This is a genomic window from Glutamicibacter soli (assembly GCF_003309065.1).
GTDB lineage: Bacteria > Actinomycetota > Actinomycetes > Actinomycetales > Micrococcaceae > Glutamicibacter > Glutamicibacter soli.
On record NZ_POAF01000004.1, the window covers coordinates 1 to 115343 of the forward strand.

Here is a 115343-nt window from a genome sequence, read left to right on the forward strand (position 1 = left end):
CCCGGACCTGCTCACCCAGTCCAAATGGGTGCGCGGGAAACCCTGGACCCGGGAGGAACTCGAAGACCCCCTCGAAGACCCCGACCCGTAGGCTATCGCTGCAGAAGCTCTTCGAGGACCACTGCCAAACCGTCGTCATCTACGCCGTCGGTAATCGCGTCCGCGACATCCTTGACCTCGTCCGGGGCCTGGCCCATGGCAACGCCGAGCCCTGCCCACTGGAGCATCTCGATGTCGTTGCGCCCGTCGCCCACGGCCAGAGTGTCGGCCGTGTCGAATTTCAGGATCGCGCGCAGGCGTTCCAGGCCGCTGGCCTTGGTGGTTCCCTCGGCGGCGATATCCAGCCACGCGGTCCAGCCCACCGAGTAGGTGACGCCGGAGAGGCCAAGCCCCTGCACCGCCTGGCCGAAGTCCTCGGCGGTGGCGTCCGTGGAAAACACCACCACGCGCACTGCCTTGCTGTTGACCAGCTCCTCGAAGTCCACGACCTGGGATTCGGCGCCGAAGCTTGCGTCCGTGAAAACATCGCTGGACAGGAATTCTCCGCGTTCGTTCTCCAGCGCGTATTTGGCGTTGGGCAGCGAACGCCATAAGGCGGCCAACGCCAGCGACGGATCAAAAACTTCTCGATGGAAGACGTCGACGTCCTCGCCGGTGATTTTCGCCAGGACGCCGCCGTTGCTGGCGACGACATATCCGTGGTCGATGCCCAGTTCGCGGACGATCGGAAGGGCCGCGCCCAGCGAGCGTCCGGTGGAAATGACGACCTCGTGGCCGCGCTCGACGACGTCGCGGGCGGAACGGCGTACCCGCTCACTCATCTGTCCCCGGTGGTTGACGATGGTTCCGTCCACATCGAGGCAAATCATCAATTTTCGTGTATTCAACCGGTCATCGTTGCCGGTTCTAGTTAAAACTGTCATGTCCCCAGTGAACCATCACCTGCGAAATATTGCGATGATCCGTGGCACAGGCACAGGTGAACTTCGGGTGAAGCGCATTGTTCCTTGAACAAGTAAACCGGCCCGAAGGCCGGTTTGCTTGTGGTTTTACTTGAGGACTTCGAGTCCGCCGAGGTACGGCTGCAACGCCTTGGGCACATTCACGGTGCCGTCCTCGTTCTGGTGGGTTTCCAGGATGGCGACGATCCAGCGGGTGGTGGCCAGCGTGCCGTTCAAGGTGGCGACCGCACGGGTCTTGCCCGGCTTGCCGTCGACGATCTCGCGTTCGCGGATGTTCAGGCGGCGCGCCTGGAAGGTGGTGCAGTTGGAGGTCGAGGTCAGCTCGCGGAAGGTCTCCTGCGTCGGCACCCAGGCCTCGCAGTCGAACTTGCGGGCCGCGCTCATGCCCAGGTCGCCGGCGGCGGTGTCGATCACGCGGTAGGCCAGCTCCATGCGGCCGAGCATGTCCTCTTCCATGGCCAGCAGCTTCTCGTGCTCAGCCTCGGCGTTCTCCACGCTGGTGTAAATGAACATCTCCAGCTTGTTGAACTGGTGCACGCGGATGATGCCGCGGGTGTCCTTGCCAGCCGAACCTGCCTCGCGACGGTAGCAGGAGGACCAGCCGGCGTAGCGCAGCGGGCCCTCGGACAGGTCCATGATCTCGTTCGCGTGGTACCCCGCCAGCGCCACTTCGGAGGTGCCGACCAGGTACAGGTCGTCGCGCTCGAGCTTGTAGATCTCGTCGTCGTGCTCGACGTCGAAGCCGGTGCCCTGCATGGTTTCCGGGCGGACCAGGGTCGGTGTGATCATCGGAGTAAAGCCGTGGTCCATGGCCACGTCAAGGGCCATGTTCATCATGGCGATTTCAAGGCGTGCGCCGATGCCCTTGAGGAAGTAGAAGCGGGAGCCGGAGACTTTGGCGCCGCGCTCCATGTCGATGGCGTCGAGCTTCTCGGCGATCTGCAAGTGGTCCAGCGGCTCGAAGCCCTCTGCCTTGAAATCGCGCGGGGTGCCCACGTGCTTGATGACGGTGAAGTCGTCCTCGCCGCCGGCGGGGATGCCGTCGATGATCAGGTTCGGGATGGAACGCTGCAGCGCCACGGAAGCGGCCGCCGCGGCGTCGGCCTCGGCCTGCGCTGACTTCACGGAGGCGGCCAGTTCCTTGACCTCGGCCAGCAGCGCGGCGCGCTCCTCGCCCTTGGCTTGGCCGACCTTCTTGGAGAACGCATTCTGCTCTGCGCGCAGGCGTTCGAAGGTGGCGATGGTCTCGCGACGGGCTGCATCAGCTTCAATGAGCTGATCGATCAGCGACTCGTCGGCACCGCGGGCACGTTGCGAAGCGCGGTACAAATCCGGATTTTCGGTGAGCATTTTCAGGTCGATCACGCATTAAGCGTAGCAACCATGAGTACGATGAGAGCACTATGCAGACAAATAGGGCGATCATTCTCTCTGCCGCGGCCGCAGCAGCTGCCGCCGCGGCAACCAGCTGGTACTCGGTGCGCAAACTTTCGCAGTCAAGCAAGCCGCTGAGCAGGCCTGCCGAGGAGGTGGCCCAGACAGAGCCGTCCAAGGTTGCGTTGATCGTCAATCCCTCCAAGTCAGGAGGGGGTGACGCGGAAGAGGCGGTGGCCCGGGTCTGTGCCGAAGCGGGCATGGAGGCGCCGCTGGTTTTCCATACGACCCCGGAGAACGCCGGGCAGGATGCGGCCCGCAAGGCGCTGGACGCCGGATGCGACACGATTGTCGCCGCGGGCGGCGACGGCACCATCCGCGCCGCGGCCGAGGTGCTCGAAGGCACCGAATCGACGCTGGGCATCATCCCACTGGGCACCGGAAACCTGCTGGCGCGCAACGTGGAGGTCCCGCTGGAGGACCTGCACACCGCCGCGCTGGTGGCAGTGCGCGGCACGGTGCGGCGCATCGACGTGGGGCACATGAAGCTGAACCTGCTGGACGGCACCACCGCGGACCATGCGTTCCTCGTGATCGCCGGCGTGGGCACCGACGCCGACCTGTTCGACGACACCGACGAGGAGATGAAGTCCAAGGTCGGCTGGCTGGCCTACTCGCAGGCTGGCCTGCGCCAGCTGCCGGGCCGCCGCAAGCGCGTGCACTTCAAGCTCTCGGGCGATTCCAACTGGCAGACCCGCAAGGTCCGCTCGGTGCTGTTCGCCAACGTGGGCAAGCTGCAGGGGCTGGACTTCGTGCCTGACGCGAAGCTGGATGACGGCGTGCTGGATGCCGTGGTGCTCTCCCCGCGCTCGGCCGCGGGCTGGACCTGGATCCTGCTGAAGACCGCGTTCCGCGCGAAAAACAAGATCCCGGTGATGAGCTTCTACCAGACCAGCGGGATCTCCCTGCGCTGCGCCGAACCCATGAACACGCAGATCGACGGGGATCCCACCGGCCAGGTCAACGAACTCGAAGTCTCGGTGAACGCCGGTTCGCTGCGCCTGCGCACCCCCTAGAGGCGTGCGCGCACGGCGTCGACCCACGCGCGCGCTTCGATGAACGCGTCGTCGGAGTTGTGCGTGTCGACGAACGGGGCGGCACCCTGGGCGGCCGGGTAGGACCCCAGGAACCTCAGCTCCGGGCACAGCCGGTGCAGGCCCGACAGCGCCGCGGCGACCCGCTCCTGCGCCACGTGGCCTTCCACGTCGACCGAGAAGAAGTACTTGCCCAGGCCCTCGCCGGTGGGGCGCGACTCGATGCGCGAGAGGTTGACCCCGCGCGCGGTGAACTGCTCCAGGATGCCCATCAGCGCGCCCGGGCGGTCCTCCGCCAGCGGCAGGATCAGCGTGGACTTGTCCACGCCGGTGGGCTGCGGGATGCGTCCCGGGCGGGTGACCACGATGAACCGGGTGACCGCGCCGAGGTTGTCCTCCACGCCGCGCACCAGCACGTGGAGGCCGCGCTCCTCGGCGACCAGCGGGCTGCAGATGGCGGCGTCGTGGTGCTGCTCGGGATCCTGCAGGCCCAGCGCGCCGGCCGCCGTGGAGGACGCCGGGGTAAAGACCGCCGCCGGGATGTTCGCCTCGGCCCACAGCCGGCACTGCGCCCAGGCGTGCCCGTGCGTCGATACCTGCCTGATCTGGCCCAGCTCGGTGATGCCCTCGCGCACCGCGAGCACGAACGTGATCGGCACCAGGATTTCGGCCACGATCTGCAGCGAGTCGCCGGTGGCGATGGAATCCAGCGTGGCCGACACCCCGCCTTCCACCGAATTCTCGATGGGCACGACGGCGGCGTCGACGTCGCCCTCGCGCACCATGGACAGGGCGGCGTTCACGTTGGCTGCGGGGATGCGTTCCGAGTCGCGCGCGCCGTCAAGCTGCAGCAGCGCGGATTCGGTGAAGGTTCCCGAGGGGCCCAGATAGGCGTATTTCATCGAACGGTCGGCTCCTGACCGTTTTCGGATTCCATTGGCAGCTTGGCCTCGATCCAGGCGTCGGATCCGCCGGCGATGTTGAAGGCGGTGTAGCCCATGCCGGTCAGCCAGGCGGCGGCCTGCGCCGAGCGCCCGCCGGTGCGGCAGATGACGTAGGTGTCCACGTCCGGGTCCAGCTCGGAAACGCGCTCCGGCAGGGTGCCCAGCGCGACGTGGGTGGCGCCCGCGGCGTGGCCGGCTTCCCACTCGAAGTCCTCGCGCACGTCCAGGATGAAGGCGTCCTTGGGTACGTTGGTGACCGTGACGGTCTCGAAGTCGCTCATGGCTGGAATTCCTCTCAGATTGGGTGTTTGCTTAAAAGACTAGTCATTCCTCCGTCGAAAGCCGACATGTTGCCCCTTAGCGCCGTGAAATTGCGCGACCAGCTGGCCGCCGGAGAAATCTCCAGCCGCGAGGCCACCGCCCACCACCTGCAGCGGATCGACGAGCAGCGCTCCTTGGGCGCTTTCGTCCACGTTTCCGAGGCCGCGCTGGATGCCGCGGCCCGGGCCGACGAGGCCTTCGTGAAAAACCGCGGGCAGCTGGGCCGGATGCACGGGATGCCCACCGCGTTCAAGGACCTGGGGGACGTAGCGGGCATGCCGACCACGCATGGCTCGGCCGCCGTGGAACACCCGGTCGCGACCCGGGATTCGGCGCTGGCCGCCCGGCTGCGCGCCGAGGGCGTCATCGTGCTGGGCAAGACCCAGGTGCCCGAGTTCGGATTGAGCAGCTATTCGGAGAACCTGATCGCCGCGCCCTCGCGCAACCCCCTCGCCCCGCAGCGCTCCTCCGGCGGTTCCTCCGGGGGGCAGGCCGCCGCGGTGGCCGCCGGGATGATTCCGGTGGGCCCGGGCTCGGACGGCGGCGGCTCGGTGCGCATCCCGGCGGCCGCCTGCGGCCTGGTGGGCCTCAAGCCCTCGCTGGGTCGGATCCCCAGCGACGTGCTGGAAGGCTACAGCGACGGCTTCGGCGCCCCCAAGCTCACGGTCTCCGGGCCGCTGGCCCACGACGCGCTGGATGCGGCCCTGCTGATGGATGCGATGCGCGGAACCGACCACTACCTGCCGCTGCTGCGCGGGCGCTACCCGGAAGAGCTGGCGAACCTGCGCATCGGCTACAGCACCCACTCGCCGTTCCAGAGCGTCTACGAGATCACCGTCTCCCCCGACGCCCAGCAGGCGTTCAGCGCCGGGCTGAAGCTGCTGGCGCAGCGCCACCAGGTCGAGCTGGCCAAACTGGCCTATGCGGAGGACTACCCCGAGGCCTTCGGCGCGGTGTGGACCAACGGGCTGAAGGACATCCCGCTGCAGGACGAATCGAGGCTTGGGGCCCTCGCGCGGGAATTCCGGCGCCGTTCGCAGCAGCGCAGCCTGCAGGCCGCAACCCAGGCGGCCACCCGGATCCGGCAGATCGCGGCGGACTTCATCCGGCAGTGGTCGGCCTACGACGTGATCGCCACCCCGGCGCTGTCAGGTGTCCCGCCGATGGTGGGGCACTATACCCAAGGATCGGCGGAGCGCGATTATATGTTGCAGTGCCAGTACTCCCCGTACAGCTCCATGGTCAACGTCTCTTCCGCGGCCGCGATTACCGTACCTACGGGTACCAGCAAAGAAGGCCTCCCACTGGGAATCCAGCTGATTTCACCGCGTTCGGACGAGGGGATGCTCCTGGCTTTAGCGTTGCAGATCTCAGTGTGAGCTTTCCGACAGAAGTAGGTACTCGCCTCCGGAAAAGCGAAAAATATTACGTATGTCTACTGCAACACCGAGCACTCAACGCCCGGCCAAGACCTTCTTTGGCCACCCGGGCGCGCTCGCAAACCTGTTCAGCGTCGAGATGTGGGAGCGATTCTCCTTCTACGGCATGCAGGCTTTGCTGGCCTACTACATGTACTTCACGGTCGCCGACGGCGGCCTGGGACTGGACCAGGGACTGGCGCTGTCGCTGGTCGGCGCCTACGGCGGCGCAGTCTACCTGAGCACCATCCTCGGCGCCTGGATCGCCGATCGACTGTGGGGCTCGGAACGCGTGCTGTTCGTCTCCGCCCTGATGATTATGGCAGGCCACCTTGCCCTGGCATTCCTGCCGGGCGTCACCGGTCTGGCCATCGGCCTGGTGCTGGTGGCCATCGGCTCCGGCGGCCTGAAGGCGAACGCCACCGCGCTGGTCGGCTCGCTCTACGCCAAGGACGACCCGAAGTCCGACGCCGGCTTCTCCATCTTCTACATGGGCGTGAACATCGGCGGCCTGGTCGGCCCGCTGCTGACCGGCCTGCTGCACCAGAACTTCGGCTTCCACGTGGGCTTCGGCGCCGCGGCCGTGGGCATGGGCGTCGGCCTGCTGATCTACACGTTCGGCCGCAAGAACCTGCCGGACTCGGTGCGCGAGGTCCCGAACCCGCTGCCGAAGAACGAGCGCACCCGCTACGTGGTCATCTTCCTGGCAGTCATCGTGGCGATCATCGCCGCCTTCGCGACCAAGATCGTCACCCCTGACAACCTGGCCTCGACCATCGCCTACGTGGTGATCGCCGCCAGCATCGTGTACTTCGTGCTGATCCTGCGCAGCCCGCGCGTCACCGACCGCGAGCGCAAGAACGTGTACGCGTTCATTCCGTTCTACATCGCTTCGGCGGCCTTCTGGGCGCTGTTCCAGCAGCAGTTCACCTTCGTCGCCGCCTACTCGGCCGAGCGCCTTGACCGCCACCTGTTCGGCTGGGAGATGCCAGCCAGCTGGGTCCAGTCGATCAACCCGGTCTTCATCGTGCTGCTGGCCGGCGTCTTCGCCGCCATGTGGACCAAGCTGGGCACGCGCCAGCCGCGCACCGGCACCAAGTTCGGCCTGTCGCTGGTGGTGGTGGGCGCAGCCTTCCTGTGCTTCATCCCGCTGAACTCGTTGGAAATGACCCCGCTGCCGGCCATGATCGGCATCCTGCTGCTGTGCACCATCGCCGAGCTGCTGCTCTCCCCGACCGGACAGGCAGTGACCACCAAGCTGGCTCCCGCCGCCTTCGGCACCCAGATGATTGCGCTGTTCTTCCTGTCGATCTCGCTGGGCACCACCCTGTCGGGCGTGCTGGCAGGCTTCTACACCCCGGGCAACGAGGTTGCCTACTTCATCGCCATGGGCGGCACCGCCGTCGTGCTGGGCATCGCCATGCTGGCGGCCACCCCGGCCCTGAAGAAGCTCATGGGTTCGGTGCACTAAAGCCCGGACACCCAAGCGGCGCGGATTCCTCCGGGATCCGCGCCGCAGCCGTTTAACGAAGGACCAGCAGCTCGCCGATCTCGCAGTCCAAGGCCTGGCAGATGGCCACCAGGGTGCTGAAGCGGATGGCCTTGGCCCGGTCGTTCTTCAGCACCGACAGGTTCACCACCGAGACGTCGACCAGCTCGCTGAGCTGGACCAGGGTCATAGCGCGCTCGGCCAGCAATTCGGTCAGCCTGCAGTGCACCGTGCGCAGCTCCACGGATCAGACCAGCCCATCGGTCTCGGCCCGCAGCCGTTCGTTCTGCCGCGCCATCGCCATGCCGGCATTAACCAGCTCAACCACCACCAGGATGGCCAAGGCCATGAGGAACGGCGCGAAGTCGTAGTCGATGGAGAAGGCCGGGACCGGCCACGGGGAGAAACCCGGAAATTCCTGGTCTCCCGTGCTGGTGTAGCTGTCCACCCGCAGCGTTTCCTCGCCCGCCCGGTAGGCGCCGATGCCGGTGAGCGTCTGGCCGACCAGCGTCCCGAGGGCCAGCGCCGAGGCGGCGATCCGTCCGGCGCGGCGCAGCGAATCGCTGAACGGCTTGGCGGCCAGCAGCTTGCCGCACAGGGCGATGAGGGCCGCCAGCACCGCGATAACGGCCAGACCGGAAACCAGGGAGCCCGCGGCGAGCAAGCCGCGGGTTGCGGCGCCAAGGTTCGTGGCGGTCACCGTCACCGTGGTGATTTCGCTGCGCACGGCGTCGCCGTGGTCCGGGGTCACGTCGCTGACCGCGGGAAATTCAGGCCAGTACGGTTCGACCGGCACCTGGAGCGTCGATTCGCCATTCGCGATCGCCGCCACAGCGCCGACAAGCAGGGAGCCGCCGATCAGCACCACGCCAATCCAGGCGACGATCCGGGTGAAGGCGACGACTGCGCTGCTATCGGACGATTTGCGGCGCAGCACGTAGACAATCCCGAGGACTGTCACGGGCAGGACCAAGACCAGCAGCAGTGGCAATATCGCGAGCATGGCGATCCTATCGATAGTCGTTAATAACGATTATCGTTAAGTTAGCATCGCTCCGACTGCGGGTCTAGGTGTAATTCAGGTCGTTGTAGGCGTAGTCGGTGTATTCGTAGATCGCCCCGGGCATCCAGAAGACCAGCCAGATCACGACCGCGTAGAGAAGGGCCGCGATCACCAGCGCGATCCACGAGGTGATCAGTCCGGCCAGCGACAGCGCCCGCGAGTTCGGTTCGCGCCGATAGCCGAGGTGTCCGGTGATGACTCCGGCCAGCGGAACTAGAATGATTATGGCGAAGCCCAGCATCGAGAGGATGCCGAGCACCAGCGAGGCCACCGACAGCCCGGTCGATTCCGGCGGGCGCTGGTAGGGGTTTTGCGGGTATGGGTAGTAGCTCATCACTATCCATTGTCTACGACCCCGCGGACATCGCACCAACTAGGAGATACACGCAGTGGCACACGAACGAGCCGGCCAGCCGGCGCAGGAAACCGACCTGATCGACCTCAAGGCGGTCCTCGACGCCTACACGGGCATCGTGCCCTCCAGCGCGAACCCCGACCAGGCGGTCGTCTTCGGCACCTCCGGCCACCGCGGCAGCTCGCTGAACGGCACCTTCAACGAAGCGCACATCGCCGCGATCACCCAGGCCGTCGTGGACTACCGCACCGCCGCCGGCATCACCGGCCCGATGTACGTGGGCAAGGACAGCCATGCGCTCTCCGAACCGGCCTACCGCACCGCACTGGAGGTGCTGGCGGGCAACGGCGTCACGGTGCTGGCCGAGGACGGGCTGACCCCCACCCCGGCGCTGAGCCACGCCATCCTGGTGCACAACGCGCGCGGCGGCGCGCAGGCGGACGGGCTGATCATCACCCCCTCGCACAATCCCCCGGCCGACGGCGGCATCAAGTACAACCCGCCGCACGGCGGCCCGGCCGAATCCGAGATCACCGGCCCCATCGCCGCCCGCGCCAACGAGCTGCTGGCCGGTGGCGGGCAGATCAAGCGCGGCACCCCGGACGCGCAGCGATTCGACTTCCGCGAGCTGTACATCGCGGACCTGGCGCAGGTCATCGACTTCAAGGCCATCGCGGACTCCGGCATCTCGATCGGCGCCGATCCGCTGGGCGGCGCCTCGGCGCACTACTGGGGCGAGATCGGACGGCGCTACGGGCTGAACCTGAGCGTCGTGAACGAGACCGTGGATCCGCGCTTCGGCTTCATGACGCTGGACAAGGACGGCAAGATCCGCATGGACTGCTCCTCCGCCCACGCCATGGCCTCGCTGGTGGCCAACCGCGAGAAGTACGACATCTCCACCGGCAACGACGCTGACGCGGACCGCCACGGCATCGTCACCCCGGACGCCGGGCTGATGAACCCGAACCACTTCCTGGCAGTGGCCATCGACTACCTGCTCACCCACCGCCCGCAATGGCCCGCCGACGCAAAGGTCGGCAAGACGCTGGTCTCCTCGGTGCTGATCGACCGCGTGGTCGCCGCCCACGGGCGCGAGCTGCTGGAGGTCCCGGTGGGCTTCAAGTACTTCGTGGAGCCGCTGGCCTCCGGCCAGGTGGGCTTCTGCGGCGAGGAGTCGGCAGGCGCCAGCTTCCTTGACTTCGCAGGCCGTGCCTTCAGCACCGACAAGGACGGGCTGATGCTGGCTCTGCTGGCCAGCGAGATCCGCGCGGTGACAGGCAAGAGTCCCAGCCAGATCCACGCCGAGCTGGTCGCCCGCCACGGCGGCAGCTTCTACGACCGCTTCGACGCCCCGGCCGGCCGCGAGCAGAAGGCGGTGCTGGGCAAGCTGAACCCGGGTATGGTCAGCGCCACCGAGCTGGCCGGCGACCCGATCACCGCCAAGGCCACGCAGGCCTCCGGCTTCGCGATCGGCGGGCTGAAGGTCTCCAGCGAGCACGCCTGGTTCGCGGCGCGCCCGTCGGGCACCGAGGATATCTACAAGATCTACGCGGAATCGACAAAATCACCCGAGCATCTGCAGCAGGTGCTGGCAGAGGCCCGGGTGATCGTGGATGCGGCGCTGAACGCCTAGTGCAGCTTTGCGGTCCAGGGGTCGATCTTCACGGCTGGCTGCTTGCGGGTAGCCAGCCAGTGGCCCAGCCACAGCAGCAAGAAGATCGGCAGGCCGATGTAGGAGGAGACCACCTGCAGCAGGTTGCCCTCGATGACCGCCTGGTAGTTCTGGCCGGCGATGACCACGATGAGGATCACGAACGCCAGGATCGGGCCCAGCGGGAACAGCGGCGCCTTGTAGGGCAGCTTGGCCAGGTCCTGGCCGCTGGCGATGTACTGCTTGCGGAACTGGTAGTGGCAGACCGCGATGCCCACCCAGGCGATGAATCCCGACAGGCCTGAGACGTTCAGCAGCCAGGTGTAGGCTGCGCCCTGCCCGATGATGGCCGTCAGGAAGCCGAACAGGCCCACCGAAGCGGTCAGCAGCATGGCGGGCATCGGCACGCCGCGGCGGTTCAGCCGCCCGAAGATCTTCGGCGCCTTGCCGTCCAGCGCCATCGAATAAAGCATGCGCGCAGAGGCATATAGCCCTGAGTTGCCCGCGGACAGGATGGCGGAGAGGATCACTGCGTTCATCAGCGCCGCGGCGAAAGCGATGCCGGCGCGCTCGAAGACCAGGGTGAACGGCGAGGTCGCAATGTCGGATGCCTCGGAGGAGAGCAGCGAGGGATCCAGGTACGGGATCAGCATGCCGATCACGAAGATCGCGCCGATGTAGAACAGCATGATGCGCCAGAAGATCGCCTTGATGGCCTTCGGGATGTCGCGCTTGGGGTTCTCCGCCTCGCCGGCTGCCACGCCGATCAGCTCGGTGCCCTGGAAGGAGAAGCCGGCGATCATGAAGACCGAGACGATGGACAGCCAGCCGCCGACGATCGGCGCCTCGCCTTCGGTCCAGTTGCTGAAGCCGGGCGAGGTTCCGCCGATGATGCCGAAGATCATCGCCACACCGCAGATCAGGAACACGATCACGGTGACGACCTTGATCATCGCCAGCCAGTACTCGCCCTCGCCAAAGGCCTTGGCGGACAGGGCGTTCAGGCCAGTGAGCAGCGCCAGGAAGAGCGCCGCCCAGATCCAGCTCGGGGAATTGGGGAACCAGTAGGACATGATGATGCCCGCGGCGACCAGCTCGGCGGCGACGGTGATCGCCCAGTTGAACCAGTAGTTCCAGCCAATGGCAAAGCCGAAATGCCGGTTCACGAAGACAGTGGCATAGGTCTGGAAGGAGCCGGCGACCGGGAGCCGCGCGCTCATTTCGCCCAGCGACTGCATCAGCAGCAGCACCATGAGGCCGATCAGGCCGTAGGCAATGAGCGCTCCCCCGGGGCCCGCGTCGGCGATGGCTCCGCCGGAGGCGACGAACAGTCCGGTTCCGATCGATCCGCCAATTGCAATCATCTGCAGGTGGCGGGCCTTGAGACCACGCTTCAGACCGTCTTGGGACGGTGCGGGCTCACTCATGCGTTACAGCTCCTGGTGCATAGAAAAATCCAACCTTTCAATCCAAGCACCCCGGCGAGCTCAAAAGCTATGAACCGCGCTACAGTAAGCGATCAATAATCTTTCGCTTAGCCCAAGAATATGGAGGATATATCGCGCTCAGAGTATCGACCACCGTAGTTTTGCTCAGTTCCGAGCGCATTTGCGAAAGACGGTCGAAGCCGTGCTTGCCGTGGTAGGAGCCCATTCCGCTGGCCCCGACACCGCCGAACGGCAGGGACGGAACGATCATCTGGGCCAGCGGCGCGTTGTGCACGATCGCGCCGGCACGCACCCGGTCGGAGAAGATCGACTGCAGCCGCGGGCTTTCGCTCATCAGGTAGGCGGCCAGCGGGGTGGGCCGCGCAGCGATGAATTCCAGGGCCTCCTCGAAGGTGGCCACTTCGATCACCGGCAGGATCGGGCCGAAGATCTCCTCCTGCATCAGCGTGCCTTCGAGGTCGACATTGCGCATGATGGTCGGCGCGATGCGCAGGGTCTGCTCGTCGTACTGCCCGCCGTGCACCACCTCGCCCTGCTCGAACATGTCCAGCAGGCGCTGGAAATGGCGGTGGCTGGCGATGCGCCCGAAGTCCGGGTGCGTCAACGGGTCCTTGCCGTAGAAGCTGTGGATGGTCTGGCCCAGGCGCTCGATCAGCGGCGCCGAGTCGCCGATGGTCAGCACGTAGTCCGGGGCCACGCAGGTCTGGCCCGCGTTCATGAACTTCGCGTAGGCCAGGCGCTTGGCGGTGGCCGGCAGCTGGTTGTCGACCACTGCCGGGGACTTGCCGCCCAGCTCCAGGGTCGTGGGGGTCAGGTGCTTGGCGGCTGCGGCGGCGACCACCTTGGCGACCTTCTCGCCTCCGGTGAAGAAGATGTGGTCCCAGCGCGCGGCCAGCAGCTCGGTGGCGGTGTCCACGCCGCCCTCGATGACGGCGAACACGCGGTTGTCCAGGTACAGCGGCAGGAACTTGGCCAGTGCGCCGGAGGTCGCCGGCGCGATCTCCGAAGGCTTCAGCACCGCGGCGTTGCCGGCGGCGATGGCGGCGACCAGCGGGGCGAGCATGAGCTGCAGCGGGTAGTTCCACGGGCCGATGATCAGCACCAGGCCCAGCGGGCGGGGCTCGACCTTGGCCATGGCCGGCTGCAGCGCCAGCGGCACCTTGACGTTGGTGTGGTCCATCCATTCGGCCAAGTGGCGCAGAGCGAAGTCGATCTCCGCGCGGACCACGTCCACCTCGGAGAACTTCGCTTCGGTGGCGCCCTTGCCTAGGTCCTCGTTCAGCGCGGCGAGGAAGTCGTCCAGGTGCTCTTCGAGCATCTTCTCCAGCGCGCGCAGCTGCTGGACGCGGAAACGGCGCGGGTGGGTGATGCGGGTATCGGCGGAGTGGCGCAGGTTCGCCAGCGTGGCGGCGATTTTCGACGGATGCTCATCCACGGGCGGCGCGAAGTCGCCGACGGGATCGGGCAGCGGAGTGGAAGTAAACAGACCCATGAGTCGAGACTACGTCAACGGGCTGGACTTGACCTGATTGCGACCACCTTTATTTTGTATCAACTAGTTGGTACATTCTTTTCGAAAGGCGGGACCAATGAATAATTCGTTGACTTCACAGTTCGGCAGCTTCGCGATTGCGGCCTTGGTCATCTACGTGATCCTGCGCAACCTCGCGTCCAAGGAGGGCGGAGACCGGCTGGCTCTGGCCCGCCGGCACGCCTTCTGGTGCGCGCTCATCGGATTTTTCGCCAGCACGTCGGCCGACTGGTTCAGCACCCTCGCGGCAGTCCCGTACTACGACGAATCGCCGCTTCGCATTCCCGAGGCCATCGGGGTGGCCGCGACCCCGGCGCTGTGGGTCGCCTTCATCTACATCGCAGGGCAGTTCACCTGGCCCCACAAGCTCCGGCCGAAGCGCACGGCCTCGCTGCAGCCTCGGACCTTGTCCGGGCTGGTGCCCAAGTCCCTGGTCGGAATCATGGCGGCAACCTTCGCCGCCGGCATGCTGGCGATTTACAGCGTCCGCGACGTCACGGGCTTCGCCCCCACGCCGGAGGTCATCGAGGACGACGGCGACGGCTACTACATGACCGCCGATGCCCAGGACGGGTTGCGTTCGGCCGCAGAGGTCCTGCCCTATCTGGCACTGAGCCTGGTCCTTCTGCTGGTCGCCGCCTTCGCCGCCACCATCCTCATCCTGCGGCGCAAGCCGCTGGACGGCATCAGCGAGCACGACAACCGGCTGCTGCGCATCACCTGGCTCAATCGCCTCTACCGCACGGTGACGGTGCTCCTGGCCGGCCTCGCCGGCGAAGCCCTGCACTTCAAGGCACGGTGGATCTCCGATGACGCCGACAAATCCATGGGTGGCGAAGGCATCGAGTACTGGGAACGGATGAACGACCTCGCGGGCCGGTGGGACCAGACCGCCAACTACATCGCCCTGGCCATCACCGTCGTCATGTTCTTCTGGCGCCCGCCGGTGAACTTCGAATCCCTGCGGCCGGCCGTCTCCAGCGCCTTCAACCGGCTGCGCGAGCAGCTGTTCGCGGTGCAGTATCTGAGCGCCATGGCTGCCATCCTGCTGGTCGCCGTCGGATGGCCAATGCTGCCGAGCTCCGAGACGCAGGAGATGCCGACCGCCGAACGCGCCACCGCCATCCTGGCCCTCCTCGCGGGCGCGACGCTGTTCTACCTACTGGTCAACGCCGCCTACCTGGCGTACATGGCGATCAAGACCCGCGCGGCCGCGCGAATGCCCAAACCCGCCGCACGGCTGCCGCTGTGGACCTATGTCGTTGCCGGACTCCTGATGGCGGCCGGCCTGTACTTCCTGCTCTTCCCTCCGCTGGATCTGCTGTGGGGATTTGTCGCGCCGAACCGGTGGATCATTGCCGGGCTGGCCGCGGCACTGCTCGCCGCGCATGCAGGATTCGTCCTGCTCGTCCGCTCCGTGGCGATCCCTTGGCAGGTGGGCGCAGAGGTGGAAATCTGGTATCGGCAGGTGCTTGAAATCCGCTCGCTGCGCGTAGTCGCCGGCGCGTTCGTGGCCATGCCAATGATGGGATACCAGTTGTTCGCCGAATTCTCCCTGTTCGGCCTGCTGGTCTTCTGTGCGCCGGCGGTGCTGGCGCTGCCGCGCCCGCAAGGTTCGATGCGGCCGGAGACCAGTGACGCGGGCCGCCGATGAGCGCCCAGATCACCGTTGACCTGGACTCGGCGCTGCCGCCCTATGAACAGATCCGCGCCCAGGTGGCTTCGCTGATTTCGCTGGGCGAACTGGCCGCCGGGAGCAGGCTGCCCACGGTGCGCGCGCTGGCCGCCGATCTGGGTGTGGCCGCCGGCACCGTGGCCCGCGCCTACAAGGAACTGGAGGCCGAAGGGCTGATCTCCTCGCGCCGCCGGGCGGGCACCGTGGTCAATGAGCTGCCAGGGCAGCCAGCGCTGGACGAGCACCTGGTCGAGGCAGTGGACAGGGTCTGGGCACTGGCCGCGGAGCTGGGGGTGGACGCGGCGACGGTCAAGGCGCTGGTTGCGCGGAGGACGCGATAGCTCGGTAACCCTGTCACCACCGCATCATTTCCCGAGCAGCCGGGATTCGGTTGACGGTGTCCGCCCCTCTTTGTAGGCTCAGCCTAAGCTCACCGCAATGCTTGGAATGGATAACCTGTGGATCCGGTTTCGATTTTGATCGTCTGCGTTTTGGTCATACTTTGCGCGCTGCCGTTTGCCATAGGCGCCATGCGCAGTCTCGACCGACGAGCCGACGACCTCGAAGGATCTGACCCGGAAATCTCCAGGGCACTTCGAGAAGCACGGAAGAATATCGATCGCGGCAGGGGCTACGAAGATCCGAGGCTCTAGCGGCCGGCACGGGCCGGCCAACTTCCAACGGCGTTAAGGATTTGTCCTTGCGCAGATATCTGCGTACCCTCGGGATCAGTGACACGGGGTGTCGGAGAAGCCGACTGAGATGAGACCCGTTGAACCTGAACTAGGTCAAGCTAGCGGAGGGATGTCGCATGACTCTGCCTATTGTTGCCCGCAATTACCGGGAACAATCCCCCTTGGTGTTCTGCCTGACAAACACCGTGGTTACCAACTTCACCGCCAATGTACTGCTGGCTTCCGGCGCGGCCCCGGCCATGACTGACCTGCCCGGGGAAGCCAGGCCGTTCGCCGCGGCCGCCTCGGCCGTGCTGGTCAACCTGGGCACGCCCACCACCGAGCAGCTGCGCGCCATGGAAGAAGCTGTCGAGTCGGCGAGCGCCGCAGGCACCCCCTGGGTGCTGGATCCGGTGGCCGTCGGAGCGTTGCCGGTCCGCACGGAATTCGCCCGGCGCATCGTCGCCCGCCGCCCCACGCTGATCCGCGGCAACGCCTCGGAAATCATGGCGCTGGCCGGCTGGGAGTCCTCCGGCCGAGGTGTGGATTCGCTGGACAGCGTGCAGGAAGCCATCGCCGCCGGGCGTGAGCTGGCAGTGAAATACGGTTCGGTGGTCGCGATCTCCGGCGAGGCGGACGCCATCATCGACGCGCAGCGCACCGTGCTGGTGCACACCAACGGCATCGGCCTGACCCGCATCACCGGCGGAGGCTGCGCCCTGGGTGCGGTGTGCGCGGGCATGCTCGCGGTGCATGAGGACCCGTTCGAAGCCGCCGTGGCGGCCCATGGTTACTACGGCCTGGCCGCCGAAAAGGCGCTGGCCGCCAGCTCCGGGCCGGGCAGTTTTGCCGTGGCCTTCCTCGATTCCCTGGCGGCCGTCGAGCCCGCCGCACTTGAGACCCTGAACTGTGAGGAAAAGACCTATGCGTGATCTCGGAGCCTACCTGGTGGCCAACACCGCCAGCTGCAGCCCGCATAGCACCCTTGAGGTGATCGAGGCAGCCGTGGCCGGCGGGATCCAGTGGATCCAGCTGCGCGCCAAGGAGGAAAGCGCCCGCGAGTTCTTCGAGCTGACGCTTGCGGCCGCAAAGCTGACCGAGGGCAAGGCGCAGCTGCTGGTCAACGACCGCATCGACGTATTCCTGGCGGCCCGCGCCGCCGGGGCCGCGGTGGCCGGCATCCACATCGGGCAGAAGGACGTGCCGGTGTCCCTGGCCCGCCAGCTGATCGGCGAGGGCATCATCGGGCTCAGCGCCTCCACGCGGGAGCAGATCGCCCAGGCCAACCTGGATGCCGAGTTCATCGACTACCTAGGTGTTGGCGCGGTGCGCGCCACCCCGACCAAGAAGGACCACCCCACCCCGCTGGGCCTGGACGGCTTCGCGGAACGCACCGGCTGGACCGCGCTGCCCTGCGTGGCCATCGGCGCGGTGACCGCCGATGACGCCGCGGCCATCCGCGCCGGCGGCGGCGCCGGGATGGCCGTGGTGCGCCCAGTCTGCCAGGCAGATGATCCGCGCAGCGCCAGCGCCCAGCTGGTTTCCGCCTGGGAGGAGGCCAAGTGAACATCCTTTCCATCGCGGGCTCCGACCCGTCCGGCGGCGCCGGCATCCAGGCCGATCTGAAGGCCATTGCCGCCAACGGCGGCTACGGCATGGCAGTGATCACGGCGCTGACCGCGCAGAACACCCGCGGGGTCAGCGGAGTGCAGGCCATCGACGGGGATTTCGTCACCGCGCAGCTTGAAACGCTCAGCGCGGATGTGCGCATCGACGCGGTGAAGATCGGCATGCTGGCAAACCAGGAGATCATCGGCGCTGTCGCCGCCTGGCTGGATACCGTCAACGCCCCGGTGGTGCTGGACCCGGTCATGGTGGCCACCAGCGGCGATGCCCTGCTGGAGGACGCCGCCGCGCTGCACCCGCTGCTGGCCCGCGCCACCGTGATCACCCCGAACACCGCCGAGCTCGGCGCGCTGCTCGGCGAAGCCGCCGCGCAGGACTGGGAGCTCGTGCTGGAGCAGGCCCGGCGTCTGGCCTCCGCCCACGACGTGCTGGTGCTGGCCAAGGGCGGGCACCTGGCCGGGGCGCAGTGCCCCGATGCGCTGGTCTCCGCCGCCGGGGTGCTGGCCGAGTTCAGCTCCCCGCGCCTGGCTACCAAAAACACCCATGGCACCGGCTGCACCCTGTCCAGCGCGCTGGCCACCCGCTTCGCCGCCACCGGCGACTGGGCGACCGCGCTGGAACAGGCCAAGGGCTACATGTTGCGCGCCATCGGCGCCGCTGACGAGCTGCAGGTGGGCTCCGGGCACGGGCCGGTGCACCACTTCGTCGACTTCTTCGGCGCCGCGGATCCGATGGCCGCCTGGTGGGAGGACATCGCACCGCTGCGCGCGGGCATTGACGAGCTGGAGTTCATCGTGCAGCTGGCCGACGGCAGCCTGGAGCGCGAGAAGTTCGAATACTACCTGGCGCAGGACGCCCTGTACCTGCAGCGCTACGCGCAGGTGCTGGCGCAGGCCAGCGCGCTGGCCCCTGAGCTGGATTCCCAGCGCTTCTGGGCCAAGGGCGCCGGGGAAATCCTGGAGGGCGAGCTGCAGCTGCACCGCAGCCACCTGGTGGAAGGACTGGCGAACCCGTCGGCCACCACGCTGAACTACGTGAACCACCTGTCCTCCTGCAATTCCAGCTACCCGGAGCTGATCGCCGCGATCCTGCCGTGCTACTGGCTGTACCAGGACATCGGCAAGCGGCTTGCGGCGGCCAACTACGAAGGCCACCCCTACGGCGACTGGCTTCAGACCTACGCCTCGGAGGAGTTCGACGAATCCACCGCGCAGGCCATCGGGATGGTGCGCGCCGCATGGAAACTGGCGGACCCGGCGCAGCGCGAGCGGATGCGCCAGGCGTTCCTGCGTTCCAGCGAGCACGAGCTGGCCTTTTTCGCGCAGGCCCATGCCGAGAGCGTAGAATTCTCTACGGCCTAAAACGCGTTGGGGCCGCAGAGTCTGGAGGACTGCATGAGTTGGAGCATTCACGGCAACGGCAAGACCATCACCCCCGGTGAGGTTGTTGCCCCGGATGAGCGGCTGCATTGGCCGCAGACGATCTCCATCGGCACGCAGCACATCCTGGCCATGTTCGGCTCCAGCATCCTGGTTCCCACGATCACCGGGTTCCCGGTCACCACGACCCTGCTCTTCACGGGCGTGGCGACCATCCTCTTCCTGCTGATCACCAGGAACAAGGTGCCCAGCTACCTGGGCTCCTCCTTCGCGCTGATCGCCCCGGTGGTCGCGACCACCAAGGCCCACGACATGTCCGCGGCGCTGGGCGGCATCGTGATGACCGGCGCGCTGCTGTTCCTGGTGGGCCTGGTGGTACAGAAGACCGGCACCGGCTGGATCCACGCGCTGATGCCGCCGGTGGTCATGGGCACCATCGTCGCGCTGATCGGCCTGAACCTGGCCGGCGCCACCTTGGAACCCATGCAGAAGTTCCCGGCCACCACCTTCCTGACGGTGATCGCCACGGTGCTGGCCACCGTTGTGTTCAAGGGCCTGCTGGGGCGCCTGTCCATCCTGGTGGGGCTGGTCGCCGGCTACCTGATCGCGCTGGCCCAGGGCCAGGTGGACTTCGCCAAGGTCGGCGAAGCCGCGTGGTTCGGCCTGCCCGAATTCAACACCCCGAGCTTCCACCTGGACACCGCGCTGATGTTCCTGCCGGCGGTATTCGTGCTGATCGCGGAGAACATCGGCCACGTGCGCACCGTGGGCGTGATGACCGGCCGCGACCTGACCGCGTTCAACGGCCGCGCGCTGATGGCCGACGGCGCCGCCAGCATGGTGGCGGGCTTCGGCGGCGGCTCGGCCACCACCACCTACGCGGAGAACATCGGCGTGATGGCTGCCTCCCGCGTGTACTCCACCGCCGCCTACTGGGTGGCAGCGATCGCCGCGATGGCGCTGGCGTTCATGCCGAAGGTGGGCGCGCTGATCGGCACCATCCCCGAGGGCGTGATCGGCGGGCTGGGCATCGTGCTCTACGGCATGATTGGCATCGTGGGCGCGCGCCTGTGGATCGAGTCGAAGGTTGACTTCGGCAACCCGATCAACCTGATGACCGCCGGCACCGGCCTGATCATCGCGATCGCGGTGACCAGCGAAATCGCCTTCGGCCAGTTCAAGCTGGGCGGCATCGCCCTGGGCACCATCGCCACCCTGGTGGTCTTCCACCTGATGAGCGCCGCGGCGAAGCTGCGCGGCAACGACCTGTCCCAGACCGGAGCCTAGGTCCGATCTTCTCCACCGCTGCGGCGGCCGGAATCCCCCATCGGGTTCCGGCCGCCGTTCCCGCTTAAGCCGCTGAGCTGAGCTTATAGTAAGGGTACTTTCCAAAAAGTGACGCGGACCCGTAATTCCGCTACGATGAGCAACTATGACTGCGACCACATCTGATGGAAAGATCTCTGCACGCCTGATCTTCGTCGCCCTCGGGGCGGCGCTGGGCGGTTTCGTGTTCGGCTACGACTCGTCGATCGTCAACGGCACGGTCGACGCCGTGGAACATGAATTCTCGCTGAACGCGGTAGCCGTCGGCTTCACCGTGTCCTGCGCGCTGCTCGGCGCGGCACTGGGCGCCTGGGTGGCCGGCGTAGTCTCCGAACGCGTAGGCCGCGTGCGCACCATGCTCATCGCCTCGATCCTGCTGCTTGTCTCCGCGATCGGCTGCGGGCTCTGCTTCAGCGCCGTGGACCTGGTCATCTGGCGCATCGTCGGCGGCATCGGCGTGGGCTTCGCCTCGGTGATCGCCCCGGCCTACATCGCCGAGATCTCCCCGGCGGCGCACCGCGGCCGGCTGGGCTCCATGCAGCAGATGGCCATCGTGCTGGGCATCTTCGTGGCCTTCCTGGTCAGCGCGCTGCTGGTGTTCGTGATGGGCTCGGCGGACGCGGTGGGGCTGTTCGGCCTGGCCGCCTGGCGCTGGATGTACCTGTCGCTGGCCGTTCCCGCTGTGCTCTACGGCCTGATGGCGCTGCGCCTGCCCGAATCCCCGCGCTATCTGGTGGAGCGCGGGCGCTATGTCGAGGCCGCCTCGGTGCTCACTGGCGATATGGGCCTGGAACCCGGCAAGCCGACCGAGGACAAAATCGAGGAAATCCGCGCCACCGTGCATGTGGAGCGACGCCAGCAGTTCAAGGACCTGCTGGGCCGCTTCGGCTTCCACCCGCTGGTCTGGGTGGGCATCCTGCTCTCGGTCTTCCAGCAGTTCGTTGGCATCAACGTCATCTTCTACTACTCGACCACGCTATGGAAGTCGGTGGGCTTCGCCGAATCCGATTCCTTCACCATTTCTCTGATCACCTCGGTGATCAACGTGCTGGCAACGATCGTGGCGGTGCTGCTGATCGACGTGCTGGGCCGCAAGCTGCTACTGATGATCGGCTCCGGCATCATGACGCTCTCCTTGGGCGCGATGAGCCTGGCCTTCGCGCAGGCGGTCACCGTGGACGGCGCGGTCTCGCTGCCCGGCTCCTGGGGCATGGTCGCTCTGGTCGCGGCGAACCTGTTCGTGATCGGCTTCGGCGCCACCTGGGGCCCGGCGGTATGGGTGCTGCTGGGCGAGATCTTCCCGAACTCCATCCGCGCCATGGCCCTGGGCGTGGCGGCCTCCGCGCAGTGGATCGCCAACTTCGTCGTGTCCACGACCTTCCCGGCGCTGGCCGAGGCGGGCCTGGCCCTGGCCTACGGCATCTACGCGTTCTTCGCGCTGCTGTCCCTGGTGTTCGTAGCCTTCCTGATCCGCGAGACCAAGGGGCGCACACTGGAGGACATGACGCTGTAGCGGCCGGCATCACGGCGCAGGCAAGGAGGCGGGAACCCAGCACAGTTCCCGCCTCCTTGGGTCGTTAAAACCTACTGCGCCGTGTAGCCGCCATCCACGGCCCAGACCGCGCCGGTGACCAAGCTCGCCTCAGGCGAAGCGAGAAACCCGATGACGTTCGCGACTTCCTGAGGGGTGCCGAGCCTGCCCAGCGGCTGCCGGCTGGTCATCCGGGAACGCACTTCCGGCGGCAGCCTCCGCAGAAGTTCGGTGTCCACGTAGCCCGGGGCTACGGCATTGACCCGGACCCCTTGCGCGGCGTAGGTCAATGCCGTGGAGCGCACCAAATTCACCACCCCGGCCTTCGCCGCCGAGTAAGCGGCGGAATTCGCCTGGCCGACCAGCCCGAGGATCGATGAGATGGCCACGATGGAGCCGGATCCCTGCGGAACCATATGGCGCAGCGCATGCTTCATGCTCAGCGCGGTACCACCGAGGTTGATGTCCAGCACCCGGTTCCAGGAGGAACTGTCCAGCTCATGCAGCGGCCCCTTGGTTTCGGCGATGCCGGCGTTGGCGACCAGTACATGCAACGGGCCGATGTCCCGTGCCGAGGCGAAGAGCCCGGCCACTGAATCTTCGTCGGAGACATCGCAGCAGACCGCCAACGCGTGGTGTCCTTCGGCCCGGATCCCGGCAGCGACATCCTCAGCCCGGGCATCGACATCCCCGATGACCACCCGATACCCGCGCGAGGCGAGCAGCCGCGCGGTGGCGGCCCCGATGCCGGTTGCCGCCCCGGTGACCACTGCGGCATCGGGGCTCACCGCTGGCGCACCTCGCGGGTTTCACCGACCAGCTCGAGGATGTCACGCCCCAGCCGGTAGCCGAACACCAGCGCGGGGCCGATGTGCGAGCCGTAGCCCGGGTAGCCTCCCCCGAACACCGACACCGCGGCGGCGCCCACCGAGTACAGGCCGTCAATGCGGCTTCCGTCCTCGCGGATGACCCGCGACCGGTCGTCCACGTCAATGCCGGCAAAGGTGCCGATGTCCCCCATCTGCACCTTCGCGGCATAGAACGGGCCCTTGGCCAGAGGGGCGAGGTTCGGGTTGGGCTTGTGCTCCATGTCCCCGCGGAAGTGGTTGTAGGCGGTGGAGCCGCGGCCGAATTCGGTATCCTTCCCGGCGAGCGCATCGCGGTTGAAGCGCTCGATGGTCTGCTCCAGGCCCTGGGGGTCCACACCGATCTTCGCCGCGAGGTCCGCGATGCTGCGTCCCTTGTGCAGGTAGCCGATCCGATGGAAGAAGCCGCGCGGCACCGGCCACGGCTTGGCGTAGCCGATGCCGTACTTGTCCATAAGCCGCTTGTCGCCGATGATCCAGGCGTAGACGTCCTGCTCGTTGGCGTGGTGGTCCAGCATCTGCCGGCCGAAGTCGTGGTAGCTCAGTGCCTCGTTGCCGAAGCGCTTGCCGTCGCGGTCAACGGTGATCATGCCCGGCAGGCCGATCTGCCGCAGGTGCGGGAAAAGCCGCTGCGCGCCGCCGCGAAGGTACTTGAAGACCGTGACCGGAGCCCAGGAGGCCACCGAGGAGACGTTGTCGTTGATCCGGCCGCCGGCGGCCATGGCCATGCGGGCCGAGGAGCCGTCATGCCCCTGGGTAGGGGTGAAGTGCTGGCCGCCGAGGGTGTCATGGGCGAAGTACTTCTGGCGCAGCTCGTCGTCGGCCGAGAACCCTCCGCCGGCCAGGACCACACCCAGCTTGGCGTTGACCAGACCGGCGTGCTTGCCGCCGAGCACCGCGCCGGTCACGGAACCGTCCGCAGCGGTGCGCAGCTGCTGCACCGGGGTGCCGGTCCAGACCCGCACCCCGGCATCCAGCGCGGAGCGGACCATGCGCACCATCAGCGCCGAGCCGTTGGTGCGCTTGATCGGCTGGCCGTGCAATGCGATGTCCTTCCAGGTCTTCAGCAGCTTGGCGGCCACGTAGGTGAAGGACTTAGGGGACTGGTTGGCGTGCAGGAACTGGGTCAGGTCCGGCCCGACCTGCGGCATGTAGCCGAAGACCGTGTAGGAGCTGAGGTAGGGCTGGATTTCCTTGCGCCGGTCGCCCAGCATGCGCACATCGGCGTCGGAGGGCAGGATCGCCCGGCCCCCCAGCTTCGCCCCGGGCAGGTCCATCTGGTAGTCCGGCGCCTTCTCCGGGTAGGAGAAGACCACGTCGGTGTCGTTCTCGAAGAAGTCGATGGCCTCCGGCACGGTATCCAGAAATCCTGCGACACCCTTGGCGTTGTAGCTGTCCGGGGCCAGCGCCCTGAGGTATTCCTCCGCTTCGGCGCGGGTGTCGCCGGTGGCGGCGGCTCCCTTGCGGTTGCCCGGAACCCAGGACCAGCCGGCAGAGAGGGCGGTGGTGCCGCCGAAGTGCGGGGACTTCTCCGCGACGATCACGTTCAGCCCGTCGTGGGCGGCGCGGATGGCGGCGGCCAGGCCGGCCACTCCGGATCCGACAATCAGCAAGTCGCAGTTGTAGGTGGTAGTCATGTGCTGGTCCTATCGTTTGGAGGCGACGGCCCGCAGGTAGGGCTCGCCGAGCTCGGCAATGTTCGTGTGGGCGGTTTCGCGGGCGGAAAAGGCTGCAATGGCGGCCAGCAGGGCACAGACGCTGCCGAAGACCGCGACCGGAACCCAGCCGAATTCGCCTTCGGTGAGCAGCAGTCCGCCGATCATCGGGCCGAAGCCCGCCACCAGCAGGCCCAGCTGGTTGCCCATGGCCATGCCGGTGTAGCGCACCGGGGTGGCGAACAGCTCGGCGAAGAACGACGGCCAGATCCCGTTGAATCCGGAGTAGAACACCGTCATGAACAAGAAGCTCGCGGCGAAGACCAGCCAGATGTTCCCGGTGCCCAGCGCCAGGAAGTACAGGTAGAGGCTCACGGTGCTGCCAATCATTGCGGTCAGCATCAGCGGGCGGCGCCCGATCCGGTCCGAGAGCCGGCCGCACAGCGGCATCGCCACCATGGACAGTCCGATGGCCACCGCGTTGACGGCCAGGATGGAAGTGCGCTCGATCCCGCCGTGCTGCACCGCGTAGGACAGGCCGAAAACGGTGAAGATGGTTTGCATGACCGAGAAGATCGACATCAGCAGCACACGCAGCACGTCGGAACGCTGATAGCGCAGCACCTCGCGTGAGGGGAGCTTGCGCGGCTGGTCCTCGGCGACCTGCTCCTCGAAGGCAGGGGTTTCATCCAGCCGGGTCCGGACCCAGAAGGCCAGCGCCAACACGAGCACCGAAAGCAGGAACGGGATGCGCCAGCCCCAGCTCATCAGCTGCTCCTGGGGCAGCGCAGTAACCGGGATGAACACCAGCGTAGAGAGCACCATGCCGGAGGCGTACCCGGTCATCACGAACGAGGTGAAGAAACCGCGGCGGCCCTCCGGAGAATGCTCAAGGGTCAAGGAGGAGGCGCCGGCCGATTCGGCACCGGCGGAGAAGCCCTGGGCCAGGCGGGCGATCACCAGCAGCACGGTGGCCCACACCCCGATCTGCTCATAGGTCGGCAGCAGGCCGATGCCCAGCGAAGCCAGGCCCATCAGCATCAGCGTGAAGAGCAGGACGTTCTTGCGTCCCAGCTTGTCGCCGAAGTGCCCCATGACCAGTCCGCCCAGCGGACGGGCGACGTAGGCGACGCCGAAGGTGGCGAAGGCCGCGATGGTGGCGATGGCCGGATTGCCCGCCGGAAAAAACAGCTGCGGGAAAACCAGGGCGGCGGCGGTGCCGTAGATGAAGAAGTCGTAGTACTCCAGGGTCGATCCCAGGAAAGAGGCCAGCGCGGCCTTGACCGGGGTGCGCCGTGGCACGGATCCGCCGTGCTCGGTGGGCGACTGCGGCGCCACGTCGGGTGAGGTGCTCATGGTGCGTCCTTAGCTGTGCGAGGGGAGAAGCGAGGAATCCAGCTCGAAATCGACGTAAGCCAGGTCCAGCACATTCGGCAGGGACAGCGGCTTGATCGCTTCGTGCAGCGGGTGGGTGTTGTAGACGGCGATGTCGCCGGCACTGCGGAAGTCCGCGACGATCACGTGGTCCCAGGAGCGGTCGGTCTTCATGACATCCGGCCCGTGGACCAGATCCAGCATGCCGGGGATGTTGCCCTTCATGGCTTCCAGGCCGGCGATCCAGCGTTCGCGGATCTGCGGGGTGAATCCCTCGGAGAAGCGGAACATCACGATGTGGCGGATCATAGGGCCACCGCGCTCAGGTTCTGCGCCGAGTACTCGGACGGCTGGCCGGCGATGGCCCGTCCAGCCAGGTAGGCGAGGGTCATCAGCGGCCCGAGGGTCGCTCCGGCGCCAGGGTATCCGGCGGAGTAGGCGCTTTCGGCGGTATTGCCGGCGGCGTACAGTCCTTCAATCGGGATCCCGTCAACATCCAGCACCTGGCCGCGGCCGTCGGTGCCGATGCCGCCGCAGGTGCCGAAGGCGCCGTTGAGTACCTCCATCGCGTAGTACGGTCCGTACTGCAACGGGCCGAGCGAGGGGTTGGGCCACTGGTTCCCGGCATCGCCCCAGTAGCGGTCGTAGGCCGAGGAACCGCGGCCGAAGTCCGGGTCCTCGCCGCGCACCGCGTGCTGGTTGAAACGCTCGACGGTGGCCGCCAGGTTCCCGGCGGGGACGCCGATCTTGACTGCCAGCTCTTCCAGGGTGTCGGCCTGGACCAGGTAGTCAGGGGTCGGCTTGCCAGCGCGGTGGTCCAAGATGCCGTAGCGCTGCAGGTACGACTCGTCGAAGACGACGTGGGCAGGGGTGTTCAGCGTCTGGTTGTTCGGCGAGTCCCAGGACTGCAGCACGCGGGCCAGGTCGTTGTAGTTCTGCGCCTCGTTGGCGAAGCGCTGTCCGTGGCGGTTGACCATGATGGATCCCGGGCCCTGGCGCTCGAAGCGCAGCAGGGATCCCACCGGCTCGCCGTCGCGCAGCATTCCGGTGACCGACATCGGGGCCCACCAGGCTTCGCGGGTGCCGCGGGTCATGGCGCCGATGCGCTGGGCCATCTTCAGCCCGTCGCCGGTGTTCGTGGGCGGGGAGCACATGGTGTACAGGCGGGAGGCCAGCAGCGAGTCGGCCAACGGCTTGTCCCATTCGAAGCCGCCGGTTCCCAGCATCACGCCGTGGGCGGCCTCGATGCGGGTGCCGTCCTGCAGGCGCACGCCGGATACGCGGCCTTCGCTGGTTTCAAGTCCGGCCACGGAGGCCTCGACGGCCAGGGTGACCCCGTTGTCCAGGCAGGCCTTGAGCAACATGGAAACCAGCGCGTGGCCCTTGGCGGCGACGCCGGCATCCTGCCGGGCGGTCAGTTCCTCCCAAGGGAACTTGGTGAAGGCGCCCCAGTCCTCGTATTCCTGCATGGTGTAGGGGTGGCGGCCGTCGGTGCGCACATGCGCGGCCAGCTTGCCGAGCGCTTCGCGGAAGTTGAACAGCTCCGGTTCGACGGTGCGTCCGCCGGACACCGCGCCGGGCAGGTCCTGGCGGTAGTCGGGGAAGTTGTCCAGGAAGATGAATTTCACGCCGAGTTCTGTTTCGGCGAATCGCAACATCGCATCTCCGTAGTCCAGCGCCGCATCCAGCAATTCGGCGCGCCCGCGGCCGCGGGCTACGGCCTGCACGTACTCGCGTCCGGCCTGCTTGGAATCCTCGATCCCCGCTTCGCGGGCATGGTGGTTGTCGACCACCCAGAGCATGCCCCCGGAAACCGCCGAGGTGCCGCCGAGCAGCTCGCTCTTTTCCAGGACGATGACCGAGCGGCCGGCCTTCGCGGCGGTGGCTGCGGTGGTCAGCGCGCCGGCTCCGGAGCCTACGACGACGACGTCGTAGCCGGGCAGCGGCTGCCGGGATTGCGGGTTCAGGATGCGCATGGAAATGATCCCCTTCGATCAGGTGCATTGCTGGGATGCAGAAGATCATGACATGGGTCACACCACGGGCTGGGCGGGGTGTTTCATTCAACGGAGCACCGCGCTCCGTTGAATGAAACACCTAGAACGCAGCAGGCGTACTGCGGCGCTGGATCTCGCGCCCGGAGGGCTCATAGCCCAGCCGGCGGGTGATGGCGCTGGAGGCGATTTTCAGGTGCGGAACAATCAGGTTCAGCGACTCCTCGCCGCGCGGCACGATGGCCGACAAGGTGGCCACCGCATGGTTCTTCTCCGTGAAGATCGGCACCGAGATGCCGCTGGATTCAGGGACGATGATGCCGCGCATGCTCACGTAGCCACGGCCGCGGATCTCGGCCAGGATGGCACGCAGCTTCTCCGGCTCGGTGACGGTGTCTTCGGTCAGCTTTTCCAGCCGCCGGGACAGGAACATCTCCTGGACCACCTCCTGCGCATAGGCCATGAACACCAGTCCGGCCGAGCAGCCGTGCACCGGCAACCGCCCCGCGATCTTGGTGATGTTCACGGTGGCGTCGTCCGCCGCCAGGCGCTCGATGTAGAGCACGTCGTTGCCCTCCAGGACGCCCAACGAGACGTGGCTGAACCCGTGGTTGATCAGGTCTTCCATGGGCGGCAGGGCAGCTTCGCGCAAAGAGGACGCCCGGGATCCGCGGGAGGCCAGCTCCCACAGCCGGTGCCCGTGGCGCAGCCGGCCCGCGGTATCGCGCACCAGCAGCCCTTCCAGCTCCAGCTCGCTGACCAGCCGGTAGACCGTGGATACCGGCAGGTCGACCGAGCGGGCGAGCTCCCGGAGGCCCAGGGCGGGGGAATCCTCGCCGAAGGCGGACAGGATCCGCACCACGCGGTGGATTACCGATTCTCCAGATGGCGAGTTCGCCATGACGCACCTGCCTCTCTGCCTGCGATCCTCAAGAATATACCGTTGAACGGAACATCGGGTTCTGCTGGCCGCACCGGCTCATAGCCTGAGTCGCATGAATGCACAGATTTCCGCCGGCCGCGCAGCCGGCAAAGTAGTCCTCATTTCGGGAGCCGCCCAAGGCATGGGTGCATCGCACGCCCGGGTGCTGGCAAGCCATGGCGCGAGCGTCGTGATCGGCGACCTGCAGGAGCAGGCCGGGCGCGAGCTTGCCGCGTCGATCAACAAGGAGACCGGGCGCCAGGCGGCGGTCTTCGCGCCGTTGAACGTCACCAGCTTGGAGGACTGGGAACTGGCGGTGCGCACCGCGGTGGAAACTTTCGGACGCCTCGACGTGCTGGTGAACAACGCGGGCATCTACACCCCCGGCTCGGTGGAAAGCGCCAGCCTCGACGACTGGCACCGCACCCTTGACATCGACCTGAACGGCACCTTCTACGGCATGCGCTCGGCGGTACCCGAACTGCGCAAGCAGGACACCTCGTCCATCATCAACATCTCGTCGATCGCCGGCCTGACCGGATTCAAGAACCGGGCGGCGTACTCGGCCTCCAAATGGGCGGTACAGGGGCTGACCAAGACCTCGGCGCTGGACTTCGGCCCGGACGGCATCCGCGTGAACTCGATCCACCCGGGCAGCGTGCAGACGCCGCTGACCGCCGGGCTCCAACGCGGTTTCGGCCAGGTGCCGGCCGGGCGTGCGGCGCAGGTCGAGGAGATCAGCTCCCTGGTGCTGTACCTGGCCAGCGACGAGTCCCGGTTCGTCTCCGGTTCCTCGATCGCCATCGATGGCGGCGAGACCGCGGGCAACAACCTGCGCCAGGATTCCTGAGTCCCGGCTACCAGGGTTTGATCGGCACCTCGGCTCCGGCCTCGGCCTGCAGCGAGAGTACGTGGTCCAAGGTTGGACGCCCCTCGCGCAACGGTCCCTGGTCGTCTAGCGGCACCGTGACGGTTTCGTCCACCGGCAGATCCAGCTGCTCGCCGCGCACCCAGACCGGACGCGAATGCGGCCCGCGCAGCGTGAAGTCGATGGACCGCTGGCGCAGCGTGATGTAGATGCGAGTGCCGTGCCAAGCCAGGCTGAAGCTCATGGAATTCCACTCCTGCGGCAGCCGGGGATCGAAGCAGAGCCTGTCGTCGTCGTCCCGCAGTCCGGCGAAGCCGTACACCAGTGCGGCCCAAACCCCGCCGGTGGAGGCGACATGGACCCCGTCGGCCGTATTGCCGTGCAGGTTCTCCAAGTCCACGTTCAGCGCATGCTCGAAGTATTCCCACGCCAAATCGCGGTATCCCACCTCGGCGGCGAGGATCGACTGCACCGTGGCAGAGAGGGTCGAGTCGCCCGTGGTGAGCGGGTCGTAGTAGTTGAAATCGGCGAGCTTCTGCTCCGCGGTGAAATCGCTGGAGCGCAGCCACAGGGCGAGCACTGTATCGGCCTGCTTGATGACCTGGAAGCGGTAGATCACCAAGGGATGGTAGTGCAGCAGCAGCGGACGCTTGTCGGCGCCGGTGTTCTCCAGATCCCATACCTCGCGGTTCAAGAAATGCTCGTCCTGCGGGTGGATCCCCACCCTTTCCGAATACGGAATATGTATGCATGAAGCTGCATGTTCCCAAGTGGAGAGCTCCTCTGGGTGCAGATTCAGACGCTTGGACAAATCTTTGAAAGCCTTGGGATGGCGCTGCGCGAACTCTCCGAGCAACTGGGCGCTGCGACGCAGGTTGAAGCGCGCCATGACATTGGTATAGAGGTTGTCGTTGACCACGGCGGTATATTCATCCGGGCCGGTCACCCCATGGATGTGGAAGCGTTCGTTCTCCCCGCTGCCACGCCAGAAGCCCAACGAAGACCACATGCGTGCGGTGCCCACCAGGATCTCCGCGCCACCGCCGATCAGGAATTCGTCGTCCTCCATCGCCGTCAGGTACCGGTTCATCGAATACACCACGTCCGCATTGATGTGGTATTGCGCGGTGCCGGCCGGGTAGTAGGCGCTGGCTTCCTCGCCGTTGATGGTGCGCCACGGGAAAAGCAACCCGTCCTCGTTCATGATCCGCGCACGGCGTTTGGCCGCCGGGATCATCGCCACACGCGCGCGCAGCGTGTTCCGGGCCCATTGCTGGTTGGTGTACGTCAGGAACGGCAGGACGTAGATCTCGGTGTCCCAGAAGTAGTGCCCCGAGTAGCCGTTGCCGCTGACCCCCTTGGCGCTGATTCCCATGCCGTCCGCGCGGGCCGAAGCCTGGGCCAGCTGGAACAGGTTCCAGCGGATTTTGCGCTGCAGGGACTTGTCCTTGCTGTCCACCACGACATCGCTGCGCTCCCAGTAGGCTGCCATGAAATCGCGCTGGGCCCGGAAGTGCGCATCAATGCCGCGCGGCACCAGGTGGTTCAGCGCGCGGTTGGCGCGCTGCAGCATCTCTTCGGCGGGGTGGCGCCGCGAGCAGTGGAAGACCGCGAACTTCGCCACGCGCACCCCCTGTCCGGCATCCAGCCGGGCGGTGGCCACCTCTTCGGCGCGTTCCTCGTTCACCGTGCGGGTGAGGTCCACCAGTGGTGCCCCGCCCCCGGTGGTGGTGACCTGGTGCTCGACCATGGCGGCTACCGACATGCCGGATCCGGCCACGTCATAGGAAATGCCCATGCGGGCCCCGTCGCGGCGGTGCCCTGCCGAGCTCAGCGGGTTCACGCTGGCCTCGTCCGCGCGGCGCGGGTCGAAGGCCGGCCCCGAGGCGTCCAGCTCGCCTGGCGAGGCCACCGCACGCTGGGAGCGGTAGCCGATCAAGGAAGACTGCACGATCACGTTGGCCGGGGCGTCCAGCAAGCGCACATGCAGGTCCTGCAGGGCCAGGTGCCGGTCGGAGAAGGAGATCATGGTGCGCGCGGTGACCGCGACGCGGTGCCCCTCGGCGGTGCGCCAGAGGCTGGTGGCCACCAGCGTGCCGTCCCGGAAGTCCAGCCGCAGGTCGTCGCGCAGCATTTCGGTGCGCCCGATTTCCAGCGCCTCGTCGTTGATGAATACGCGCAGGGTGCGGAAGTCCGGGGCGCTGATCATGGTCTGTCCGGTCTCGGCCAGACCGAAGGCGCCCTCCGCGTGGCGGATCTGCCAGGTCTCGTGCAGCCCGTTGATGAAGGTCCCGCCGACCTGCTCGCCCAGCCCGATCTGCGCGGAGCGGCAGCCCAGGAAGCCGTTGCCCAGCGAGAAGACGGTGTCCTGGGCCCCGTTCTCGTCGCGCCCGGCGTCGCGGGTGATGGACCACGGGTCGTATTCCCAGGCGTCGGCCGCCTGCTCGGAGACCAGCTCGGACAAGTCGCCGACCACGAAGTGCGCGCCGGAGGCCATCAGGTCGGCCTCGTTGTCCTCGCGGGCCACGCCGACCACCATGAAGCCGCCGCGCCGGGCCGCACTGACCCCGCTGGAGGCGTCCTCGATGACCACGCATTCCTCCGGGCGCCAGCCCAAGTCGCGGGCGGTGGCCAGGAAGGTGTCGGGCTCGGGTTTCCCGGCCAGCTGGCGGGAGGCGGCCTCGGTGCCTCCCATGACCGTGGGGATCAGTTCGCCCAGGCCGGATCCTGCCAGCACTGCCTTGGCGTTGCGCGAGGAGGAAACCACCGCGACGTCCAGGCCCGCGGCCAGCACCTGCCGCAGGTAGGCCAGCGACCCGGCATAGGGTTCGATGCCGTCGCGCTCCAGCACGGCGGTGAACACGCTGTTCTTCATGTTGCCCAGGGCGCAGACACTGCCGTAGCCCGGCGCGTCGTCCGGGGTTCCCCAGGGCAGCTCGATGCCGCGCGAACCGAGCAGCGCCGCGACCCCGTCGTAGCGGGGGCGCCCGTCCAGCAGGCGGAAGTAGTCGGACTCGGTATAGGGGTCCAGCTCGGGGTGCTCGGCCGCGAGGTAGCCGGAGAAGAGCTCGTGCCAGGCCGAGCGGTGCAGCAGCGCGGTCGGCGTCAGGACGCCGTCCAGGTCGAACAGGACGGCCTTGTAGTCACGGTGCCGGTAGCTGGGGCGAAAATCGTTCACGATCGAAATCCTTCGACAGAGGGGGCGAATTGCTGGCCGTGATTCCTACGGTAGCAACTCATTGCGCACTTGACCCGGCATACTACGATTAAGAACGTGGCTCAGTGGATAGATGTGTGGAATAGCGAAGACTGGCGTGAAGCTGCCGCCGAATGGATCGACCAGGCGTGCAGCGCCTACAACATTTCGCGGGTTGGCGGCCCGGACTTCTGGCCTGCCAGCCTGCACCAGATCTCGGCGCTGGTGCAGACCGACGCGGCCGACCTGATCTTCAGCGCCAACGCGCCGGGGCTGGCCGCCGAGGCGGCGGCGACCGTGAAGGCCGGTGAACTGCTGCCGGACCGCGTGGTCATGCCGCTGGCGATCGACCGCATGGCCGGGTACATGCTCAGCCCCGACTTCGGGCACACCCTGATCGAGCTGGGCAATTCGGTGGAGAACTGGGAGCTGGCGTTGGCCTCGCTCGGCTCCTTCCAGGTGGCGCTCATGGGCCACGAGGAGGATTTCTTCAACGCCGGGGTGACCGTGGTGGATCCGCAGTTCCTGCCCGAGCAGTTCGAGCAGGCGCTGATGCTGCACGTCTCGCTGGACCCCGCCCACCCGCTGTACCTGGATCCCGCCCGCGCCGATGCGCTGGTCGCCAACGTCGACGCGCTCTCCCGCGCGGCCCAGGCCCTGCATGCCGGTCCGGTGCCGTTGAGCCTGGAGCACGGCGGCTTCGATTTGGCGCAGGTCGTGGTCCCGGCCGAGCCGGGCGAGCACGGACGCATCCTGAACCTGGGCGCGGCCCATTGGGCGCACCCGTTCTCCTCGCTGGCAGCCCCGCTGGCGGCAATGAGCGAGGCGTGGAACTGCAGCCTGGAGGACGAGCGGGTCATGCGCGCGCTGGCGGCCTACCTGAACGAGTTCTCCGCCTACGGCAGCGCGGACGACCTCTACGACCTGGTGGCCCCGGCCTGCCTGGTAGCTCCGCTGTCGCAGCATGAAACCTGGCTGCGCCTGCTGCTGGACGCCGGGGACGAGCAGCTCAAGGAGAATGCCGCGCTGGTGCTGGATACGCTCGCGCTGGCCTAGGCCTGCGCGCCGAGCACCTTCACCAGCAGCGCCGCGTCGTCGCTCATGATGGCGTCGACGCCGCGGGCGGCCAGCAGCCGCATGGTCGGCTCGTCGTTGACGACCCACACGTGCACCTGCGCCCCGGCGCGCTGCACCGCGCGCACGAAGCGGGATGTGGCCATCGGGATGGCGCCCTGTTTCAGCGGGACCTGCACGGCCCAGAAATCCCTGACCAGCCGGCGCGGAACACGCCCGAACAGGTGCGCGCACAGCCAGATCAGCACCATCTGGCGCCGCCCCGGCGAGCGCCTCACCGGCTTGGAGAGCAACGCGGCGACCGCGGCGCTGCGCCGGGTGTCGAAGGACGCCAGCGCAATGGAGCCGTGCGCCCGGCGCCGCTCGATGAGCTGTGCCAGCGGGCCGATGACGTGATCGTCCTTGACGTCCAGGTTCAGCAGGGCGTGCGGGAAGGCGTCCAGCAGCGTCTCGAGGGTGCACAGCGGCTGGCCCCCGGCGCGCACCTGAGCCAGCTGCGCATCCGAGTGGTCGTTGAAGCGCCCGGCGGCGTCGGTGACCCGGTCCAGGGTCTGATCGTGGAACAGGTAGACGGTGCCGTCCGCGGAAGCATGCACGTCGGATTCCAGGTGGTCGATTCCCAGCTCCACCGCCCGCTGGAAGGCAATCAGGGTGTTCTCCTCCAGCCCGGTGCGCACCCCGCGGTGGGTGAAGGCGCGGGTCATGGCAGCAGGCCCTCGATGACCTGGGCGACGCCGTCCTCTTCCAGCGGCGGGGCCACGTGGCGGGCCGAGGCCAGGGTGAGCGGGTGCCCGGAGGCCATGGCGTAGCCGTGGCCGGCGAACTGCAGCATCTCGATGTCGTTGGGCATGTCCCCGAAGGCCATCACCTCGTGGGCGCCGATGCCCAGCCGGCGGCAGTATTCGTCCAGCGTGGTGGCCTTGTGGATGTCCACGTGCGCCATCTCCAGCAGCGAGACGTCGAAGGCGGAGTGGGTCACCGAGAGCAGGCTGCCCAGCTGCGGGGCGACCGCGGCGTAGAAGTCGTCCATCGCCATGCGCGGGGAGCGGGCCAGGAACTTCACGATGCCCTCGGCCTCGATCTCGTCGCTGGACAGGTCCAGCGGAGCCTGCACGCCGAAGTTGTGGTGGCGGTCGGCGAAGCCCTCGCCCAGGTGCAGCCCCTTGGTGGTTTCCGCCGCGAACGCCGCGTGGGGCTCGTGGTCGAGGATGATGCGCGCGGCCTGCCTGGCGGTTTCCACCGGCAGCGTGCGCGACCAGATGACCTGGTCGTGCTCCAGGTCGTAGAGCAGCGCCCCGTTGGAGCAGATGACGGTTCCCATCTCCCCGAAGGACTCGATCACCGGGGTCAGCCAGCGGAACGGGCGCCCGGTGACGAACACGATCTGGATGCCAGCGTCCCTGGCGGCGAGGAACGCCTGCCGGGTGCGGCCGCTGATCGTTCCGTCGTGGTTGACGATGGTTCCGTCCAGGTCCGAGGCAATCAGCTTGATCATCTACAGCTCCTCGCGGCGCGGCGGGTTGGCGCCTGCGCGCTGCACCGTCACCGAAGCGGCGCGCGAGGCGAAGTCCAGCGCCTGGGCCAGCTGGCCGACCTGCAGGTCCGCCAGCTTGGCGCGGTTTGCCGCGCCGAGCGTGCCGTGCTCGGCCAGCCAGCACAGCAGCGCCGCGGTGAACGTGTCGCCGGCGCCCACGGTGTCCGCGACCTCCACGGCCGAGGATTCATGGGCGGTGTCGCCGGCGCGCACCACGCCCCAGGAGCCGCGCGAGCCGGAGGTCGCCACGATCAGCGCCGGTCCCAGCGCCAGCCAGGCGCGGGCCGAATCCTGCACCGAGCGCATCGGGTAGAGCCATTTCAGGTCGATGCCGGAGACGCGGACCACGTCGGCCTGGCCGACGAACTGCTCCACCTGGGCGACGGTCTGCGCGTGGCTGGAGACCAGCGAGGGGCGCAGGTTCGGGTCGTAGCTGATGGTCGCATGGGCGCGGGCCGCGGCGAGCAGCGGCAGCAGCTCCTCGGGGCTGAACAGCGTGGCGATGGAGCCGGTGTGCACCAGCTCGGTGTCCTGCGGCAGCTCGGGGCCGATTTTCGGCATCTGCCAGTAGGCGTTGAAGGTGAAGCTGGCCCCGCCGGCCGGGTCCAGGATGCCGTGGGCCAGCACTGTCGGTTCGCTGTCCTTGCCGCCGATGTAGCGCACGTCGTTGCCGGCCAGGTAGGACTCGATCTTGCGGCCGTTCTCGTCGTCCCCCCAGCGGGAGATCAGGGTGCCCGGGTAGCCCAGCCGGGCCAGCGAAACCGCCACGTTCAGCGGAGATCCGCCCACGAATTCCTGGGCCGGGGCGATGCCTGAGGCCAAGACATCGACGAGCGCTTCGCCGATGACGGTCGGGTTCATGTTGCTCCTTTAATAGTGCGCGGGGGACAACGCCCGCACGCAGGCGTCCCACTGGCTGCTGCTCGGGTCGATCCAGGTGTAGTGGTCGCCCTCGAAGATTGTGAAGGCGTGTTCCTGCCCCAGGGCCGCGGCCCGCTGGGCGGCGCGCCGCGCGATCTTCACCGGCACGTCCGCGTCATCCCGTCCATGAAAGATTATGACACGGGCGCGCACCGGCCATAATTCCACCGGGTCGTAGGCGGCGCGCGGCAGCGGGCCGAGCAGCTCGTCCACTGCCCCGTCGCTGAGCGCCAGGGCTTGGGCCAGGCCCAGGTCCAGCAGCCCGGCCTGGCTGATCACCTGAGTGATGCGTTCGTCATGGGCGGCGAGCACGCAGCCCAGCTGGCTGCCGGCCGAATGCCCGATGACCGTGATGGGGCCTTCCTCCTTGATCAGCCCCACGGCCAGCTTGGCGTCGGCCAGCATCTGCGCGGCGCTGCCCGGGCCGCGGCGGTATTCCAGGTTGTAGGCCGGGATGCCGCGCGCGGCCAGGTCCGCGGCCAGCGGCGCACCCAGGCTGGCGGTGTATTTTTCGCGCCAGTACCCGCCGTGGATGATCATCACGGCCCCGCGGGCGGTGACTGCCTCCGGTTCGTAGTACTGGAGCCACTGGTCGGGGTGGGCGCCGTAGTGCATGCCTATTTGCCCGGGAAGTTCGCCGCGCGCTTTTCCACGAAGGCGGCCCGGCCTTCCACCGAGTCCTCGGTGTGGAAGGCGCTCATGAAGGCGTCGGCTTCCCTGGCCAGGGCGTCGTGGGTGTCCAGCCCGTCCATCTGCACCATGGCGCGCTTGGCGATGGTGACGGCGGTCGGCGACACGGCGGCGATCTCCGCGATGGTCGCGATGGCCGCGGGGAGCAGCTCGTCCGGCGCGGTCACGCGGTTGGCCAGGCCGATGCGCAGCGCCTCGTCGGCCTTGATGCGCCGTCCGGTGAAGATCAGTTCGCGGGCCATGGCGCGTCCCACGCGCTGCGGCAGGCGCACCGAGCCGCCGAAGCCCGGGACCAGGCCCAGGTTGACCTCCGGCTGGCCGAAGCTGGCGCGCTCGGAAGCGTAGATGAAGTCGCAGGCCAGCGCGAGTTCGCAGCCACCGCCCAGGGCGAAGCCGTTGACCGCGGCGATGACCGGGACCTGCAGGGATTCGAAGCGTTCGGTGACCACGTGCATCTGGCGGGCATAGGCCAGGAAGGTCGCTTCGTCCATGGAGTTCATCTGCACGATGTTCGCCCCGGCGACGAAGGATTTCTCCCCCGCGCCGGTGATGACCAGGCCGCGGTATTCGTAGCCGGTGGTTTCAAACCAGTCGAGGAACGCCTCGAGGTCGTTGACCACCTCGCGGGCCAGCGCGTTCAGGCTCTTGGGCTGGTCGATGGTGAGGATCAGGGCATGGTCCTGGACGGACAGGGTGAGGGTATCGAATTGCTTCATACCCAAACTCTCTCATGAGTTGCGGATCACGTCCTAGGAGATTGCGCGGGTGTCTAGCGGCGTTTGCGCGGCTTGGAGCCTGAGGCCCGCGCTTTGCTCTTGGCCTGCTGTTTTGCCTTCTTGGCCGCTTCCTGCGCCTTGGCCTTGGCCTTGGCCTTCGCCTGGTCGTTGACCTTCTTCGCCTGCTGCTGGTCCTGGCGCACCGAGGCCTGGCGCGAGGAGTTGGCGCTGCGCCCGCGCACGATGCCGATGAATTCATCCACCAGGGCGGTATCTTCCATGGCGGCGGGCCAGGCGATGCCTATCTGGGTCGGGTTGCCGTCCTCGATGAGGCGGTAGATGACGTCCTTGCGGTGGAAGAGCCGGGCGATGCTCTGCGGCACGCAGGCCACCTGAGCTCCGGAGGCGACGACCTCCATCGCAACGGGAATGCCGGTGACTTCCTCGGGGTAGTCGGCCAGGTCCAGCTGCGCGAAGCTCCGAACGACCGAGGCCGGGATGGATTCCTCGTAGTACTCCACGTCGTGGTCCTTGGCCGCGCAGACCACTTCCAGTTCCTCGTACAGCGGGATGACGTGGCGGGTTGCGTCCTTGGGCGAGTCACCGCGGTAGCGCACGAACACCGCGTCGGCCGTGCCGTCGGCCAGCAGCTGGAGGATATCGCCCTCGTCGTGGCGCGCGGCCACCAGCTGGACATCCGGGTAGCGTTCGGCGAAGCGGTCCATCCATTTGCCCGGGGTGACGCCTGCGACGTAGGAAACTCGAAGTTTTTGCACGGTTAAAGCCTACTTGTCTTTGATCTTCGTCGTTTGGGTTAACCGCCAGCGGGTGAAGTCTGCTGCTTACTTGTCGGTCTTGACGACCAGCACGTCGCATGGAGCCGAGTGGGCTACCGAAGAGGCGACGGAGCCGAGCACGCGGCCCAGGCCCTTCATGCCCACGTTGCCGACGACGATCAGCGATGCGTTGCGGCCCTCGGCCTCGGAGATCAGGACGTCGCCCGGCTTGCCGTGGCCTGCTGCCGCGGTGATGTTCACGCCCGGAACTGCGCTCTTGACGTCGTTGGCGACGCGCTGGGCCAGCTTGCGGGCCTGCTCGGCGTCGTCCAGGATCCAGGTGTCGGAACCGATGGAGACGACTTCGGTGTTGTCCGATGCGTGCGCGGTGACGACAACCAGTTCGGCGTCCAGCTTGACTGCGAGGCTGGCGGCGCGGCGTGCGGCGCGCTGGGCGGTTTCGGAACCGTCGACGCCGACAATGATGGTCTCAGACATATTTTCTCCTCTATGTAATGATGCTGCTTGCTGTGATGGATACCACTTTATGGGTTTTAAACGACTTTTTCCTGCAGGAATTCCACGGCGCGCTTCCAGGCGGTGTCGGCCAGCGCAGGATCGTAGTTCCCAGCCGGATTCTCGTCGTTGTGGAAGGCGTGCTTTCCGTCGTAGTAGAAATAGGTGACTTCGGTACCGGATTCGCGGCGGATCTGCTGTTCCTGCTCGCGCGCCTGGTCGACCGGGTAGATGTCGTCGAAGTTCGCGTAGTGGCCTTGGACCGCGGCGCTCACGCCGCTGAAGTCGTTGGGCACGCCCTGGCCGACGCCGTAGAATGGCACGGCCGCCGCGATCTTCTCGCCCTGCTGCGCCGCCAGCTGCAGGACGAACCCGCCGCCCATGCAGAAGCCGATGGCCCCGAGCTTCTCGCTGGTGACATTGTCGCTCGCCAGCAGGTAGTCAACTGCACCGGCCAGCAGTTCGGCGCCCTTTTCCTCGGGAAGCTCGGACATCATGCGCCCTGCCTCTTCGCCGTCATGGGTGATGCTGCCGCCGAAGAGGTCCGGGGCCAGCGCCACGAAGCCCTGGGCGGCCAGGCGGTCTGCGACGTCGCGGATGTGGTCGGTCAATCCCCACCACTCCTGGATCACGATAACCCCGGGCCCCTTGCCTGATTCAGGCAGCGCGAGGTATCCGTGCGCTTCGGTCCCGGAGGATTCAAATGCCACGTTCTGGTGCGGGGTTTGTACTGCCATCTCACAACCTTCGTTTCAATGAATACCGCGTTGATTTCAGTCTATAAAACGGATGGCAGAAATTGCATTGACCCTAGTCACATATCAGTGAATCAGCGGTGTGGTGACGGCTACTTCTACGTGGCGGCGCGGAGCTCAGCGGGACGCGGGCTGCGGGAGCTCGACATCACCGATGCGCTCGAGCGCGTCGATGACCAGATTCCAGAATCCTGCGTGGTCCAGGTCTACCGCCACCGAGGTATGGCAATCCTCTGCCGCAGGGGCCCGGAAATCCGCAACGGTCATGCCCAGAGTGAGTTCGCCGCGCAGCTCCACGCTGACCGGGGCCTTGACCGTGCGCACGACGTCGGGGTCGATCACATAGGCCACGGCGCACGGGTCATGCACCGGGGGCGCGTCGAATCCCTGGTTGTCGCGATAGGCCTGGGCGAAGAAATCCATCAGTTCGCGCACGAAGCGGGCCGGGCCGGTGCCGATCTGCTCGATGCGTTCGACGACCTCGGCGGTGGCCAGCGCCTGGTGGGTCAGGTCCAGTCCAACCATGACCACCGGCCACGGTTCGTTGAAGACGATGTGCGCGGCTTCCGGGTCGATCTTGATGTTGAATTCCGCCACGGCGCTCCAGTTGCCGACGTGGTAGCCGCCGCCCATGAGCACCACTTCGCGCACCCGCTGGACGATCCGCGGTTCCTTGCGCACTGCCAGGGCGATGTTGGTCAGGGCTCCGGTGGGCACCAGGGTGACCTCGCCCGGTTCGTGGGCCATGATCGTGTCGATGATCAGGTCCACGGCATGGCGCGGATCGAGCTCGATGTTCGGCACAGGCTGGGCGGGGCCGTCCATGCCCGAATCCCCGTGCACGTCGCCTGCGGTTTCGATGTCGCGCACCAGCGGGCGGGCGCAACCCGAGGCGAACGGGACGCCGGTGATCCCGGCGATGGTCCCGACGGCGAGCGCATTGGCGGTCACCTTGTCCAGGGTCTGGTTGCCCGCCACGGTGGTGACCGCCAGCAGATCGATCTTCGGGCTGCCGTGGGCCAGGAGCATCGCGACAGCATCGTCATGGCCTGGATCGCAGTCGAGGATGATCTTGCGAGCGGCAGGTGCCTCATGAGTCATGGTGTGCTGTCCTTCGGGCGCCGGGCGGCGGCCGCCGGCATGGATTACGGTTCTTCCTTGATTCTCCCGGCAACCACCACGATCGTCAAACGCTTAACTATTGCCTTTCAAACGCGGGAATGCGCACTAGTATGGATCCATGAACATTGGGGAAAAATCTGCGGGCAAGCAGCCTCCGCGCCGCGTGACCGCCGCGATGGTCGCCGAGCACGCCGGGGTCTCAACCGCCACCGTGTCGTTGGTGGCCAACGGCAAGTCCGCCGGCCGCGTCTCGAAGCACAACGAGGAACGCGTCCGGGAGGCGATCCGCGAACTCGGCTACTTCGTGGACGGCATCGGCAGCTCGCTGGCCAAGGGAGTCAGCTCGCTGGTCATCCTGGTGGCGCCCGATATTTCGAACCCGTTTTTCGCCAAGGTGATCGCCGGCGTTCGCTCGGTCCTGGGCAACGACTACCAGCTGCTGCTCTCAGTGACCGATGCGGGCATCTCCCCCAGCGCCACCGAGACCCGCCGCCTGCTGGGGCTGCGCCCGGCCGGGCTGCTGGTCCATGCGCCGACCAAGGTGTTCCTGGAAGACCTGGCCGGTCCGCTTCCGCTGGTGGCCTTGGATGCGCCGGGCATCGACCCTTCGATTCCCGCGGTGAACATGGATGTGGCCCAGGGCGCCGAGGCAGTTGTGGCCCATTTCGCCAGCTTGGGGCACACCAAGGCCGCCTATCTGGACGGCAGCACCGGCACCGACACCCTGATGGTTCGCCGCGAAGCCTTCCTCGACGCCGCCACGCACTACGGCATCGAGGTCCTGCCAGGCAATGTGGCAAGCTCGATGATCGACGTCGGCGCGGCATCCGATGAGTTCAGCCGCAATTGGCCGATGTGGGAATCCTGCGGGGTGACCGCCTTGGCCTGCGCCACGGACACCCAGGCCTTTGGCGTGCTGCACGCGGCGCGCCACCTGGGCATCCGAATCCCCCACCGCCTGGCAGTCACCGGATTCGACGACTTGCCGTACTCGGCCACCTCGAGCCCTTCGATCACCAGCGTCCAGCTCCACGCCACCGAGGTCGGCCGGCAGGCCGCACTCAAGCTGCGCGAACTGATCGACGGCCAGGCGCCGCAGTCGCTGCAGTCGATGCTGCCAAGCTCCCTTGTGGTCCGCGGCTCCACTACCGCCGACGGCGGGCTGTAGGAGTGCGCAATTCACGGTTCTTCACCGTCGCCACCGCGGTCGTGGCCCTGCTGGTGGTGCTGGGCATGGTGGTCATGAGCAGCGGCGTGCTGGGCCTGATCTTCGATCCCGAGCCGGAGATCGACAGCTACTATCTGCTGAAGGCCGCACTGCCCGGCTGGTCCTAGACGATCAGCTTTCCGCCCTTGGCGACCTCCGGGTCGGTGCAGGAGGACAGGTCGAAGCAGCAGGGGCGGCGCTTGCCGTCCAGCAGCTTGGAGATGCTGACCTCCACGCGACGCTGCCTGGTCTGCGGATTCTTGGTCGCGCCGACCCAGCGCACCCACTCCCAGCGCGCCATCGGGGTCAGCCCTGCCCAGGTCCCGTCCAACTCCGGGGTGTCCTTCAGCGCCGCGGAAAGATCCCCCGGCACCTCGGTTTCCGGCCAGCTGCCGCAGAGCTGGGCGGTGAAGGCCAGCTTCGAGCCTGGTTCAGCGTCGATATCCACCGGCCCGCTGCCGTCGATGGACAGCCAGTGCCCTCTGCGCCCGTCCGGGTCGAGCACGACTGTGACCGTGTCGCAGGCACCCGACAGTTCCACCGCAACCTGGCCGCGACTGGGCAGCCGATCGCTGGATTCCTGGTCGAATGCGACGATTCGCCGGTCGGCGATTAGCCGCACGATTCCGGTCAGTTCAAATGCTTCGCCCTTGGCGGCCATCAGCCCATCCCTTCGGTGAATTCCCGAGACTGATTTTATGCCACCGGACCACCGTCGGGAACGCCCCGGTATTGGAACACTCCGCGTTACCAGGATTCTTTTCCCGTGGGGATCACGCGCGCGGCCCCAGGGGCTCGACCGGATCAACCAACGCTTCGTGGCTTGCCTGGGCTGCCGTGCGCGGCGTAATGGGCCTACTGCTTCCCGCGGCCTTCGCGGCCAGACCCGGGCCACCATCGAAAGGACCGTAGCGCTCGACCGGGATCCGGTCACCACAATGGCCAATTTCTTCAACTACTGCACGATCCTGTCCAATATCTTCTGCGCCGTGGTGCTGCTGCTTGCCGCATGGCCGTTGACCAGTCAGGGCTCGAGGCCGCGTGGCACCGCACGGCCGGCCTGCTTGCCTGCGCAACGACCTATATGCACGTCACCGGCGTGGCCTACAACCTGCTGCTCAGGGGCATCATGCTGGATCAGGGCATCACCGTGCCCCTGGTCAAACGAGGTCATGCACCTTTTAGTTCCGGTCGTCACGCTTCTCGATGCGCTTTTCGACCCCAGGCCCCGCGCGCTGCCCTGGAAATCCGTGGCCTTGGCGCTCACCTTCCCCCCTGGCCTGGCTCGGATACACCTGGATCGGCTCTCCGTTCGTGACGACCCCGGCGACAACTCCGCGGTGATATCCGTACTCTTTCCTAGACCCTCATCCGCAGGGCGGCTTCGGCCCGGTCGCGGGATACGTCACCGGCATCGCCGTGGCCATCGCGGTCCGCGCCTGCGCCGTCAATGCGCGGGGCCGCTGGCGGCACGCCCGGAAGGCGGCTTCTTGATAGCCGACACGCGGCGCCCGTCGGAGTAGTCCGCGCCGGGTGAGATCTGCACGACGCAAGAAGGTGTTTTTGCAGACGGCCTTGGGCCGCGAAACAGGTGTTCCAAGGCAAAGAAATAACCTCCGGTTCGAGATTCAGATCTCAAACCGGAGGTTATCCATTTTGTGCGCGAGGGGGGACTTGAACCCCCACGACCTTGCGATCACTGGCACCTGAAGCCAGCGCGTCTACCAATTCCGCCACTCGCGCATATTTACTTTTTCGCTGCCCACTCTCGCGGCAACAAGAATTAGCTTACACACACTTTTACCGATCACCTAATCGAAACGGTACTTTGTGGTCAGCAACACATTTGCAACTTTTTTAAGGCCCTCTCCGTTGGCCTATTGCACCACGTGTTCGCCAGCAAATTTCCGGCAATTGCACAGCTGAAAACAGTAAGATCGACAATGAAGTTCCGTGTTCTGGTCGTAATGGCCACCTCAATCGGGGCTCGATAGATATCCAAAAAGGTAGGAAGGAGCGCGAGTAATGGGCTTTCTCGACAAGGTCGAACGAGGCTTGGAGAAGGTCGTCACCAGCTTCTTCCGGGGCACCAGCACCAGCGAGATCAAACCCGTAGAGCTGACCACCGCCCTGCGCAATGAGATGGATCGCGGCATTCTGCCAATTAGCGAGGGCCGCAGCCTGGCGCCGAATGACTTTGTCGTTTCCCTGAGCGAGAAGGACTTCGAGACCGCCAAGGGATGGGGCTCATCCGTCGTCAACGAGCTGGCCAAGGTTACCGCGGAACACGCAAGCACCCAGGGCTACTCGGTGCAGAGCGACATCATGATCCATTTCGTCTCCGACCCGAACTTCAAGGTCGGCGAGATGGAGATCAACGGTTCCATCAAGGATGCCAGCTCCAAACCGGCCGCCTCTGCCCCGGTTCGCGAACCGGCGCCCAAGCCATCGGGCGCCGCCGCAATCCCCCGCGAGCCAGCTTCCCCGAAGACGACTGCCCAGCCGCGCCCAACCAGCCGCCCGAAGCCCGAGCCCGCGGCACCTTCCATCCCCAAGCAGGCGATCTTGGAAGTCGACGGCGAACGTTTCGCATTGCACCATCACTCAATCGTTCTCGGCCGTTCGGCCAGCACCGACATCCCGGTGGACGACTCGGGAGTTTCGCGCCAGCACGTCCGCGTCGAGACCCGCGGGCAGAATACCTATGTCGTCTCCGACCTCGGTTCCACCAACGGAACCTACGTCGATGGAAAGAAAATTTCCTCTGAAACCCGTATATTTGACGGTTCAATCATCAATATCGGACAGACGAAGATCGTCTTCCGACTGATTACCACGAACAACGGAGACCATGCATGAATGACCTCGTTCTGAGCCTGCTCCGTTTGGGCTTCCTTGTCCTGATCTGGCTGCTCGTTCTCAGCGTGGTCGGGTCGATGCGCCGCGATCTGGCCATCGGCTCGCGGTCGCGCACCGGAAAGCCGAGCGCCCGGGCGCTGAAGAAGAACCCCGAGCTGGCCGAGCCGGAACCGACCACCCGCAAACCCGCAAGCGCATTGCAGATCCTCGAGGGCCCCCTGGCCGGACGCACCATCACCCTGCAGGGGCAGCCGATCCTCTTCGGCCGTGCCCAGGATGCGACGGTGGTCCTGGAAGACGACTACGCCTCGGGACGCCACGCCCGCCTGTTCCCACAGGGCTCGCGCTGGTTCATTGAAGATCTCGGTTCCACCAACGGAACCTTCGTAGGAGACAGCCAGCTGACCCGTGCCCAGGCAGTTGAGCCGGGGCAGCGCATCCGCATTGGGAAGACTGTCTTGGAATTGAAGGCTTAGCCTATGGCTTTGAAGCTTAAATTTGCCGCCAAGTCCGACGTCGGACGAATCCGCAAGAAGAATGACGACTCCGCCTATGTGGGTCAGCACCTCGCGGTCCTGGCCGACGGCATGGGCGGCCATGTAGGAGGCGACGTCGCCTCGGCCTCCACCGTGCTGGATCTGGTGCATCTGGACCGTCCAGTGACGGCCGATCCGCAAAATGCGCTGCCGGATGAAATCCAGGCCGCCAATCTCGTCTTGAACGAACTGGTCGGCGCCAATCCCAAGCTTTCCGGCATGGGAACCACCGTGACCTCGCTGCTCCTGTCCGGCTCGACGCTGCACATGGCCCATATCGGCGACTCACGCGCCTACCGCCTGAAAAACGACGTTTTCGAGCAGATCAGCACCGACCACACCTTCGTCCAGCGCCTCGTCGAAGAGGGGCGCATCAGCCGCGCGGAAGCGGAAATCCACCCCCACAAGAACGTGCTCCTGCGCGTGTTGGGCGATTCGGATGCTTCCCCCGAGCTCGACGTCCAGCAGCTCGAGGCAAGCGTCGGCGAACGCTGGATGCTCTGCTCGGATGGCTTGACCGACGCAGTGCCATTGCCGGTCATCGAGGAAATCATCCGTTCGACCCCGGACATGGATCAGGCGGTCAACGACCTGGTCGCGATCACGCTGAAGAACGGCGCACCTGACAACGTCACCGTGGTGATGTTCGAAATCGTGGAAGACCAGGCCCCGGACGGCGATGAACCGGAAGCGCTGGAGCCAGCTCCGGATACCGGCCAGCTGGCAATCGCCGCGGAAGGCGATGTCGAGGCCAGCGCCTCGCTGCTGCGCCACGAGATCTCCCAGCGCCCGCACCTGCTGGTGGGGGCCGCCCAGCTGGCCACGCAGACCGGCCAGATCCCTGTCGTCACCCAGCACACCGGGGAACGCCGCGCAGCCGCCCTGCTCACGCACCGCTCCCCCGCGGCCAGCGGCGTGCTGGATCCCATCGAGGAATCGCTGCCGCATCGACGCTGGCTGATGCCGATCCTGTTGACCTTGACGGCCGTGCTGGTGGTGATCCTGGGGGCCTGGGGCTACATGTGGACACAGACCCAGTACTTCGTCGGCCCGGTGGACGGGAAGGTCGCCATCTACAAGGGCGTGCCGCAGGAGCTCGGCCCGATTTCCCTCTCGGAAATCGACACCGTCAGCTCGGTTCCGCTCGAGGCGCTGCCGGAGTACTCGCGCCAGCGTGTTGAGTCCACCATTCCGGCAGACAGCCGGGAGCACGCCCAGTCAATCATCCAGGAGCTTCTGGTCACCGCGAAGCAGAACTGCCCGGTCCAGGTTCCGGGCAATGCGGACAACCAATCCACGCAAACGCCGTTGCCAAGCTACTGTCAGGAGATCATGCAATGACCGAAGTGCAAACCGCACCGGTGCCTCGGCGCAATCTCGAGCTCCTGCTGCTGTTGCTGGCCCTGTGCGTGGGCGGTGCCGCCTTCTTCCTGGTCGGCAGCGCCACCGAGGACAACGACAGCAAGAACTTTTTGATCCAGATGGGGATCATGGGCGCCCTGGCCCTGATCATCCACGTTCTTCTGCGGATTTTCGCCAAGTATGCCGATCCGGTAATACTTCCGATCACCGTGGCGTTGAACTCCCTGGGCCTGGCGATGATCCACCGCATCGACCTGGCCAAGGGCACGTCCCAGTCCAGCCGACAGCTGATGTGGACGGCCATCGCCATCCTGGTCGCGGCCCTAGTGCTGTGGGCGGTGAAGGACCACCGCATCCTGCGGCGCTTCACCTATATCGCGCTGCTGGCATCCATCGTCCTGCTGCTGCTGCCGCTGATTCCGTTCCTGGGCGCCACGATCAACGGCGCGCGCATCTGGATCCATGTCGGCCCGTTCTCGCTGCAGCCCGGCGAGTTGGCCAAGATCACCCTGTCGATCTTCTTCGCCGGATATCTTTCGTCGAACCGCGACCTGATCCTGATGGCGGGCCGCAAGGTCGGGCCGCTGCAGCTCCCGCGCATGCGCGACATGGCTCCGATGGTCATCGCCTGGCTGCTGTCCATCGGCGTGCTGGTGGTGCAGCGCGACCTCGGCTCGGCCATCCTGTTCTTCGGCCTGTTCATCCTGATGATCTACGTGGCCACGGCCCGCATCTCCTGGGTCATCATCGGCCTGCTGATGGTGGTGGTCGGCGGCGTATTCGCCGCGCTGACCATGGGCCACGTCGAACGCCGCGTGAACGTCTGGCTCAATGCCTTCGACCCGGAGATCTACCAGGCCCGGGGCGGCAGCGCGCAGATTGTCGAGGGCCTGTTCGGCATGGCCGACGGCGGCCTGTTCGGCACCGGGCTCGGCGGGGGTTCCCCGTACCGCGTCCCGCTGGCCAACTCGGACATGATCATCGCCTCCTTCGGCGAAGAGATCGGCCTGATCGGCGTCACCGCGATCGTCTTGCTGTTCATGCTGCTGGTTTCGCGCGGCCTGCGCGCCGCGCTGGGGGCCCGCGACACCTTCGGCAAGCTGCTGGCCAGCGGCCTGGCCTTCACCCTGGGCCTGCAGTGCGTGGTCATCATCGGTGGCGTCACCCGGCTCATCCCGCTGACCGGCCTGGCCACCCCGTTCATGGCCGCCGGCGGCTCTTCGCTGCTGGCCAACTGGATCATCATCGCCCTGCTCCTGCTCATCTCGCACAATGCCCGCCGCCCCATGAGCGGCATCGTAGGACCTACCGATGAAATCGCAACTCCCTCCACCAGCAGGCTCAAGGACCGGAAGGCGGTGACCAATCAGTGAATCAGGCAATCAAGCGCGTATGGGTCGCCCTGACCGCAATGTTCCTCATCTGCCTCGGCGCGCTGAGCTACATCCAGTTCTTCAACGCCGAAACCCTCAACGACAACGCCCTGAACAAGCGGCAGCTGTTCCGCGAGTTCGATCTTCCGCGCGGCGCCATCTTGGTGGACGGCAAGCCGATCGCCGAGTCGGTGGAAACCGACGACGGCCAGTTCAACTACCAGCGCAAGTACACCGATCCCGAGCTGTATGCGCACCTGACCGGCTACTACTCGCTGGCCAACGGCACCACCCAGCTGGAGTCCGAGCTGAACGACTGGCTGACCGGCTCGAGCTCCGACCTGCTCTTCGACCGCCTGGCCGGAATGTTCACCGGCCAGAAGGCCGAGGGCGCTTCGGTGGAGCTGACCATCGACGGCAAGCTGCAGCAGGCAGCCTATGACGCGATCCCTGACGGCCTGCGCGCCAGCGTGGTGGTCACCGACCCGAAGACCGGCGAAATCCTGAGCATGGTCTCCAAGCCGACCTTCGACACCAACGACCTGGCGGTCCACTCGACCTCCGAAGCGGCCAAGAACATGAAGAAGATCAGCGAGATCGACGGGTTGAGCCCCTACGTCAACCCGGCGATTGGCGACCTGGTCTCCCCCGGCTCCTCATTCAAGATCCTGAGCACGGTTGCCGCGCTCGAGTCCGAGCACTACGACATGAACACCGTGATCAAGAACCCCGCGTCGGTGAACTACCCGGGATCCAGCAATACGATGAACAACTTCTACGAGGGCATCTGCGGACGCCGTTCCGAGGCCACCTTGGAGTTCATCTTCGCGCAGAGCTGCAACACCCCGTACATGGAGATCAGCCAGAAGCTCGGCCTGGAGAAGTTCGCGGACGTGACCGAACGCTTCGGCTTCGGCCAGCAGCTGGACATCCCGCAGTCGGTCACCCCGAGCCAGTTCCCGACCAAGGACATCACTGCGGCGCAGCTGGCCCAGATGGCCATCGGCCAATACAACAACAAGGTCACCCCGCTGCAGATGAACATGGCCGCCATGGCCATCGCGAACGACGGGGTGATCATGAAGCCGAACATGGTCAAGAAGGTCACCGCTCCGGATCTGCGGGTCATCGAGGAACCGAAGCCGGAGAAGTTCTCCACGGCGACGACCCCGGAGGTCGCGGCGGACCTGAAGTCCCTGATGAAGGGCCCCGTGCAGTCGGGCACCGCCATGAACGCTGCGGTTCCGGGTGTCGACCTCCGTGCCAAGACCGGCACGGCCCAGGTGAAGACCCTGGAGGACGGCACGCCGATCGTGAACTCCTGGATCACCGGCTTCGCGCCGGCGGATGATCCGCAGGTCGCCATCACGGTGACAATCCAGCAAGTAGACTACAACACTGGCCACAACACGGCCGGGGCAATCATGAAGAAGATGGTAGAGGCGGTGTTCAACAAGTGAGGCCAATAACCGGCACCACCTTGGGCGGGCGTTACAAGTTGACCGATCGCATTGCAATCGGCGGCATGGGCGAAGTATGGAAAGCGCGGGACCAGGTTCTTGGACGCCTCGTGGCGATCAAGATCCTCAAAGAGGAATACACGAACAACGAGTCGTTCCTGACCCGCTTCCGCGTCGAGGCCCGGCACACCGCGCTGCTGAACCACTCCGGCATCGCCGGCGTCTTCGACTACGGCGAGGAGGAAGGCTCGGCCTACCTGGTCATGGAGCTCGTTCCAGGCCCGCCGCTGTCCACCATCATCGAGCGCGAGCGCAAGCTCGACGTGGACCGGACGCTGTCGCTGATTGCCCAGACCGCGCGGGCTCTGGCCGCCGCCCACGAGCACGGGCTGGTGCACCGCGACGTGAAGCCGGGCAACATCCTGGTCATGCCCTCGGGCACCGTGAAGATCACCGACTTCGGCATCGCCCGCCTTGCCGACCAGGTCCCGCTGACCGCCACCGGACAGGTCATGGGCACCGCCCAGTACCTGGCCCCGGAGCAGGCCACCGGGCAGAACGCCACCGGCAGCTCGGACATCTACGCGCTGGGCGTCATCGGCTACGAATGCCTCGCCGGGCGCCGCCCGTTCACCGGCGAATCGCAGATCGCCATCGCCCTGGCCCAGGTCAACGACGCGCCGCCGCCGCTGCCGGAGACCATCCCGGCCCCGGTGCGCCAGCTGATCATGTCGATGCTGGCCAAGAACCCCGCCGACCGCCCGGAAAACGCCACGGCGCTGGCCAAGGCTGCCGACGCCCTGCGCGCGGGAGACACCAACACCGCGACGCTGGCAGTGCCCGGCATGCTGGCTGCCGGCGTCGCCGATGACGCGACCCAGGCGCTGAACCTCGAGGACGACGCGACCCAGGCCTTCTCCGCCGCGGATTCCGCGCCGGCGATGACCAACGCCATGCCCACCGTGGTGGCCCCGGCCAACCCGGCGCAGGACGAATTCACCGTCTCCAGCGCCGGCGACGGCGAGGGGTTCGACGACGAGGACGCCGACGTCCAGGAGTACCACGAGGACCCGGAGCGCAAGCGCAGCCCGTGGGTGATCCCGCTGGTCGCGATCATCGTGCTCGCCGCGCTCATCGGCCTGGCCGCCTGGCTGATCCCCGCGTTCACCGGCAACAACGATGGCAAGAGCCCGACGACGGAAACCACGCAGAGCACCGAAGCCACCGAAACCACTGCGGAAACCACCGAATCCAGCGTGGAAACCACTGCTCCCACGCAGAGTTCCCCCACCGCTTCGCCGAGCGAGACCCAGAAGGAATTCGTCCAGGTCAGCTCCTCGCTCGTGGGCAAGGACATCGACACTGTCATCGCCGAGCTGAAGTCGCTGGGCTTGGAGGTCAACGACGTCGCCCAGGAGACCTCGGACGCCGATCCGGGCACCGTGCTCTCCGTGAGCCCTTCGGGCAGCGTCGAGGCCGGTTCGACCATCAAGGTCGTCTACGCCATGGCCGCGCAAACCGTGCAGGTTCCATCGGTGTCCGGCATGAGCTTCAGCGCCGCGCAGCAGCTGCTGCAGTCCGCAGGCTTGGCCGCGGTCAAGGGTTCGGAAACCTTCGACGAGTCCGTGGCCGGCACCGTGATCTCCCAGAGCGTCCCCGCCAAGAGCGAAGTCGCCCCCGGGACCAGCGTGAGCCTGACGGTTTCCAAGGGCCCGGAGCCGGTGTCGTCCCCGACCGCCACCCCGACCGCGACTCCAACGCAGACCTCCGATTCGACGGACGCTGCGCAGGATGAGGCGCCAGGCGGCGAGTAATGAGCGAATTTGAACCGCTGCCTGCGGGACTTCCGCGCCTGATCAACGAGCGCTATGAAATCGAGTCGCTGATCGGCCGCGGCGGCATGGCCGACGTCTACCTCGCGACCGACCACGTGCTGGCCCGCCAGGTCGCGGTCAAGGTGCTGCGCCAGGACACTGCCGGCAATCCGATGGTCGTGAACCGCTTCCGCCGCGAAGCCAAGGCCGTGGCCGGGCTCAGCCACCCGAACATCGTCGCGGTCTACGACACCGGACTGCTGCCGGCGACCGACCAGTCTGCGGAGGCGCTGCCCTTCATGGTCATGGAGTACGTCACCGGCCGCACCCTGAAGCAGGTCATCGCCGACGGAGACGTCGACGACCACCATGCGGTCGAGCTGATCCGCGGCGTCTGCTCCGCCCTGGACCACTCGCATTCCAAGAACGTGGTGCACCGCGACATCAAGCCGGCCAACGTCATGGTCACCGAGTCGGGCCATGTGAAGCTGATGGACTTCGGCATCGCGCAGGCGCTGGACAACTCCGCCACGATGACGCAGACCGCCGCGGTGGTCGGCACCGCGCAGTACTTCTCCCCCGAGCAGGCGCGCGGCGAACAGGTCGACTACCGGACGGACATCTACTCGGCCGGCTGCCTGTTCTACGAGCTACTCACCCACAAGCCGCCCTTCACCGGGGATTCGCCGGTGTCGGTGGCATATCAGCACGTCGGCGAAGCACCGGTCCCGCCCAGCGAGGCCAACCCGGACATCAACCCGATCTACGATCCGATCGTGCTCAAGGTGCTGTCCAAGGACCGTGACGAGCGCTTCCAGTCCGCCGGCGCCTTTGCCGACGCCTTGGAGGACGCCTCCCGCGGCGTGGAATTCCACGAATCCACGGTGCCTACCTACACCATGCCGATCTACGGCACACACGACTCCACCGAGACGCTCTACGCGGCCGAACCGGCCCCGCTGACCAACGAGCACCCGGTATTCGCCACCCGGTCCGAAGCACGTGCCAACGACCAGCCCGGGCACAAGACCAACCGCGGGTTGATCGTGCTGCTGACCATCATCGCGCTACTCGCCGTGGGCATCGCCAGCTTCCTGGTGATCCGTTCAATCCAGGCGGACCAGGAGCGCAAGGCCCCGGTCGCCGTGCCGAGCGTGCTGAACATGTCCGAACAGGACGCCACCAGCCTGCTGCGCAACGCGACGTTCAATGTGAGCGTGAAACACGAATTCAGCGACGAGGTCGACGAGGGCAACGCGACCCGCACCGACCCTGTCACCGGCCAGGAGATCGCCAAGGAATCCACCGTGGATCTGTACATCTCCGACGGCTCGGAGCAGCGCACGATCCCGAAAAACCTTGAAAACCAGTCCGAAACCGCGGCGCGCGATGCGCTGCGCCAGGCCGGGCTCGAGGTCGGCGAGGTCAGCCGCGAGAACTCGGCGACAATTCCGACCGACTGGGTCATCGGCACCAGCCCGGAGCTGGGAGCAAAGGTCAAGGCCGGTTCCAAGGTCGACCTGATCCTGTCCACCGGCCAGGTCACAGTGCCCGCCGCGACCAACATGTCCCAGGACGAAGCGACCAAGGCCCTGACCGCCGAGGACTTCCAGCTCAAGGTCCAGTTCATCGATGTGGAGACCGACGACCACGAGCCAGGCACGCTCTTCGCGCAGGATCCGGCCGCTGGCACCGACGTTGAGCAAGGCAGCCTGGTCAAGATCTCGGTGGCCAAGGAGAAGCCCGAGCAGACTCCGACCCCGACGCCGACCCCTTCGCCGAGCGCTACGGTCAGCGAAGACCCCCAAGACCAGCCTTCCGCATCTGACGATGATAATGGCAAGGGAAACGGTGGAAATAACGGAAACAACAGCAACTCGTCGAATAATGGACGAGATCGAACCCGGCCTACCACCGGTCCGCAGACCGAATAACCGCCATTAAACGCATCGCGCCGGACCAAGGTCCGGCGCGATGCGTTTGACCGCTGTTTATTCGCCGCTGAATAGCGGGCTGAGTGTTGACGCCTTCTCGGCCGCCCCGGCCAGACCGACGAATTCCAGCCAATTGCCGAGCATCTGGTAGCCCTGCTCGGTCAGCACCGACTCCGGGTGGTACTGCAGGCCCCACAGCGGCGCAGCACGGTGCGCCAGCCCCATGATGACGCCTCCCTCGGTCTGGGCAATGATTTCAAGTTCGTCGGGGATGCTCTCGCGCACTGCAGCCAGCGAGTGGTAGCGGGTGGCGGTGAACGGATTCGCCACCTTGGCAAACACCGGATGCTCGTCGTGGGAGACCAGCGAGGTCTTGCCATGCATTAGTTCCTCGGCGTGGGTCACGACCCCGCCATAGGCCTCGGCTAGCGCCTGGTGGCCCAGGCAGACCCCGAGCATCGGCTTGGACTGCTCGCCGCACCACTTGATCAGCTCGATGCTCACGCCGGCGCCTGCCGGGTCGCCCGGGCCGGGGGAAACCAGCACCCCGTCATGCTGGGCGGCCAATTCGGCCGCCTGTGCGAAGGAGAGGTCGTCGTTGCGGTAGACGGTTGTCTGCGCGCCCAGCTCCTGCAAGTACCCCACCAAGGTGTAGACGAAACTGTCATAATTGTCGATCACGAGGATCTTGATGCTGCTCACTGGGTGCTTTGGCCAATCGTCGAGTCGGTGAACGGGCTGATGTACTCATTCAGCCACGGGAAGACATACATCATCAGTAATAGCACGACGGCGGCAATGAGGATCAATGATTCGATAATACGAAGCCACATAGGACCGGGCAGGTTGCGGAAAATCCAGGCGTACATTGTTCTCCCCTAGCTGGTTGCCTTGGCAACAAGATCGCGAATTGCCAATGGCGGCCCGGCATCAAGCGGCCGCCAATCGGTCAGCTCCGAGTATGCGATCATGCGCTGGCGCGTCGTGTACTTCGGGTGGCAGGTGGTCATGGTGAGAATGGAGTCCGTTGGTTCGGCACCCCACTCGTGCGGCACGGGAAGCAGGACCTCCCCAACGGAGGGATTCACGATCTCCGTCTTGGACCAGGTGTAGGTGTAATAGCCGTCCTTGGTCTGGAGGTAGATCTTGTCGCCCTCGTGGAGCTTGTCGATGTCCCAGAACACCTGGCCATGCGTCTGGCGGTGCGCCGCCACCGCGAAGTTTCCCTTTTCTCCGGGCTGCTGGGTGTTCGGGTAGTGCCCGATGCCCAGGTTGTTGATGACGTCGTCCCCCACCCCGTTGGTGACCGGATGGTAGGTTCCGTTCGATCCCCACGTCGGGAAATACATGATGCCGAAGGTCTCCCCCGACCCGAATTCGGACACCGGCGCCGGGCCGTAGTCCTTGCCGTCGTCCTTGACCTCCGGAATGACCACTTCGCCGAGGTTTTGAACCAGATTGTTCGTGACTTCCTGCTGGGCCTGGGCCGAATCGATGTTTGTCCACCACAGTTCCCACGCCACGTAGAGCATGAGCACGATGCCGAGGGTAATCAGCAGCTCACCGAAGAACCCGGCGATCCGGCTACCCACTGACTGCCGAGGGCGGGTCGCTCGGCGGCCTGTCGCGGTTGCGGCACGGTTCACGTCGATCATGCTCCTTGTTTAAGGGCGGGCATCGGTAAAGGCGCAAGCTCCTTGGCGAGGAGTCGTTCCGACTCTCTGGGCAGGACGCATTACCGTTAGTATGGAAGCTACGCAGGAAAACTGGAACGATGCGAACGTTCTCCTGCACCTAGCGTACCGGGAGGATCCAATCGTCTCCCACATGTACTACATTATGCGGAAGAAGCTAAGGGAGCATTCGAGTGCCGGAGTCAAAGCCACGACGCAAGAACAAGCCACAGTCCCAGGAGAACCAGGGATCCCATGCCGTGGATAAGCCGATGCCCGCTTGGTACAAGCCGGTGATGTTCGGCCTGATGCTTCTGGGCCTGGTGTGGATCATGGTCTACTACATTTCCCAGACCCTGTTCCCGATCCCGAACATCGGCGGCTGGAACATCGTCATCGGCTTCGGCATTGCCATGGTTGGATTCTTCATGACCACAGGCTGGAAATAGACCCACATTAGTGGCTGACGGCTTTCAGGCCGATCACGCATCCAACCAGGCCGAGAATGAAAACCATCTTCAAAATGGTCACCGGCTCCTGCCCCGTGGCCATCGAGTAGATGACGGTCAGCGATGCACCGATCCCCACCCAGACCGCGTAGGAGGTTCCGGTGGGGATTTCTTTCATTGCGAAGGCTAGTCCGCCCATGGAAAGCAGCAGTGCCACGAAGAATACGACGGTGGGGACCAGCCGCGACAATCCGTCGCTGAGCCCCAGCGCAGTCGCCCAGACGGCTTCAAAAATCCCGGAAACAATCAAGACAAGCCAGTACATCGCCAGATTCCTTCTCTGGCCGTCTTGTCGTGATCCCGGGTACGGCTCCATCGTCCGGATGCGGACCGAAGTGCCCGCTTGGCATTCAGGTTAGCAAATCCAGGCCGCTCTCGCTGGCCACCTGAAGCAGTGTGGATTCCAAGCGTCCGAGAATCTCCGAATCCACGGACCAGCGCTGAAAATACAACGGGACGTCGATGAACCACCGATCATCGAGCTCTTCGAGCCCGTGAACTTGAGCGAGTTGTTGTTCGGGGACCATCCCCCATCCCATGCCCGCCTGGATCGCGCGCAAGAACTGCCATGAATCCGGAACCATGTGCACTGCCCCGTGCCGCTGGCCCGGATCCAGCCCCAGCTGCTCCAGCAAATGGTGCTGCAACCGATCTTCGCGGTCGAAAATCATCATGGGGGCGGTTAGGAATCCATCGGAGGATCCACGGGCGAAGTGCTCCCGGGCCATCCCGGGGGTGCACGCTGCTCGATAGCGCAACGCGCCGAGCTTGCGGACAGTGCATCCTTGGGCGGCAACCGAGCTATTGGTGACCACCGCGCTGACCCGCCCGCTGCGCAAGGTGTCGAGGGATCGACTCTCATCCATGCGCAGGATCTCGACCGAAACATCGGTCCAGCGGGCCAGCTCGTCGAAAACCGGCGTAAACCAGGTCGATAGCGAGTCGGCATTCACTCCCACGGCGATCTGCTGGTGGCCTGTCAGGGAGATCTCGTAGGAGAATTCTGCGCTCAACGCCGCAATTTGCCGCGCATACCGCAACACCTTGATTCCCTGCTCCGTCGGAACCACAGGACGGCTGCGCACGACCAGCACGGCCCCCAGCCTGTTCTCCAGTGCCTTAATCCGCTGACTCACGGCAGAGGCAGTAATCCCCAGATCAATGGATGCATCATCGAAGCTTCCAGCATCCACGACGGCCAACAGCGTCTGCAGGTGTTCCACATCGAATTTCACATTAGATACCCTAATGCAGAATCAGAAACTTAAGTTCGACATCATCTTGTTGATTTTCGTACTGTCATTCCATGATCAACGCTTCCCTCCTTCTCGGACTCTCGACGGGACTATCGCTCATTGTTGCCATCGGAGCGCAGAACGCGTTTGTCCTGCGACAGGGAATTCGCCGCGAACACATCCTGCTGACGGTGGTGCTTTGCGCACTGTCCGACGTAGTACTCATTTTCGCGGGCATAACCGGCGTGGGCATGGTTGTGGAGCGAGCTCCATGGATCCTGACGATTGCCCGCATCGGCGGAGCAATCTTCCTGATTTGCTATGCTTTTTTTGCACTGCGACGCGCCATCGCTCCATCGGGCATGGATTCGTCGAGCACCTCAGCACCAACCACTGCATGGTCGGTTGCCGCGACGGCGCTGATGCTGACATGGCTCAACCCCCATGTCTACATCGACACGGTGCTCCTGCTCGGCTCCATCGGCGCATCCCAGGGCGAAGCGTCTGGCGCCTTCGCGGTGGGAGCGATGCTGGCAAGCGTGCTTTGGTTTACCGCGCTGGGGTATGCAGCGCGCTTCCTGTCCAGATTCTTCGCCAAGCCCACCGCCTGGCGGGTTCTGGATGGCCTCATCTGCATCTTCATGTCGTCATTCGCCATCATGCTCTTGGCACCACTTTTCACCAGTTAACCAACAACTATCCACACCTATCCACAGGCGTTGTGGATAGCCCGTAGTCACAACTTGTTCACAACGTTATCCACAGATGGGGACAACATGGGCATTTGTGTTTAATTTAGAGCAAAGCTCCATGTCAGAGGGTTTTTATGCAACAAATTAGTTGTGTACAAAAGTTATTAACACTGTGGATCCCTCTTGTGGAAATGCCCATTTTACCGAGCAAGCGGTAGCACTCACCTGTTTCGTTTAAAGATTCGAACCGCAGGTTATTAACAGGTTTCCCGTTCGTAGACGCGATATCTACAGCCGTGTTTAAAAGTTATCCACAGCTGGGGAGAAAGGTGTGAGTATCTACGATTCGGGAGGCTTATTCCCTGGGATTGCAGTCAATCCGGGCTGTTAATAACTTCGCCGACGCAGAGTTACACGGGTGTAAGTTATTAACAGTGTGGATAAGCGGTGTGGATATCTTTGCTGGCGTGTTTTCGAATCAGGCCAGAGGCCACTTAGCCGATTCGACGGCGAGATAGGTTGAAACAATCATGACCACGCTCAATGCACCCAAGAGCGAAAGCTGAATCTTCGAACGCTGTGGATTACTCCTAGGAATCAACATGATGCAAGAAGCGGCGACAATGCCGGCCACCGCGCCGCCGAGGTGGGCCTGCCATGAGATTCCCGAAACAACGAAGCCGAGGACGACGTTAAGCGCCAGAATAATCGCCATTTGGCGCAGCGCCTGCTTGTTGCCTCGCAGAACTACGAACGTAGCCAGGAAGAGGCCCGCCAAGGCGCCGGAAGCGCCCAGTGTTGCCGTCGTGGCCGGGCTCAGAAGCATGACTCCCAACGAACCGCCCAATGCGCTGAGAAGGTACAGCCATGTGAATCGAAGCCTGCCAAGCCGAGGTTCGAGAAGCATGCCGAAAATGTAGACGCCGTACATGTTCATGAGAATGTGGAGGAACGATCCTGTGGAGTGCGCGAAGGCACTGGTGAGCAGGCGCCATGGTTCGTAGGCCGCGATGGCCGGGATCAGCACCAGATCCTTGGTAAAGCCGGGAATAATCCACTGCAGCAGGTAGACGAACACATTCAGCCCGATGAAAATCATCGTGACCAGGGGTGCGCCGGTGCGCAGACGGCCGCCGAATTGCGTCTTCTGCGTCGGAATATTCTGATTCGCCTGCCTCACGCATTCAACGCACTGAACACCGACGGGTGCAGGGACTTGGCACTGCGGGCAAACTGGACGCCCGCAGCGGTTGCATGAGACATACGAGACCGTCTCTGGATGCCGAAAGCAGGTTGGCTGGGAGTGGCCTTGAGGATTCACTTGCCCGTAAGACATTTGGTTTTCTACCTAGCGTTGGGTTGAACAGTCGTGGTTAAGCATCGAAGGCCCCGTCGACTCCACTAAGGGAATCGCCGGAGCCTTCGAATCGCGGGACGAAGAAGTTACAGGGTCTCGATGTCGATCGAGTTGATAACTACGTCTTCCAGTGGCTTGTCGCGGCCATCGGTGGCAACAGCATTCAGAGCGTCGACAACCTTGCGGGACTCGGCTTCGGTGACTTCACCGAAGATGGTGTGCTTGCCCTGCAGCCAGGTGGTTGGAACGGTGGTGATGAAGAACTGCGAACCGTTGGTGCCGCGGCCCATGCGGATGCCTGCGTTGGCCATGGCCAGCTTGTAAGGCTCGTTGAAGTTCAGTTCCGGGTGGATCTCATCATCGAACTGGTAGCCTGGGCCACCGAAGCCCTGGCCCAGTGGGTCGCCGCCCTGAATCATGAAGTCTGCAATGATGCGGTGGAAAATGGTTCCGCTGTACAGCGGGGTGTTGGTCTTCTTGTCACCGGATTCCGGGTGAACCCACTCCTGCTCACCGGTGGAAAGGCCGACGAAGTTGCTGACAGTCTTTGGAGCGTGGTTGCCGAAAAGATCGACAACGATGTCGCCCAAAGAGGTGTGAATCGTGGCTTTGTGCGTTGCGTTTGCGGTCATGCTCTTATTCTTCCATGAGCACGGCCCGAGCCGCGAAAAGCGGCCTACGCGGTCAGTGAAAATTTCGGGCAATTTTCGATGCACGGCGGCCAAACGCTGGCTCCGGCAGTGGCATGTGCCTAGGCTGGAGGTGTCTGTTCGACAACAGCTTGAATCAAGAGGGAGCAAACATGAGCAAGAAGAGCAATGCTGGAAAGCTACTAGCCGTAGGCCTAATTGCCGGACTCGTCGCATTGCTGGTGGCCGCTTGGAAAGCGTCCAAGCCGGTTGAGGACCCATGGGAAAACGAGCCTGCCAGCGCCGAGCCGCAGCAGCCGGTCGCGTCGCGCGAAGCGACTGTCGACGAAGTACGCGAAATTCTGAGCGAAGACCAGTAACTGGGTCACGCCGCGGTTTTAGGCGGTACTTGGCCTCTGACCACGAGAACCAGCCCCAACAGGATCACTGCAAGTCCCAGATAGGTCGCTGTCGGCACGACTTGCCCTAGTACCAGCGCCGCAAGCAGAGCGGCGCCTGGAATCTCGAGCAGGATCAGCGTGGAAACTGTCAGCGGGCCCAGCACATTGAGCAGGTGGTTCATGGCCGTGTGCCCGAGCAGCTGGGCGCAGACGGTAAGCAGGATGATTCCAAGCCATCCGGTGGCGTTGAATCCCCAGACCGGCTGGCCGGCCACCAGACAAAGCACCAGCAGAATCACCGCGGTGATGCCGTAGCAGCTGGAGGAGTACGTTGCCGTGCCCATGGTCTTGCGTGCCGTGGCACCCGCCAGTGTGTAAATGGCGGCAAGCACACCGCCAGCAAGGGCGAGCAGGTCTCCGATAATTGCATCGCAGCCCTGTCCCAGATCGAAACCGGTAATCAGCACGACTCCCAAGATCGCAATGCCCATCCCGAAGAAAACCGGCTTGCGGTACCGGACCCCGCGCGATGCCTGGAAGAGCGCGATCCATACACCTTGGATGCACACTAGGGCGGTGCCGGCGGCGACGCTGGTCAGGCGCATCGAGTACATGAAGCACACGAAATGCAGTGCCAAGGCGACACCGGCGACGCTGGTGAAGAACCATTCACGGCTCGTGATCTGCCGATAGGACTGCCGGTTCCTCTTGAGCACGGGAACTGACAGAACGGCGGCAGCTGCGCCATTGCGCCACAAAGCCATGGACAGCACGGGAACCTGGGGAAATGCAGCGATGATCGGGCCGGAGGCCGAAATCCCCAGGATTCCCAGTGCAGCAAGCAAAAATGTCACAGGCTAAGATTACCCGTTGTTGATACCGCTCTTAAATCGTTTGCCGCAATCCCGATGTAGCCTGCGAACCGGGTCCAGAAAATACATTCTTTTATATGCATATATATATGTCATAAGCTATTTTAGGCTATATTGCGCGCGTCGCTTCCTTCGCCAGAAGGCTGCGATTATGGCTCCTGACAAGTTATGCCACACGGAGAATACTGCAGCGGGAAGAGCTGCTTCGGGCGTGAAATACTGCTTCGCCAGCCCGCCGGCAAGACCGGAATTCTGCATCCCGACTTCGATGGCGATCGTCCGCCGGGAAGCCTCAGGTACCCGTAGCAATTTTCCGATGCCGTAGCCGAGCAGCAGTCCGAGACCGTTGTGCAGGACAACTGCCACGAAGATCAGCAGCCCTGCGGACAGGATCGCCTCGGAGCTGCCAGCCACGATGATGGTCACCACGATGGTGATGGCCGTGACCGAGAGCCAGGGCAGGGCCGCCAAGATCCTGAGCACTGCTTTGTTGAGAAGCATCCGAAGCACGATGCCAAGTACCACTGGAATCAAGACGACCTGGAGGACCGTTCCTGCCATGGACCGGGCGTCCACCGGCAGATACTGGCCGGCAAGCCAGAACGCGAGCAACGGAGTGAGAACGGGTGCAGCAAGAGTGGACAGCGACGTCATCGCCACGGAGAGCGCCACATTCCCCTTTGCCAGGTAGGCGACGACGTTGGAAGCGGTACCGCCTGGTGCGCAGCCAACCAGGATCAGACCGGCAGCCAGGGCAGGATCCAGGTTCAGCCCCCACGCCACCAGCCAGCCCATCGCCGGCATCACGACAAACTGGGCAGCGACGCCGCCGAGCACCGGAAGCGGATTCTTTAAAACCAGTCCGAAGTCCGGCAGGGTGAGCGTTAGCCCCATGCAGAACATGATGATCATCAGCAGTGGATTGATCCATGACGACAGCCCGGAAAAAGCATGGGGGACCAGGACTCCGGCGACGCCGCCGAGCAGGATCAGAGCAGGGAAGAGCAGCACCGCGATTCGCGAATTGCTCTCGGTCTTCGTCTGGGTCGCGTCGATGTCTCGGCGCATTGCATCGTCATTCAGCACCCTGACATCCTGCCAACTATTGGCGCTTGGTTTCAACTGGGGACAGCACCAGCCGAATATTCCTGTTCATGCGTCCTGCAATTCCAGTTCATTTCATGGCCATCTGCAGGGCCGAAGCTGTAGGTGTGAAAGTAGCAATCATCGCTGAATCCTTTCTTCCACACGTCAACGGGGTTACCAATTCGATCCTGCGGACCCTTGAGCATCTGGCTCTCAGGGGCCACGAAGCCGTCGTCATCGCCCCAGCAGGCTCGCTGGCCAACGAGTTCAGTGGGAAGGCAGTTCCCAAGCGCTACCGAGGGTTCCGCGTCATCACCGTACCTTCGATACCGCTGCCGACGTATCCCGACGTACGGCTGTCCACTGCCTCGTGGCATAGGCTGCGAAGGATCCTGCGCCGGGAGCAGGTGGAACTGGTTCATCTGGCCAGCCCGTTTCTCCTGGGCTGGAGTGCGCTGCGTGCGGCCGGCGAGCTCGGATTGCCGACCGTTGCGATATACCAAACGGAAGTTCCCACCTATGCGGCGCGCTACAAGTTCCCCTGGCTGGCCGACAGGCTCTGGGAGCATGTCAGGGCCGTCCATAGCGCTGCGGACCTGACGCTGGCCCCCAGCAGCTTTTCCATGGCCCAGCTGGATTCGCTCGGGATCCGCAACCTGGAATTGTTCCGCAGGGGAGTCGATACCGCGCTGTTCTCGCCCGGCCGGAGGAACGAGGCCTTCCGCAAAACCGTTGCACCATCCGGAGAGCGCCTCATCGGCTATGTTGGCCGCTTGTCGGCCGACAAGCAGGTCGAGGACCTTCGGGCACTCAGCGAGCTGCCTGGAGCGCGTCTGGTGGTCGTGGGTTCGGGCCCCCAGTCGCTCGAGCTGCGGGCACTGATGCCTAAAGCCCATTTCACCGGGTTCTTGTCCGGCATCCAGCTGGCCGAAATCATGGCATCCCTTGACGTCTTCGTGCACCCGGGGGAGTCGGAGACCTTCTGCCAGACCATCCAGGAAGCGATGGCCAGCCGCGTCCCGGTGGTTGCCGTGGGCAGGGGCGGCCCGCTGGATCTGGTGGATTCTTCGCGAACGGGGTGGCTGTATGAGCCAGGACAACTCGACGAGCTCGCCTACCGCGTCAGCGACCTGGTCTTCGACGATGGCAAGCGCGAGGCGTTCGCCGCTGCCGCGCTGGGAAGCGTGCAGGGAAGGAGCTGGCAGAAGATCGGCGACGAGCTGCTCGAGCACTACAAATCGGTGCTCAGGCGCCAGGGCAGCGCAACGGGCCCGGCTCTGGTTGGGAGCCGGCGCTTGGACAAGGGCCGGGGTTAACGAACAAACGACGGAAAGCTTTTGCTTTCCGTCGTTTTCTGGTGTGGAGCCTAGGAGATTCGAACTCCTGACATCCTGCTTGCAAAGCAGGCGCTCTACCAACTGAGCTAAGGCCCCCGATGGCCGGAATAAACTTACCGGCCGATCTGGGTTAAAGCAAAAACGGAAAGCTTCCGCTTTCCATTTTTCCTTTTTGTGGAGCCTAGGAGATTCGAACTCCTGACATCCTGCTTGCAAAGCAGGCGCTCTACCAACTGAGCTAAGGCCCCAAAAGCATTAGGAAACTTTATCGGCTACCTGGTGCCAGGTATCCTTGGTTTCCGAAGAAGCCTTGACCTTCTTGATCAAAACTGCCGCTGCAGTTGCGATCGTTGCGAGAACCAGGAACTTTTTCATTACTTCCTCTTTCCCTCCAGCAAGGATTCGGTGGGCGTACCAAGACTTGAACTTGGGACCTCTTCGTTATCAGCGAAGCGCTCTAACCGCCTGAGCTATACGCCCTTGCTTTTGTTTTGTTCCCTTCGGAACGAAATAAAACTTTACCGGGGTTTTTACGAAGATACAAATCGAGCCCGGGTGTCATGCGTCACAGCATGAATCCCGGGCTCGACTTGGGTGATTCTAGTCGTCTGTGAGGGTGACTCCGGCGCCGCCAACCAGCGAGGAAGCGATGTTGTACAACACCGATCCCAGCATGGCGACCACCGAAATCACGACCACGTTGACCACGGCAAGAATGGTTGCATAGGACGCCACCTGGCCCAGGGACATCGAATCGCGCAGGTCGAAGCTGTCTTCAGCGCCAATGGCATCGCGCATCAGCTGGTTGAAGGCATCGAACGTTCCGCTCAGGTCCAGCACGGCCCAGATGCCCACCGCGGCGACCACGGTGATGACGCCGAAGGCCACCGAGAGCAGGAAGGCGATTTTCAGGACCGAGAACGGTTCAACCTTGGAAACCAGTAGGCGGGCCTTGCGGACCTTCGCCTTCGGCGCAGGACGCACCAGGCGCTCCTGACTTCCAGCGGGACGCTGCTGGCCGGTTGGGCGTGGAGCGGATGGGCGGGGCGCTCCGGCCGGACGCTGCTGTCCGGCGGCCGGGCGCTGGCCCGGTGCTGGGCGGCTGCCGGCGGTCGCAGGTCGCTTTACCTGGGTAGGCCGCGGCGCTGCGCTCTTCGGGGCACTGCCGCTGGGGCGTGGCGTCGAGGGCGTGCTCATGCGTTACCTCCGTTAGTGGTGTCATCTTCTGCGGACTCGGAAATGCTTTCCGACGTGCCTGATGACTCATTGGTGATGTTTTCCGGATCCAAGATTACGGTATCTTCCTCCGAGTTCTCTTCAAGCTCGGTTTCAGTATTCTTGGCGACCGCGATGATCGAATCCTTCTTGTCGGGCTTCGCGAAGATCACGCCCATGGTGTCGCGTCCCTTGGAAGGAACCTGCGAAACCGCGGAGCGGACCACTTTGCCCGAGCCCATGACCACCAGCACCTCGTCGGTCTCGTCGACGATCATGGCGCCGACCAGTTCGCCGCGTTCCTCGTTGAGCTTGGCCACCTTAATGCCCAAGCCGCCGCGGGATTGCACGCGGTATTCCTCGACCGTGGTGCGCTTGGCGTAGCCCTCGTCGGTCACCGTGAACATGTAGGAGCCTTCGCGGACCACGTCGGCGGCGAGCAGTTCGTCGCCGTCGCGGAACTTCATGCCGGTCACGCCGGAGGTGGCGCGGCCCATCGGGCGCAGCGCTGTGTCGGTGGCGGTGAAGCGCACCGACTGGCCCTTGCGCGAGACAAGCATCACATCATCGGATTCGCTGACCAGCTGCGCGGAGACCAGTTCGTCGTCCTCGCGCAGGTTGATGGCGATCACGCCGGCGGTGCGGTTGGTGTCGTAGTCCTCCAGGCGGGTCTTCTTCACCAGGCCGTTGCGGGTAGCCAGCATCAGGTACTGCGCATCCTGGTAGGTGCGCAGGTCAAGCACCTGGGCGATGTGCTCGTCCGGCTGGAATGCCATCACGTTGGCCACGTGCTGCCCCTTGGCATCGCGGCCGGCCTCGGCCAACTCGTAGCACTTGGTGCGGTAGACGCGGCCGTGGTTCGTGAAGAACAGCAGCCAGTTGTGCGTGGAGGTAACGAAGAAGTGTTCCACCACGTCGTCACCGCGCAGGGACGCGCCCTTGATGCCCTTGCCGCCGCGGGCCTGCGAACGGTAGTTGTCGATGCGCGTGCGCTTGACGTAGCCGCCTCGGGTGATGGTGACGACCATTTCCTCTTCGGGAATCAGGTCCTCGACGCTCATGTCGCCGTCGAAGCCCATGAGGATCTTGGTGCGGCGGTCGTCGCCATGCTTGTCCACGATCTCGGCCAGCTCTTCCGAGACGATGGTGCGCTGGCGCTGCGGATCGGCGATGATCGCCTTGAATTCGGAGATCATGCGCTCGAGCTCTGCATGGCGGTCCTGGATCTTCTGGCGTTCCAGGGCGGCCAGGCGGCGCAGCTGCATGTCGAGGATGGCGCGGGCCTGTTCCTCGTCGATGTCCAGCAGCTCCATCAGCCCGTCGCGTGCCGCCTCGGTGGTCGAGGAACGGCGGATTAGGGCGATGACCTCGTCCAATGCGTCCAGCGCCTTGAGCAGGCCGCGCAGGATATGCGCCTCTTCCTCGGCCTTGCGTAGGCGGTACTGCGTGCGTCGGACGATGACTTCAATCTGGTGGGTGACCCAGTGGCGGATGAATCCATCCAGCGGCAGGGTGCGCGGCACCCCGTCCACGATCGCCAGCATGTTGGCGGAGAAGTTGGACTGCAGCTCGGTGTGCTTGTAGAGGTTGTTCAGCACCACCTTGGCCACGGCATCGCGCTTGAGCACGATCACCAGGCGCTGGCCGGTGCGGCCCGAGGTCTCGTCGCGCATGTCCGCGATGCCGGAGATCTTGCCGTCGCGCACCAGCTCGGCGATCTTCACCGCCAGATTGTCAGGGTTGGCCATGTACGGCAGCTCGGTGACCACCAGGCAGGTGCGGCCCTGGATTTCCTCCACGTTGACCACAGCGCGCATGGTGATCGAGCCACGGCCGGTGCGGTAGGTATCGGAAATGCCCTTGGTGCCAAGGATCATGGCTCCGGTCGGGAAGTCCGGGCCCTTCACGCGCTGCATCAACGCCGCCAGCAGTTCCTCGCGCGACGCTTCCGGGTTCTGCAGGTACCACTGCACGCCCTCGGCGACCTCACGCAGGTTGTGCGGCGGGATGTTGGTGGCCATGCCCACGGCGATGCCGGAGGAGCCGTTGACCAAGAGGTTCGGGAAACGCGCCGGCAGGACGGTGGGTTCTTGGTTCTTGCCATCGTAGTTGTCCTGGAAATCAACGGTGTCCTCGTTGATGTCGCGGACCATTTCCATGGCCAGCTGGGCCATCTTGGTCTCGGTGTAACGCTGGGCGGCCGCACCGTCATTGCCCGGGGAACCGAAGTTGCCCTGGCCCAGGGCCAGCGGGTAGCGCATGACCCAGTCCTGGATCAGGCGGACCAGCGCATCGTAGATCGCGGTGTCGCCATGCGGGTGGTACTGGCCCATGACCTCGCCGACCACGCGGGCGCACTTGTTGTACGCGCGCTCGGGGCGGTAGCCGCCGTCGAACATCGCATAGATGACGCGGCGGTGCACCGGCTTCAGGCCGTCGCGCACATCCGGCAGCGCGCGGCCGACGATCACGGCCATGGCGTAGTCAAGATAGGACCGCTGCATTTCTGCCTGCAGGTCGATCTGGTCAATGCGCCCGCCCTCGTGCGCTATGACCTCGCCGTCCAGCGGTTCGTTCTCAGGGGTCTGCTCGTCGCTCAATTTCTTCCCTTACACATCAAAAAAGTTCTACGGTCCGCGGGTGGTATCGCCTAGATATCCAGGAAGCGGACGTCCTTCGCGTTCTGCTGGATGAAGTTGCGGCGGGACTCGACGTCCTCGCCCATCAACACGGAGAAAATCTCGTCCGCGGCGGCGGCGTCATCCATGGTGACCTGGCGCAGCGTGCGGCGGTCCGGGTCCATGGTGGTGTCCCACAGCTCGGAGTAGTCCATCTCGCCCAGGCCCTTGTAGCGCTGGATCCCGTTTTCCTTCGGCAGGCGCTTGTTGGCGGCGGCGCCGGCGACCAGGGCTGCGTCGCGTTCCTTGTCGGTGTACACGTAGTCGTGCGGGGCATTGGACCACTTGATGCGGTACAGCGGCGGGCTGGCCAGGAAGACGTAGCCCTGCTCGATTAGCGGGCGCATGAAGCGGAAGATCAGGGTCAGCAGCAGCGTGGTGATGTGCTGGCCGTCCACGTCCGCATCGGCCATCAGCACGATCTTGTGGTAGCGCAGCTTGGACATGTCGAATTCTTCGCCGATGCCGGTGCCGAAGGCGGTGATCATCGCCTGTACCTCGGCGTTGCCCAGCGCGCGGTCCAGGCGGGCGCGTTCAACGTTCAGGATCTTGCCGCGCAGCGGCAGGATCGCCTGGGTATGCGGGTTGCGTCCGCGCTTGGCCGAGCCGCCTGCGGAGTCGCCCTCCACGATGAACACTTCGCACTCGATTGGGTTCTTCGAGGAGCAGTCCGAGAGCTTGCCGGGCATGCCGAAGGATTCCATGGGGGACTTGCGGCGCGCGTTGTCGCGGGCCTTGCGCGCGGCCATGCGGGCCTGGGACGCCAGCTGCGCCTTGCGGATGATGTCCTTGGCGATGTTCGGGTTGCGGCCGAACCAGTCGCCGAGCTCGTCGTTGACCACACCCTGCACGAAGCCGCGGGCCATCGAGTTGCCCAGCTTGGTTTTGGTCTGGCCTTCGAACTGCGGCTCGGAAAGCTTCACGGAGAGCACCGCGGTCAACCCTTCGCGCACGTCGTCGCCGGTGAGGTTGTCGTCCTTTTCGCGCAGGATCTTGTTCTCGCGCGCGTAGCGGTTGAGCAGGCTGGTTAGCGCGGCGCGGAAGCCCTCTTCGTGGGTTCCGCCCTCATGGGTGTTGATGGTGTTCGCGTAGGTGTGCACCGACTCCGCGTAGGCGGTGGTCCACTGCATGGCGATTTCCAGGCTGATGCCGCGGGTGGTGTCCTCCGCTTCGAAGGCGATGACCTCGTCGTGGACCAGCTCGACTTTCTTGGCGGCGTTCAGGTGCTTGACGTAGTCCAGCAGGCCGTCCTTGTAGAGGTAGTCGACGCGGCGCGGCTTGACGACCTGGTTCTCGATCTCCTCTTCGACCTCGGCCTCTGGCTCGGCGACCTCCGGCACGCGCTCGTCGGTGAGGGTGATGCGCAGGCCCTTGTTCAGGAACGCCATCTGCTGGAAGCGGGCGCGCAGGGTCTCGAAGTCGAAGTCGATGGTGTCGAAGATTTCCGGATCCGGATAGAACGTCTGGGTGGTGCCGGTCTGCTCGGTGGCCTCGCCCTGGGTCAGCGGAGTGGTGGTGTGCCCGCCGTTGGAGTAGCCGATGCGCCAGGCATGGCCCTGCCGGCGGACCACGGTGTCGACCTTGCGGGACAGCGCGTTGACCACGGAGATGCCCACGCCGTGCAGGCCGCCGGAAACCGCGTAGCCGCCGCCGCCGAACTTGCCGCCGGCGTGCAGGATGGTCATGACGACCTCGACGGTGGGCTTGCCCTCGGTGGGGTGGATGTCCACGGGAATGCCGCGGCCGTTGTCTTCGCAGCGTACGCCGCCGTCGGCCTGCAGGGTGATGTTGATGGTGTCGCAGTAGCCGGCCAGCGCCTCATCGACGGAGTTGTCAACGACTTCATAAACCAGGTGGTGCAGGCCGCGGGGGCCGGTGGAACCGATGTACATGCCCGGGCGTTTGCGTACCGCTTCGAGTCCTTCGAGGACGGTAATATCCTGGGCGCCGTATGTGTGCTCGACTTTGGAAGTCATCGATTCAGCAGGTACTGGGATGTTGTCCGGTTCCTGCGGTGAAGCGTTTTCGGTAGACACGGGTGCTACGAACTCCTCGAATTTGGCGCGCGACCACCATGCGCGGTCCGAGCCCGGACGCGTTCAGCGATCTTGGTCTGGAGCGACCTAGACGCGGGTTAACCCACGGCACAGTCAATTCACTACCCCTAATTCTACCGCCTATAGCAAAATTATCGGGGATTCTGTGGCCTAAATCAGCCGCAGAAGGCACAGAATCGACCATCTGAGCGAGTTTGAGTGATCATCTGAGGGGGGATCCAGCCGGGAGGTGCGTTAGACCGCCATATGCCATGCCAGCATTTCTAGCCGTAGGTGTCCCGGGGGCCGCGGCCGGCCACCGATCTCGAGCCGTGGCGCCACGTCGGGGCATTCGGACCGAGCACCCGGATCACTGTCACGATGCCGGGGCCGAGCTCGGCATCGAATTTCTTCAGCAGCTGGTGGCTCAGCAGCCTCAGCTGGGTCGCCCAGGACGTGGAATCGCAGCGCACCACGACCACGGTGTCCTCGAACGACTCGGGGCGGCAGTGCTTGGCGATGTTTTCGCCGACCAGCTCGTTCCAGCGGCCGAGCACCGATCCGACGGCCACCTGGGTGCTCCAGCCCCGGGATTTGGACATCCTGGCCACCACTGCGCCGATGGACCTCGGGTCGCGGGGAGCGTCCTCGTCCGTGGTTTTCTTGGCGGACCCCAGCGTATTGCGGGAGAGCTGGCGTTTGCGCACCTTGGCCATGCGGGCCGCGTCCAGACGCGATTCGCCGCGCTCCTCGGCGAGCTTGCGCATTCGGTTGAGCAACGCCTTGGCGGCGTCGATTTCCGGATCCAGGCGATGCTCGTCGTCGAAGTTGTGGCTAGGCATCGACAACCTGCCCAGGGGAGACCTGGAAGAAATGCCCCTTCAAAGCCTCGGGAACGTCTTCCACCACGGCAGCTGTGACCAGCACCTGTTCGGCTCCGGCGACGATATGGGCCAAGCGGTTGCGGCGCGTTGCATCCAGCTCGGCGAACACGTCGTCAAGGATCAGGATCGGCCCGGAGCCCGGACGGGGGTCGTCGTCGCCGAAGACCCGGTAGGCAGCTAGACGCAGCGACAACGCAAAGGACCAGGTTTCACCGTGCGAGGCGTACCCCTTGGCCGGCGCCGCGCCGAGGGTGAGGACCAGGTCGTCTCGGTGCGGTCCGAACAGGGAAATGCCGCGGTCCAGCTCGCGGGAGCGGTTCGCTTCGATCGCAGACAGCAGCAGATCCTGGATTTCCTCTTGGTCCAGGGATTCGAGGTCCCGGGCCGGCAGGCTGGCATCTTCCACTTCGCCTTCGAGCGACGAACGGTATACCGCGCTGGCTTCCTTCGCGCCGTCTGCAAGATCCGCATAGGCGGCCTGCATGTAGGGGCGCAACAGCGACAGGACGTTCAGCCTTCCGCGGATCAGCCGCGCTCCGCAGGCTGCCAGTTGCAGATCCCACGCCTGCAGCGTATTTTCCTGCGAGGCAGTCAGCTTGGACTTGCCGCGGATCGACTTGAGCAGCGCGTTGCGCTGTTTCACGATGCGTTCGTAGTCGTTTTTGGTTCCGGCCTCGACCGGGCGCAGGGCCACCAGCAGTTCATCGAGGAAACGGCGGCGGTTCGATGGGTCGCCCTTGATCAACGCAAGATCTTCCGGTGCGAACAGCACCGTGCGAACCATGCCAAGGATTTCCCGGGCACGCACCGGATTCGCCCGGTTGATGCGCGCGCGGTTGATCTTCCCGCTGGTGATCTCCACCTCGAGCTGCGTTTGCTGGTTTCCGCGATGCAACGTGCCTCGGATCAACGCGCGGTCGGCGCCGAAATTCAAGAGCGGAGCATCGTTGCTGACCCGATGGGAAGCAAGATTTGCCAGATAACCGATGGATTCGACGATGTTGGTCTTGCCCACGCCGTTCGGCCCCACCAGGACGTTGATTCCGGGAACAAGGTGCACGTCGGCTTGCGCATACGAGCGGAAGCTCGTGAGGGAAAGCTGCGAGATATACACCGGAATCCTGACAGGAAGAAGCGGTGGGCGGCAGTTGCCGCCCACCGAGAATTTGCTAGTTGGAGTTCGGCAGTCGAACTGGCATGACCAGGTAGCGGTACTGGTCCTGATCCTCTTCGTCCAGCTTTTCCTGGCCTGTCAACATGGCCGGCTTGGGTGCGCTGGTGAAGGAGAAACGAACGAAATCAGTGTTGAAGGAGTTCAGGCCCTCGGAAAGGAAGGTCGGGTTGAACGCCACCACAATGTCTTCACCCCGCAGGGCGGCGACAATGGCTTCTTCCGCCTGTGCATCCTCTCCGGTGCCGGCGTCCAAGGTCAGCTGGCCGTCGGTGAATGCCATGCGTACCGGGGTATTGCGTTCGGCAACGACGGAGACACGGCGTACGGCCTCGATCAATTCACTGGTTCGCACGGTGGCATAGATTGGGGTGTCGCTAGGGAACAGCGAACGGATCTTCGGGTATTCGCCGTTAATCAACAGCGACGTGGTGCGACGGTTCGTGCTTTCAAAGCCGATCATTTCGCCATTCTGGCTGATGGCCAGCTTGAGCTCACCTGAGCTTGAGAGGGTCTTGGCAACCTCGCTGAGGGTTTTGGCCTTGATCAGGAACGAAGTCGAGATTTCCGACTGGTTTGGAGTCCAGTTCAGCTCGCGCATGGCCAGACGGTAGCGGTCGGTGGCTAGGAAGGTGATGAGATCGTTTTCGATTTCAACCTTGATACCGGTCAGCACCGGGAGGGTGTCATCCTTCGATGCGGCCACGATGACCTGCGAAACGGCTTCGGCGAATGCCTGTCCGTCGATGGTGCCTGCGATTTCAGGCAAGGCCGGCAAGGTTGGGTATTCATCAACTGGCATGGTGGCCAGATGGAAGCGCGAACGGCCGCAGGTCAGGGAAATCTTCGAACCCTCGGTTTCAAGGGTGACCGTGGAATTCGGAAGTGAACGAGTGATCTCTGCCAGCAGCTTGCCGGAGACCAGGATAGATCCCTGCTCGGAGATGTCCGCTGGAATCTCGATGTGGGACGAAATTTCGTAATCGAATCCCTCAAGGCGAACGATGCCCTCGTGGGTAGTGATCAGAATGCCAGCCAATACAGGCGAAGGGGGCCGCTGCGCCAAGGACCGGGCGGTCCAAGATACGGCGTCTGCCAAAACATCCTTTTCAACGCTGAACTTCACGAAAAATCCGCCTTTCGAAACCCATAAGTCTTAAGTCAGGCCAAGAAGGTAGTTTCCCGCCAAGTTCTTAAGCATAGATCAGGTAGTTGCACGTTCTCTGCAAATAATTTTGCCACGTCCCTCCGACGCTGTCGCAGCGAAGGGGTCAAAGTGTGGAACAGCCAACAAAAATTTGGGTTCTGCACAGTTCCGAAGTCCTGGGCGGGGAGTGGACTCGTTATTTGGATGAATAGGTCTTAAAGGTAGAAGTGTTAATAACCCTTGTGGATACTGTGGATAACCGCCATAGCGTCAGATCTGGTGCAGATTGTGCATGTGAACAAGATGTGATTGAAGCTGACACTGAGTTCCATGCGCTTGTTGAAACTCAGTTCCATGATTTCTGTCGTCCACATGCGATGCCGTACTTATGCGCAGATCGTCACCAGATCTTCCACAGATTTATCCACACCTGTGATTTCAGCTTTTAATGCTCCCGCTGGCTCTGCTTAATACGGTTTGTCAATTCCGTCACCTGGTTGAAGATCGCGCGTCTCTCGGCCATCAATTCACGGATTTTGCGGTCAGCGTGGATCACGGTGGTGTGGTCGCGCCCGCCAAGTTCCGCACCGATCTTCGGCAAGGACATCTCGGTCAGTTCACGCAGCAGGTACATGGCGATCTGCCGCGCGGTGACCAGCGTGCGGGTACGCGACTTGCTGTTCAGTTCTTCAATGCTCAGCCCGAAGTACTCAGCGGTCTGCTTGATGATGGTCGAGGGCGTAATTTCCTTCGCGCCGTCGTCGCTGATCAGATCCTTGAGCACGGTTTCCGCTAGGGCCAGGTCGACCGGCTGATTGTTCAGCGACGCGAAGGCGGTGACACGGATGAGGGCGCCTTCGAGCTCGCGGATATTGGTTGAGATGCGCGAAGCAATGTATTCCATGACATCGCTGGGCGCGGATAGATTCTCCGCATCGGCCTTCTTGCGCAGAATCGCAATACGGGTTTCCAACTCAGGCGGTTGGATATCGGTCAGCAGGCCCCACTCGAAACGCGAACGCATGCGGTCTTCGAAGCCCTGAAGTTGCTTGGGCGGAAGGTCCGACGTGATCACAACCTGCTTGTTGTGGTTGTGCAGGGCGTTGAACGTATGGAAGAACTCTTCCTGGGTGGCGTCCTTGTTTGCCAAGAACTGGATATCGTCGATCAGCAGGATGTCGACGTTGCGGTAAGTCTGCTTGAAGCTGGCGCCTTCGTCATCGCGGATGGAGTTGATGAAGTCGTTGGTGAACTCCTCTGAATTCACGTAGCGCACACGAATGCCCTTGTAGAGGTGGCGAGCGTAATGCCCAATTGCATGCAGCAGGTGGGTTTTGCCCAGTCCGGAGTCGCCGTAGATGAACAAGGGGTTGTACGCCTTGGCCGGTGCCTCGGCTACTGCGACGGCGGCAGCATGGGCGAATCGGTTCGATGAGCCGATGACAAAAGTGTCGAAAATGTACTTCGGGTTCAGACGGCCGAATTCCTGCGAGTTCGATGGGGGAGTGGGCTGCGGTGCCGGCTGCGGGCGCGGACCTGGGGCTTCAGTCACCGCTGGTGGTGTTGCCGGAGCTGTTTGAATTTCGGGCTCTTCGGCTTCCAATTCATCGGACAACGACAGATCGACGCTGACGGCGCAGCGGATATCGTCCTGGAAGACTGCCCGCAGTGCATCATCCAGCGGCTCTCGGAGCTGGGTCTGCAGCATGTCTCGGGTCAAGTCGTTGGGCACAGCGACCAGCAGGGTGGTCCCGATCAATCCTTGAGGCTTGGCCAAGGAGACGAAGGCGCGGTGGCGGGCCTTGACTCGGTCGTCGTCCTCGATCTTCCGGATTACCTGGCGCCATGAGCTACCAATGCTATTGGTTTCGTCGCTGCTCACTAAGGGCGCCCCGCTTTCCGTCGAATTAATGCAATCTTGGTCACTTAACACCCCATGAATGGGTGTCTAAGGTGGTGCCGAATCGGCATCACCCCCCTTGATTCTATCCGTCATCCACATGGTTATGCACAGCTCGGTGGAAAAACTCGGAGTTTTGGTTGTGGAAATCTACTTTTCCCTTGAAATCAAGCGTTTTCAAGCACAGGATGACGTGGAAGTACGCGTTTGGATGTGAACTTTCTTTCGTTGAGTCCACCAATAATCCACAAGTTTGGGGTAGATTATTCACAGGCACTGCCCTGTTAGATCAAACGGGGAGCTACAGGTGCGCCAATTTGACCTGTCGCGCAGTTTTTTCTATTGTTATTTAGTCCTATGCGTGCGTTTTGCGACCTGCTCAGTTTTAGAAGAGCCCGCCGAACCTCGCGTTTTTCAAAAAATAAATGTGCGCCATCAAGTTGTTATCCAGCTAGCTAGCAACGGGTAGGGCGTATCACTAAACATCTTGGAGTATCACCGTGAGCAAGCGGACTTTTCAGCCAAACAACCGTCGTCGTGCCAAGAAGCACGGTTTCCGCCTTCGTATGCGTACCCGTGCGGGTCGTGCCATCCTGTCGGCACGCCGCAGCAAGGGTCGCAGCGAGCTGTCCGCATAAATTTGCGACACAGCTCTTGGCAGCGTAGTTTTCCTGGACTCGGCTAAGAGTCACGAAGAAATCTCATGTTGCCAAAGAATCAGCGACTGCGCCTAGCGCAGGACCTTACAGCCACTGTACGTTCCGGCGTCCGAAGCGGACGCCGGAACGTCGTGCTATATGCACGACCCCGGATTGATGAAGAATCGGGGGACAGGTTTGGATTCATTGTGTCCAAGGCTGTAGGTATTGCCGTTAAAAGGAACCTTGCCAAGCGGAGAATGCGCGAAATAGCCCATGAGCTTCGGCGTGCGGATGGAAATCTGGACATCGTCGTACGTGCGCTCCCTGGAGCTGCAGAAATCTCCTGGGACGAACTCCATTCGCAGGTTTCCTCGGCATTTGCCTCGGCAGTTCGAAAGACCGAGGCACGCTGATGCGCAAAGATTCAGCACCCCGCACAGGAGTGTTGTGGTTCGTCATCGACATTCCACGCAATATCCTGATCGGCTTGCTCAAGATCTACCGAAAAATCATTTCGCCGTTGTACGGCGATGTGTGCAGATATTTCCCCAGCTGTTCTGCCTATGGGCTCGAAGCAGTCACCCAGCACGGCGTCGTTAAAGGTGTCGGGCTAACCGCATGGCGGATCCTCCGGTGCAATCCGTGGTCCCACGGAGGCGTCGACCACGTTCCTGAGGGACCGAGGATTTGGCCAGAAGGTAAACTGCCGAGGATCATAGTTTTGAATCATCCTGTGATTCCCGACGATGAAGACGCCGCGGATAGCGGCCGCAAGGAGCGCGACCTCTGATGAACAACTTCCTAGACACGATATTGACTCCGTTTACGTATGCGGTGTCTTGGGTTCTGTGGGCTTTCCACGAACTGTTCACGCTCATCGGCATGAATCCCGACTCGGGTGTCACCTGGACTCTGTCCATCATCTTCCTCGTGCTGCTGATCCGTACCCTGCTGATTCCGGTATTCGTCAAGCAGATCAAGTCGCAGCGCGCTATGCAGGCCCTGCAGCCGGATTTGAAGAAGCTGCAGGCAAAATACAAGGGCAAGACCGACCAGATGTCGCGTCAGGCCATGGTGCAGGAGCAGCAGGCGCTGTTCAAGAAGCACAAGACCAACCCGCTGTCTTCCTGCCTCCCGCTACTGATCCAGATGCCGTTCTTCTTCGCGCTGTTCCGCGTGCTGAACAACGCCTCCCATGCAAGCGAGTCCGGACAGTCCGTCGGCGCCCTGTCGGTTGAGAATATCCGCAGCTTCGACGCAGCAACCATCTTCGGCGCGCCACTGTCCGAGACGTTCTTGGGCACCTTCAACTCCGGCGACACCAACTGGGCCGTCGTTATCGTCGCCGTGATCATGATCCTTGCCATGATCGCTTCCCAGTTCTTCACCCAGCGCCAGCTGATGACCAAGAACATGAGCGCAGAAGCCCTGCAGGGCCCGTTCATGCAGCAGCAGAAGATGATGCTGTACATCCTGCCACTGGTCTTCGGCATCGGCGGCATCAACTTCCCAATCGGTGTGCTGATCTACTGGACCGCCACCAACCTGTGGACCCTCGGCCAGCAGTACTGGGTCATCCACAACAACCCGACTCCGGGTTCCGAGGCAGAGCGTGAGCTCAACGCCCGACGCGCCGCCAAGGGCCTGCCACCAGTTGGCCAGAAGAAGAACGCAGAAGCTGAGCAGCCCGTCATCGAGCAGCCTAAGGGCCAGCGCGAGCAGCCGCAGCGTAAGAACCGCCGGAAGAAGAAATAGCCATGACTGCAGCCGAAAACATTGAAGTGAACGATCTGGAAAACCAGGTCGATTCCGAACAGGAAGTTCTGGACGAGGGCGACGTCGCCGCCGACTACCTTGAGGAGCTCCTGGATATCGCGGACCTCGATGGCGACATCGACATCGAAATCCGCGGTGGCCGCACGTACATCTCGATCGTGACTGAGGAAGAAGGCGCCGATCTGAGCAGCCTTGTCGGCAAGGATGGCGAAGTCCTGGACGCACTTCAGGAACTTACCCGCCTGGCTGTCCTAAACGCTACCGGAGAGCGTTCGCGGCTGGTTCTGGACATCGCCGGTTACCGTTCGGATCGAGCCGAGCAGTTGCATGCCATCGCCGACGAAGCGATTCACAAGGCCCGAGAGACCGGTGAGGACGTCCACCTGCAGCCGATGAGCGCCTATGAGCGCAAGCTGGTCCACGACGTCATTGCCGACGCTGGACTGCACTCCGAATCCGAGGGTGAGTCGGGCCGCCGGCACATCGTTGTGTCAATGCTGGACAACTAATCCGCGCCGGCCGAAAGCGTACGTGAACAACCAAAGGACCATGCAATGACTGAGGACCTCAGCCTCAACCCAGAAGAGACGCTCGCCGCCGAAAAGATCTTCGGGGACCGTCTTGATCTTGCCAAGCGCTATGTAGAGCATCTGGCTACCTCCGGCATCGAGCGCGGCCTGCTCGGCCCGCGTGAGGTGCCCCGCCTTTGGTCCCGTCACGTACTCAACTGCGCGGTCATCGAGTCGGTCATGGAGAAGGACGCCGAGGTAGCCGATGTGGGCTCCGGTGCCGGCCTGCCAGGGCTCTGCTTGGCCATCGCCCGCCCGGACCTGAACCTGACGCTGATCGAGCCCCTGGAGCGCCGCTGCATCTGGCTTTCCGAAGTCATCGATGACTTGGGCCTGACCAACGTCACCGTCATGCGTGGCCGCGCCGAGCAGATGGTAGACGTCGTCAATGCCCGGTACGTGACCGCACGCGCTGTCTCGGCGCTGACTAATCTTGCCGGACTGACGATTCCATTGCTGCACGGTGAGGGCGAGCTCATCGCCATCAAGGGCCGCTCTGCCGCCGAGGAAATCGACAAGGCTTCGAAGGCCATCCGCAAGCTGGGCGGTAAGGAAACCGAAGTTATGGTGATCGGGGAAGGACTCCTCGCCGAACCTACTACGGTGGTTCGTATCAAGGTTGGCTAGTCCAACGAGTTAGGCTTGAAACAGCTCTAGGTGCGCCAGACGCGGTTATGTTGAAGGCATTCGACATAAAAAGCTGATTGCAAACTTAAAGACTTGTTTTGAATGTTTCACGTGAAACATTGTCGATGACAGTCAGAAAGTGCGACTGCATCATTCCATGAGGAGGAGTTTAACCTTGTCTAAGACCAAGGATTCGTCGAGCAGCGCTTTTGACTTCAACGACTCTTCCTCGCCGTTAGCTAGCCAGCTGGCGAGCGAACATCGTCGACGCGAAGCTTTGGAGGCCCGTAAGGTGCCCAAGCCTGACAAGACCCGATACTTCACTATCTCAAACCAAAAAGGTGGCGTAGGAAAGACAACTACGACCGTCAACTTGGCTGCTGCATTGGCCAAGGGAGGTTTGAATGTCCTGGTGATCGACATCGATCCGCAGGGCAACGCCTCGACCGCGCTGGGCATTGAGCACCACGCCGAGGTAGACAGCATCTACGACGTTCTGATTAACGACGTACCGCTGGCAGATGTGGTAGCTACTTGCCCTGATCTGCCTTCGCTTCAGGTTGCGCCCGCTACCATCCACCTGGCAGGCGCAGAAATCGAGCTCGTTTCCCTCGTAGCCCGCGAACAGCGTCTGCAACGCGCATTAGACGACTACGCGCGTACCCGACAGCGCTTGGGACAGCCGCGTCTGGACTACGTGTTCATCGACTGCCCGCCGAGCCTCGGACTGCTGACAGTCAATGCTTTCGTTGCAGCACGCGAGGTCCTGATCCCGATCCAGTGCGAGTACTACGCCCTGGAAGGCCTGAGCCAGTTGCTGAAGAACATCGAGATGATTCAGAAACACCTGAACTCCCGACTGACAGTATCAACCATCTTGCTGACCATGTACGACGGACGAACCAACCTGGCCGCTCAAGTTGCTAACGAAGTTCGCGAGCATTTCCCCGAGCAGGTGCTCCAGGCCGTGATTCCTCGTTCAGTTCGAATTTCCGAGGCGCCAAGCTACCAGCAGACCGTGATCACATACGATCCGAACTCCACAGGAGCTCTTTCGTACTCGGAGGCAGCACAGGAAATAGCTGACCGTGGAGTCAAAGCCTAGCTCGAAGCATTTCAGCAACGAAGAGAAGGAAAACTTCTTCTTTTGGTTGTTTAAGGCGGATTATTTGTACCAAATTCCGGAAGTGATGGAAACACCCGGATTACTAGTGCAACGCGTCCCAACTCCTATCGCAGGTAACAGTAGACTAGTCGTGGGCTGAGATTCTGGACGAAAGGGCGTGCATCAAATGGCCGAGAAGAAACGTGGCTTGGGCAGGGGACTAGGTGCGCTGATTTCCAGCTCGCCAGCAGCGACGGCTCCAGAAGAAAAAACGGATGTTTCACGTGAAACAACGTCGCCGGAAACGACCCCTCCGCCGTCTAAAGCCAAACCAGCTCGCCCCGTAGACATGTTCTTCGAACCGGGGAGAAAATCCTCCTCTCCGGCGTCTACAAGCACTCCATCGCGTTCCGGCAAGAAGGCGCGAGCAACTATGCCGGGACTCACTTCCACGGTTGCGTCGACCAAGCCGAAGCCCGCGGAACCCATTGTCGAGGTTGAAACTGACGGGCTCGTCGATGTTCCTGGAGCACAGTTCGCCGAGCTTGACGTCAAGCTTATCCATCCGAACCGCAAGCAGCCGCGTACCAATTTCGACCAAGAACATATGGATGAGCTCATCCACTCGATCCGCGAAATCGGTCTCTTGCAACCTATCGTCGTGCGTCCGTCTCGTGAAAAGAACGACGCACCATATGAGCTGGTTATGGGTGAACGCCGTTGGCGGGCAACCCAGGAAGCAGGACTTTCGACAATTCCTGCGATCATTCGGGATACGCAAGATACGGATCTCCTGCGCGACGCACTTTTGGAGAACTTGCATCGTTCGCAACTCAACCCCTTGGAAGAAGCGGCTGCATACGCACAGCTACTTGAAGAGTTCAATTGCACTCAAGAAGTGCTTTCGGATCGAATCGGGCGCTCTCGATCGCAGATTTCCAATACGATCCGCCTCATGAAGCTACCGGCACTGGTGCAGCGTCGTGTTGCCGCCGGTGTGCTTTCTGCAGGTCATGCCCGCGCTCTTCTTGGGCTTTCCAATAACGAGGCGATTGAGCAGCTCGCCCAGCGCATTATTAACGAAGGCCTGTCTGTGCGCGCCACCGAAGAAGCAGTTGCCCTGAGCGATGACAAGCCAAAACCTAAGGGGCGGAAGGTACGCGAGGCGCAGCGGAATGAGAGGCTCGACTTTATCGCGACATCACTTGCAGACAGGCTCGATACAAACGTCAAGATCCAGCTGGGCAGTCGCAAAGGCAAGGTCAGTATCGAATTCGCCTCTGTCGAAGATTTGAATCGAATCATGGAAGTTCTCGATCCGAATATGAAATCCTAATAGTCCCATCCCTTCAGGGTGCATGTTTCACGTGAAACATGCACCCTGCTTGCCTTAACTGCGTTTCGCACGAGCCGTGTTTCACGTGAAACACCTCTCGACTTGTCGAAGGGACTGATTTGGGGAGACGAGACGATGGACGATTGATTTGAAATTCCTGCTTCAACACCCGGATCGATAAGAAAATGCACTACAAAACCAGGACTCAAGAGGACGCATTGCCAAGGTATCTGGGAACGCTTCCTTTGACCTTCGGAGCAGTGGACATGATGGACCGGAACCGACCCTGGTAGTTGCTACAGCGGACAATGCAATTGTCACACGCAAAACTCCGGATACTGCGGTCACAACAATCCTATTGGCCAATAGACCGCTTGGGCAATAATGCTGATCCTGAAGCTGAGGTATCGGGCGCAGTCCGGGGCTACTTGTTTCCATTGTTGATGGCTAGTGCGAACGTTATGTCATTACCCAGTTTGTTTCCGGAGACCAATCCGGCGAATCGGTCCGCACCCACGACTCGGATAGCTCGAAGAGCATGATCTTGCGAATGGTGTACTGCATTGGGGGATACCTGCGAACATGGCCACGAATAATTCTTAGATGCTGCCAAGGGCAAACAGCATCACCATAGAGTCGAACATGCTTCTCGTGCCGAGCCTGATTCACTGCACCTGTCCGAATCTGTCCTAACTATCGGAGCGGCGATGCGGGCACGTTCAGTGTCGATGGTGCAGGACTTTTTCCTTGGGGCGCTTAGTTGCATGGACTATGCTTGAGGCCTGCCATCCGGACCGAAACAGATGCTGTTCCTCGCACTGGATTTTCCGTCAAACATCAGTCCGCAGCGGGGGAATCGAAGAGCGCACTGTAGCTGGCAACAAAGTCTGTGGATCAACAACAGAGTCCTTGGATGAAGTCCCAACTGCCATTGGAGCGCCGGCCCGCATGAAAGATATTTAGCTCGGATCAGCCAAGGGAGAGTGGCTACGGTTGGCTCGTCGATTGACCAGAGCGATAAATCTGGGAATTACAGCGTCACTGGCAATGAATGTGGGTGCCCGGACCAATCTTTCACCTATGGCACCGTTGCCATGTAGTGAAGCTCGGATAAGTTGCTGCCAAGATCGTCCCTGCTGGCCGCTAGAACCGTACACAGCGCCTCTCAGGCCCGCTATATGGCTCTACCCCGCCCCTGAGGCGATCCATGGGCTCTCAGAGGCCTCCTGAGGCGCGCAGCATGGTGTCGCCGCCCTTATACGTCGCCGCCGGCGTTGTCGCTCAGCTGGAAGGCGCTAGGGGATCGTCTGATTCAATCAATTCTGGTTATCGCTGACGCTGTTCCAATTCACCACTAAGATGGCGCAGAACTGACTACGGAGATTCTTGGGACCGTGCCGAATATTCGACTCTTCGAGAACCACCTGCCGGATGCCGCATTATACTCTTCCAGCGCCGCCATGCAAAAATTCCTCCCCGCCTTGCAACTGGATGTGTGGTGGAAGAAGCCGTTGCCAATGCCATAAAAGAACAAAGCGAAGCGAATACTCCAGCTTCAGGTCGAGGGGCTCCCGGGACGCCACATCGTGTCGGCTCGCGGTGTCCGGCAATAGTGCCGCCGAAGTCCTGAATGCGGCCAATGTTGCCTCAAGCGGCTGGGACGAGTGGAAGGAGCTGACAGGGAGAATGGTGTACCGACAGTTCTTATTCCTTGGCCGCAACGAGCACAAGAGCGTGTTTACGTAACTGGATTAGCGCACACTCCACAAAGAAGTCGGCCAGGTTGACGCCAACTTGGAAATCCTGCCCCCGAAGAAACGGGCAAAGTCGGGGCACCCGGTGCGGCATTCCAGACGGGGCATCGAACTGGCGGGATGCGTTCTCGGTGCCGCCTGCCGGCGCGGTGACCTGGCAGGCGGCACTGAATTGGAATAGCGGTGGCTCCTAAACCTCCGATTATTCACCCTGCTTTGGGCTGCCCAGTTTCATGTTCAATTCGACGCAATCGGGCCACGGATGAAGATCAAATTGGCATCAACACAAGCAGAAATTCTAGCTGCACAACCACAACGGTCAATTTCTAGATGAGTAGAGTCTTCTGGATTCTTCCCGGAGGATAGGTCCCTACAGTGAACTACGAAGCTAGCGTCGACGCAGTAGAGAGACTGGTCCTCTCGGCCATGAGTACGTCTCCAAAACTCTCCCCGGCTAGAGGCAACCTATTCGCTGGAAACGTTCGTCCTGGATGCAGAGAAGGTCAGCCTGATCGGGTATTGATGCAACTACGACACGGGTGAACACGATCTTCAAAGTGAATCACCTACAGCAGCATCTGCCGTACTTGGTGTGTACAACACCGTGCGTAGCGGCGTTGCTCCTACATATTGAAGGAAGTTCAGGAGGAATATACCGGCAGAAGGGGGAGTAGTCTGGCACGATCACCTCGACGCATTCTGCACCTCATACAATTACCCGACGGGGTAATTGCAAGCGTCATCAAGCACCGCCAGCTGCTCAACGTATGCAATCTCTCGTCCGCGCCAGCGGGATCCTTTCCCACGCACGCTGGTAGTAGAGCCTGCGCCATGTTCAATTCCTGAGCAGCCAAGCGTTGCGGTGCACATCCGTAGAGACTGCTGAAGCAAAGGACCTCCAGAAGTTCATCTGTGTATTTTCGGGGTTGGATTCCTATCCGTGAACACCAAATAATCTGGTATTAACAGAACCAAGAGCTCTGATAGATTGCGATGTGTAATTCAAGGACGTCCTTTTGCTAATTTAATGCTTTTGGTCTATCAGGTGTGTTGCGATGCGCTGTATGTCGGATTTCCGCGTGCAACTTTGCCACTTCGCGAATCCGTCGATAGAGGATTACCTCTGCCCTGAAGATGGCGTTGATGCTTGCGATAGTGGCCCCGAAGAATGGAAATGATGTGCATCTTCCATTGAGCCGGAAGCATGAACGCATATTGGTTGCCACCCGATGAATGATGCCCCACCGAAGGAAATTGATTCTTCAGTTGCTGAAGGGAAACGACGAGAATCCTGGAAATGAGATGGCCGATCTTCTTCGGGCTGTCATTCAACGTGTCCGCGAATGTCCAGGCATCTGGAGGTACGAACTCTACCAAGTTCTGGCCACGAAGTTTCCGACCGCATTCAGCCAACTGAATCGCGGGGGAAGAACTGGCGCCTTGGTTTAATCCTGCCTCTGAATCGGTCAGAGCGAGTTCTACTATCGGCCACTCGAGGTTTGCTTTACGTACTGCTGCCCAACCTAAAACCAGAATGTGCAGTGCATGATTGCCGCTAAAGTGATTCCGGGTGGAGACCTATCAATTGCCCGGATCGTCGAGCGGGCATCGCCTGCTGAATTCGCCCGACTCGATAATTATCGTGCCCATGCTTCTTCGAGGAAAAGGCCATGAAGACTGCAACGTGGTGCCGATCGCATTGCTTGTACGGGTTCGTTCTTGAGTTTGGCAGTTTCTAATACGAAAGTGATGCCACCGAATCTTGATGTTGGGTCGGGGAACGACTTTAGATATGAGCTTCGGTGGCCAGGCGGGTGCTGATTTGAGATGGACTATGAACAGAAGGAACGAAGCCAGAACGGTCTAGATCGGATCTACTTGCCATGCATATTTGAACCCCAACGTATCCCGTTCGTGCTCAATAGTTTTGCCCTCAATGTTCCTTGTCGCACGCACAGGCTCGTGAAGAGCGATCTGCGACGCCTGAGTGCTTCAGCAGCTGTTCCACTGGCAATGGAGTCTGAAATGCCGGCAGAAAGGCACACAGGCAAGCTGAGGAAGCTGCTGCGGAAGTCGACCTACGTGGAGCTCTCCGTTGTTATTCCTGCGGGTAATTTCCGGATTCCATTCGATTCGGCATCATTTTTTGGTTCGGTCAAAGATAGGGGAATTCTGCTTCAAGGAGTAGACGGTACCTATGGTCCATGCGGCTGGCTTCGGCTGTGTACGGTAGGTCAAGTCCGTGGGACGAATGCTTCCACACTGAACGGTCTTGCTCACCGGAGGTCATAAGATTGGATCTTTCCGAGCGGCCACCAATGACTGTAAGCTGGTTGCCCTCTGCTATGCAAGGGATCTGCAAGCCACCATGCGGCTGGCTCCGCGACGTCTTCGCAGCTGCGGTGGTATTGGCGACTGCACCCGACGGCAACGCGTGAGGAGGGACCCAGCAGCTTGCCGGCGGCTGCGTAGCCTTCAGGGGCCGATGGACTGCCCCTGAAACGATGTCTTTGAATGTCGGTAGCGGGACGGAGTTGGGGCTCGTGATTTTGCCTGCGCAGTACGTGAAGCTTGTGGGACGTCCCCGGCGCGGTTTGCACATGCAGTCCGTCTCGACACCCTTCTTTAAGGGATCGGGGGAGCGATTGACCTTCGCCGGGCCACTCCTAATCCCCGTGGCATTCACTCGCGCTGCTCGGCACTGGCCACTGTTCCGAACGCAGGCTCTCTGTCGTTGTTGGGAGCAGAGCATGTTTCACGTGAAACAACGCGGCGAAGTGCCAGTGCAGGCTAGCCCTCGGCGCGAAGTTTCACGTGGAACATCACCAGTGCTGTAGCACCGGTCTGTTTCGACTCATGTTTCACGTGAAACAGATCCACGGAAGCAGCTTCGTCGAGTGTAGGCCTCATGCACCAATAGGGTATCGTGCGCGATCATGTTTCACGTGAAACAGTACATGGGGAATGGCCTGTCGGTGGGAACGAAAAGGGGTCCGGTCAACACGCACAGATGCATTCGACCCGCTCCTGCGAACACTTGAAATATGTGAATGATGCGAAGTGCGAGCGTCAATCAGGGGAGTGGGCAGTATCCGAAGAAACGCGTATCTGCAGCCCAGTCTACGAGTCGCAGAACGCAGGACAACCTTGAACTACCTCCTGGCGGCGTAAAGCCACACGCCTGGGCTGCAGAGAGGAATGGGTGGTATTCGCGAGCATGAATGCCATGCCAATGGCTAGAAACGCCTTTCAGCAGTGAGCCGTGAATTAGTACAGCGAACGAATCCACCTACTCCAACTGCACCACTGTCGCTGCGAGTATGCCAGCGTGCTGAAGAGGAACTCAACGACGATTTCGATATTTCGCAGTGACGACTATGTTCGAGCAGCAGGTAGGAACTTGCGTCCGGTTGAATAGATTGATTGATGAAAGGTGCCGGCAAGGTGGCTATGCGGGTGCCGTTGAGCCTGGAATTGCAACGGTGTTGGCGACAGGTGCCGGAACCCCCATGGGGCGCTGGCCAGGGATGCAAGTGCGTTCGCGTTTATTGAGGAGAACAGCGAAGGACTAGCAAGTTTTCACTTCGGGGCGACCGTGAACTCTTGGGCGGCAATTGTCTTTACCAAAAATGCTGTGTGCTGATGAAGCCTGCATTCTGCACGCGTCGCCGGGCCAGAACAAATCTTTGCCACCGCTCGACGGGCGCATCGGGCAATCTTCGGTCCGACGAGCTGCGGGGTGCCAAGTATGTGAACTCGGCGTTGAGTCATCAGGTACCGACGCAATTACGCTGAGGATTCCAGGCTTGGGCGCGCCATGAATGACTAAGCTTCGGTAGCGCATGCTCAAAGTTAACAAGTTCCGGGTCCAGAACGATTTCGTCTTGCCGCCTGAAGAGTTCCCGCTTTCTTTCAATTGTGTTCCAGCGATATGGGGTGGTGCAGGTTGGCTGTCGAGGCCGGCGCAACGGCTTAGTGTGGTTGGATGAAGTCGTTAGCTGGTTTACGGGCCGGACTTGGAGCCTCGGATCATTGCCGCCGGGAATGGCGGCAGGAAGGCATTGATACGGATCGTTCACGTCGCTGGACGGGGCATCGTCTCAACGTGATGGGAATTGATAGCTCGCGGCCTCCAGTAGTATCCGATCCAGCGCAATCGGCATCCTGCCGGTTCGCGACCAGAACATTGCGATTCTCGTGGATTCGGTTACCTGAGTATCGCAGCCGACGACCAGAACGTCCTGCGCAACTGGCGGATGAAGTTCTGGCCGCCTTTGGTGAAAGCCTGCCCCAACCGCTTACGGTTATGAACAGTTGGCAGGACACCAACGCGAGCTCCACGAACATTTTGGTGTCGCTGAATCAAAAACAATCGCATGAATATGTTTATCTGGAATGATGCGCAGAACGCGTCCAGGATCGAACACCATGCCGACTCTAACAAGAGGTAGGGGCAGTTGCGAACCCTTTGAACAAAAAAGTGGTGCGGCGGGAACAAATCCCGCCGCACCACTCAAGATGCCGAGTACTGGCTACAGGTAGGCTGCAAATTCCTTCTCGATGACAGCCTTAGGCTTGGCACCCAAGGAGGACGCTACGTGCTCGCCGTTCTGGAACACGAACATGGCCGGAATGGAGGTAATCCCGTACTTGGCGGAAAGTGCCTGGTTCTCGTCGATGTTCAGCTTAACGACGGTGACCTTTTCAGCGTGCTCTTCAGCGATCTGGTCCAGGATCGGGCCGAGCTGGCGGCATGGACCGCACCATTCTGCCCAGAAGTCCACGATGACCGGCTTGTCGGATTCCAGAACCTCTGCCTGGAACGTTGCTTCGGTAACTGCTTTAGCGTTGCTCATGAGATGCAACCCCTTTCTGAGGAATTAGTTTGCGGCTTCTGCCGGGGTCTTGACGTTGGCCAGGAAGTGCTCGACATCCTGCGCTGCTGCGCAGCCGGAGCCGGCAGCAGTGATGGCCTGACGGTAGGTGGAGTCGATGACGTCGCCTGCGGCGAACACGCCTGGCAGCGAAGTCTTGGAGCTGCGTCCGTCGACGGCGATGGTGCCCTCTGCAGTTAGCTCAAGCTGGTTCTTGACCAGATCCACGCGGGGGTCGTTACCGATGGCTACGAAGACGCCGGTGACGTCCAAGGTGGACTCTTCTCCGGTGTTACGGTTCTTGACAACCAGCCCGTTGACCTTGTCCTCGCCGTTGATGCCGACAACCTCAGAGTCCCAGACGAACTCGATCTTCTCGTGCGCCAGGGCACGGTCAGCCATGATCTTGGAAGCGCGCAGTTCGCTGCGGCGGTGCACGACGATGACCTTGGAAGCGAACTTGGTCAGGAACAGCGCCTCTTCCATGGCTGAGTCGCCACCGCCGATCACGGCGATGGTCTGTTCGCGGAAGAAGAAGCCATCGCAGGTAGCGCACCAGGAAACGCCGTGTCCGGACAGGCGCTTCTCGTCCGCCAGTCCCAGCTCGCGGTAAGCGGATCCGGTGGAAACGATGATGGCACGGGCACGGTACACAGTGCCGTCGGCCAGCGAGAGGGTCTTGATCTCGCCCTCGAGATTCATCTCGGTCACATCGTCGAAGAGGATCTCGGCGCCGAAGCGCTCAGCCTGCTGCTGCATGTTGTCCATCAGGTCCGGGCCCATGATGCCCTGCGGGAAGCCCGGGAAGTTCTCCACGTCCGTGGTGTTCATCAGCTCGCCACCGGCGGTTACGGAACCTGCAATCACCAGGGGATTCAGGTTTGCTCGCGCGGTGTAGATCGCAGCGGTGTAACCGGCAGGGCCGGAACCCACGATGATTACGTCGCGGATTTCATCGTTCTGTACTGAAGTCACGGGGGTAGAACCCTTTCATTCTTATAATGCGAGGTGGATAGCGAGGGCTTACCTCACTATCCACCTCAACGCATTGCTTTGGTAAAAAATTCCGCGCGTGTTACTTGGCGGAGAACTCGCCGATCTGCAGGCCGTACGGACGATCAGGATTGGCTCCCGAGGCCCGCCGAGGCAGATCGGTGACATTCAGGAAGATGTACTGGCCTTCCATGAAGTCCTTGTCCCCATCCTTGACCGGTACCGTGACCGACGGCCCGGAGAAGGAACCCTTGGCCACGGACGTGGCGCTGCCCAGATCATCCGAGCTGCCCACGAGAATTTCGTAGGCGCCACCGGTGGCGTTCAGGCCGTCCAGCGAGATCTCGGAAACAGCCGACTTCTCTTCAAGTTCGAGGATGAAAACCATGTTCGAGGCGAATCCGCCGAAGTTTCCTGTGGTGTACGAGAAGGACTTGTAGCTGCTCGAGGCGTTGCCGTCAGTCATCTTCGACAAGGTATCGTCGGTTGCCGAGTTCAATTCCTGGTTGCCCGGAACCAGTCGTGAGACGTCGGCGATGGCCGGTGCCGGCAGCGATGGAGCCTCGGATTCCTCAGGGGTCTTGGACTCACCCGGGGTGGTTGGAGCTTCGCTGGTGGTCGTGGCGCCGTTGTTTTCGGCCACGTTGTCCTTGTCGCCACCCAGGAAGTTGAAGGCGAAGACCACACCGATGACCAGGACGATCACCAGTACGGCGCCGACCAGCAGGCGGGTGCCGCGTGAGGTGCTCTCCTCGTCGTCCACCTGCTCGACGTCCTGATTCTGCACCGGGGCGTTCTTGGCCGCTGCCGGGAAGGTTGAGGCCTTGGATGCAGCAGCACCGGCTGCGACGCCGGCAGCCGCCGCTGCGGCCTTCTTCTTGGCGTCGTTCGAGGCGGCGGCAGGCTTGGGCTGCTGGGCCTTAGGCTGCTGCTTCTGCTGCTGGGGCCTGGATTCTTCAGGTTTGGTCTTGGAAGCCTGGCCCTTGGACTGTGCCGCGGCGGCCAAGGCAGCTGTCGCGGTGACGTTGGGCTCGTCCTTGTCATCCAGCCGGGTCACCTTCGGCTTGGAAGCCCCGGGCTGCGCCGGAGCCATCGGAGTGGCGGCAGTCGGAGGCACCTGGGCGTTGGGAGCGGTCTGGTCGTCGGCTTCTGCCGGCGCCTCAGCCTGCTGGTAGTCGTCCTGCTGGTAGTCCGAGTCGTCGTAGACGTCCTCGGCAGGCTGCTGGTTCTTCTTGCCGAAGCGGTTCTTGAAACCGGCGAAACCGTTGGACAGCGCGGTGCCGACCTTGCCCTGCTGCTCGGGAGCGTCCTCGTAGCGCAGGTTCTCGTAGTACTCGGCGTCGTCTTCGTAAGTCTGGGGGACGGATTGGCGTGATTCGCCGAAGATCTCGGTACCCAAGGTGTCGGTGAAGAACGGTTCCACGTACGGGGCGTCGTCCGTTTCCAGCACCAGGTCCAGCATGTCCGAGGAGCGGGCCACGTTGGCGACCAGATAGGTCTGATTCGAATCGGTGATGCCCAAATCCAGGACCTGGACGTTGGCCGTACGTTCGCCCATGGCGATTTCACGGGCGCTGGTGGCCAGCTGGGAGGAATTGTGAACCGATGCCACCATGATGCTCACCGCGCGGTTGAGCACCTGATCGATGCCGCTCAGGACCAGATCGCCTTCTGCGGACGACAAGACGGTCTCGGTGACCTGGTAACGGCCGCTGAGAACGGAGCCGACATCGATTGGCTGCGACACGTGCATCTCCAAGGGGTTGGTTTGCGGTTCGATGGCAGTGAGGCACCGCCATCTGCCATGTTACCTGCCGAGGTCCGTGGATTGGTGCCTATTCGGGCAGAATCACCGTGGTTCTTCGCGGTGTCTGCGCTACCGCTTGAGTCCCGGGATTCGGCGCAGCAGGGGGCCCAGGAACCCGTCCAGTTCAGGAACCTTGGTCTTGTAGAGCAAACCGATGAAGACCACGGCCATGACGCCGCCCACGACGACCACCGTGATGATGGCGGTGATCAGCGAGTCGTAGGCGAATCCGAAGTTGAAACCGCCCATGAGCCACAGCACCAGACAGCCCACCAGGGCTGAAACGGTGGCCATCCAGCCGATGCGCACGTAGGTGTCGATGACCCCGGTGATGCCGTAGTCGCCGTACCGGCATTTGACCAGGTAGTGCGTGCCGATCGCGCCGAGCACGTTGGTCAGGCCGTAGATGAACGCGATGGCGGAGGCGATGTGCAGCGGGTCGACCACGGCGGCCGCGGTGAACGCGAGCACCAGGCCCAGGGCGGCGGTGGCCGTCTGGATCAGCATCGGGGTGCGGGTGTCCTCGTCGGCGAAGAACACGCGCAGCATGAAGAACTGCAGGGACTTGAACGGCAGGCCCAGCGCGGTCAGCACCAGCAGCTGGCCCAGCGCACCGGCGGCCTGCGCGGCGTACTCGGAGTTGCCGGCGAACAGGCGTCCCAGCGGGCCGGCGAGCACGATGAAGACCAGCGTGCAGAAGACGATGGGAATCGCGGTCGAACGCATGCCCTGGCTGAGCAGGCCGCCGACGTCCTTGCGGCGGTTCTCATGGAAGGCGCGGGTGAAGTCATTGAACAGCACGGTGGCGACGGTCAGCGCGAACAGCGAGTGCGGCAGCACGGTGATCAGCTGCGAGGTGTTCAGCGCGTACTCGCCGGCCACGGAGGCAGCCTGTTCGGGAGGCAGCTCGGTACGCGCCGCGGTCGCGGCGGAGACGATCTTTGAGTACAGCAGCGAGGAGACGTTGCCGATGACCATGGCGGCCAAGGTCCAGATGGCCAGCTTGCCCACGTGTCGCAGTCCCATGCCGCGCCAAGAGAAATCGAGCTTGAGCTTCAGCCCGGTCTTCTTCAGGGGCCACAGCAGCACAACCGACTGCATCACGATGCCCAACGTCGCTCCGCCGGCCAGCCAGATGGTTTTGCCGGTGGTCCAGGTATCCATCGGGTCGCCGGAGGAGTAGGCACCGAAGGTGATGATGAATGCGCCGATGACCAGCAGCTGGATGATGTTGTTGACCGCAGGGGCCCACATGAACGCCGCGAACCTGCCGTGGGCGTTGAGCACCTGACCGAGCACCGCGTACAGGCCGTAGAAGAAGACCTGCGGCAGCGACCAGTAGGCGAAGGCCGTGCCCAGCACGATCATCGGCTCGGTCCAGTTGTGGGTCAATGCCACGATCAGGGGCCTGGCGCACAGCGTGAGGATCACGGCCATCGCGCCCATGACAACCATCGTGAGGGTGATGAGCTTGGAGGTGTAGGCGGCGCCCCGGTCCGCGGCCTTGGAGGCCTTGATCAGCTGTGGGATCAGCACCACGTTGAAGATGCCGCCGGCCAGCAGCATGAAGATGATCGTCGGGATGACGTTCGCCTTCTCGAAGATGTCCGCCACCGAGGTCACCGAGCCAATGGCCATGGCCAGCAGCGCCGTGCGCACGAAGCCCAGGATTCGGGACACCAGGGTGCCCGAGGCCATCAGGGCATAGACCTTCGACCTGGAACCGCCGGAGGCGGCCGGGGTCTTGGCTGCCGGTTCGGGAACCATTTCCAAAGCTCCGGTTACCGGGTGGTCGGAGCCCTGAAAGGAATTAGGAACCTGAGACATACTTCGTTAGAACCTCGCGTGCCAGTTCTGCAATCCGGCGCTCATTGGGGAAGGACAGGCGTTTGCCCAGGGCATCGAGCGGCACCCAGGCAACATCCACGGCTTCGTGATCGGGATCGTTCTCGATGGTCAGATGCCCGCCGGTGGCTTCCAGTAGGAAATGGTGCACGGTCTTGTGCACCCGATAATTCGTCACGGTGAACCAGTAGTCAACCGAACCTAGGGGTGCGAGGATCTGCCCGGCGATGCCGGTTTCCTCCTCGATTTCGCGGATGGCCGCTTCCTCGTTGGTTTCTTCGCCTTCCGGGTGGCCCTTGGGCAGGCACCATTCAAGGCGTCCGCCACGGTTGTAGCGCGCGATGATCGCCACCGGAAAATCCGGTTTCTCGAAGTCGATGACGATGCCTCCGGAGGAGACTTCCTCGACGGTTGGCAGACTCGTGTGACCGCCAGTTGCCTGCGCGCGGGCCATTGACGCAGTCAACGGCGTGCGCTTTGGGGCAGACGGGATCGGTCGGTTCATGAATCCACTCTATCTAGAAAGTGCCCTCCTTCGCCTTATCGACGTGGGCAAGTAAGTGATCTCGCTGGCAATGTCACTGATTTTTGAAGCAAACTCGCGGGATTTCTGGCACGCTTAAGGAACTATGCATGCACTCCCCACTCATGACGCGCTGCGTCAAATCCTGCCTTCGGTCATTTTTGAGCTCGCCGACCGATTCGTCCGGGCAGGTCATGAGCTATCCCTGGTGGGCGGTCCGGTCCGCGACCTGTACCTTGGCAGGGTTTCGCCCGATCTCGACTTCACCACCAGCGCACGGCCCGAGGAAACCTTGAAGATTGTTTCCGGCTGGGCGGACAATACCTGGGATGTGGGTCGGGAGTTCGGCACCATCGCCTTCAAGAAGGGCGAGCACACCCTTGAGGTCACGACCTACCGAGCTGATGCCTATGACAAGGATTCCCGCAAGCCGGTGGTGGCCTTTGGCGACAACCTGCATGATGACCTTTTCCGCCGCGACTTCACCATGAATGCCATGGCGCTGCGCCTGCCGGAGCTGGAGCTGGTTGACCCATTTGACGGCGTCTCGTCGCTGACCGACCAGCAGATCCGCACTCCCGGTTCGCCGGACATCTCCTTCTCTGACGATCCGCTGCGCATGATGCGCGCGGCACGTTTCGCCTCGCAGCTGAAGATCGAAGTGAGCTCGGAAGTACGTCAGGCCATGAGCGAAATGACCGATCGCATCGAGATCATCTCCGCCGAGCGCGTGCGCGATGAGCTGGTCAAGCTGATCAACGGAGCGGATCCCCGCGCGGGCATCGATCTGCTGGTGGATACCGGCCTTGCCGATCGTGTTCTGCCCGAGGTCTCTGCCCTGCGTCTGGAAATCGACGAACACCACCGCCACAAGGATGTGTACCAGCATTCGCTGACGGTGCTCGAGCAGGCCGTGGAACTTGAAACGGATGCGGAAGGCGCTGTGCCCGGTCCGGACTTCATTCTGCGCTTCGCCGCGCTCATGCACGACGTGGGAAAGCCGGCGACCCGGAAGTTCGAGCCTAGCGGCGCAGTATCTTTCCGCCATCACGACATGGTTGGCTCCAAGCTGGTCAAGGCGCGCATGCGCGCCCTGCGTTTCGACAAGGACACCACCAAGGCGGTGGCTCGCCTGGTCGAGCTGCACATGCGATTCTACGGCTACGGAGACGCCGGATGGACCGACTCGGCGGTGCGCCGCTACGTGACGGATGCCGGCAGTCTGCTGGAGCGGCTACACCGGCTGACCCGCTCGGACGTCACGACGCGCAACCGGAGGAAGGCAGAACGGCTCGCCTTCGCCTACGACGACCTCGAGGCGCGTATCGCTGCCATTGCCGAGCAGGAAGAGCTTGATTCGATCCGCCCGGACTTGGGCGGCGAGCAGATCATGGCTATCCTCGGAATTCGCCCGGGCCCGGTAGTAGGCCGAGCCTACAAGTTCATGCTGAACCTGCGTCTTGACGAAGGCGTGCTGGGTGAGGAAATCGCCAGCGAGCGACTGCGCCAATGGTGGGCGCAGCAGCCGGAGTCCCAACCGAGCGTTACTGAATAGTAGCGTCTGACTAGTTTGATAACGGAGAGCCTGATTCCCTGCGGGAAATCAGGCTCTCCGTGTTCCCAGCTGAAATTTGCTTAAATAAAATATTGAAATAGCTGGCGTAGGTGCATTTGCCCATGTATGCTGAATACTGTGATTGGGAAGTCTCAATGAGAATTCCGAATCGAAAAGTTATCCAAATACAGTCTCGCGTTGAACGCGATTGACTCAGAGCAGATTTCAGGAGGTGGGACACGATGAATATGAATCAGACCTTTATGACCGATCGCCCGGTGCGATCCGGCAATGGCATTTCTGCGCCCAATGGCCATCGCTTCGTCTCCCCAACCTCCGGAACAGCGGATTCCTAAAATCATCTAGGCATCACGACATAGTTCCTGAGGTTGAAAGTCAGTAATCGACTCGCACCTTAGGAACTTTTTTCATGTCTGCTCCACTTTTCGCCACGGCAGCCCAACGCGCAGTTCGGACCTCGGAACTAATCTTCGCTGGACCGGAAAGCCTGAAGGCTCGTGCAATCTCTACAACCCGTCAAGATCTTCCTTCACCTCTGACCATGCGCGAAAGGAGGGAAAGCAAATGACAAGACGCCAGGACAAGCGAAAGAACAAATACCTTGATAGCGCCGAATTCAGCCGTAACATGCGCCAGCGTGAGTTGAAGAACCACGTGCCGCCAGAAATGTACTTCCGCATTCGATAAGTACTGATAACGCCATTACCGTTATCAGCACCATCGAACCAAGGAGTACGTTATGAACTCGCCGATCAATTCTCAGAGGCCCGCCGGCCTGCAAGCCGGCGGGCTTCCCGCATTAATGGATAGATGCGGATGGCCGTCGGAATCGGAACGAACAAGGCCCCATCTCGGATTTGAATCAAATACTGCGGCAACAACAACAGCCGGTGCTGAAATCAAGGATTTCAGCACCGGCTGTTGAATTGGCGAAGCTTAGCGCTCGACGTCTCCGCGGATGAAGGCTTCGACCTTCTGGCGGGCGCTCTCGTCGTCGTACTGCTCTGGTGGCGACTTCATGAAGTAGCTGGATGCCGACAGGATCGGTCCGCCGATACCGCGGTCCAGCGCGATCTTGGCGGCGCGCACGGCGTCGATGATGACACCAGCGGAGTTCGGGGAATCCCAGACCTCCAGCTTGTATTCGAGATTGACCGGGGCATCGCCGAAGTTGCGGCCCTCGAGGCGCACGAATGCCCACTTGCGGTCGTCAAGCCAAGCAACATAGTCCGACGGGCCGATGTGCACGTCGTCCTCGCCCAGTTCGGCCGAGGTGTTGGAGGTGACGGCCTGGGTCTTGGAGATCTTCTTGGATTCCAGGCGATCGCGCTCGAGCATGTTCTTGAAGTCCATGTTGCCGCCGACGTTGAGCTGGTAGGTGCGGTCGAGCACCACGCCGCGGTCTTCGAACAGCTTGGCCATCACACGGTGCGTGATGGTGGCGCCGATCTGGGACTTGATGTCGTCGCCCACGATCGGAACGCCTGCATCAGTGAACTTCTGGGCCCACTCCGGGGTACCTGCGATGAACACCGGCAGGGCGTTGACGAAGGCAACGCCAGCGTCAATGGCGCACTGTGCGTAGAACTTCGCGGCCTGCTCGGATCCAACCGGCAGGTAGCAGACCAGTACGTCGACCTTGTCGTCCTTCAGGGTCTGGACAACATCGACCGGCTCGGATGCCGATTCTTCGATGGTCTGGCGGTAGTACTTGCCCAGGCCGTCCAGGGTGTGGCCGCGCTTGACGGTCACGCCAGTGGTGGGGACATCGGCAATCTTGATGGTGTTGTTCTCGCTGGCGAGAATTGCCTCGGACAGATCGAGGCCGACCTTCTTGGCGTCGACATCAAAGGCGCTGACGAATTGCACGTCGCCGACGTGGTATTGGCCGAACTGCACATGCATCAAACCGGGAACGGTGGAATCTGCATCGGCATTCCGGTAGTACTCGACACCTTGGATGAGTGAAGTGGCGCAGTTACCTACGCCAACGATGGCAACGCGAATCGGGTTCGCCGACACATGAACTCCTTATTGAAATGTATAAACCTCCGGGCAACTGGGCGCGCAGAAGACGCGGCACAGAGATATGCCCCTACTGATCTTAAGTCCTCAGGACCCGGAAACATTCCCGGAATTGCCGGTAAATGCAGTAGTTGGCGCTCGAATGTCCGAATACGGGCGTGATTCGAGCAATGCAATGATTGCCCATGACGTTAAATAACTGGCATTTTGTACAGGTGTGTAAGGCTGTTAACTGATGACAGTGACCATTTTGTTAGCGATAAATAACTGTCAGTATCAAAACGAATTTTGCTCATGACGAAGATTTGAGGTCTTGCCGGCCATCGTTGTTCAGGAATCTTCTAATTTTCTGCAGTATGCGCACTACGGGCGTGGGAAGCGCTGTGCGCAGCCGCTGACGCATCGGCTGGTTCCTGACCAACGCAAGAATTTCAGCGTCGGTCACCAGCCGGCCTTGACGGGCCTGATAAGCCAAGATCGACATCGACTCGTGAACACTGCCGTCCATCCGGTGGAAATAATTCTCCCTTAACCAGGCCTTGGCGGGAACCGGGAAATTGAGAGCTTCGAGCTCATCCATGGTGCCGAGAATGTTCGATCCGCGGAAAACCTCATTGATCATCTGTTCGTTCACACCGAAATCCGAAAGGATCATTGTTGGCAGTCCTCGATCCAATGACTCGAGCGCGGCAGTCGACGATACTGTCACTAGCGCGCTGCCGGGCGTCAGCGCGTTGGACATTGTGCCGGTTTCGAATCTCAGGTGGGAATGAGGCCCCAGCCTGCCGGCGGCCTGAAGCTCGTCGCAGAGCTGATCATAGGGGAATGCTTCAAGATGCGTCTGCGGTTCTCCTGCACGGGCCCGCAACTTGACGACCACTTCGAGACCTGGGTTCAGCCGTGCGGCCCGCTCGAGGGCCAGCAGGATTTTTTCGCGATCTTCTCGGGTGTAGGGAACTTTTGCCTGCGGAGCGAAAACGACCCTCCGGATCTCGCCATGGGTCACCGGCGGGAACCCGGCCGAATACAGGAATGGCAGCTTGCTGACCATGATGGTCGGATGGTGACCCGGCTGTTCCTCCGTCATGAACGAGAAATCCCGGGCCTCGGCGTGCGAATGGCAGATGAACGCATCCCCGGCGCGGCGGTAGTTCCATCCCTTCGCAGTAGCCGGGTAGGCGACACCGGGGAGCGCGGAGACCAAGGCGGTACGGCGCGCCTGCGCCGGCTCCGAGCGCAGGATCCGCGAATAGGCTTCGGCGACCACCGGCCCGGTGGCCGCGGCGAACACGATGTCCTCGGGGATCGAATCCGCATTCAGCTGATGCAGCGTCATGAATTGCAGGTCTCGCTGGTCCAAGCTAGTTCCGGCGAACGCCGCGGCAATCTGTTCCTCGGTAGGCATCACCGGTGTGCGAACCAGGGCAACCCGACGGTCCCACGCAGGGCCGAGCCGGTCCAGGAAGGTCACTGCCAGCTTCAGGTAGGAATCAGAATCGGCGATGGCGAGAATGGATGGATTCACGAACATTTCAAACCTTCAGAGAGCTGGAAAGGTGTTCGCGCAGCGGCACCGGGGTTGACTCAGTCCACCATGATTCCGGGACTGCTTGGGGATAGAGCTGCCGCGCGTCATTGCCCAGCAGCAGGCGCAGGGACGGGATGACTGTCGAAGGCAGTGCGCGGATTTCCTGGCCGGGACGCAGCACACGCAACCGCATCTCGATCGGAACCGTGTGCTGCTTGGGCACAACGTTTCTGATCTGGCTGATCTTCTCCAGGAATTCTGCGGTTTCGCGGCGGTGCGGAAAATACGCGACCGGACCGTCTGCGGCGATGGACTTGATCCATTGGAGATAGGGCTCCTCATGGATCAGGCCGTCGGCCGCCATGGCGGAGCCTATCAGCAGCGTCGGCTCGGTGAAGCGTTCGGCCACCGGCTGGGTCGAAAGCCATTCGAACTTATGCTGCGCAAATTTGATGCCCAGCTCGGCCATGCGGCGCTGGGTGTCGGGGGAGACCAGCAGCGCGGAGACGATCAGCAACCGGCCCTCGCGGGCCAGCTGGCGCAGCCGGTGCCACATGGCCAGGCCCATGGCGGTGCGCGCGGCGGAATTCCTGGCACGAGCGCGGACCAGTGGGGCCGGTTCCTCGGCCACCAGCTGGTTGATCAATGCCAACGTGGCCAGGCCGTCGTCGATGATGACAACTTCCTTGGCTTTCACCCCGGCCAGCAGCGCGCGCTGGACCTTGCCCGAGTAGGCGTCCCCGGCGACGAAACGGTCGGTGGAGGACTTCGGCGCCGGCGGCTTCCGCGCAGCCTGCACGAATTCCACACCGGCCGGCGCCTGGGCCAACAGGGCCTGAGTCGTGGCTTCCAACGGCATACCCTGCCGCGGCACGATGCGCACCTCATGGCCCAGCAGGCCGGCCGCGTGGGTCTCCACCGCGGAGAGCAGCTGCAGCGGGGACTCCACCCAAACCGAGGCCGCGCCGAAGCGCGGGCGCGGCACCTCGGAAGTGTCGTGGCGGGACAGATTAATGGACATGGAACGGGAGAATCCTTCGCTGCGGACGGCGACGGTCATTGGGCCAGGCGGCTCAGCGACTTGGACAAGGAATCCAGCCCCTTGGAGCCGCGGCGCAGCACGTGGCGCGAGGCCCCGCGGACCTTCGAGGGCAGGCTACGGCGGGCCGGCAGATGGGCCCAGAGCGGCGGGAGCCCCAGCTTGGTGATCCGGCGGCGCTTGAAATGCGCCGAGAACTCGGCATAGTGCTCTTCCAGGAAGGCCGACGCTTGATCACGCAGGTGCGGGACCCGGGCCGACTGCATGCAGAAGGAAACCGCGGCCAGCAACCTCGAGAGCATGTCCTGCCCGGCCAAGTCCCCGCTGTCCCGGGGGACCGGCAGGTCTTGGACGAACAAGGCATGGATGATCGACAGCGGGATCCGGTTCGAGTTCTCGTACGGCGCCAGCGCCTGCAACATCATGCCGGTGCCCACGGCGCGCACCTCGGTATCCAGGATGTAGCGGGCGGTGGCCAGGCCCGTGGAGAAGCAGGAGACCACCAGCTGCGGCCGGGCCAGCGCGATCACGGTTTCGGCCAGGTGGTCGGTGCGCAGCAGCCGGAATTCAAGCCCCAGGTCCGCGGCGGCCTGGGCCAGCCGGACGGCGGCAGTGGGGCTGGCCGAGGGGTGGGCCTTGAACAGCACGGTGTCCAGCCCCGCGGCGCCGACCTCGCGCAGCATCTGCAGGTGCAGCTCGAATTCCTCCTCGGAATCCAGCAGCCCCAGCGAGCCGAGGTACTGCCCGAGCACCAGCGCCGCGCCCTGCGGCAGCTCGAGTCTTGCCTGCGCGGCCAGCTGCTCGAACACGACGGCCAGCGCGGAGGCCGGCAGCACCTCGCGCAGCGGGTTAAGCTCGGCCAGCAGCGCCGGCTCGAGCCCCGGCACCAGGTCCACGTGCAGGGTGCGGGTGATGCGCTGGCGCAGCGGCATGGCCAGGCGGTTGCGGGTGGGCCCGTAGGACATCAGCCCGTCCGAGTGCACCCAGATTTCCGCGTCGAAGAAGATCCTGGCCAGCGCCTGCGACGGGTTGACCTGGATGGATTCCAGCACCAGCAGCAACGGCTCGTCGTCCAGGTCCCAGGCGTCGCGCAGCAGCCGCTCGAAGACCATCAGCTCGTCCTCGCGCGGGTTGAACTGCGCGGGGCGGCGCGGGGCCATCAGCTGCGCGTAGTCGACCACGCGGTCGAAGCGCGCGGCGAGCTGCTCGAAGCCGGGGGAGTCCTGCAAGGGTGTGGTCAGCTCCGGCACCTGGGAGCCGTTGGCCAGCACCAGGATGCGCTCGTCAGCGGCCGGGAGCAGGCCTGCATCGGCCATGGCGGCCAGGGAAGCGAGCTGGAAATAGCTGCTGGCCTCGACTAATGCGATCACTTGGCGGCTCCGATCGTTCCGGGCTGCAGGAAGGAGAGGATATGGCGGCGGCGGGCCACATCCATCTCGAGCGCTACCTGCAGGGCGGACTGCGGGTCGATCGAGGTGAAGACCTGGCGCAGCTGCTGCTTCATGGCCAGCCGCACGGCCGGCGGGTAGTGCTTGGCGCGCTTCTCGTGGTGGCAGACGATCGCGAAGAACTGGCGCAGCGCCTTGGGCAGATGGCGCTCGGCGTCCGGGTGGCTGCGCACGGCGGCCAGAATCCGCTCGTAGGCGGGGATGAACCCGAGCTGGCGTTCGTCGAATACCTGGGTCAGCGAGCCGGGCAGCCCGCGGCGGTAGAACACGCTAGGGGAGGAGACCACTGCATAGCGTGTGGTGCCCAGGTGCGCCTTCCACAGCCACAGCCGGTCCTCGGCGCTGCTCAGGTCCGCGTCGAAGTAGAACAGGCCGCGCTGGCGCATCAGCTCGGTGCGGTACATGCCCGCCCAGACGAACGCGTAGTCGACCATGGAGGGCGAATCGATCGGCTCGATGTCGTCCGCCGGATTCAGCGGCATGCCGCGCAACGCCTGCGGGGCGCGGTGGATGACCCGGTTGGTGCCGGTGACGCGCACGTGGTCGCTGCGCACGAAGTCCACGTGCAGCCCGGTCAGCGCGTCGGCCAGCACGGCCAGGTGCTCGGGGCTGTACCAGTCGTCGGGATCCAGGAAGGTGAAATACTCGCCGGTCGCCAGCTGCAGCCCGGCGTTGCGGGCCGCGGAAACCCCTGCATTCTGCGACAGCCGGACCAGCCGCAATCTGGGCAGCGAGTTGTTGAAGCTTTCCACCAGCGCGGCGGTTGCATCGGTGGAGGCATCGTCCACCACCAGCACCTCGAGGTCCCAGCGGCCCAGCTTCTGCCGGGCCAGCGAGGCCAGCGCATCGCAGATGTACGCCTCCTGGTTGTAGGCCGGGATGACCACGGAGATGCGGCCGGGGGTCAAGCTCGTCATTGCTGCTCGGCTTCCTTGTGTTCGGTGCTGGTGGAGGTGGATAACACCTAAGCGGCCGGACCGGGATGGTCCGGCCGCCGGGGACTGCGGTGCGGGAACTGCCTAGCCGTCCACGCGGCGCAGGCGGGACAGCGGGGCCAGCTCGCCCGGGAAGACCTTCTTCACGCCGTCGCCCATGGCTTCTTCCAGGATGCGGATGTCGCGGATCAGCGAGGCGAAGCCCTTCGGCTCGAGGCTGGAGGCCTGGTCCGAGCCCCACATGGTGCGGTCAAGGGTGATGTGGCGTTCCACGGTCACCGCGCCCAGGGCGACGGCTGCCAGCGAGATCTGCAGGCCGCGCTCGTGGCCCGAATAGCCCACCGGCACCTGGTAGCGGTCGCGCAGGGTCTCGATCATGCGCAGGTTGGCCTCTTCCGGAGGCAGCGGGTAGGTGCTGGTGGCGTGCATCAGCACCAGGTTGCTGGTGCCCAGGGTCTCCACCGCCTTGTCGATCTGCTCGATGGTGGACATGCCGGTGGACAGGATGATCGGCTTGCCGGTTTCGCGCAGGGCGGTGAGCAGCTCGATATCGGTGACCGAGGCGGAGGCGACCTTGTGGGTCACCGCGCCCTGCTCCTCCATGAATTCGACGGACGGGACGTCCCATGGGGAGGCGAAGGCGTGCAGGCCCTTGGACGCGGCGTAGGAGATCAGCTCCTTGTACTGCGCGGCGTCGAACTCCACGCGGTAGCGGTAGTCCAGGTAGGTCATCTCGCCCCACGGGGTGGAGCGGATCTTGTCGCGCATGTCCAGCGGGGTGGAGATCTCCGGGGTGCGCTTCTGGAACTTCACCGCGTTGGCGCCGGCCTCGGCGGAGATGTCGATCAGCTGCTTGGCGATCTCCAAGTCGCCGTTGTGGTTGATGCCGATCTCGCCGATCACGTAGACCTGCTGTCCTGCGCCGAGCAGGTTCTCGCCGATGGCTACCGGCTTGATGTCAGTGGTAATCGAGGTCATGGTACTGCCTTTCAGTGGGTGAAATGTGTAAATTCTTGGGTTGCCGCACCGGTTTCGGCGCGGGCTGCGAGCACCAGCTCGGCCAGTTCCCGCACCGCTCCGTGCCCGCCGTTGCGGGCCAGGGTCAGCCGGGCTGCCTGGGCCACCTGCGGCTGGGCGTCTGCCACGGCCACCGGCCAGCCGACCAGGGACATGGCGCCCAGGTCGTTCACGTCGTTGCCGACGTAGGCCACGCGGGCCGGGTTGATGGATTCGTCGGCCAGCCAGCGGGCCAGGTATTCGGCCTTGTTATCGATGCCGTGCGCCACCTCGACCTTCAGCTTGGCGGCGCGGGCCGCGACCACGGGGTTCGCTTCCTTGGACAGGATCAGGAACTTCACCCCGGCGGCGCGCAGCCGGGCGACGCCCATGCCGTCCGAGCGGGATACCCGCACGGCTTCGGTGCCGAACTGGTCGACGTAGGCGGTGTCTTCGGTGTGCACCCCGTCGAAATCGGTGACCACCGCGTCCACCAGCACCGGGTCAAGATGCTGCTCCTCCTGCAGGGAGGCCAGCAGCAGGTCCGCTTCGGTGTCGATGTCGATCCCGTGCTCGGCAGGGACTTGATGCACCGCTACACGTCCGAAGAAGCGGTGGTTCGCGGCCAGGAAGCCTTTCGAGTCCATGGCGTAGAACGCGCCGGTTTCGCGGAAGCGCGGTTCGCGGTCCTGCCGGCGGGGCCTGACGGACATGTCGTGGCCTACCGCTTGGGCGAGCCCAGCGGCATCCAGCGACCAGTGGAAGCCGTGGTCGGCGACGGCGGCGAAGCTGACGTCCAGTTCGCCGCGCAGCACCCGGTTGACCGCCGCGTCCAGATCCGTCGGATCGATGAACGGGCTGGTGCATTGGATGAAGACGGTGGCCTGCGGCAGGTCCGGTTCGCGTTCAAGCACGTGGACCAGGACCGATTCGCTGGTGGCGGTGTCGCCGGCGATTTCTGCCGGGCGGTCCACCACGCGGGCCCCGTAGGCCAAGGCTTCGGCCTTGATCCCGGGATGGTCGGTGCTCACCACAACATCGCTGACTGAGGCTGCGGCCTGGGCGGATTCGATGGCGCGTCCCAGCAGGGACTTGCCGTGGATCCGGCGGAGGTTCTTAAGCTCGATGCCCTTGGATCCTCCCCGTGCGGGGATGATGGCCAGGACCTGCGGCTGATTGGTGTTGCTCACGAATTCGACGTTAAACACCCGAGTTAACCACCCGGGTGCGCTGAGGTAAACGCAGGGTGAAGTGCGGGTTTAATTACCTGTTGGTTCGCTGGAGGCCTTGCCGTCCCCTCTTCGGTGCCATGTCTCCGGACCTTCCGGGGGCCTGGCCGCACCGGGGAATCCGTCGGGGTATTTCGCGGCCCCGCATCGGCGCGTGGACCGCGGCGCCCGTAATTTTGTGAACCCAAGTGATGAAACATGAGCTGGCGGCGCCGTTCAAATAGGCCCAGCTACTAGGCTGGAGGGTATGCGCGAGTCTAAGCAGCCACAGTCCACCCGGGGCCCGTTGCGGATCACCGTGCCCTCGAGGGCCGACGGGTTTCTGCGCCAGTTCACCGCCGTGATCGGCGGGCCGCTGGGCAGGCACAGCGACCCCGGACGGGTGAACCCCGGATTCTTCACGGTGGAACGCGTGCTGATCCTGATGACCATCGCGGCATCGCTGCTGATGCTGCTGGCCAAGAACCCCTGCCGCGTCAACGGCTGGGGCGGCAGCAATCCCTATCTCTACGCCTGCTACAGCGACTGGGTGCCGCTGTTCGGGGCCCGCGGCTTCGCTGAGAACCCGTGGGTGCCGTTCTCGGCGCAAGCGCAGTTCGAGTATCCGGTGCTGATGAGCGCGGTCGCCTCCGTGGTGGCCTGGCTGGTTCCCGAGGGGGCCGCCAACCGCTCGCTGATCTACTTCGACATGAACCTGGTCCTCGTGGCGATCCTGTGGATCGTCACCGTTGTCTGCACCCTGCGCATGGGAGGGCGCCGCCCGTGGGACGCCGCCATGGTGGCCATCGCCCCGGGCATCATCCTGGCCGGGAGCATCAACTGGGACATGTGGGCAGTGGCCCTGCTGGCCCTGGGCATGCTCAGCTTCGCGCGCAGGCACACGGTGCTGGCGGGCATCCTCATCGGCCTTGGCGCCGCCATGAAGATCTACCCGTTCTTCGTGCTCGGCGCGGTGCTGGTGATCGCGGTGCGCACCGGAAAACTCAAACCCTTCTGGGTCACGGCCGGCACCGCGACGCTGACTTGGGCCCTGGTCAACCTGCCCTATGCGCTGGCCTACCCGGACTCGTTCAAGCACTTCTTCGCCTTCTCCTCCGAACGCGGCGCCGGCTTCTCCAGCTTCTGGCACGTCTGGAACCTGCTGGCCGGCAAGTCCGAGGTGCTCGAGCCTGTCAACGCCGAGCAGATGTCCTTCTGGGGGCTGGCCATCTTCTTCCTGTGCTGCGCGGGCATCGCGGTGCTCGGCCTGCTTGCCAAGCGCACCCCGCGGCTGGGCTCGCTGGCATTTTTGATCGTGGCCTCCTTCGTCATGGTCAACAAGGTGTATTCGCCGCAGTTCGTCGTCTGGCTGATCCCGCTGTTCGCCCTGGCCCTGCCGCGCTGGCGTGAATTCGCGATCTGGATGCTGGTGGAAGTCGCCCACTTCTACGGGCTCTGGTTCTACCTGGACTCGCTGGACGCCGACGACATCCACAAGGTGTTCCCGGAAAACGGCTACATCTTCCTGGTCCTCGCCCACATGCTGATGCTGGCGTACCTGATGTACCTGGTGGCGCGTTCGGTGCTCGATCCGCGCCGCGATCCCATCCGCGCAGTGGGACAGGACGACCCGCTGGCCGGCCCGTTCGCCGGCATGCCCGACGCCTTCACCCTGCGCGGCTCGAGGGCCTGCGGGGCCCGGAACCCGCAGAAAGAAAAGGAACCAGTGGAATCCACAGGCCATCCCGAACCCGCATCGACCACCACGGGACCCACCGCATGAGCGCCGTAGCGGTCATCGGCTCCGGCCCGAACGGGCTGGCCGCCGCCGCGGTCGCCGCCCGTGCCGGGCTGGACGTCACCGTGTACGAGGCCAACGACACCCTGGGCGGGGCGGCACGCACCCAGCCGCTGGGCGGGTCGGCGGCCCGCTTCGATTTGGGCAGCGCGGTGCATCCCATGGCCCTGCAGTCCCCGGCGATGCGCGAGCTGGGGGTGCTGGACGCGGTGGACTTCATCATCCCGGAGCTGTCCTTCGCCCATGTGCTCGACGACCGCACCGCCTACGCCTGGCGGGACCTCGAGCGCACCGCGCAGGATCTGGGCGCCGGCGGGGCGCTGTACTCCCGGCTACTGTCTCCGCTGGTGCAGCGGATGGACGAGCTGGGCGACACCCTGCTCAACCCGCTGCTGAAGGTCCCCTCGCACCCGGTGACGCTGGCCGCCTTCGGCGCCAGCACCCTGGGCGGCATGGGGCTGAAGGACCTGTTCTCCTCGAAGCACGAACGGGCCGCGGCGCTGTACGCCGGTTGTTCCGCCCACGTGGCCGGGGGATCGCGCGGCCCGGCCAACGCGGGTGCGGGATTGTTCCTTGCGGCGGCGGCCCATGCCAAGGGCTGGCCCATTCCGCGCGGCGGATCCCAGGCGATTTCCGATGCGCTCGCCGAACAGGTCAAGGCCCGCGGTGGGCGCCTGCGCACCGGCCAGCGGGTCACCAGCCTCGGCCAGCTGCCCGAAGACATCGTCCTGTTCGACACGTCCGCGGAGATGGCCGGGCAGATCGCCGGAAACCGGCTGCCGTCCAAGCTGTCCAAGGCGCTGGCGGCCACACGTCGGTCTCCGGGCAGCTGCCTGGTCCATTACGTGCTCTCGGAGCCGGTGCCCTGGAAAGACCCGGTGCTGGCGCAGGCCGGGACCGTACACCTGGGCGGGACAGCCGCGCAGGTGGGCCGCGCGGAGCGCGAAGCCAAGCACCGCGCGCCGGGCAAGCCGTTCATGATCGTTTCCCAGCCTTCGGTCTTCGACGGCTCGCGCGCGCCGCACGGCCGGCAGGTTCTCTGGGCCTACTGCCATGTGCCGCTGGGCTCCCCTGCGGACATGAGCGGACAGATCCGCTCGATGATCGAGGCCGCCGCCCCGGGATTCAGCGAGCTGATCATCGAATCCCATGTAGTCACCGCGCAGGGGCTGGAAGCGCAGAACGCCGCGCTGGTGGGCGGCGATCTGTCCGGCGGCACCATGGACCTGTTGGGCAGCATCCGACGTCCGGTGATTTCAACCGATCCCTGGTACCTGGGCAGCAAGGGGCTGTACCTGGTCTCCTCGGCAGTCCCGCCCGGACCATCGGTCCACGGCATGGGAGGGTTCCTCGGCGCCAAGTCGATGCTGAAACGAGAATTCGGCATCACCTGGGAGGATTCCATGTAAGAGACGGTGCCAACAGGAAACAGCTGGTTCTGAAGGCTTTCGATTGGGCCTTGCATCCCACCGATAAGTATGACGAAGCCCTGCAGCATGGACGTGACTAGGGGCTTACGCAAACAACCTGACAATCTCGGGAGGGCAGGCGCGTGACCTTCTCGTGTAAACGGTTCCCGGCAAACCCTGCTTGACGCTGTCTGTGCCTGCTTCATTGCCTGATGACGTGCCTGGCGTGGTTGATCACGCTGGCGTTAATACTTACTGCGGATGTTTCACTCCTATTGGCGCGATCTCTTAGCTGAGCATGTTCACGGTGAAGAAACTCGTGCCAGCGGCGATCAGAAATAATGCTGGAATCCCGAGCCACCTGGGCAACATCACGGCTCCGCGAACACGTTCGCTAGAACTCGAATCGGAGCTTGAACGAGACTGTCCGAGAATGCTCAAAGTGAGCAATAACGCCGCGCCTGCAACCATGCAGATGATCCCATATGAAACATTCGATGACATGGGTTTAAAGGCTCTTAAAAGTTCAGCGTGGTGCAGGATGTTCAGCACGGCCGTAGCCCCGCCGTATACAACAATATCTGTGAGACTTGAAGTGGCTGGTCTGGGACTAGCTGGCAGGATAGGAACCAGCCGCCCCACCCTGGATGTGACTCAAACAATATCTGACCTGTCACAGTGTCATGCTTCGGACTTGTCCATCTAACTGGGGTGGGTCGGCCGGGACCAATCCGGCCCATCACGGTAGCTTCATCAGAAGAATGTCCACCCCCAACTAGAGGGTGTGACCCATCACAGTACTGTTCCGTAGTGACCCTTACCCGGACTGGTGCCGGCCGTTCACGGCCGACCGAGAAAATCCAGGAAAGGAAACTACGGTGACCGCACAACCTATCGTCGCGCATTGCCACCCATTTGTCGTGGGTGTCGACACTCACGCACGCAATCATGTCTACGCCATCATCGATTCCAGCAACGGCGCCCTGCTCGATACCCAGTCGTTCCCAGTCAGCAGCACCGGCATCAACCGGGCCGTCAACTGGGTCGCACGACGCACCCAAGGCGCAGCAGATACCCTCTGGGTCATTGAAGGAGCTGCCACGTACGGAGCGATCCTTGCCGGCACCGTTGCCGCCCACGGATTCCCCGTCACCGAGGCACCACGCATGAGCAAGAAGCAGAACCGCGGCGTAGGAAAAACCGATGCCTTGGACGCCCAGCGACTGGCCAGGGCCTCTCTCCCGCTGCCGGTAGACAAGTTGCGCCATCCGCGGCTGCATGAAGGAATTCGGCAAAGTCTGCGCATCCTCGTCACGGCACGCAGCTCGATGGCGAAAGACCGCACCAGATCGGTCAACGCATTGAACGCTTTGGTGCGCTGCAACGGCCTGGGGATCGACGCCCGCAAGAAGCTGACCGGTAGCCAAATCACCGAGGTCAGCCGGTGGCGGGAACGGGAAGAAGAACTGTCGCTGAGGATTGCACGCGCCGAAGCGGTGCGACTGGCCAAGCATATTCTGGACTTGGAACAGCAGCTGAAGGCCAATGAGCAGCAGTTGGATGAACTGGTTAGGGTCAGCGAAGCGGCGCCGTTGTTGGGTGAGATCGGCTTCAAGGCAATCACGGCAGCGAAGTGTTTCGTCGCGTGGTCCCATGAAGGGCGAGTGCGTGATGAGGCGGCGTTTGCCTGCTTGGCTGGGGTGAATCCGATTCCTGCGTCATCGGGGAACACGACCCGGCACCGGCTTAATCGAGGCGGTGATCGGTCATTGAATTCTGCCCTGCATATGGCTGCGATCACGCGCATGACCTATGACGAGGAGACGCGAATTTACGTTGAGAAGCGCCGGACTGAAGGCAAGAGCAATCGGGAGATCCGCAGATGCATCAAGCGTTATCTAGCCCGTCGAATTTTCAAGATCTTCAGTATTTCAGCACAGATCGATGAGGTTCCGGTTGCGGCTTGACAGACATAGAAGAGTCCGACGCCGATAATGACCATGATTCCGGTAGCCTCGACCGATCCGTTTCAGGTTCTTCGCCGTCAGATTCGCCGCCTCACTCCGCGCGTTCGTCAGCCTCGTTCGGATGAAGACCAGCAGCTGGCTGCGCCAGGCCGTGAGCGTGCGGAACAGCGACTTCGCCTCAACCATTTTCGTTGCTCTCACGGATTTCTCCAGCACCGCCCACCTCGACTGGAACTCATGGATATCCCTGGTCTTCAACAGCTGCCGCACGTGCTCCTTGATCCCGTAGATCACCCCCAGTTCGGGATCTGATTCGAGGATCAGCTTCAGGCGTTCAACCTGCGTGATCGACAGGTTCTCCAGATTACAGGTCAATAATTTCCGGTACTTGTAGGCCGGATCCGCCGCTCTTCCTCGGCGTTCATGCACCTCGTGGGAACGGCGCCGGCGTACCTGGGTGATCATCAAATTCGCGCGGGCAATCACATGGAAATGGTCCACGCTGATCTTCGCCTTGGGCAGGGTTTCCCGCACCGCTTTGCGGAACTCTGAAGACATATCAATGGCCACGAACTGGACCCTTTGACGCCAGTACCGCGGCCGGGACTTCAACCATTTGCGCACCGTCGCACCACGGCGCCCGTCGACGATATCCAGGATCTTGCCGGTATCCAGGTCGGTGAACACGATGGACCACGGCTCGATCCGCACGACTTTCCCGTTCCGGCCGCGGGCGTAGCGGACCTTGCGGAACCTGTGCTCGTCGATGCCCAGGCGCCGGACGAACATCCGGTCCACGTCCCCGACCAACTCCCCGACAGCGTTCAGTCGGGCCATCACCGCAGGCCAGGACACCCCGTGCGCCGCGGCGACCCGGGAAACGGCGCGCAGCTCGCAGCTCGCAGCTCATCTCGTCCACCAGGCGCTGGGAAAGCCTGGTGGTGATCCTGGCCCGGAAGGGAATCTGCGCGGTGGTTTGCACGAACGAGCGGCGTTCGCAGGCAGGTTCCTGGCAGGCCATGCGGCGCTTGCGCACCCAGATCTGCAGGCCGTCACCGCCGGCGAGAAGGTCCTTGACCCGGTGCACCGGTCTGGCCTGGATCCTGGTGGTCAGCACCCCGCAGGAGGGGCAGGCTGCTTCGGTGGCGACCGGTTCGATGAGGACCTGCCGTCCGGCAGGTTCGTGGGTGGCGGTGATGACGTGGTAGTCGGTGAGGTTCAGCAGAATCGACGCAGCGTCGATTTGCCCGGTATCCTTGAACACGGCTCGTAGTTCCTTGCAGATGAATTTGTTTTAGTCGACATCCATCTTCGCAGAGGACTGCGAGCCTTACTTATTTTGGGGTCACCACGCTAAAAATCGAAAAGCCGGTTTAAACCGCTTTCACAAAAGATGTTTTCCTATTTCTCGCCTTTTGGTCGGGGGAAGAAGACAGGTGGGCTGCGTAAACAAAAAATAGCCCAAAGGCCAAAACCGTGAGCATCCCGATTACTTGGCAAGTTAACGTGGCCGGAACTCCTAGAACAAGCCAAGGAATAAAGGTAGAGAGGGAATCGAGCGTTAGCCCCGCAACGGTGCATTTTCCGTAAGGCTTCTTCATGCCGCCTCCTAATTAGCAGATCTTGCTATCGATATAAGCTCCTAGAGCTGAGAACGATGCAACTACTGCTGCCAGACCTCCAAGCTGAGCGCCACTTAGTGTAATGCCTGCGATAACAACACTTCCGCCACCAGTTGCAACTGTCGCCGCAGCCAACGCAGTAGCACCGATGCCGAAGAGAACTGCTGCTAGAGAAGTCGCACACCAAGTAGCAGCGGGTGAGCTGTCATGATCTTGTGAGACACGCGTTCGCAGGAGAATGAATGCATGTCCAAACGTCAGAAATTCACCCCGGAGTTCCGTGCCGAAGCGGTCGAACTGGTGATCTCATCCCAGAAAAGCCTGATCGAGGTCGCAGCATCGCTGGGCATCAACGAAGGAACCCTGGGTAACTGGGTCCGCGCCTACCGCGCCGAGCATCCCGACGCGAAAACCGAGCAACGCGGACCGGTGGAATGGGCTCCAGCGCGTCACTGGCCCTGCGCACCCGCACCGTCCTGCTGGCCGCCGACGGGGTGCCGAATATCCGCATCGTTGAATCCACCGGCTTCTCGGAACCGACGGTGCGCCGTTGGCGCACCCGTTACGAAGAATCCGGCATTCAAGGCCTGGGCGACGCACCCCGCCCAGGCAAGCCGCGGAAGATCGACGATTTGGCCATCCTCGCCGACACCCTGGCCAACGACGGGGTTCCCCCGGCCGAACTGGGGATCTCCCACTGGTCAGCCAGGATCATGGCCGAACGCCATCAGGTCTCCTTCTCCTCGGTAGCCCGGATCTGGCGGCGCTGGAAAATCCAGCCGCACCGGATTGAAACCTTCAAGTTCTCCACCGACCCGCAACTGGAAGCCAAGCTGCGCGACGTGGTCGGCCTCTACCTGTCCCCACCGGAGAACGCGGTGGTGGTGAGCATTGATGAGAAGACTCAGATCCAGGCGATGTCGCGCACGCAGCCGGTGCAGCCGTTGGCCCCGGAGCATCCGTTGCAGCAGACCCATGATTACCGGCGCAACGGCACCACCACGCTGTTTGCCGCGTTGGATGTCCTCACCGGGAAGTTGAGCGCGAGCAAGTTCTACCAGAAGCACACGAATGCCCAGTTCGTGGACTTCTTGCAGCAGGTCGCCGACGCGAACCTGGAGATCGAATTGCACGTGATCTGCGATAACTACCCCACGCACAAGCACCAGAACGTGAAGGACTGGCTGGCAGCGAACCCTCGGGTGATATTGCATTTCACTCCGACCAGTTGCTCCTGGCTGAACATGGTGGAGATCTTCTTCGGGATCATCACTCGCCAGTGCTTGAAGCGGTCAAACTTCGCGTCGATTCCCGAGTTGGAGGCCGCGGTGCACCGGTATATCGAACGGTATAACGAGGACGCGAAGCCGTTTGCCTGGACGAAGACCGCGGATCACCTCTTGGGCAAGATGATTCGCAAGGCCAAGGCTAACGTGTTGGAGCTGTATGAAACCCAACCAAATAATTAACACGGAACACTAGCCCAAAATCTTCTATACCTGCTTAGCGTTTCTCAGCAGATCCTCACGGTTCTTCACCCGGTACGAATCACCGGACAAGGACAACACTTCTGCATGATGAACCAAACGATCAATCATCGCTGAGGCGACAACATCATCGCCAAAGACCTCGCCCCACCGGCCAAAGGGATCTTCTGCACGGGAGTAAACTTTCTACATCACCGCGTGCGCTCCGCCGTCTACGACCAGGTGGGATCCAGTGACCCATTTGGCTTCATCTGAGGCGAAATAAAGTCCGGCGTACGCAACTGCCAGTGGATCGCCCGGCTTGCCGGAGATCGTGCGTTCAACGATCGGCGCTACCGGTGCTCTATCGCCCAGCTCGGCATACATGGCCAGGATCGGTGGGGTGGCCATGACGCCGGGGCTGACGCAATTGACTCGAACGCCCACCGCGATACCCTCCGCGGCTAGCTGCTTGGTCACCGCAATGACTGCACCCTTAGCAGCGGCGTGAGCCGCCTGCGGCAAGACACGCGCGCCTTGGACTCCAGCCACCGAACCGATATTCACAATTGCGCCACCGGATTTGGCCAAATGCGGCCACGCGCTCTGGCAGGCATGCCAGACCAGATCCAGCTCGTTCTGGATGGTTAAGCGGTAATCCTCGCTGCTCATCTGGGCGAAGGGCGCAAATTTAGGCATGCTCGCATTGTTGTAGAGCACATCAACCTTGCCGAAGCGTTCGACGGCGTCGTTGATCCAGGCATCGATTGCCTCGCGCTGGCCCAGATCCACCGGAGCACTGGAATCGATAGAGCCACCTTCGGCTTCGATGAGACGAACGGTTTCCGCCGCGCTTTCCTCGTTGAGATCACAACCGACCACTGTGGCGCCTTCGCGGGCAAAAAGTCTTGCGGTTTCCCGGCCCATGCCACCGCCTATACCTGTAAGCAGGACAATTTTTCCAGCTAGACGACCATCGGTCATGATGATTTCTCCATTTACTTAGATGCCTGTAGTTGACCTTATGCAATCACCTTCTTATTGCCGGTGGAACCCGCAAGGCACCGATGGTGCAGTGCGTGCACACTTCTGTGCACGCACTGCACCATCAAGTGAGAGCTGCCCCACACGGGGACAGGTTGGCGCACCATGGAACTCACGCAGTAGCTTCACCTTCAGCGCTATTTAGGAGACTTGAAACGATGAGCAATACCTCTGAGACCACTACCCGTCCGCTTCCTCCGGGCGTCACCGAAGCCGACCTGGACAATGCCCTGGCAGCTTTCGCTGCGGCGATCGGCGAGGAAAAGGTTGCCACCGACGCGCAGTTCCTCGAGGACTTCCAAGATCCGTTCCAGGTTCCAGGCACCGCCACCAACGTCCCCTCTGCAGTGGTCAGTCCGATGAGCACTGAGGACGTGCAGGCGATCGTGAAGATTGCCAACCAATACAAGATCCCGCTGTGGCCCATCAGCCGCGGCAAGAACAACGGCTACGGCGGTGCAGCCCCGCAGGTGCGCGGCACCGTGATGATGTCTTTCCGGAATATGAATCGTGTACTCGAGATCAATGAAGAGCTCGGCTATGCGATCGTGGAGCCCGGCGTGAGCTGGTACGACCTGCACGACGCCATCGAGGCAGGCGGGCACAACTTGGTGGCCTCCATCGTAGACATCGGATGGGGAGGCGTCGTCTCTAACACACTCGAGCACGGGCTGACCTACATGCCGTACTCGATCGACCAGGCCTCGCACTGCGGCTTCGAAGTGGTGCTGCCCAACGGAGATTTGATGCGCACCGGCTCAGGTGCCATGGACAACAACCCGACCTGGCCGCTGTACAAGCGCGGTCTGGGTCCGACCTCCACCGAGATGTTCATGCAGTCCAACTACGGCATCGTCACCAAGATGGGCTACTGGCTCATGCCCAAGCCTGAGACGTACATGCCGCTGTGGCTGCGCGTCTGGGATGAGGACCAGATGCCCGCGGTGGTCGATGCGCTGCGCGAGCTCATGCTCGACGGCACCATCGACATGCGTCCGCAGCTGTCCAACACGCTGTGCATGGCCTCGATGCTCACCACCCGCGCCGAGTGGTACACCGGCGAGGGGCCGATGCCGGAAGAAGTCATCGACAAGATCGCCAAGGAGATGGGACTCGGGCGCTGGATGATGCGCTTTGCGCTCTACGGTGACGAGGCCGTAGTCGACCACAACTTCGCGAAGCTCGAGGCGCGTTTCCTGCAGATCCCGAGCGTTGACCTGGTAGGCCAAAAACACGGGAAGGAAGCCTGGGAGACGTTGCCCAACCCGCACGAACGGGTGCAGATCGGGGTGCCGAGCCAGGACCTGTACAAGATGGCCGGCTGGTCCGGCGGCGAAGAGGGCGGCCACGTCGACTTCTCGCCGGTCATCCCGCTCACCGGCAAGAATGCGATTGCCGCGCAGAAGATGATGCGGGAAATGTGCGCCGAGGCGGGCCTCGATTTCCTCGGCGGCATGCTCCCCATCAACGCCCGGTCGACCACGTTCATCAACGTGATCGCCTTCGACACGAAAAATCCTGAACAGGTCGCAAACGCGTATGCCCTGGCCAAGCGGATGGTTGCCGAAGCCGGCAAGCGCGGTTACGGCGAGTACCGGGCACACCTGTCCTTCATGGATCTGGCGGCAGACCAGTTCGGGTTCAACGACCACGCGCTGCGCCGCTTCAACGAGCAGATCAAGGACACGCTTGACCCGAATGGGATCATCGCGCCAGGCAAATCCGGAATCTGGGGCACTCGCCTGCGCGAGGCCGGATTCCCGCAGGCCTAAGCGAACTAGGGGCGCTGGCCCCTGCCTTGACGGCAGGGACCAACCCGTTGACATTTTGTCATCAGCAACGACTTTTGGGCAGCAACGATGCTGTCCACGGACTTGAAATAGTAGGAGCAATACGTGGCAAAATCTGAAAGCCCGGCGCCGGAAAGCCAAAACGACGTGGGACCTATTCATACCGATGTCAAAAGCGCACGGCGGCGAGCATTTCTGGGCGCAAATGCTGGACATGCAATCGAGTTCTATGATTACGGTGTCTATGGATTTCTGGCTGCCTACATGGCGGCAAACTTCTTCCCCAGCACTGATCCGGTAGCTGGACTTCTGGCATCCTTTGCCGTTTTTGCCCTCAGTTTCTTTATCCGTCCGCTTGGTGGGCTGGTTTTTGGTCCAATGGCCGACAAAGTTGGGCGCAAGAAAACCCTTCTGACGGTGCTGCTGATGATGTCAGGATCTACGCTTCTGATCGGACTGCTTCCTACTTATCACCAGGTTGGAGTGCTCGCCCCAATTCTGCTGGTTCTGGCACGGCTGATCCAAGGCCTTTCGGCCGGTGGCGAAGTAGGTACAGCCACCGCGTTCGTAGTCGAATACTCGGGACCAAAACGCCGTGGCTATTCGGTGAGCTGGTTGATGCTGACCGCGGTACTTGGTTTCCTAGTCGGGTCGGCTACTTCGAACGGACTTGCAAATGTTCTTGGTGACGAATCCATGTCGCAGTGGGGTTGGCGTATCCCGTTCCTCTTGGCTGGGCCCTTAGGCGCTATCGCGATCTATATTCGGCTCAAGCTCGAGGATAGCCCGGTATTTCGGGCTTTGGAATCCTCTGGTGACATCGAAGAGAGCCCGATTCGGGCGGCGTCGAGAATGCCCCGGGTACTCATGCTGACGTTTGCTTCCATCGTGATGCATGCGTCGATTTTTTACCTGGTATCAAGCTACCTGGGCGTACATTTGCGTACTGTCATGAAGTTTGATTCCGGCATGGTGCTCTGGGTATCGGTGGGCTCCTTGTTCTATGCCGCACTGCTGATGCCTATTTTTGGTCACCTGTCAGATCGTGTTGATCGTCGTAATCTTCTCCTTGCGGCGTCGATCGCTGGCTGCATCACCATGCCCGCATTCTTTTTGCTGTCACCGGGCGCATCCAACCCTGTATTTTTCTTGTATCTCTGGGCTGTTGTCACGAATTTCGGCCTCGTGCGTGCATTGGTCGGGCGCGGCCTTAGCTACAGCCTGCTGATGTCACGTCCCAACCATACCCCGGTGTCCAGCGAGGGGCTGGGCCTGGTGACGCGCCACCTAAATCCGCGCAGCGGAGTGACCTCGGTGGTTGCCGTCTGGCCAACAGGATTTACACCCAGCGCTCGCGTCCCAGCCGCCATCGATTATGCCATCGAAGCGTTGGAGGTAAGCGAACCAAGCTGAATGTCCCCGTTCAACTCAA

Annotated in this window: 100 protein-coding genes, 4 tRNA genes, 3 pseudogenes and 2 riboswitches; of the genes and pseudogenes, 44 read left to right on the forward strand and 63 right to left on the reverse strand. The window is 63.1% G+C overall.

Annotated elements, in window-relative coordinates; all coding sequences use genetic code 11:
• Window positions 1-92 precede the first annotated feature (92 nt).
• Both C1H84_RS09145 and serS read right to left on the reverse strand, forming a co-directional pair.
• Window positions 93-923, reverse strand: coding sequence for an HAD family hydrolase (locus C1H84_RS09145; protein ID WP_113607246.1), 831 nt, complete (start codon window positions 921-923; stop codon window positions 93-95).
• A 126-nt stretch (window positions 924-1049) separates the two neighbouring features.
• Window positions 1050-2327: a serine--tRNA ligase gene (gene serS / locus C1H84_RS09150; protein WP_053797132.1), complete on the reverse strand. Its 1278-nt coding sequence runs from the start codon at window positions 2325-2327 to the stop codon at window positions 1050-1052.
• A gap of 38 nt (window positions 2328-2365) precedes the next feature.
• Between serS and C1H84_RS09155 the strand changes: the two genes are divergently transcribed.
• Entirely contained in the window at window positions 2366-3412 is a 1047-nt protein-coding gene (locus C1H84_RS09155) for a diacylglycerol/lipid kinase family protein (protein WP_113607247.1), read from the forward strand.
• Here C1H84_RS09155 and pheA read toward each other — a convergent pair.
• Complete coding sequence (gene pheA, locus C1H84_RS09160) at window positions 3409-4332, reverse strand: prephenate dehydratase (RefSeq protein WP_113607248.1); 924 nt, start codon at window positions 4330-4332, stop codon at window positions 3409-3411. The genes C1H84_RS09155 and pheA overlap by 4 nt on opposite strands.
• Window positions 4329-4655: a rhodanese-like domain-containing protein gene (locus tag C1H84_RS09165; RefSeq protein WP_047120622.1), complete on the reverse strand. Its 327-nt coding sequence runs from the start codon at window positions 4653-4655 to the stop codon at window positions 4329-4331. Before C1H84_RS09165 ends, pheA begins: the two co-directional genes overlap by 4 nt.
• Window positions 4656-4721: 66 nt before the next feature.
• Here C1H84_RS09165 and C1H84_RS09170 point away from each other — a divergent pair, with 66 nt between their 5' ends.
• Both C1H84_RS09170 and C1H84_RS09175 read left to right on the forward strand, forming a co-directional pair.
• Complete coding sequence (locus C1H84_RS09170; RefSeq protein ID WP_113607249.1) at window positions 4722-6074, forward strand: amidase; 1353 nt, start codon at window positions 4722-4724, stop codon at window positions 6072-6074.
• A gap of 52 nt (window positions 6075-6126) precedes the next feature.
• On the forward strand, window positions 6127-7584 hold the full coding sequence (locus tag C1H84_RS09175) for a peptide MFS transporter (protein ID WP_113607250.1): 1458 nt from the start codon (window positions 6127-6129) through the stop codon (window positions 7582-7584).
• 52 nt (window positions 7585-7636) lie between these two features.
• On the opposite strand, the gene C1H84_RS09180 is transcribed toward C1H84_RS09175, so the two are convergent.
• The 3 genes from C1H84_RS09180 to C1H84_RS09190 all read right to left on the reverse strand — a co-directional run bounded on the left by C1H84_RS09180 (window position 7637) and on the right by C1H84_RS09190 (window position 8999).
• Window positions 7637-7846 (reverse strand): helix-turn-helix domain-containing protein, encoded by a 210-nt coding sequence (locus tag C1H84_RS09180; RefSeq protein ID WP_047120619.1) that lies wholly within the window; start codon window positions 7844-7846, stop codon window positions 7637-7639.
• Between the two features lie 3 nt (window positions 7847-7849).
• Window positions 7850-8605, reverse strand: coding sequence for a hypothetical protein (locus C1H84_RS09185; RefSeq protein ID WP_113607251.1), 756 nt, complete (start codon window positions 8603-8605; stop codon window positions 7850-7852).
• A 64-nt stretch (window positions 8606-8669) separates the two neighbouring features.
• A complete protein-coding gene (locus C1H84_RS09190) occupies window positions 8670-8999 on the reverse strand; it encodes a DUF4190 domain-containing protein (protein WP_113607252.1) in 330 nt (109 codons plus the stop codon).
• A gap of 55 nt (window positions 9000-9054) precedes the next feature.
• Here C1H84_RS09190 and pgm point away from each other — a divergent pair, with 55 nt between their 5' ends.
• Window positions 9055-10656 carry a phosphoglucomutase (alpha-D-glucose-1,6-bisphosphate-dependent) gene (gene pgm, locus C1H84_RS09195; protein ID WP_113607253.1) on the forward strand — a complete coding sequence of 534 codons (1602 nt, stop codon included), beginning with the start codon at window positions 9055-9057 and terminating at the stop codon, window positions 10654-10656.
• On the opposite strand, the gene C1H84_RS09200 is transcribed toward pgm, so the two are convergent.
• On the reverse strand, window positions 10653-12101 hold the full coding sequence (locus C1H84_RS09200) for an amino acid permease (protein WP_047120616.1): 1449 nt from the start codon (window positions 12099-12101) through the stop codon (window positions 10653-10655). The genes pgm and C1H84_RS09200 overlap by 4 nt on opposite strands.
• 79 nt (window positions 12102-12180) lie before the next feature.
• Window positions 12181-13614 (reverse strand): aldehyde dehydrogenase family protein, encoded by a 1434-nt coding sequence (locus C1H84_RS09205; RefSeq protein WP_082124041.1) that lies wholly within the window; start codon window positions 13612-13614, stop codon window positions 12181-12183.
• A gap of 97 nt (window positions 13615-13711) precedes the next feature.
• On the opposite strand from C1H84_RS09205, the gene C1H84_RS09210 reads away from it, so the two are divergent.
• The 7 genes from C1H84_RS09210 (at window position 13712) to C1H84_RS09240 (ending at window position 21846) form a co-directional block, all read left to right on the forward strand.
• Window positions 13712-15307 carry a hypothetical protein gene (locus tag C1H84_RS09210; RefSeq protein WP_146955999.1) on the forward strand — a complete coding sequence of 532 codons (1596 nt, stop codon included), beginning with the start codon at window positions 13712-13714 and terminating at the stop codon, window positions 15305-15307.
• Window positions 15304-15669, forward strand: a complete 366-nt coding sequence (locus C1H84_RS09215) for a GntR family transcriptional regulator (RefSeq protein WP_047120614.1) — start codon at window positions 15304-15306, stop codon at window positions 15667-15669. Before C1H84_RS09210 ends, C1H84_RS09215 begins: the two co-directional genes overlap by 4 nt.
• A gap of 386 nt (window positions 15670-16055) precedes the next feature.
• Window positions 16056-16150, forward strand: a riboswitch (TPP riboswitch).
• Window positions 16140-16934, forward strand: coding sequence for a hydroxyethylthiazole kinase (gene thiM, locus C1H84_RS09220; RefSeq protein WP_113607255.1), 795 nt, complete (start codon window positions 16140-16142; stop codon window positions 16932-16934). It overlaps the preceding riboswitch by 11 nt.
• A complete protein-coding gene (gene thiE / locus C1H84_RS09225) occupies window positions 16927-17568 on the forward strand; it encodes a thiamine phosphate synthase (RefSeq protein ID WP_113607256.1) in 642 nt (213 codons plus the stop codon). Before thiM ends, thiE begins: the two co-directional genes overlap by 8 nt.
• Entirely contained in the window at window positions 17565-18989 is a 1425-nt protein-coding gene (gene thiD, locus C1H84_RS09230) for a bifunctional hydroxymethylpyrimidine kinase/phosphomethylpyrimidine kinase (protein WP_113607257.1), read from the forward strand. The genes thiE and thiD overlap by 4 nt, the downstream gene beginning before the upstream one ends.
• Before the next feature lie 33 nt (window positions 18990-19022).
• Window positions 19023-20294, forward strand: a complete 1272-nt coding sequence (locus C1H84_RS09235) for a uracil-xanthine permease family protein (protein ID WP_113607258.1) — start codon at window positions 19023-19025, stop codon at window positions 20292-20294.
• Between the two features lie 145 nt (window positions 20295-20439).
• Window positions 20440-21846, forward strand: coding sequence for a sugar porter family MFS transporter (locus tag C1H84_RS09240; RefSeq protein WP_047120609.1), 1407 nt, complete (start codon window positions 20440-20442; stop codon window positions 21844-21846).
• 71 nt (window positions 21847-21917) lie between these two features.
• Here C1H84_RS09240 and chcB2 read toward each other — a convergent pair whose 3' ends face one another.
• From chcB2 to C1H84_RS09270, 6 genes are all read right to left on the reverse strand, one after another.
• Window positions 21918-22652 (reverse strand): cis-4-hydroxycyclohexanecarboxylate dehydrogenase, encoded by a 735-nt coding sequence (gene chcB2, locus C1H84_RS09245; protein ID WP_047120608.1) that lies wholly within the window; start codon window positions 22650-22652, stop codon window positions 21918-21920.
• Window positions 22649-24367 carry a 4-oxocyclohex-2-ene-1-carboxylate 5-dehydrogenase gene (gene chcC2, locus C1H84_RS09250; RefSeq protein ID WP_113607259.1) on the reverse strand — a complete coding sequence of 573 codons (1719 nt, stop codon included), beginning with the start codon at window positions 24365-24367 and terminating at the stop codon, window positions 22649-22651. The genes chcB2 and chcC2 overlap by 4 nt, the downstream gene beginning before the upstream one ends.
• Window positions 24368-24376: 9 nt before the next feature.
• Window positions 24377-25741, reverse strand: coding sequence for an MFS transporter (locus tag C1H84_RS09255; RefSeq protein WP_047120606.1), 1365 nt, complete (start codon window positions 25739-25741; stop codon window positions 24377-24379).
• Between the two features lie 9 nt (window positions 25742-25750).
• The gene (locus C1H84_RS09260) at window positions 25751-26068 is read right to left on the reverse strand and encodes a Dabb family protein (protein WP_047120605.1); all 318 of its coding nucleotides are present in this window, start codon (window positions 26066-26068) and stop codon (window positions 25751-25753) included.
• A complete protein-coding gene (gene chcC1, locus C1H84_RS09265) occupies window positions 26065-27735 on the reverse strand; it encodes a 4-oxocyclohexanecarboxylate 2-dehydrogenase (protein WP_113607260.1) in 1671 nt (556 codons plus the stop codon). Before chcC1 ends, C1H84_RS09260 begins: the two co-directional genes overlap by 4 nt.
• Window positions 27736-27856: 121 nt before the next feature.
• Window positions 27857-28654: an IclR family transcriptional regulator gene (locus C1H84_RS09270; protein ID WP_047120603.1), complete on the reverse strand. Its 798-nt coding sequence runs from the start codon at window positions 28652-28654 to the stop codon at window positions 27857-27859.
• A gap of 94 nt (window positions 28655-28748) precedes the next feature.
• Between C1H84_RS09270 and chcB1 the strand changes: the two genes are divergently transcribed.
• Window positions 28749-29525: a trans-4-hydroxycyclohexanecarboxylate dehydrogenase gene (chcB1, locus tag C1H84_RS09275; RefSeq protein ID WP_047120602.1), complete on the forward strand. Its 777-nt coding sequence runs from the start codon at window positions 28749-28751 to the stop codon at window positions 29523-29525.
• Between the two features lie 7 nt (window positions 29526-29532).
• Here chcB1 and C1H84_RS09280 read toward each other — a convergent pair whose 3' ends face one another.
• Window positions 29533-32721 carry an HAD-IA family hydrolase gene (locus C1H84_RS09280; protein WP_052772563.1) on the reverse strand — a complete coding sequence of 1063 codons (3189 nt, stop codon included), beginning with the start codon at window positions 32719-32721 and terminating at the stop codon, window positions 29533-29535.
• A 114-nt stretch (window positions 32722-32835) separates the two neighbouring features.
• Between C1H84_RS09280 and C1H84_RS09285 the strand changes: the two genes are divergently transcribed.
• A complete protein-coding gene (locus C1H84_RS09285; protein ID WP_113607261.1) occupies window positions 32836-33795 on the forward strand; it encodes a hypothetical protein in 960 nt (319 codons plus the stop codon).
• Here C1H84_RS09285 and C1H84_RS09290 read toward each other — a convergent pair.
• The 9 genes from C1H84_RS09290 to uriH form a co-directional block, all read right to left on the reverse strand.
• Window positions 33792-34517, reverse strand: a complete 726-nt coding sequence (locus C1H84_RS09290) for a glycerophosphodiester phosphodiesterase family protein (protein ID WP_113607262.1) — start codon at window positions 34515-34517, stop codon at window positions 33792-33794. The genes C1H84_RS09285 and C1H84_RS09290 overlap by 4 nt on opposite strands.
• Window positions 34514-35308: a Cof-type HAD-IIB family hydrolase gene (locus tag C1H84_RS09295; RefSeq protein WP_053797116.1), complete on the reverse strand. Its 795-nt coding sequence runs from the start codon at window positions 35306-35308 to the stop codon at window positions 34514-34516. The genes C1H84_RS09290 and C1H84_RS09295 overlap by 4 nt, the downstream gene beginning before the upstream one ends.
• Window positions 35309-36208 (reverse strand): carbohydrate kinase family protein, encoded by a 900-nt coding sequence (locus C1H84_RS09300; RefSeq protein ID WP_113607263.1) that lies wholly within the window; start codon window positions 36206-36208, stop codon window positions 35309-35311. It abuts the gene before it with no gap.
• Window positions 36209-36217: 9 nt separating this feature from the next.
• The gene (locus C1H84_RS09305; RefSeq protein ID WP_113607264.1) at window positions 36218-36883 is read right to left on the reverse strand and encodes an alpha/beta hydrolase; all 666 of its coding nucleotides are present in this window, start codon (window positions 36881-36883) and stop codon (window positions 36218-36220) included.
• Window positions 36884-36885: 2 nt separating this feature from the next.
• Window positions 36886-37674, reverse strand: a complete 789-nt coding sequence (locus C1H84_RS09310) for an enoyl-CoA hydratase/isomerase family protein (protein ID WP_113607265.1) — start codon at window positions 37672-37674, stop codon at window positions 36886-36888.
• A 53-nt stretch (window positions 37675-37727) separates the two neighbouring features.
• A complete protein-coding gene (locus tag C1H84_RS09315; protein WP_146956001.1) occupies window positions 37728-38450 on the reverse strand; it encodes a LysR family transcriptional regulator substrate-binding protein in 723 nt (240 codons plus the stop codon).
• Window positions 38451-38516: 66 nt separating this feature from the next.
• A complete protein-coding gene (locus C1H84_RS09320; protein WP_053797112.1) occupies window positions 38517-38948 on the reverse strand; it encodes a universal stress protein in 432 nt (143 codons plus the stop codon).
• A 56-nt stretch (window positions 38949-39004) separates the two neighbouring features.
• Window positions 39005-39703: a dienelactone hydrolase family protein gene (locus C1H84_RS09325; RefSeq protein ID WP_113607267.1), complete on the reverse strand. Its 699-nt coding sequence runs from the start codon at window positions 39701-39703 to the stop codon at window positions 39005-39007.
• A 135-nt stretch (window positions 39704-39838) separates the two neighbouring features.
• Window positions 39839-40822 (reverse strand): uridine-preferring nucleoside hydrolase UriH, encoded by a 984-nt coding sequence (uriH, locus tag C1H84_RS09330; protein ID WP_047120595.1) that lies wholly within the window; start codon window positions 40820-40822, stop codon window positions 39839-39841.
• 139 nt (window positions 40823-40961) lie between these two features.
• Between uriH and C1H84_RS09335 the strand changes: the two genes are divergently transcribed.
• Together C1H84_RS09335 and C1H84_RS18255 are read left to right on the forward strand one after the other, a co-directional pair.
• Window positions 40962-42011 (forward strand): LacI family DNA-binding transcriptional regulator, encoded by a 1050-nt coding sequence (locus tag C1H84_RS09335; RefSeq protein ID WP_113607268.1) that lies wholly within the window; start codon window positions 40962-40964, stop codon window positions 42009-42011.
• Window positions 42012-42013: 2 nt separating this feature from the next.
• The gene (locus tag C1H84_RS18255) at window positions 42014-42178 is read left to right on the forward strand and encodes a hypothetical protein (protein WP_181728094.1); all 165 of its coding nucleotides are present in this window, start codon (window positions 42014-42016) and stop codon (window positions 42176-42178) included.
• Here the strand turns inward: C1H84_RS18255 and C1H84_RS09340 are convergent.
• Both C1H84_RS09340 and C1H84_RS09345 read right to left on the reverse strand, forming a co-directional pair.
• A complete protein-coding gene (locus C1H84_RS09340) occupies window positions 42175-42711 on the reverse strand; it encodes a YdeI/OmpD-associated family protein (RefSeq protein ID WP_113607269.1) in 537 nt (178 codons plus the stop codon). The genes C1H84_RS18255 and C1H84_RS09340 overlap by 4 nt on opposite strands.
• A 998-nt stretch (window positions 42712-43709) precedes the next feature.
• A tRNA-Leu gene (locus C1H84_RS09345) sits at window positions 43710-43793 on the reverse strand.
• Between the two features lie 282 nt (window positions 43794-44075).
• Between C1H84_RS09345 and C1H84_RS09350 the strand changes: the two genes are divergently transcribed.
• From C1H84_RS09350 to pknB, 7 genes are read left to right on the forward strand one after another with little or no spacing between them, the layout of a single operon-like run.
• Window positions 44076-44909: an FHA domain-containing protein gene (locus tag C1H84_RS09350; protein WP_053797109.1), complete on the forward strand. Its 834-nt coding sequence runs from the start codon at window positions 44076-44078 to the stop codon at window positions 44907-44909.
• Complete coding sequence (locus tag C1H84_RS09355) at window positions 44906-45385, forward strand: FHA domain-containing protein FhaB/FipA (RefSeq protein WP_047120591.1); 480 nt, start codon at window positions 44906-44908, stop codon at window positions 45383-45385. Before C1H84_RS09350 ends, C1H84_RS09355 begins: the two co-directional genes overlap by 4 nt.
• Before the next feature lie 3 nt (window positions 45386-45388).
• Window positions 45389-46786 (forward strand): PP2C family protein-serine/threonine phosphatase, encoded by a 1398-nt coding sequence (locus tag C1H84_RS09360; RefSeq protein ID WP_047120590.1) that lies wholly within the window; start codon window positions 45389-45391, stop codon window positions 46784-46786.
• The gene (locus C1H84_RS09365) at window positions 46783-48180 is read left to right on the forward strand and encodes an FtsW/RodA/SpoVE family cell cycle protein (protein WP_113607270.1); all 1398 of its coding nucleotides are present in this window, start codon (window positions 46783-46785) and stop codon (window positions 48178-48180) included. Before C1H84_RS09360 ends, C1H84_RS09365 begins: the two co-directional genes overlap by 4 nt.
• A complete protein-coding gene (locus tag C1H84_RS09370; protein WP_047120588.1) occupies window positions 48177-49640 on the forward strand; it encodes a peptidoglycan D,D-transpeptidase FtsI family protein in 1464 nt (487 codons plus the stop codon). The genes C1H84_RS09365 and C1H84_RS09370 overlap by 4 nt, the downstream gene beginning before the upstream one ends.
• Complete coding sequence (locus tag C1H84_RS09375) at window positions 49637-51454, forward strand: protein kinase domain-containing protein (protein ID WP_047120587.1); 1818 nt, start codon at window positions 49637-49639, stop codon at window positions 51452-51454. Before C1H84_RS09370 ends, C1H84_RS09375 begins: the two co-directional genes overlap by 4 nt.
• On the forward strand, window positions 51454-53388 hold the full coding sequence (gene pknB / locus C1H84_RS09380) for a Stk1 family PASTA domain-containing Ser/Thr kinase (RefSeq protein WP_047120586.1): 1935 nt from the start codon (window positions 51454-51456) through the stop codon (window positions 53386-53388). Before C1H84_RS09375 ends, pknB begins: the two co-directional genes overlap by 1 nt.
• Before the next feature lie 57 nt (window positions 53389-53445).
• Here the strand turns inward: pknB and C1H84_RS09385 are convergent, their stop codons facing one another.
• The 3 genes from C1H84_RS09385 to C1H84_RS09390 are packed head-to-tail and all read right to left on the reverse strand — an operon-like array spanning window position 53446 to window position 55034.
• Window positions 53446-54090, reverse strand: a complete 645-nt coding sequence (locus C1H84_RS09385) for an anthranilate synthase component II (RefSeq protein ID WP_047120585.1) — start codon at window positions 54088-54090, stop codon at window positions 53446-53448.
• On the reverse strand, window positions 54087-54257 hold the full coding sequence (locus C1H84_RS18260; protein WP_047120584.1) for a hypothetical protein: 171 nt from the start codon (window positions 54255-54257) through the stop codon (window positions 54087-54089). The genes C1H84_RS09385 and C1H84_RS18260 overlap by 4 nt, the downstream gene beginning before the upstream one ends.
• Window positions 54258-54266: 9 nt before the next feature.
• The gene (locus tag C1H84_RS09390; RefSeq protein ID WP_113607393.1) at window positions 54267-55034 is read right to left on the reverse strand and encodes a class E sortase; all 768 of its coding nucleotides are present in this window, start codon (window positions 55032-55034) and stop codon (window positions 54267-54269) included.
• Between the two features lie 221 nt (window positions 55035-55255).
• Between C1H84_RS09390 and C1H84_RS09395 the strand changes: the two genes are divergently transcribed.
• Complete coding sequence (locus tag C1H84_RS09395) at window positions 55256-55510, forward strand: cell division protein CrgA (RefSeq protein ID WP_047120583.1); 255 nt, start codon at window positions 55256-55258, stop codon at window positions 55508-55510.
• A gap of 7 nt (window positions 55511-55517) precedes the next feature.
• Here the strand turns inward: C1H84_RS09395 and C1H84_RS09400 are convergent, their stop codons facing one another.
• Together C1H84_RS09400 and C1H84_RS09405 are read right to left on the reverse strand one after the other, a co-directional pair.
• On the reverse strand, window positions 55518-55835 hold the full coding sequence (locus C1H84_RS09400) for a DMT family transporter (protein WP_113607271.1): 318 nt from the start codon (window positions 55833-55835) through the stop codon (window positions 55518-55520).
• 14 nt (window positions 55836-55849) lie between these two features.
• A riboswitch (guanidine-III (ykkC-III) riboswitch) is annotated at window positions 55850-55918 on the reverse strand.
• A 2-nt stretch (window positions 55919-55920) separates the two neighbouring features.
• The gene (locus tag C1H84_RS09405; RefSeq protein ID WP_047120581.1) at window positions 55921-56805 is read right to left on the reverse strand and encodes an ArgP/LysG family DNA-binding transcriptional regulator; all 885 of its coding nucleotides are present in this window, start codon (window positions 56803-56805) and stop codon (window positions 55921-55923) included.
• Between the two features lie 71 nt (window positions 56806-56876).
• Between C1H84_RS09405 and C1H84_RS09410 the strand changes: the two genes are divergently transcribed.
• Window positions 56877-57494, forward strand: coding sequence for a LysE/ArgO family amino acid transporter (locus C1H84_RS09410; RefSeq protein WP_113607272.1), 618 nt, complete (start codon window positions 56877-56879; stop codon window positions 57492-57494).
• Between the two features lie 481 nt (window positions 57495-57975).
• Here C1H84_RS09410 and C1H84_RS09415 read toward each other — a convergent pair whose 3' ends face one another.
• Both C1H84_RS09415 and C1H84_RS09420 read right to left on the reverse strand, forming a co-directional pair.
• Window positions 57976-58677, reverse strand: coding sequence for a rhomboid family intramembrane serine protease (locus C1H84_RS09415; RefSeq protein WP_052772560.1), 702 nt, complete (start codon window positions 58675-58677; stop codon window positions 57976-57978).
• Between the two features lie 263 nt (window positions 58678-58940).
• Window positions 58941-59486 (reverse strand): peptidylprolyl isomerase, encoded by a 546-nt coding sequence (locus tag C1H84_RS09420; protein ID WP_047120578.1) that lies wholly within the window; start codon window positions 59484-59486, stop codon window positions 58941-58943.
• Between the two features lie 170 nt (window positions 59487-59656).
• Between C1H84_RS09420 and C1H84_RS09425 the strand changes: the two genes are divergently transcribed.
• Window positions 59657-59863: a hypothetical protein gene (locus C1H84_RS09425; protein ID WP_047120577.1), complete on the forward strand. Its 207-nt coding sequence runs from the start codon at window positions 59657-59659 to the stop codon at window positions 59861-59863.
• A 5-nt stretch (window positions 59864-59868) separates the two neighbouring features.
• Here C1H84_RS09425 and C1H84_RS09430 read toward each other — a convergent pair whose 3' ends face one another.
• Together C1H84_RS09430 and C1H84_RS09435 are read right to left on the reverse strand one after the other, a co-directional pair.
• A complete protein-coding gene (locus C1H84_RS09430; RefSeq protein ID WP_047120576.1) occupies window positions 59869-60738 on the reverse strand; it encodes a DMT family transporter in 870 nt (289 codons plus the stop codon).
• 117 nt (window positions 60739-60855) lie between these two features.
• Window positions 60856-61824 (reverse strand): bile acid:sodium symporter family protein, encoded by a 969-nt coding sequence (locus C1H84_RS09435; RefSeq protein ID WP_047121025.1) that lies wholly within the window; start codon window positions 61822-61824, stop codon window positions 60856-60858.
• Window positions 61825-61967: 143 nt separating this feature from the next.
• On the opposite strand from C1H84_RS09435, the gene C1H84_RS09440 reads away from it, so the two are divergent.
• Complete coding sequence (locus C1H84_RS09440; RefSeq protein ID WP_244910870.1) at window positions 61968-63158, forward strand: glycosyltransferase family 4 protein; 1191 nt, start codon at window positions 61968-61970, stop codon at window positions 63156-63158.
• Window positions 63159-63202: 44 nt separating this feature from the next.
• Here C1H84_RS09440 and C1H84_RS09445 read toward each other — a convergent pair.
• The 11 genes from C1H84_RS09445 to dnaA form a co-directional block, all read right to left on the reverse strand.
• Window positions 63203-63275 (reverse strand) — tRNA-Ala (locus C1H84_RS09445).
• 79 nt (window positions 63276-63354) lie between these two features.
• A tRNA-Ala gene (locus C1H84_RS09450) sits at window positions 63355-63427 on the reverse strand.
• Between the two features lie 7 nt (window positions 63428-63434).
• Window positions 63435-63554, reverse strand: coding sequence for a DLW-39 family protein (locus C1H84_RS18400; protein WP_209550362.1), 120 nt, complete (start codon window positions 63552-63554; stop codon window positions 63435-63437).
• 31 nt (window positions 63555-63585) lie between these two features.
• Window positions 63586-63659, reverse strand: a tRNA-Ile gene (locus tag C1H84_RS09455).
• Between the two features lie 120 nt (window positions 63660-63779).
• Window positions 63780-64376: a DUF3566 domain-containing protein gene (locus C1H84_RS09460; RefSeq protein WP_047120575.1), complete on the reverse strand. Its 597-nt coding sequence runs from the start codon at window positions 64374-64376 to the stop codon at window positions 63780-63782.
• A complete protein-coding gene (gene gyrA / locus C1H84_RS09465) occupies window positions 64373-66994 on the reverse strand; it encodes a DNA gyrase subunit A (RefSeq protein WP_047120574.1) in 2622 nt (873 codons plus the stop codon). Before gyrA ends, C1H84_RS09460 begins: the two co-directional genes overlap by 4 nt.
• A gap of 50 nt (window positions 66995-67044) precedes the next feature.
• Window positions 67045-69048 carry a DNA topoisomerase (ATP-hydrolyzing) subunit B gene (gyrB, locus tag C1H84_RS09470; protein WP_200899427.1) on the reverse strand — a complete coding sequence of 668 codons (2004 nt, stop codon included), beginning with the start codon at window positions 69046-69048 and terminating at the stop codon, window positions 67045-67047.
• A gap of 344 nt (window positions 69049-69392) precedes the next feature.
• Window positions 69393-69950 carry a DciA family protein gene (locus C1H84_RS09475; protein ID WP_113607394.1) on the reverse strand — a complete coding sequence of 186 codons (558 nt, stop codon included), beginning with the start codon at window positions 69948-69950 and terminating at the stop codon, window positions 69393-69395.
• The gene (gene recF / locus C1H84_RS09480; protein ID WP_047120572.1) at window positions 69943-71106 is read right to left on the reverse strand and encodes a DNA replication/repair protein RecF; all 1164 of its coding nucleotides are present in this window, start codon (window positions 71104-71106) and stop codon (window positions 69943-69945) included. The genes C1H84_RS09475 and recF overlap by 8 nt, the downstream gene beginning before the upstream one ends.
• 55 nt (window positions 71107-71161) lie before the next feature.
• Entirely contained in the window at window positions 71162-72289 is a 1128-nt protein-coding gene (dnaN, locus tag C1H84_RS09485) for a DNA polymerase III subunit beta (protein WP_113607275.1), read from the reverse strand.
• Between the two features lie 466 nt (window positions 72290-72755).
• Window positions 72756-74192, reverse strand: coding sequence for a chromosomal replication initiator protein DnaA (dnaA, locus tag C1H84_RS09490; RefSeq protein WP_113607276.1), 1437 nt, complete (start codon window positions 74190-74192; stop codon window positions 72756-72758).
• Between the two features lie 518 nt (window positions 74193-74710).
• Between dnaA and rpmH the strand changes: the two genes are divergently transcribed.
• The 9 genes from rpmH (at window position 74711) to C1H84_RS17990 (ending at window position 86417) form a co-directional block, all read left to right on the forward strand.
• Window positions 74711-74848: a 50S ribosomal protein L34 gene (gene rpmH, locus C1H84_RS09495; RefSeq protein WP_082124037.1), complete on the forward strand. Its 138-nt coding sequence runs from the start codon at window positions 74711-74713 to the stop codon at window positions 74846-74848.
• Window positions 74849-74913: 65 nt separating this feature from the next.
• Window positions 74914-75264, forward strand: coding sequence for a ribonuclease P protein component (gene rnpA, locus C1H84_RS09500; protein ID WP_082124036.1), 351 nt, complete (start codon window positions 74914-74916; stop codon window positions 75262-75264).
• Window positions 75264-75641, forward strand: a complete 378-nt coding sequence (yidD, locus tag C1H84_RS09505; RefSeq protein WP_047120568.1) for a membrane protein insertion efficiency factor YidD — start codon at window positions 75264-75266, stop codon at window positions 75639-75641. The genes rnpA and yidD overlap by 1 nt, the downstream gene beginning before the upstream one ends.
• Complete coding sequence (gene yidC / locus C1H84_RS09510; protein WP_113607277.1) at window positions 75641-76606, forward strand: membrane protein insertase YidC; 966 nt, start codon at window positions 75641-75643, stop codon at window positions 76604-76606. Before yidD ends, yidC begins: the two co-directional genes overlap by 1 nt.
• 2 nt (window positions 76607-76608) lie before the next feature.
• Window positions 76609-77136 (forward strand): Jag family protein, encoded by a 528-nt coding sequence (locus C1H84_RS09515; RefSeq protein ID WP_047120566.1) that lies wholly within the window; start codon window positions 76609-76611, stop codon window positions 77134-77136.
• Between the two features lie 45 nt (window positions 77137-77181).
• Complete coding sequence (gene rsmG, locus C1H84_RS09520) at window positions 77182-77823, forward strand: 16S rRNA (guanine(527)-N(7))-methyltransferase RsmG (RefSeq protein WP_047120565.1); 642 nt, start codon at window positions 77182-77184, stop codon at window positions 77821-77823.
• A gap of 175 nt (window positions 77824-77998) precedes the next feature.
• Window positions 77999-78928, forward strand: coding sequence for a ParA family protein (locus tag C1H84_RS09525; protein WP_082124035.1), 930 nt, complete (start codon window positions 77999-78001; stop codon window positions 78926-78928).
• A 187-nt stretch (window positions 78929-79115) separates the two neighbouring features.
• Complete coding sequence (locus C1H84_RS09530; protein WP_047120564.1) at window positions 79116-80264, forward strand: ParB/RepB/Spo0J family partition protein; 1149 nt, start codon at window positions 79116-79118, stop codon at window positions 80262-80264.
• Between the two features lie 5739 nt (window positions 80265-86003).
• The gene (locus tag C1H84_RS17990; RefSeq protein ID WP_146956004.1) at window positions 86004-86417 is read left to right on the forward strand and encodes a carbohydrate kinase family protein; all 414 of its coding nucleotides are present in this window, start codon (window positions 86004-86006) and stop codon (window positions 86415-86417) included.
• 133 nt (window positions 86418-86550) lie between these two features.
• Here the strand turns inward: C1H84_RS17990 and trxA are convergent, their stop codons facing one another.
• The 5 genes from trxA to C1H84_RS09555 all read right to left on the reverse strand — a co-directional run bounded on the left by trxA (window position 86551) and on the right by C1H84_RS09555 (window position 92042).
• Window positions 86551-86874: a thioredoxin gene (gene trxA / locus C1H84_RS09535; RefSeq protein WP_047120561.1), complete on the reverse strand. Its 324-nt coding sequence runs from the start codon at window positions 86872-86874 to the stop codon at window positions 86551-86553.
• Between the two features lie 24 nt (window positions 86875-86898).
• The gene (trxB, locus tag C1H84_RS09540) at window positions 86899-87867 is read right to left on the reverse strand and encodes a thioredoxin-disulfide reductase (protein WP_047120560.1); all 969 of its coding nucleotides are present in this window, start codon (window positions 87865-87867) and stop codon (window positions 86899-86901) included.
• A gap of 100 nt (window positions 87868-87967) precedes the next feature.
• On the reverse strand, window positions 87968-89632 hold the full coding sequence (locus tag C1H84_RS09545; RefSeq protein WP_146956006.1) for a hypothetical protein: 1665 nt from the start codon (window positions 89630-89632) through the stop codon (window positions 87968-87970).
• A 129-nt stretch (window positions 89633-89761) separates the two neighbouring features.
• On the reverse strand, window positions 89762-91519 hold the full coding sequence (gene murJ / locus C1H84_RS09550) for a murein biosynthesis integral membrane protein MurJ (protein ID WP_244910871.1): 1758 nt from the start codon (window positions 91517-91519) through the stop codon (window positions 89762-89764).
• Entirely contained in the window at window positions 91503-92042 is a 540-nt protein-coding gene (locus C1H84_RS09555) for an NUDIX domain-containing protein (RefSeq protein WP_047120557.1), read from the reverse strand. The genes murJ and C1H84_RS09555 overlap by 17 nt, the downstream gene beginning before the upstream one ends.
• 124 nt (window positions 92043-92166) lie before the next feature.
• Between C1H84_RS09555 and C1H84_RS09560 the strand changes: the two genes are divergently transcribed.
• Window positions 92167-93615 (forward strand): CCA tRNA nucleotidyltransferase, encoded by a 1449-nt coding sequence (locus C1H84_RS09560; RefSeq protein ID WP_053799276.1) that lies wholly within the window; start codon window positions 92167-92169, stop codon window positions 93613-93615.
• Window positions 93616-94200: 585 nt separating this feature from the next.
• Window positions 94201-94323, forward strand: coding sequence for a hypothetical protein (locus C1H84_RS18635; RefSeq protein ID WP_272926284.1), 123 nt, complete (start codon window positions 94201-94203; stop codon window positions 94321-94323).
• A 249-nt stretch (window positions 94324-94572) separates the two neighbouring features.
• On the opposite strand, the gene C1H84_RS09565 is transcribed toward C1H84_RS18635, so the two are convergent.
• From C1H84_RS09565 to C1H84_RS09595, 7 genes are all read right to left on the reverse strand, one after another.
• Complete coding sequence (locus tag C1H84_RS09565) at window positions 94573-95658, reverse strand: inositol-3-phosphate synthase (RefSeq protein WP_047120555.1); 1086 nt, start codon at window positions 95656-95658, stop codon at window positions 94573-94575.
• Window positions 95659-95953: 295 nt separating this feature from the next.
• On the reverse strand, window positions 95954-97192 hold the full coding sequence (locus C1H84_RS09570; RefSeq protein WP_113607278.1) for a DUF6716 putative glycosyltransferase: 1239 nt from the start codon (window positions 97190-97192) through the stop codon (window positions 95954-95956).
• A gap of 1 nt (window position 97193) precedes the next feature.
• Window positions 97194-98210: a hypothetical protein gene (locus tag C1H84_RS09575; RefSeq protein WP_113607396.1), complete on the reverse strand. Its 1017-nt coding sequence runs from the start codon at window positions 98208-98210 to the stop codon at window positions 97194-97196.
• A 35-nt stretch (window positions 98211-98245) separates the two neighbouring features.
• A complete protein-coding gene (locus C1H84_RS09580) occupies window positions 98246-99598 on the reverse strand; it encodes a polysialyltransferase family glycosyltransferase (RefSeq protein WP_113607279.1) in 1353 nt (450 codons plus the stop codon).
• Window positions 99595-100593: a glycosyltransferase family 2 protein gene (locus tag C1H84_RS09585; RefSeq protein ID WP_113607280.1), complete on the reverse strand. Its 999-nt coding sequence runs from the start codon at window positions 100591-100593 to the stop codon at window positions 99595-99597. Before C1H84_RS09585 ends, C1H84_RS09580 begins: the two co-directional genes overlap by 4 nt.
• Window positions 100594-100695: 102 nt before the next feature.
• Complete coding sequence (locus C1H84_RS09590; RefSeq protein WP_113607281.1) at window positions 100696-101589, reverse strand: N-acetylneuraminate synthase family protein; 894 nt, start codon at window positions 101587-101589, stop codon at window positions 100696-100698.
• 11 nt (window positions 101590-101600) lie between these two features.
• Window positions 101601-102797 carry an acylneuraminate cytidylyltransferase gene (locus C1H84_RS09595; RefSeq protein WP_113607282.1) on the reverse strand — a complete coding sequence of 399 codons (1197 nt, stop codon included), beginning with the start codon at window positions 102795-102797 and terminating at the stop codon, window positions 101601-101603.
• Between the two features lie 286 nt (window positions 102798-103083).
• Here C1H84_RS09595 and C1H84_RS09600 point away from each other — a divergent pair, with 286 nt between their 5' ends.
• The 3 genes from C1H84_RS09600 (at window position 103084) to C1H84_RS09610 (ending at window position 107989) form a co-directional block, all read left to right on the forward strand.
• Window positions 103084-104598 carry a glycosyltransferase family 87 protein gene (locus C1H84_RS09600; RefSeq protein WP_113607283.1) on the forward strand — a complete coding sequence of 505 codons (1515 nt, stop codon included), beginning with the start codon at window positions 103084-103086 and terminating at the stop codon, window positions 104596-104598.
• Window positions 104595-106022 (forward strand): phytoene desaturase family protein, encoded by a 1428-nt coding sequence (locus tag C1H84_RS09605; RefSeq protein ID WP_113607284.1) that lies wholly within the window; start codon window positions 104595-104597, stop codon window positions 106020-106022. Before C1H84_RS09600 ends, C1H84_RS09605 begins: the two co-directional genes overlap by 4 nt.
• Window positions 106023-106900: 878 nt before the next feature.
• The gene (locus tag C1H84_RS09610; RefSeq protein ID WP_113607285.1) at window positions 106901-107989 is read left to right on the forward strand and encodes an IS110 family RNA-guided transposase; all 1089 of its coding nucleotides are present in this window, start codon (window positions 106901-106903) and stop codon (window positions 107987-107989) included.
• Here the strand turns inward: C1H84_RS09610 and C1H84_RS09615 are convergent.
• Both C1H84_RS09615 and C1H84_RS17995 read right to left on the reverse strand, forming a co-directional pair.
• Window positions 107954-109253: pseudogene (locus C1H84_RS09615) on the reverse strand (ISL3 family transposase). The gene C1H84_RS09610 and the pseudogene C1H84_RS09615 sit on opposite strands and share 36 nt — an antisense overlap.
• A 109-nt stretch (window positions 109254-109362) precedes the next feature.
• The gene (locus C1H84_RS17995; RefSeq protein WP_146956008.1) at window positions 109363-109590 is read right to left on the reverse strand and encodes a hypothetical protein; all 228 of its coding nucleotides are present in this window, start codon (window positions 109588-109590) and stop codon (window positions 109363-109365) included.
• Window positions 109591-109857: 267 nt separating this feature from the next.
• On the opposite strand from C1H84_RS17995, the pseudogene C1H84_RS09620 reads away from it, so the two are divergent.
• Both C1H84_RS09620 and C1H84_RS09625 read left to right on the forward strand, forming a co-directional pair.
• Window positions 109858-110052: pseudogene (locus C1H84_RS09620) on the forward strand (transposase); the annotation flags it as partial.
• Window positions 110046-111080, forward strand: coding sequence for an IS630 family transposase (locus C1H84_RS09625; RefSeq protein WP_053799268.1), 1035 nt, complete (start codon window positions 110046-110048; stop codon window positions 111078-111080). The pseudogene C1H84_RS09620 and the gene C1H84_RS09625, both read left to right, overlap by 7 nt.
• Window positions 111081-111104: 24 nt before the next feature.
• Here C1H84_RS09625 and C1H84_RS09630 read toward each other — a convergent pair.
• Together C1H84_RS09630 and C1H84_RS09635 are read right to left on the reverse strand one after the other, a co-directional pair.
• A pseudogene (locus tag C1H84_RS09630) lies at window positions 111105-111260 on the reverse strand (ATP-binding protein); the annotation flags it as partial.
• Window positions 111261-111284: 24 nt separating this feature from the next.
• Window positions 111285-112061, reverse strand: coding sequence for an SDR family NAD(P)-dependent oxidoreductase (locus tag C1H84_RS09635; protein WP_113607286.1), 777 nt, complete (start codon window positions 112059-112061; stop codon window positions 111285-111287).
• Between the two features lie 218 nt (window positions 112062-112279).
• On the opposite strand from C1H84_RS09635, the gene C1H84_RS09640 reads away from it, so the two are divergent.
• Window positions 112280-113893: an FAD-binding oxidoreductase gene (locus C1H84_RS09640; protein WP_181728095.1), complete on the forward strand. Its 1614-nt coding sequence runs from the start codon at window positions 112280-112282 to the stop codon at window positions 113891-113893.
• A gap of 123 nt (window positions 113894-114016) precedes the next feature.
• The gene (locus tag C1H84_RS09645) at window positions 114017-115324 is read left to right on the forward strand and encodes an MFS transporter (protein ID WP_113607288.1); all 1308 of its coding nucleotides are present in this window, start codon (window positions 114017-114019) and stop codon (window positions 115322-115324) included.
• The last annotated feature ends 19 nt before the right edge of the window (window positions 115325-115343 follow it).

Excerpts from the sequence above, each read along its gene's own strand:
- C1H84_RS09145 (WP_113607246.1), bottom strand. The coding sequence starts at position 923 with ATGACAGTTTTAACTAGAACCGGCAACGATGACCGGTTGAATACACGA.
- C1H84_RS09155 (WP_113607247.1), top strand. The coding sequence starts at position 2,366 with ATGCAGACAAATAGGGCGATCATTCTCTCTGCCGCGGCCGCAGCAGCT.
- pheA (WP_113607248.1), bottom strand. The coding sequence starts at position 4,332 with ATGAAATACGCCTATCTGGGCCCCTCGGGAACCTTCACCGAATCCGCG.
- C1H84_RS09165 (WP_047120622.1), bottom strand. The coding sequence starts at position 4,655 with ATGAGCGACTTCGAGACCGTCACGGTCACCAACGTACCCAAGGACGCC.
- C1H84_RS09170 (WP_113607249.1), top strand. The coding sequence starts at position 4,722 with ATGTTGCCCCTTAGCGCCGTGAAATTGCGCGACCAGCTGGCCGCCGGA.
- C1H84_RS09175 (WP_113607250.1), top strand. The coding sequence starts at position 6,127 with ATGTCTACTGCAACACCGAGCACTCAACGCCCGGCCAAGACCTTCTTT.
- C1H84_RS09185 (WP_113607251.1), bottom strand. The coding sequence starts at position 8,605 with ATGCTCGCGATATTGCCACTGCTGCTGGTCTTGGTCCTGCCCGTGACA.
- C1H84_RS09190 (WP_113607252.1), bottom strand. The coding sequence starts at position 8,999 with ATGAGCTACTACCCATACCCGCAAAACCCCTACCAGCGCCCGCCGGAA.
- C1H84_RS09200 (WP_047120616.1), bottom strand. The coding sequence starts at position 12,101 with ATGAGTGAGCCCGCACCGTCCCAAGACGGTCTGAAGCGTGGTCTCAAG.
- C1H84_RS09205 (WP_082124041.1), bottom strand. The coding sequence starts at position 13,614 with ATGGGTCTGTTTACTTCCACTCCGCTGCCCGATCCCGTCGGCGACTTC.
- C1H84_RS09210 (WP_146955999.1), top strand. The coding sequence starts at position 13,712 with ATGAATAATTCGTTGACTTCACAGTTCGGCAGCTTCGCGATTGCGGCC.
- C1H84_RS09215 (WP_047120614.1), top strand. The coding sequence starts at position 15,304 with ATGAGCGCCCAGATCACCGTTGACCTGGACTCGGCGCTGCCGCCCTAT.
- thiM (WP_113607255.1), top strand. The coding sequence starts at position 16,140 with ATGACTCTGCCTATTGTTGCCCGCAATTACCGGGAACAATCCCCCTTG.
- thiE (WP_113607256.1), top strand. The coding sequence starts at position 16,927 with ATGCGTGATCTCGGAGCCTACCTGGTGGCCAACACCGCCAGCTGCAGC.
- C1H84_RS09235 (WP_113607258.1), top strand. The coding sequence starts at position 19,023 with ATGAGTTGGAGCATTCACGGCAACGGCAAGACCATCACCCCCGGTGAG.
- C1H84_RS09240 (WP_047120609.1), top strand. The coding sequence starts at position 20,440 with ATGACTGCGACCACATCTGATGGAAAGATCTCTGCACGCCTGATCTTC.
- chcC2 (WP_113607259.1), bottom strand. The coding sequence starts at position 24,367 with ATGACTACCACCTACAACTGCGACTTGCTGATTGTCGGATCCGGAGTG.
- C1H84_RS09255 (WP_047120606.1), bottom strand. The coding sequence starts at position 25,741 with ATGAGCACCTCACCCGACGTGGCGCCGCAGTCGCCCACCGAGCACGGC.
- C1H84_RS09260 (WP_047120605.1), bottom strand. The coding sequence starts at position 26,068 with ATGATCCGCCACATCGTGATGTTCCGCTTCTCCGAGGGATTCACCCCG.
- chcC1 (WP_113607260.1), bottom strand. The coding sequence starts at position 27,735 with ATGCGCATCCTGAACCCGCAATCCCGGCAGCCGCTGCCCGGCTACGAC.
- C1H84_RS09270 (WP_047120603.1), bottom strand. The coding sequence starts at position 28,654 with ATGGCGAACTCGCCATCTGGAGAATCGGTAATCCACCGCGTGGTGCGG.
- chcB1 (WP_047120602.1), top strand. The coding sequence starts at position 28,749 with ATGAATGCACAGATTTCCGCCGGCCGCGCAGCCGGCAAAGTAGTCCTC.
- C1H84_RS09290 (WP_113607262.1), bottom strand. The coding sequence starts at position 34,517 with ATGACCCGCGCCTTCACCCACCGCGGGGTGCGCACCGGGCTGGAGGAG.
- C1H84_RS09295 (WP_053797116.1), bottom strand. The coding sequence starts at position 35,308 with ATGATCAAGCTGATTGCCTCGGACCTGGACGGAACCATCGTCAACCAC.
- C1H84_RS09300 (WP_113607263.1), bottom strand. The coding sequence starts at position 36,208 with ATGAACCCGACCGTCATCGGCGAAGCGCTCGTCGATGTCTTGGCCTCA.
- C1H84_RS09305 (WP_113607264.1), bottom strand. The coding sequence starts at position 36,883 with ATGCACTACGGCGCCCACCCCGACCAGTGGCTCCAGTACTACGAACCG.
- C1H84_RS09310 (WP_113607265.1), bottom strand. The coding sequence starts at position 37,674 with ATGAAGCAATTCGATACCCTCACCCTGTCCGTCCAGGACCATGCCCTG.
- C1H84_RS09320 (WP_053797112.1), bottom strand. The coding sequence starts at position 38,948 with ATGTCTGAGACCATCATTGTCGGCGTCGACGGTTCCGAAACCGCCCAG.
- C1H84_RS09325 (WP_113607267.1), bottom strand. The coding sequence starts at position 39,703 with ATGGCAGTACAAACCCCGCACCAGAACGTGGCATTTGAATCCTCCGGG.
- uriH (WP_047120595.1), bottom strand. The coding sequence starts at position 40,822 with ATGACTCATGAGGCACCTGCCGCTCGCAAGATCATCCTCGACTGCGAT.
- C1H84_RS09335 (WP_113607268.1), top strand. The coding sequence starts at position 40,962 with ATGAACATTGGGGAAAAATCTGCGGGCAAGCAGCCTCCGCGCCGCGTG.
- C1H84_RS09340 (WP_113607269.1), bottom strand. The coding sequence starts at position 42,711 with ATGGCCGCCAAGGGCGAAGCATTTGAACTGACCGGAATCGTGCGGCTA.
- C1H84_RS09350 (WP_053797109.1), top strand. The coding sequence starts at position 44,076 with ATGGGCTTTCTCGACAAGGTCGAACGAGGCTTGGAGAAGGTCGTCACC.
- C1H84_RS09355 (WP_047120591.1), top strand. The coding sequence starts at position 44,906 with ATGAATGACCTCGTTCTGAGCCTGCTCCGTTTGGGCTTCCTTGTCCTG.
- C1H84_RS09360 (WP_047120590.1), top strand. The coding sequence starts at position 45,389 with ATGGCTTTGAAGCTTAAATTTGCCGCCAAGTCCGACGTCGGACGAATC.
- C1H84_RS09365 (WP_113607270.1), top strand. The coding sequence starts at position 46,783 with ATGACCGAAGTGCAAACCGCACCGGTGCCTCGGCGCAATCTCGAGCTC.
- pknB (WP_047120586.1), top strand. The coding sequence starts at position 51,454 with ATGAGCGAATTTGAACCGCTGCCTGCGGGACTTCCGCGCCTGATCAAC.
- C1H84_RS18260 (WP_047120584.1), bottom strand. The coding sequence starts at position 54,257 with ATGTACGCCTGGATTTTCCGCAACCTGCCCGGTCCTATGTGGCTTCGT.
- C1H84_RS09400 (WP_113607271.1), bottom strand. The coding sequence starts at position 55,835 with ATGTACTGGCTTGTCTTGATTGTTTCCGGGATTTTTGAAGCCGTCTGG.
- C1H84_RS09410 (WP_113607272.1), top strand. The coding sequence starts at position 56,877 with ATGATCAACGCTTCCCTCCTTCTCGGACTCTCGACGGGACTATCGCTC.
- C1H84_RS09420 (WP_047120578.1), bottom strand. The coding sequence starts at position 59,486 with ATGACCGCAAACGCAACGCACAAAGCCACGATTCACACCTCTTTGGGC.
- C1H84_RS09425 (WP_047120577.1), top strand. The coding sequence starts at position 59,657 with ATGAGCAAGAAGAGCAATGCTGGAAAGCTACTAGCCGTAGGCCTAATT.
- C1H84_RS09435 (WP_047121025.1), bottom strand. The coding sequence starts at position 61,824 with ATGCGCCGAGACATCGACGCGACCCAGACGAAGACCGAGAGCAATTCG.
- C1H84_RS18400 (WP_209550362.1), bottom strand. The coding sequence starts at position 63,554 with ATGAAAAAGTTCCTGGTTCTCGCAACGATCGCAACTGCAGCGGCAGTT.
- C1H84_RS09460 (WP_047120575.1), bottom strand. The coding sequence starts at position 64,376 with ATGAGCACGCCCTCGACGCCACGCCCCAGCGGCAGTGCCCCGAAGAGC.
- gyrB (WP_200899427.1), bottom strand. The coding sequence starts at position 69,048 with ATGACTTCCAAAGTCGAGCACACATACGGCGCCCAGGATATTACCGTC.
- C1H84_RS09475 (WP_113607394.1), bottom strand. The coding sequence starts at position 69,950 with ATGCCTAGCCACAACTTCGACGACGAGCATCGCCTGGATCCGGAAATC.
- rnpA (WP_082124036.1), top strand. The coding sequence starts at position 74,914 with ATGTTGCCAAAGAATCAGCGACTGCGCCTAGCGCAGGACCTTACAGCC.
- yidD (WP_047120568.1), top strand. The coding sequence starts at position 75,264 with ATGCGCAAAGATTCAGCACCCCGCACAGGAGTGTTGTGGTTCGTCATC.
- yidC (WP_113607277.1), top strand. The coding sequence starts at position 75,641 with ATGAACAACTTCCTAGACACGATATTGACTCCGTTTACGTATGCGGTG.
- C1H84_RS09515 (WP_047120566.1), top strand. The coding sequence starts at position 76,609 with ATGACTGCAGCCGAAAACATTGAAGTGAACGATCTGGAAAACCAGGTC.
- rsmG (WP_047120565.1), top strand. The coding sequence starts at position 77,182 with ATGACTGAGGACCTCAGCCTCAACCCAGAAGAGACGCTCGCCGCCGAA.
- C1H84_RS09530 (WP_047120564.1), top strand. The coding sequence starts at position 79,116 with ATGGCCGAGAAGAAACGTGGCTTGGGCAGGGGACTAGGTGCGCTGATT.
- C1H84_RS17990 (WP_146956004.1), top strand. The coding sequence starts at position 86,004 with ATGAAGTCGTTAGCTGGTTTACGGGCCGGACTTGGAGCCTCGGATCAT.
- trxA (WP_047120561.1), bottom strand. The coding sequence starts at position 86,874 with ATGAGCAACGCTAAAGCAGTTACCGAAGCAACGTTCCAGGCAGAGGTT.
- murJ (WP_244910871.1), bottom strand. The coding sequence starts at position 91,519 with ATGTCTCAGGTTCCTAATTCCTTTCAGGGCTCCGACCACCCGGTAACC.
- C1H84_RS09555 (WP_047120557.1), bottom strand. The coding sequence starts at position 92,042 with ATGAACCGACCGATCCCGTCTGCCCCAAAGCGCACGCCGTTGACTGCG.
- C1H84_RS09560 (WP_053799276.1), top strand. The coding sequence starts at position 92,167 with ATGCATGCACTCCCCACTCATGACGCGCTGCGTCAAATCCTGCCTTCG.
- C1H84_RS18635 (WP_272926284.1), top strand. The coding sequence starts at position 94,201 with ATGACAAGACGCCAGGACAAGCGAAAGAACAAATACCTTGATAGCGCC.
- C1H84_RS09570 (WP_113607278.1), bottom strand. The coding sequence starts at position 97,192 with ATGTTCGTGAATCCATCCATTCTCGCCATCGCCGATTCTGATTCCTAC.
- C1H84_RS09575 (WP_113607396.1), bottom strand. The coding sequence starts at position 98,210 with ATGTCCATTAATCTGTCCCGCCACGACACTTCCGAGGTGCCGCGCCCG.
- C1H84_RS09585 (WP_113607280.1), bottom strand. The coding sequence starts at position 100,593 with ATGACGAGCTTGACCCCCGGCCGCATCTCCGTGGTCATCCCGGCCTAC.
- C1H84_RS09590 (WP_113607281.1), bottom strand. The coding sequence starts at position 101,589 with ATGACCTCGATTACCACTGACATCAAGCCGGTAGCCATCGGCGAGAAC.
- C1H84_RS09600 (WP_113607283.1), top strand. The coding sequence starts at position 103,084 with ATGCGCGAGTCTAAGCAGCCACAGTCCACCCGGGGCCCGTTGCGGATC.
- C1H84_RS09605 (WP_113607284.1), top strand. The coding sequence starts at position 104,595 with ATGAGCGCCGTAGCGGTCATCGGCTCCGGCCCGAACGGGCTGGCCGCC.
- C1H84_RS17995 (WP_146956008.1), bottom strand. The coding sequence starts at position 109,590 with ATGAAGAAGCCTTACGGAAAATGCACCGTTGCGGGGCTAACGCTCGAT.
- C1H84_RS09625 (WP_053799268.1), top strand. The coding sequence starts at position 110,046 with ATGGGCTCCAGCGCGTCACTGGCCCTGCGCACCCGCACCGTCCTGCTG.
- C1H84_RS09635 (WP_113607286.1), bottom strand. The coding sequence starts at position 112,061 with ATGACCGATGGTCGTCTAGCTGGAAAAATTGTCCTGCTTACAGGTATA.
- C1H84_RS09640 (WP_181728095.1), top strand. The coding sequence starts at position 112,280 with ATGAGCAATACCTCTGAGACCACTACCCGTCCGCTTCCTCCGGGCGTC.